Below are 112452 nucleotides of genomic sequence, written 5' to 3'. Positions count from 1 at the left end.
CCATGATTCGGGGTACAGTTCAGCTATGTGTAGATAGGTATCTTTTTTAGTGCAAGAAATGAATTTTATTTTGAAACAGAAGGTGGAGACAATGCTAAATCAGATAAAAAAATAAAGTCTGCATGCTCACGAATTTTAGGAATAGAAGTTTCGATAATACGTGATGTAATTTCACCTGGAGCCCCAACGTGTCCGATAGCTACCATAATGGGTTTGTCTTGGATTTTTTTTATGAGTAATTGTGCTTGTTTTGAAATGTGACTTACCGTATATACATCATCAAAAAATAATTGGTTTTCAATAATAGGAACGCCTAATTCTTTACCGATTTTTGGGACAACACTATTAGGGTTTGTTTTACTATCTAAATAAAATAAACCGTGCTTTTTACAGGCAGAAAGTATAAGACGTACAATTCTTTCATCAGCGGTTACTTTTGATCCCATATGATTGTTCATTCCTATTGCATGAGGTATTTCTTGAATTGCTTGTTCGAGTCGGTTGTTTATTTCTTCATCGCTTAAATCTGTTGTAATCGCTTTTGGTCCAAGCCACTCTTTTTTTCCTCTAATTGGTTCCATTGGCATATGTATAATAACTTCATGCCCTTTTTTATGGGCAGCTATTGCATCTTGTTTAGTAGAAGGAAGAAATGGCATAACAGCAACAGTGAGTGGAATAGGAAGTGATAACATCTTATCTGTGCCTTTCATATTATTGCCGAAATCATCGATGACAATAGCAACTTTATTCGTATGAGCGTTTGCTTGAATAGGAAAGAGGAAGAATGGTATGAACAGGGTGAAGATAAGAACTGTAATAGTATATTTGCGCATATAAATATTTCCTTTCTATTTTATCCCGCTATTTGCGGACAGTAAGACTCCCACCTCAAAATTTGGCTGGAGTAAAGAAGTTAGGTGGAAAATCCACTGCCCGTAAACGCCCGATTGGTGAAGGCTAATAATTAGTGGGGATGGACAAAACCCCCACTGATTAAAGTTCACTTTATCAATCATCATTATGTTTTGCGTTTTTACATAAATTAAACAAAAAATGTCGAAGAAAAGTACATTGAAAATAGAGAATCCACTGTTTACGGAGTATTTACAAAAAAGAAGATGAAAAAAATGTCTATTATTGCGAATGTATTTACAAAGATAGAATAATTTGTAATAATTCTCAAAGTGAGGGTAAAGATTTGTAAATTACAGGAGAAAAATGTTAAATTTTCTGATTCTTCAATTTTAAATAGAATTAAGTGTTTAAAGGGCTAAAGTAGAAGAGGCGTTGAGAGTATGGAAGAAAAATAAGGGGGATATGGATGTTTACTGTAAAAAGGAAGTACACATTAGAAAAGCTTTCGCATGATATTCATATGAAACGTGAAGAAATGATTCATTTAGGATTAACAAGTGGGTTAAATAGTATGGAGACAATTCAAGTTAGTCAAGAATTGGACAAGCTTATCGTACAGTATCAGCGTTACAAAGAAAAACAAACACCGAAATGGTTTTCAATTATAAAGGTTCCTATTTTTCAAATTGGGTATGAAGGGAAATCAAACAATTTTTGGAGAATGTTTGTAGCTGGTTTTATGAAATAAGTATAATTACCCTTTTAGGATAAGGATAATTATACTATGTGTAATGGAATCTCTATATGAACTGTCGTTCCTTTGTTTTCTTTACTATCAATAAATATATGCCCATTGTACATCTCTACAATTCGTTTACATATAACAAGCCCAAGACCTGTTCCAGTATCTTTATTAGTAAAGAACGGATGAAAGAGGTGTTTTTGAATATGTTTAGGAATCCCTTTTCCAGTATCAATAATTTGCAAGTGTGCGTGTTTTTCGTTGTTTGTTACTACAATGGTTAATGTATCACCAGAAGCCATAGCTTCAATTGCATTTTTTGTAATGTTTAAAACCACTTGTTTCATATGGTCTTTTGAGCAACGTATATGAACAGGGTGGTCTGGCAAATGTAAATGAAATACTATGTTATGTAGATTCGCTTCAGATTGGATAATTAATGCTACCTCATTAAGAATCGTTCTTACATCATATGTTTGTTCAATGATGGCAGTTGGTTTTCCAAGAATAAGAAATTCGCTTACAATTTCATTAATTCGCTCTATTTCTTGTTCGATTACGGAAAAGTAGAACTGATCCTGTTCATCTTTATATTTCTCTTTTAACAGAGCAACGAGTCCTTTAATTCCAGTAAGAGGGTTACGGATTTCATGAGCTGTACTAGCTGCAAAAGTTCCAACCAATTCAATTTTTTGTAGTTCATTTTGTTGTCTTTCTAGTTTTGTTTGACGTTTTAATAACATATATTGAGCAAGTAAAAATAAAATAGACACTAAAAATAAAGTAGCTATACACTCTATTGAAACTAACTGGTATAAAGTTTGTTGATGAATAGGTAACGGAGAAACAGAGACTTTCCAATTTAATCTTTGGAGTGGGGTAGTAAGCATGTTAGAATGCCCATCGCTTGTTTCGTTATTATCATCGGTTAGAAAAACTACATCATGTTTATCAGTCACTTCGAAATGATATTGTGGTTTAATAGCATTTAAAGAGGCTGAAATGTAGTCAAAGCGTAAACTTGCTAATAATAAGCCTGAGAGTTCCTTTTGTCTATTAAATATTGGAGACGCAATCATAATAGCTTGATGTCCAAGAACGCGATCTGTAATAACTGATGATACAGTTGTTTTCTTAGATTGCAATGCATCTTGGATGTATTGGCGGTCAGAAACGTCAATAGGCGGCGAATCGCCTTGGGATGCGAGTGTAATCATCCCATCTGTCGTAGCGTAATATAGACCGGAAAAACGTTCATCATTTCCATCGGTATCATGTACAATCTGTTTAATCCCATTGATGTTTCCAGTTTCGGTCCCTACGACTTTTGCGAGCATTTCTAAGGCAGATATAGCTTCACCAAGGTGATGGTCTAAATAGTCTCTATATAAAAAGAGAACAGTGTGAGCAGATAGTTTGTTTGCCTGTTTCATTTGATAAGTGTGATATGAAAAAAATGTGGCACCAATCCCTATCGTTGGCAGTATAACAAGCAGTATGTAAAAAACTATGCTTTGTAATTTGACTTTCAAATTTGGTACTCCTTCTTTTTTTATTATCATTATATATAAACTATGTTAAAATTGTCATGTTTTTATTCAAGAATCATTTGCATTACATTAGGGAAAGGAAAAGGAATGAGTGAATATTCATTCGGAAGTTGTAATGAGGTGCTACGTTGCTTTTCTTTTTGTTGCGGAGAATTTAAGTGAAGGGTTGAAATGGTATGACATCAAATAATGAGCGAGAAGACATTTCTCAATCTTTAAAAGTATTTATTGCATTATCCCGTGTACATCGTTCTGTTATGGATACTACAAATAAATCCATACAAAGTAACGGATTAAATCCAACTGAGTTTGCTGTATTAGAATTACTATATCATAAAGGAGGCCAACCACTTCAGCAAATCGGTGAGCGTATTTTAATAGCTAGTGGCAGCATTACATACGTTGTAGATAAGCTAGAGAAAAAAGGGCTTGTAAAACGAATTCCATGTCCAAATGATAGGCGTGTTATTTATGCACAATTAACGGAGTCTGGAGAGAGCTTTATTGCTTCTATTTTTCCAGGTCATGAGCAAGTTATATATCAGTCTTTTGAAATGTTAACGAAGGATGAGAAGGATGAATTACTCGAGCTATTGAAAAAAATTGGAAAGTATGAAAAATGATGATATGTTCCAAAGGAGCTTTGGATAAAGAAATCCAAGGCTTTTTTGTGTGCATGTATTTATGACATCATCTACCGCATTTTGCTGAAGAATAAGAGGAGATTTGTAAGTAAGAATTGAATTATAATAATGATGCATATAATGGAGAGGGGGCTCGTTCATGTCATTTAAAGACTATGAATATAAACGGCCAAATATTGAAGAATTAAAAGGGAAATTTACTGTTGCTTTAGAGAAGTTTGATAACGCAAAAACTGTAGAAGAACAAAAACAAGTTATCAATTCAATTAACGAAATTCGTAATGACTTTGGTACAATGGGGAACCTTTGTTACATTCGTCATTCTGTTGATACGACAGATGCCTTTTATAAGGATGAGCAGGATTTCTTTGATGAATTCTCTCCAGTTGTACAAGGGTATGGTACAAAGTATTATAATGCGTTAATTCATTCTCCATTCCGCGAAGAATTAGAAGCGTATTATGGAAAGCAATTATTTGCTCTAGCTGAATGTGATTTAAAAACATATTCAGATGAAGTAGTGAAAGATTTACAATTAGAGAATAAATTGTCTTCACAATATACACAGTTATTAGCATCTGCAAAGATTGACTTTGCAGGAGAAGAAAGAACGTTATCGCAACTTATTCCGTTTATGCAAGGAAAAGAAAGAAGTGAACGTAAAGCAGCAAGTGAAGCATACTACGGATTTTTAGCTGAGAACGAGGAAGAGTTAGATCGTATTTATGATGAGCTTGTTAAAGTGAGAACGAAAATCGCAAAAACACTTGGTTTTAAAAACTTTGTTGAATTAGGATATGCAAGAATGTATCGTACAGATTATAATGCTGAAATGGTAGCGAACTATCGTCAGCAAGTATTAGATTATATCGTTCCAGTTGCAACCGAGTTAAGAAATAGACAAAAAGCACGCATTGGTGTAGAAAAGCTCGCTTATTATGATGAAAACTTTGAGTTTGCTACAGGTAATCCAACTCCAAAAGGCGATGCCGATTGGATTATTAATCACGGGAAAACGATGTATAAAGAATTATCAGCTGAAACAGATGAGTTTTTTAATTTCATGCTCGATAATGATTTATTAGATTTAGTTGCGAAAAAAGGAAAAGCTGGTGGTGGATATTGTACATATATCGAGAATTATAAAGCGCCATTCATCTTCTCAAACTTTAATGGAACGTCTGGGGACATTGATGTATTAACACATGAAGCTGGTCATGCTTTCCAAGTATATGAAAGTCGTAAGTATGAAATTCCAGAATATAATTGGCCAACATATGAAGCATGTGAAATCCATTCAATGAGTATGGAATTCTTTACATGGCCATGGATGAAGTTATTCTTTGAAGAAGATGCGGATAAATATTATTTCTCACACTTAAGTTCAGCACTTCTATTTTTACCGTACGGTGTATCTGTAGATGAATATCAACATTATGTATATGAAAATCCAGAAGCATCGCCAGCAGAACGTAAGTCAGCATGGCGTAACATAGAGAAGAAGTATTTACCACATCGTGATTATGAAGATAATGATTATTTAGAGCGTGGTGGTTTCTGGCAACGTCAAGGTCATATTTATAGCTCACCTTTCTATTATATTGACTACACGTTAGCTCAAATTTGTGCACTGCAATTTTGGAAACGTGCAAGAGATAATAGACAAGAGGCTTGGGAAGATTATGTGAATCTTTGTCAACAAGGTGGAAGTAAATCATTCTTAGAATTAGTAGAAGTTGCAAATTTAACATCACCATTCGCTGAAGGGTGTGTAAAAAGTGTAATTACAGAAATTGAAGCGTGGTTACGTGCTGTTGACGACACAAAATTGTAAAAAACATGCACTTTTTTCCTATGTTTAACATCGACATAATAGAAAAATGATGAGATAATAAAAGAAAATTCAGAATTATTTTAGGGGTGTTTCTAATGGGGAGCGCCCCTTTTCACCAACAAAAGGGGGGAAAGCACTATGCTTCAATCTAATATGGATGTTAGTTTAGAAACTTTAGTCCACTCATTACAGTCTACACGAAGCACGCTGTTATCAGAAATTGAAATGTTAAATGATACGGAGGTGAATGTAAAGCCACGCCGTGATAAATGGAGTATTATTCAAATTTTGCATCATTTGCATTTAGTTGAACAGTCTGTCACATCTGCCCTTGTATATGCTTTGCAAAAAAAAGAAAGAAAACTTGCTCCATTTAAAGACCTCCAACTTACGCTTGATCGCACACATAAAAGGGAAGCTCCTCAACAAATGAAACCAACAGAAACATTAATGAAAAAACTGCAAGGAATTCAATTACTAGAACATTCACGACAAGAATTATTACATGCCCTTCATAGTGTAATAGATGAAAAAGAATTATTTGAAAATGGATTAAAACATCCTATTTTTAATGATTTGAATTTATATCAATGGGTTCAATTTCTAGATTTACACGAACAAAGACATCTTACACAGCTAAAAGAAGCGAAACATGCAATTTTACAGCGTTAAAATGAAAGAAGTGGGGAACCGCTTCTTTTCTTTTTTACTCATGCATAGTTTTCTTTCTCATTTTGGAATACTACATGGAGAAAAGAAAAGAAGGAGTTGAAAAGCATGTCAAAGAAAAAGAGAGAAGAAGAGCGCGCCTGGAAAGCTCGGAAAGAAAATCAAAAGCCGCATGGGAAAGTGAAAGCTTTTGCAGAATTAGTTGAAGGAACAGAAAAAACGTGATGAAGTTCATCACGTTTTTTGTATGAGTGGGAAAGTTAATAAGAAAGTTGTACCTGTACCTTTTTCGCTCATAATATCAATCTTTCCATCCATTGCTTGAATGACGCTGAAGACGACCATCATTCCGAGTCCGGTACCTTTTTCTTTCGTTGAGTAGAAAGGTGATCCAAGGCGTTTTATTTGTTCTTGATCCATACCAACTCCTGTATCTTTTATATATAATTGTATATGTTTATGGTCTGGAACTAATGTAAGAATAAGGTCGCCACCTGTAGGCATAGCCTCAATACAATTTTTAAAAATATTTAATAAACATTGGTTCAGTTTTTGCTTTTCGCCAGCGATAAAGAAAGATGTACTTTGTTTTATATAATTTATACGAACATTTGCTAAATTGGCGAGAGGTGTGATCAAAGACAACGCATGAAGTAATTCTTCCTCTACTTGTAATTTTTGTTCTTTTTCAATACTCGGTTTTGCAAAAGTTAAGTAGTCTGTAAGAACGTGATTTGCTTGTTCGATACCATTAATGGCTATGTCGATATATAATTTTCGTTCTTTCTCAGAACATGCATCTGACTGTAAAAGTTGTAAAAAACCTTTCGTTGCAGTTAAAGGATTACGAATTTCATGAGAGATAGAAGCTGCCATTTCGCCGATTAAATGAAATTTCTCAGCGTTCATAAGTTCATTTTGGAGACGAACTTGCATTTGTAATATGTGTAGTAAATATAAAATAAGGATCGTACCAATCATCGTACATAGTTCGTACACAATGATATGTGGTATATAATCTGCCTCATTTGTAACACTTGCAAGGAAAAATGGTATCCAACCAAATCCATAAGTAAGACTGTAAAAAATAGCAAGTGTTATTTTTATATGATTAGAACTTCGATTAAAAAATTTGTATGTTAATAGTAGAACAATAAATAGGAGAATAGAAGCGATAAAGGATGGAAACGCACCTATTCCTCCCAATAAAAAGCGATAAATGTTTAATACAGCTAAAATAGAACCACCAGCAATAGGCCCTCCCGTTAACGTGCCGACAATTAATACGATATGTCGCATGTCGAACTGAAAACCATTATTTGTTTTTGCTGCGAAAGTGATACATAGTATGGTAGCGAGGCAACATAATACAATAAATATGGCTGAATTTAATTTAGGAGATCGTTTCCCTTTCTGATTCCAAAATAAATGATATACGAGCATTGTAACGAGAATAGATAATATATTTAAAAAGAGGTAAATAATAAAGAGTTCCAGTGGGATGCCTCCTCTCTTTTAACATTAAATTAATCATACTATAAAATGAAATAAATGAAATAAATGAAATAAATGAAATGCGAAATAGCGGAAAAAATCAGAAATTTTTTCTGGTAGTATACAATATGTTACAATAATCTTTGTCAATGAAAGAAGAAATTCCGTGCACTGCATGGGAGAGGTTCGCGAACTCCCTCTATAAAAAACTATGGAAACAACAATATCATTAGGTATTGTTTTGTTTTTTTATTGTGACAGTTCAAGAACGTTCTTTCTTCTTATTCGTAGTAGAGAAGGAGAATGAGTGAAATGAAAAAAGAAAAAGCAGTTGTTGTTTTTAGTGGTGGACAAGATAGTACAACATGTTTATTTTGGGCGATACAGCAGTTTGAAGAAGTGGAAGCTGTAACATTTAACTACAATCAACGTCATAAATTAGAAATTGATTGTGCAGCGGAAATTGCGAAAGAGCTAGGAATTAAACATACGATACTAGATATGAGCCTATTAAATCAACTTGCTCCAAATGCGTTAACGAGAACGGATATGGAGATTACACATGAAGAAGGTGAATTGCCATCAACATTTGTAGATGGACGAAATTTACTATTTTTATCATTTGCGGCTGTATTAGCAAAACAAGTTGGAGCACGTCATATTGTAACGGGTGTATGTGAAACTGATTTCAGTGGTTATCCAGATTGTCGTGACGTGTTTGTGAAATCATTAAACGTTACATTAAATTTATCTATGGATTATCCGTTTGTTATTCATACACCACTTATGTGGATTGATAAAGCAGAGACATGGAAATTATCTGATGAACTTGGAGCATTTGAGTTTGTTAGAGAAAAAACATTAACATGTTATAACGGAATCATTGGTGATGGTTGCGGTGAATGTCCAGCATGTCAACTTCGTAAAGCGGGATTAGATACGTATCTACAAGAACGCGAAGGAGCGAGCAACTAATGGATAACTTTTTTGGATTTCGCATCGTAGAAAATTTGCAAAAAATGGACAAGGATATTCAGCGTGAACAACTCAAATATCATAATAAAAGAGTAATGGTCAGCAAGGAATTTACATTTGACGCAGCGCACCATTTACACTGCTATGAAGGGAAATGTAAAAATTTACATGGACACACATATAAAGTCGTATTTGGAATTAGCGGATATGTAAATGAAATAGGCCTTGCAATTGACTTTGGAGATATAAAAGAGATTTGGAAAAATGAAATAGAAATTTATTTAGATCATCGTTATTTAAACGAAACATTGCCAGAAATGAATACGACTGCTGAAAATATGGTCGTTTGGATTTATGAAAAGATGGCAGAAGCATTAACGAAAGATAATCGTGCGAACGAATATAAGGGAGCTCGTGTTGAATTTGTTCGTCTTTTTGAGACGCCGACTAGTTATGCGGAAGTAAGACGGGAGTGGATGCTCGATGAGTAAAATCCCCGTCTTAGAAATATTTGGTCCAACCATTCAAGGAGAAGGGATGGTTGTAGGACAAAAGACAATGTTTATCCGTACAGCGGGCTGTGATTATAGCTGTGCTTGGTGTGATTCTGCTTTTACATGGGATGGATCGGCCAAAGATCAAATTAAACAAATGACACCGGAAGACATTTGGAATGAGCTTGTAGAAATTGGTGGAGAAAATTTTTCTCATGTTACGATTTCGGGTGGAAATCCTGTTTTGCTGAAAAATATGCAATTTCTTCTTTCTATATTAAAGGAGAATGGAATGCGAACAGCGGTAGAAACGCAAGGGAGTAAATGGCAAGATTGGTTGCTTCAAATTGATGAGGTAACGATTTCTCCAAAACCACCAAGTTCAACTATGAAAACAGATTTTCAGATGTTAGATTCTGTTATTCATAAACTAGCAGGGAAAGATTTTAGTTTAAAAGTAGTAGTATTCGATGATCAAGATTTTGAATATGCAGTTAAGATGCACGAGCGTTATCCGAATGTACCATTTTTCTTACAAGTAGGGAATGATGATACGAAAACAGTGGATGATGCGGTGCTTATAAAAAAACTATTAGAAAAATATGAGTGGCTTATTGAAAAAGCTGTGAATTGTAAAGAAATGAATGATGCGAAAGTACTGCCTCAGCTTCATGCGTTAGTATGGGGAAATAAACGAGGGGTATAATGAGAAGGGATGTTTAAAATGGCAGGAAGATTAGATGAAGATTTAAAAGATGTAACATTATTAGGAAATCAAAATACAAAATATGTATTTGAATATAGCCCGGAAATTTTAGAGGTATTTGATAATAACCATCCAAACCGTGATTACTTTGTAAAATTCAATTGTCCTGAATTTACAAGTTTATGTCCGAAAACAGGACAACCAGATTTTGCAACAATTTATATTAGCTACATTCCAGAACAAAGAATGGTAGAGAGTAAATCTTTAAAGCTATATTTATTTAGCTTCCGAAATCATGGTGACTTCCACGAAGATTGCATGAACGTTATTATGAATGATTTAATTAAATTAATGGATCCACGCTATATTGAGGTATGGGGGAAATTTACACCACGTGGTGGTATTTCAATCGATCCTTACTGTAACTACGGCCGCCCAGGAACTAAGTATGAGAAAATGGCAGACTACCGCATGATGAATCACGATTTATATCCAGAAAAGATCGATAATCGTTAATATAGAAAGAAAGGATCTGTATGATATACAGATCCTTTCTTTCTATTATATTATGCATGTTGATTAATGACAGTATAGTTTTTATGGCTTACAACTGTAAGAGGTTCCATATCTAGTTCTCTAAAATTCTCCATAATTGTTATATCAACAATAACGGAGTTTTGATTTACCTTTTGAACACGGCCTTGCATTCCACCTTTAAATTCAATGATATCTCCAGTTTCTGCGATCTGCATAAGCAACTCTCCTTGTTCCAGTTTTCCCAAAAAAAGAATAATTTGGGCTTTTTTATTTCTTCTTATTTTGAACTATATTTACTACTTTGTAAATGTTTCCAAAGTAAAAATTCGAAAAATATTCACTTTTTGTAAGGAAATATGTAAAAAATATTGTTTAGGAGAGGAATGATGAAAATGCATACATCTTTATACGGGAGTATAATAAAAGATACAATGACCTACTAAAGTGGGAGAAATTAGGGGCTGGAAAATGATGTTTGAAATTGTGGGGAGCTTTATAGCGATTTTATTATTTTTATTTTCATATATACAGTTGAAGAAAGTGCGTCATCATGAAACAACTACATATTTTGATGGACTGGATGGTGTGCACACTTCGATAACACATGATAGTGGTGGGGATATATAACTTTCTTTTTATGCATGGTATGATGGCAATAAAAAAAGTACGTAATATAGTTCGTAAGTGATGAATGGGGAGTGGAAAGAATGCGAATTTCTTTTATTCGTCATGGTCGTTTGGACAGTACTATAGAGCCAATGACAATTATTTCATTTCGTGAATGGATGAAGCAATATGATTTAGGGACTACAGTAAAAGAAACTCCTATACCAATTGAAACAATTGAGGCGATTGAATCAGCGAAACTGGTTGTAACGAGTGATCAAAGGCGCGCTGTACAGTCAGCGGCTGAGTTATTGGATTCCCTATCTTTTGTGCAAAATCCTCTTTTTAGGGAAGCTGAAGTTCCAACGAGTTTTTATGCTCCAAAATGGTTGAAATGTAAACCGAATGTATGGATGTTTATTGGACGTACACGATGGATAGTTGGTTATAGCAAAGAGGTTGAGTCTTATAAGGAAGTACGAGAAAGAGCAAGGCAAGCCGCTAATATGTTGCACCGCTATGCGCTCGTACATGGACATATTGCCCTTGTAGGTCATAGTTATTTTAATGCGATGATTGGGACTGAACTGAGGGCAATGGGGTGGTCTGGTTCGCCTATTTTCCATAGGAAGCCATGGGGATGTACAACGTATACATTTCATGAGGCGATGGATGGAAATGTATTAAATACAAAATTAATTTAAAAGAGGCTGTCCCTTTGGCAGCCTCTTTCTCTGCATAACAAGTAAAAAAGAATTGTCCTTTTAAGATATAGAAACCAATGACCGTAATGGTTTTATTAGATGGGCATACGGTTCACCGACGAGCATAACGGTTTTATCTTCTTTGAAACCAAGTTTTTCATATAGTGAAAAAGCGCGTTTGTTTTCTAAATTAACAAGTAAGGCGATTTTTTCATGCCCTTTTTCAGTTGCATGAAGTTCAGCTGCATCGATTAATTTAGAGCCAATACCACGTCCACTGTACATACTTGAAACTGACAACGTGTCAATATAATACTCATCAAGTTCAGCTTCTTTTTCTAACGTAATGGATTCGTCTTCATGTAGTTCTCTTAAGTAGTGTAGGATTGGTGCATCAAGTTGTTCAGCGTCACTACCGTGATAAACGACAATAACCCCAACTACCTTTCCACCTTGTTCAGCCACTAAACAGTTTTCATAGCTCAATCGATTATTTTCTTTTACGAACCATGTTTCAAGTCCTAGTATTACTTTTGCTTCAACTGTGCTACCTGTGATTTTTTCAGCAATTTCGTGCAGAGCGTTATACAATAAAGGTGCTACTTCTACCGCATCTGTCTTTTTTGCTTTCCGAATCATAGTATCCCTCCTAGTTCTAAATGTATATTGTAGCATAAAATAAAATATCAAACAGTGATTTGGAACTTTGTTATATAGGGCATCAAAAAGTTTGATATAGAGAAGTAGCTATGTTAGTATATGATATTTAGTGCGAATATAATAAAGTGATATAGATATAAAAATAATGAAAGTGAATTACATAATAGTAACGGGATAATTTTACCGTTGTGGACCTATAGAAGATGCGATAGAATAAAATATTGCAGAGAGGTGAAATACATGGATAAACAATTAGCAAATACAATTTTGGATCAGCTGAAAAATGATGAAATAAAGGAGTATGTTGCGAAGAAAGATGTATTTTATACGTTCAGAGAAGTTGTTGTGAATCGAGAAGATTTTAAACATATTATCGGGAACGCACAGCGCGGTGGACAGGTAATTTATACATATTCAGAAACACCACGTTCATAAATAGAAGATAAAGGAGAGGAGAATTATGGGGGATTTTAAACAAGGCATATTGCCACATTGGGATTATATGTGGAAAGATAGAGCTGGGAATAGGTTTATGGGAATGGTTATGTATCCAGAGAAACGAAAATGTTCAGCAAAAATGCTTCAGAAAATAAAAAGGGCGTATGAACAAGCAGTAGAAATTAAAGTAACGGTACAAGTTCAACATACATATCAGTACGTAGAAGGAATGATCGTATACTTTGATGAAGAAGCTCCTATATGTACAATGCTCGATAAAGATGAGAATCCACATCATATATTTGTAAGAGATATTTTGCGTATTGAGCACCCTGAATAATTTTTTTCATAAATAAATTGAAGTTCCATAATAATAATCTTTTTCTATAATAGTTATCTTTTAGTATGTAACGAGGAACGAAAGAATATGTATAATATTTAATAAAGTAAAATTGATAAATGTAATCGTTTGTTAGAACAGATTATCGTTTAATATCTGTTCTTTTTTGCGTGATGCTGGAGAAATATATTACTCCAGCATTTACTGTTTTATGACAAAAAATATTGGTAACTTTTTTTAAAATAAGGTTAAATTCGTTGACAACTTTTTTGAAAAGCACTTTATTGACATGAGTTTTAGAATGTTGTTTCATAGTCTTTGTATTGAAAAAAATCGACGGTCATGTCGAAAAGTAAAATTTAAAAAAAGAAAGAATTTATACATATATCTTGTGTCTTATTTTGAAACGTAATACAATATATAGAGAAATCAAGAAACGACATACAGAGAATATATATTGGAGAGGGAGGGTCGGAAATGTTAGTTGCATATGATTCTATGACAGGAAACGTGAAGCGTTTCATTCACAAATTAAATATGCCGGCCGTTCAAATTGATGAAGCTCTAGTATTAGATGAAGACTTTATTCTTATTACGTATACAACAGGTTTTGGAAATGTACCGGAACGTGTTTTAGACTTTTTAGAACGCAATAATGAAAAATTAAAAGGCGTATCTGCAAGTGGCAATCGTAATTGGGGAGACATGTTTGGTGCAAGTGCTGACAAAATCTCTACTAAATATGAAGTGCCTATTGTATCAAAATTTGAGTTATCTGGAACAAATAATGATGTAGAATATTTTAAAGAAAGGGTGCGGGAGATTGCGACACATTGAACTGAATAATGAAATCACGCAAATGCAGGACGGTTTTTATCAGCTTCATAAAGATAAAGAGGCATTAGAAGTCTTTATGGAAGAAGCTAGAGAGAATACCGTTCATTTTAATAGCGTGGCAGAGCGAATGGAGTATATGAAAGAACATGATTACTATTACAACGTTCTGGACGAGTATAGCTTGGAGGAAGTAGAAGGAGTTTATAACATCGCTTATGGTGAAAACTTCGAGTTCCAATCTTATATGGCAGCATCTAAGTTCTATAAAGATTATGCGTTAAAAACGAATGATCAAAAACAATACTTAGAAAGCTATGAAGATCGTGTAGCAATTGTGTCATTATACTTAGGACGCGGTGATGTTGCGAAGGCAAAACACTTCGCAAGCATGATTGTAAAACAAAACTACCAACCAGCGACACCAACCTTTTTAAATGCGGGACGAAGCAGAAGAGGAGAAATGGTGTCTTGTTTCTTGTTAGAGATGGATGATAGCTTAAATTCAATCGGCTTTAACATTAATACTGCAATGCAATTATCGAAAATCGGTGGTGGAGTAGCTTTAAACTTATCTAAGCTACGTGCACGTGGTGAGCAAATTAAAGGTATTGATAACGCCGCAAGTGGTGTAGTACCTGTTATGAAATTACTTGAAGATTCGTTTTCGTATGCGAATCAGTTGGGTTAACTTTATGGCTCAACTATAAAACCAGGTCAATTGCTGGAACGCCTGAGTATATCAAGGTAGGATACTACGAAGAAATTACGTAGCGAACCCTGAAAATCCAAGATTGCAGGAAATCAGCAGCCGAGCTCCTAAATTTATTAGATAAGGAGAAGGTTCAACGACCAAGTGGCTATGTAGGTGACTAAGTAGCTCGAACCTGGCTTCTCAAAACAACCAAATTCAAAGGGTGTATACATTTATTATAGTTTATGCCATATTCATGTGCATCAAACATATGATAAATGGTTAAATGAAGAATTTGACGAGAAGAAGATATGGTCTGAACTCTATAGCGATATAGAGAGGATAGCAGAAATGACTATCCCCCATACGTTTTGACGATATGGAGTAACAATATGCAACGAAAAGGTGCAGGTGCAGTATACTTAAACATTTTCCATTGGGATATTATTGAATTCCTTGATACCAAAAAAATAAATGCCGATGAGAAGAGCCGTATTCAGTCTCTATCAATCGGAATTATCGTTCCAAGTAAGTTCTTTGAGCTTGCTGAGAAAAACGAACCTTTCCATGTTTTCGCGCCTTATACAGTATTTAAAGAGTACGGAAAACATTTAGATGATATAGATATCGACGAAATGTACGATGAATTAATGAGCAATCCGAAAGTGAAGAAGAAGCCACTAGATATTAGTGCGCGTGATATGCTTATTAAAATTGCTATGATTCAGCTTGAGTCTGGTTACCCATACTTAATGTTTAAATCAAATGCAAATAACCAGCATCCACTGAAGGATATTGGAACTGTGAAGATGTCGAACTTATGTACAGAAATCTTCCAGCTACAAGAAACTTCTGAAATAAATGATTACGGTACAGAAGACATTATCCGCCGTGATATTAACTGTAACTTAGGATCGTTAAATATCGTAAACGTAATGGAAAATAAAGAAATTCGTGAAGCAGTTCATGCGGGAATGGAAGCTTTAACAGCTGTTTCTGATATGACGATCATTCCGAATGCCCCAACTGTGAAAAAAGCAAATGATGAGCTTCATTCAGTTGGACTTGGAGCAATGAACTTACATGGATATTTAGCAAAAAATAAAATCGCTTATGAAAGTGCTGAAGCGAAAGAATTCGCTCGTACATTCTTTATGATGTTAAATTACTACTCGATTGAGAAAAGTATGGAGATCGCTAAAGAAAAAGGCGAAACATTTAAAGACTTCGATAAGTCTGATTATGCAAACGGCACATACTTTGAAAAGTATGAAACGACAGATTACAGCCCAGTAACTGAAAAAATTCAGCAATTATTTGAAGGAATTCATATTCCAACAAAAGAAGATTGGACAAGTTTAAAAGAGCAAGTACAGAAGAATGGTTTATACAACTCATATCGTCTTGCAATCGCTCCGACACAATCGATCAGTTACGTTCAAAATGCAACTTCAAGCGTAATGCCAATCGTAAGTCAAATTGAATCAAGAACGTATGCGAATGCGACAACATATTATCCAATGCCGTATTTATCAAAAGATACGTTCTGGTACTATAAATCTTCTTATGATATGAATCAGTTTAAATTAATTGATTTAATCGCAGAAGTTCAAGAACATATTGACCAAGGAATTAGTACAATTCTTTATGTTAATAGTGATATTTCAACACGTGAGTTAGCACGTTACTACATTTATGCACATAAAAAAGGCTTGAAGAGTCTTTATTATACGAGAACACGTAAATTAAGCGTGGAAGAGTGCGTGGCTTGTACCGTTTAATATAAAAAGTGAGACATTATGAGCAGGGTTTTTCTGAACCCTGCTCATGCTTAGTTATCAATTTTTTATGTTTATTTAGAGAAGGGGCGATTTAATGCGTGCGGTAAACTGGAACAAAAAAGAAGATGATTTTAGTTTAATGTTTTGGAAGCAAAACATCGCTCAGTTTTGGACAGAAGAAGAAATCGCAGTGTCTTCTGACAAAAATACTTGGGCACAATTATCAAAAGAAGAGCAAATTGCTTATAAGCGTGTATTAGGTGGTTTAACACTTTTAGATACGAAACAAGGTGGCGAAGGGATGCCACTTGTACTTGTTCATCTTGAAAATTTACAAGCGAAAAGTGTATTAGCTTTCATGGGCGCTATGGAAGAAGTACATGCGAAGAGTTACAGCCATATTTTCACAACGTTAGCTACTGAAGAAGAAATTGATGATATTTTTGAATGGGTAGATAACCATCCATTACTTGAGAAAAAAGCTGGTATTGTTACTAGTTACTATCGTCGCTTATTAAAGCCTGAAGTAACGAAAAAAGAGTTATACATGGCAATGGTAGCAAGTGTGTTCTTAGAAAGTTACTTATTCTATAGTGGATTCTTCTATCCACTTTACTTAGCGGGTCAAGGTAAATTGACGGCAAGTGGTGAGATTATTAACTTAATAATTCGTGACGAGTCAATTCACGGCGTATTCGTTGGTATTTTAGCACAACAAATCTTCACAGAACTTTCTGCAGAAGAGCAACAAGAAGTACAAACGGAAACGCAAGAGTTATTAATGGAACTGTATGAAATTGAATTGGCATATACAGAAGAAATTTACACTTCTATCGGTCTTGTAGAGGATGTAAATCGTTTCGTTCGTTACAATGCGAATAAAGGACTTATGAACTTAGGACTTGAGCCGAAGTTTGAGGAAGAAGAAATTAACCCAATCGTTTTAAATGGTTTACGTACAGATACGAAAAACCATGACTTCTTCTCTGTAAAAGGAAATGGTTACGTAAAAGCAACGAATGTTGAAAAGTTAGCAGACGATGACTTCGTATTCAATTTTTAATATAGTGTTATAGAAAAAGCTGTCTTTATAGAAAAGACAGCTTTTTTGCTATGAATAGTTTACATAATGTTATTATTTCATGGGAATATTTTAATCTTGTAAAAGCCCAATTTTTGAGGAAGTGGGAATGAAAAAACAAGGATTAAAGTTTTATTTTTCATATTTAGTCGTATGAGAGATTGAATAACTTATGTCAAAATGAATAAAAAATGAGAAGAAATGAGGACCAGCTCCACCTATACGTTCTTTTTAGTATTGAATTTTCAAATGCTAGAAATTTTGGCTTAAAAATTGCATGAATATTTAAAAAGTAACAAAAAGGGAGGTAATATGCGGTGTGATATATAGTTATTTGAAAACGCTTCCTTTTAACTGTCGATTTTTAAATGGAAATTAGATAGAGAAAGTAGGAGGAATGATAGGTGGGAAAAGTAGTTGGTTTAAAACGTTCATTAGGGCTTTGGTCAATTGTTATGCTAGGGGTCGGGTATATGACACCGATGGTTGGGTTTGATACATTTGGAATCGTTTCTGAAAAAACGGGTGGTCATGTTCCAGGAGCTTATCTTATTGCATTAGCAGGGATGTTGTTTACCGCTGCAAGCTACGGCAAAATGGTAAAGGTTTTTCCTACGGCAGGATCTGCTTATACGTATACACAGAAGACAATTAGTGCAAGGCTTGGGTTTCTTGTTGGATGGTCCGCATTATTGGATTATTTGTTTCTACCAATGGTGAACGCACTATTAACGAGAATTTATATGTCAGCATTTTTCCCAAGTGTTCCTAATTGGGTATGGGTCATTGGCTTTGTTCTCCTGATTACATTAATAAACATGATTAGCGTAAATGCTACTGCTAATTTCAATACTTTCTTAGTAATATTTCAGGTGTTAGTAATGGCCGTGTTTGTTTTTCTAGTTATAAAAGGTTTATTATCGGGAGAGGGAACAGGAGAAATCTTTTCCATTCAGCCGTTTTTTCAATCAGATATACAAATATCACCGTTAGTTGCAGGTGCGACAATTCTTTGTTTCTCGTTTTTAGGTTTTGATGCAGTAACTACATTTTCAGAAGAGACACCAAACGCGAAGAAAACAATTCCTCGAGCTATTTTTCTTACTGCTTTAATCGGCGGAGTTTTATTCATTACTACTACGTATTTTACACAATCTATGTTTCCAGATACATCTGTATTTAAAAATCAAGAATCAGCATCTCCAGAAATTGCACTATATGTTGGCGGGAAATTATTTCAAGCTTTCTTTTTAGTAGGAACCCTTATGGGGACACTTGCGTCCGGTTTAGCTTCTCATACAAGTGTATCTCGATTATTATACGTAATGGGGCGAGATAATGTAATTCCGAAGAAAATATTCGGATACATTCATCCTCGCTGGAGAACCCCAGTATATAATATTATTTTTGTAGGAATTATTTCGCTCTTCGCTATATTCATTGATTTAGAAACAGCAGCATCTCTTATTAACTTTGGAGCGCTTATTGCATTTACATTTGTTAATTTGTCTGTAATTTCTTACTATATAATCAAGCAAAAAAGATATAAGACGATAAAAGATTTCTTAAATTACTTAGTTATGCCTATTTTGGGTGCTGCTACTGTAGCCGTACTATGGTTTAATCTCAATATCCATTCACTTATTTTGGGACTTTGCTGGGCTGCTATTGGAATTGGGTACCTTCTATATGTTACAAATATGTTCCGTTCAGCTCCTCCGCAAATGCATTTTGAAGAAGCACAGGAAATATAAAGTGAAACTATAATCAGTGGGGGGGTGTTCATCCCCCTCCGATTATTAGCCCTCACCAATCGGGCGTTTACGGGCAGCGGGGCTCCCACCTAACTTCTTTGCTCCAGCCGAATTTTGAGGTGGGAGTTTTACTGCCCACAAATAGCGGGATAAAAAAGAAAAAGACATCGGGAATGGATCCGATGTTTTTTTCTTTGAAGATTGGGCAACCATGCAGTATTGCATAATTCATTCAACGGTTCATAAGGAAGAGAGGCAAGTCTAGGGAGTATGGCTGATAAATGATGATCAATATAGTATTTTCATTTGGCACAATTATTGCTTTGTACAATTAGTAAAAATATAAAAGCGGGGTGTTTTCAGTCACAAAGGTTAGAAGAACAATATTAATAGAATGAAAGAAAGGGATGATTGATTATGTATTATGATATTATTACGAGTCCGTGTTATGGAATAATTGAAAAAGTGTCTATTAATAAGGATTCTCGAATTTATGAATGGGAGCCATTATTCTCTATTAAAGATATGAATGGTAAACTGGAAGTAATTAAGATGGGATGTAGTGGAGAAGTTCAATCTTTAGAAGTAGAGGCGGGAGATAAAGTAATTCCAGGTATGGTATTAGCATATATTCAAGAAGATCTTTTCGTTAGTGGTAGTGATTAATGATAGAACAATGAGGAAGATGGAGGCATTCATCTTCCTTTTTTTATTAAGTAAAGAAAAAAACGTTTATTTTCAGATTAATTAAAAAAATCTGTATTTAATGATACAATACAAATTATATAGTTCAAAGGAGGAATAGCAGCATGTTTTCCATCGCTCATACAAAAATTAGACCCATAGTTTCTCTACCTATCGATCAATCTGAAAAGGAATGGAATATAGATGTTAAAAATATAAAAGAATCGTTTCTATTTTTAAAAAGAGGAGAGAAATTATTTGCATACGTTCATGTGAAGGATCTGCTATCAAATAGTAAGGAATTAACTTCTAAGCTATTACTTTCAAATGCTGTTTCACTAGATACAATATGTCATCTTAGTAAAGATATTTCTTTAACAGCTCTTTTTCAAATTATTGGAGCGCCGATTGCCATAGTAAAAAATGAAGTGGATGAGCTAACAGGATATATAAGAAGAGAGGATGTTTTTGCAGAACTATTTAAACAAGAAAATCAGAGTGTTGATATATTGAAAATTATTTTAACGTCTATTCCAATGGGGATTTTTATAGTAGATCGAGAAAAGAAAATTGTAAATTGTAATGAATCTGGTTTGAAGATGATTAAATCGACTCCTGAAAAAGTTATGAATGTACCAGCAGAACTGATTTTTAATGGAGAACACATTAATAACGTATTTACAAAGGGAAAAACGATCTTGAATCAATTACAAATCACAAATGAGATGGGTGTATTAGTTGACTATAGTCCAATTCCAAACTTTGATCAAAGTATTGAAGGAATGGTTATTATTGTGCAAGATTTGCCGATGGTCGAGGACATGGCGATGGAAATTGAATATATAAAGGATTTAAATGAAGATTTACATGCAATCTTGTCTAGTATTTATGATGAAATATTAGTTGTTAATCATAAAGGGGAATTAATTCGTTATAGTGAAACTGTTATCAATGATTTTTGGGGGAGTAGTTTGAAAGACCTTTTAGGAAAAAATCTTTTAGAATTAGAAAATAAAGGATTATTCAGTCCGTCTGTTACGCGATTAGTGTTGGAAAAACAAAAAAAGGTATCAGTTGTACAAGAAACAAAAAGCGGAAGAAAAATATTAGCAGTTGGAAACCCTGTATTTAATGAAAACGGAGAGCTTCATCGTATTATTATTGCCTCAAGGGATATTACCGAAGCAACGAGATTGAAGACGGAATTACATGAAATAAAGAAGATATCAGAGCAATATAAGAAGGAGTTAGATGACTTTAAAAATAAAGATCGTTTTCTTAAGAAGCTTATTTACTGTAGTCCGAAAATGGAGCAAATTATTAACCAAGCTAAAAAAATAGCAGATTTTTCTTCCAATGTTCTTATTTCTGGAGAATCTGGCGTCGGAAAAGAAGTAATTGCTCAGGCAATTCATCAACTTGGAAACCGATCTTCAAAGCCATTTTTAAAATTAAATTGTGGTGCAATTCCAGAAACTTTGTTAGAAAGTGAACTATTTGGTTATACGAAAGGCGCTTTTACAGGAGCCGATAAAAATGGAAAAGAAGGATATTTTAAGCGGGCGGATCAAGGTATTTTATTTTTAGATGAAATTGGAGAAATGCCTTTACATTTGCAAGTGAAATTGCTTAGAGTCCTACAGGAACAAGAAGTAATTCCTATTGGAAGTACAATCCCTACGAAAATAAATGTACAAATTATTGCTGCTACAAATAAGAGTCTTGAAAAGATGGTGGAATCTGGAACATTCCGTGAAGATTTGTTTTATCGGCTAAATGTAATTCCGTTGCGAGTGCCTCCTCTACGAGAGCGAATGGAAGATGTTCCAGTACTTGCCTTTCATTTCTTGCAACAGTTAAATGAAAAATATAATAAAAATTATCATTTAACTCCAGATGCGCTTAGCTTACTAGAGTTTTACTCATGGCCAGGAAATGTACGTGAATTACAAAATATGATTGAACGTTTAGTAGTATCAGCAGATGATCCAGTAATTGAAGCGGAGTTTGTTAGTAAGTTTTTAACAACTGGTTATGACTTTAAAAAATCAAAACCAGCTATTACAAGAGTATTACCATTACAAGAAGCGCTACATTCTGTAGAAGAACAATTGATTTTACTTGCAATGAAGCAGTACAAAACAACGACTAAGGCTGCAAAAGCTCTGGGAATCAGCCAATCTTCAGTGAGTCGTAAATATCAAAAAATTGTTAGTGAAAAAGGGATAGCGGCTGATATCATCTCTTATTCCTAAAAAAGGAGAAGGTCACATAGACTTCTCCTTTTTGTGTGCGCTCAGCATGTGCATATTCTCTAGGAGTCAAGTCCCGAGTGGTGAAGGCGGTAGCGGAAATGATTAACATTCCGTTTTATGCAAAATGGAATAGTGTATGCGAGAGTGCATAAATTGTTTATTGTTTTTAAGAAAATAGTCAGTTTATGTATGATTCCTTTGGATTTTAAATATTGGCATGAAAATTGCTTATAAATATATAAACGATCGATGAAGGGGGATTCAATATAGTGCTAGATTTAAAAATGTATGTAAACGGTGAATGGAGAGAGTCTAGTAATCAAGAGAAAAGAACGATTATTAACCCTGCGAATGGCAAGGGTATAGCATATGCACCTGAGGGAACGATTGAGGATGCAAAATACGCGATAGAAGTGGCGAGAATGGCTTTCGATAGCGGAATTTGGTCAGCGACATCCACTGCTGAAAGGGCATCATATTTATTTAAAATAGCAGATGAAATTGATAAAAATATGGAAGAATTAGTGTACCTTGAAACAATGGATAATGGAAAAACATACCGTGAGGCAGAAGGAGATATTGGAGATGCAGCGGCTTGTTTTCGCTATTATGCCGGATTGATTACAAAGCCAGATGGTCAAACATATCATGTAGCCGATCCGATGCAAGCGATGGTTGTAAGAGAGCCAGTTGGTGTTTGTGGATTAATTGTTCCATGGAATTATCCGCTATTGATGAGTGTATGGAAAATTGCACCTGCTTTAGCAGCTGGAAATACCATTGTGTTTAAACCTTCTGAAGTGACACCAATCACTGCAACAAAGCTATTCGAAATCCTTGAAAAAGTAGGGCTACCAAAAGGTGTTGCCAATATGGTAATGGGGGCCGGTCCAATAGTAGGAAATGAAATTGCAGCGAGTAATAAAGTGGACATGATTTCCTTTACAGGTGGAACAAAAACAGGTAAGCACATTATGAGAACAGCGGCAGATAATATGAAAAAGATTTCGTTAGAACTTGGAGGGAAATCTCCAAATATTATTTTTGCAGATGCAGATTTTGAGACCGCTATTGATTATGCTCTATTCGGTATTTATGCAGGTAGCGGACAAGTATGTTCAGCAGGATCAAGAATCCTTGTAGAAGAAAAGATTTATGATAAATTTGTTAATAGTTTTGTAGAGCGAGCACAGCAAATTAACGTTGGACCTGGTGATAATCCAGAATCAGAAATGGGGCCACTTGTAAGTCAAGAACATATGGAAAAAGTATTACGCTATATTGAAATTGGGAAAGACGAAGGTGCAAACGTTGCTTGCGGAGGTAGACGAATAATGGAGGATGGAAAAGGTGATGGTTTCTTTATTGAACCAACAGTCTTTGTCAATGTAAAACCTGATATGCGCATTGTCCAGGAAGAAATCTTCGGTCCTGTTGTAGTAATTCAAAAGTTTAAAGACGAACAGGAAGCAATTGAGTTGGCAAACGGTACAGACTATGGTTTGGCTGGAGGAGTATTTACAGTCGATGGTGCAAAAGCAATGCGTGTGATTCGCAAACTTCGCGCAGGAATTACGTGGATTAATAGCTATCATCCAACATACAATGAGGCGCCTTGGGGCGGATATAAGCAAAGTGGTATAGGTCGTAGTCTAGGAACGTTTGGTTTAGAAGAATTTCAAGAAATTAAGCAGATTAATATAAATCTAGAAGTAGAACCTATTGGTTGGTTTGCAAATAAAAAAAATGTAGAGGTGAATTAGATGGAAACGAACGTGAAAAATAAATTGAATGAGAAAGAATCAAATGTAAATGAGTATATTACGAAAGTACTACAGTTAATTGAAAAAGAAAAGGTTACTGAAGAAGAGGCAAACTGGATTCAAAAAGAAACAGTAGATGGATTTAGAGAGCATGTAAACCCTGGTTTTCTTGCTTATAGAAAAACAGTAACAAAAGATGGACAATTTGCAGCAGTAGAATGGTCAGATGAAGGATCTTGCTTCATGGATATTAATGGTAAAAAGTATATTGACTGTTTAGGTGGATTTGGAATTTATAATGTTGGTCACCGTAATCCGAAAGTGGTAAAAGCTGTAACGGATCAATTAAAGCGTCAAGCATTGCACAGTCAGGATTTACTAGATCCACTTCGAGCAATGCTTGCAAAGATTTTAGCGGATATTACACCTGGTGATTTGAAATACGCCTTCTTTACAAACAGTGGTACAGAAAGTGTGGAGGCAGCACTAAAACTAGCAAAAATGTATAGTGAACGAACAACGTTCATTGCTACAACGCGTGCTTTCCATGGTAAGAGCCTTGGTGCTTTATCTGGGACGGCAAAAGGAATGTTCCGTAAGCCATTTTTACCATTAATTCCGGGTTTCCGTCATGTTCCGTTTGGCGATATTGATATGATGAGAAAAACATTTGAGACATGTGCATTAGTGGGAGAAGATGTTGCAGCAGTTATTTTAGAACCAATTCAAGGAGAGGGCGGTATTATTTTACCTCCAGAAAATTATTTGAAACAAGTACGAGAGCTTTGTGATGAGTTTGGATCACTCCTTATCTTTGATGAAGTACAAACTGGAATGGGACGTACAGGAAAAATGTTTGCTGCAGAATTATATGATGTCGTGCCGGATATTATTTGTCTTGCGAAGGCGTTTGGTGGAGGTGTAATGCCAGCGGGAGCTATTGTTGCGAAAGAAACAGTATTCAAAAGTTGGTTTGAAAATCCATTTATGCACACAACAACATTTGGAGGAAATCCACTTGCATGTGCTGCTGCAATTGCAACAATCCATGTTTTATTGGAAGAGAAATTACCGGAACGAGCTATGGAAGTTGGGGAGTATTTCTTAAAAGGATTGAAACAAGCAGCAGAAGGACACGAAGATAAAATCTTTGAAATTCGTGGTCAAGGTTTAATGATTGGGATTGAATTCCATAAAGACGAGATTGGTTATGAAGTGTCAAAGGCGATGTTTGATCAAGGCATTCTTGTTGCGGGAACATTAATTAATTCAAAAACTATTCGTATTGAACCATCCCTTACAATTAGTTATGAAGAAGTAGATACAGTTATTAATACGTTTAAATCTGTGCTAACTCAAGTAAAAGTAAAATAAATTTTGTATAAGGTTATATGTGAATTCAAACGATTGAAACTATAATTAGAATAGATTTACCTGTATGTTATTACAGGAAGGCAGTGTAACGAAAAGTTACACTGCCTTTTTATTACATTTTTTATTGTAAGTATTTACATATAATTCGTCTTAGTGTACTATTTAACTAACACACTAAGACAGGAGGGGAGAAATGAAAATCGAGTTTTCTCCAAATACACCAATTTACATTCAGGTAATGGAATACATAAAGAAAGAAATTGTAACGGGTCATTTATTGCCTGGCGATAAAATTCCCTCCGTACGTGAATTAGCGAGTGAATTACAAGTAAATCCAAATACGATTCAACGTACATTTCAAGAGTTAGAGCGGGATGGAGTTGTTGTAACACGTAGAGGAATGGGGCGATATGTAACGAATGAAGGGGAGAAAATTATGGAGCTGCGAAAAGATATGGCGAAAGAATTACTTCATTCTTTTATAGATGGAATGGACAATTTAGGTTTTTCAGAAGAAGAAATTCTTACAATCCTTCGTTCTTCATTACATGAGAAAAGGGAGGAGAGCGAATGACAGAGTTATTAAAAATAGAAAATCTATGGAAGCGGTACGGATTAAAAGTAGTGATCCGTGAGTTAAACATAGAGATTACAGAAGGAAAAATCGTTGGGCTTGTTGGAGATAACGGAAGCGGGAAAACGACGTTATTAAAAATGATTGCAGGATTGCAGCACCCTTCTGAAGGCAGTATAGTAATTAACGGTAAAAAAGTAGGGTTAGAGACGAAAGAAATCGTTTCATTTATGTCTGATAAGCCAGTCTTTGATGATTGGATGACGGTAAAAGATTCTTTATTTTTCTATCGAGATTTTTATAAAGACTTCGACATTCAAAAAGCGGTAGATACGATTGCGGAATTTAAAATACCGTTAGAAGAAAGAATTACAGCTTTATCAAAAGGTATGGTTGAAAAGTTACAAATTATTTTAACATTTTCGAGGAAAGCGAAGTTATACGTACTAGATGAACCACTGGGCGGAATTGATCTTGTTTCTAGAGAACATGTATTGAACCTCATTCTACAATTTTATAGAGAAGATTGTACGATACTAATCTCGACTCACTTAATAAATGAAGTTGAAAATATTTTTGATGAAGTAATCTTTTTAAAAGATGGGGAAATTGTATTGTATGAAAATGTAGAAGAGTTACGTTTTCAGAGAGGGAAAGCTGTCACAGATGTGTTTAAGGAGGTGTTTAGTAGGTGAAGTCGAGCTTAATATATATGTACAATGTGAATAAAAAGCAAATTATTATTTCATTATTATCATTTATATTCGTTGTAGCTGTCGCTTTCGTAAGCTTGGGAAATTATATTAAGCAAGAATCAGGAGAGGTAAGGCAAATAATTATAGTTTCCTTAGTCATCTTAGTATATATAATTTTTATAGCATTGATATTTATTCAGGCGATATCTGCATTTGGAAAAATGACTGAAAGTACATTATTTCGGTTAACACCGACATCAGGTAAAAAGATTGTTTTAGCAATAGTGTTATATACTGTCATTTATCTCCTTATTTTTGAAGTTATAGGTTCTATTTTTTTATATAGTATTTCTATGAAAATAATAAAGGGTACAGAGCTCTATGAAGTGTTATTTACCCAAAGTGTATTCAATCCATTAAAGCACCTCTTTAGTACTATGTTATATGTATTTAAATTATCTAGCATATTGCTTGTATTACTTTTTGCAGTAGCTAGCGTTAAAGTTTTTTCTTTGAAAAAGAAGAAGCTAGAATATACGATTATATTTTTGTTGTTTTTATTAGTAACAAAAGTGATGAGCGTTATATATGAAATGTTGGGTGGGCTTGCTCCTATAGTGCCCTTAATAAGAAATTTAATTTATATAGATGAATCGTCAGATGGAGATGTAATGTTATTCCCGGAAAAGCTTATGAATTTATATAGCCTTAGTTTTTCTATAGGAATATTTATCCTACTTGTTTATATAACAGGTCGCATCATCGACAAAAAACTAGAAGTTTAAAGGAGGAATCATCATTGGGAAATGTAGTAGTGAAATTAGAAAATGTCCGAAAAAAAATCGGTAGAACAGAAATTATTCGGGGCTTATCATTTGAGGTTCGTGAAGGAGAGGTATACGGATTCCTTGGACCGAACGGTAGCGGTAAGACGACGACAATTCGTATGATGACAGGTCTTATTTCTATGACAGAAGGCGATATTACAATTTGTGGTCATAGTATTCGCACAGAGCGTGAAAAGGCGCTAGAGCAAATTGGAGCGATTGTAGAAAATCCCGAGCTATATGATTATATGACTGGAATGCAAAATTTAAAGCATTTTGCGAACATGGCGATTACCCCAATTAGTAAAGAGCGCATCGCTGAAATTGTAAAGCTTGTTGAATTAGAGCATGCGATTCATAAAAAGGTGAAAACATACTCACTTGGTATGAAACAGCGTTTAGGAATTGCGCAGGCGTTACTTCATCAGCCGAAAATCTTAATTTTAGATGAACCGACAAATGGATTAGATCCAGCTGGTATTCGCCAAATTCGTGATTATTTACAACGATTAGCGAAAGAAGAAAATATTGCAGTCATTGTATCAAGTCATTTATTAAGTGAAATTGAATTAATGTGTGATCGCGTAGTTATTATAAAGCAAGGTGAGTTTGTACAAGAGTATAACTTACATGAACAAGCGAAGCATGATGAAACAGTTGTAGTTGCATTTGAAGTAGATCAAGTTCAAAAAGCGAACGAAATTATTAAAGGTAAAGTACAAGGAAATGTAGCTGTGGCATCTGTAATGAAAGAAGAGATTCCGCAAATTGTAAAACAGTTAGTGAATGCTGATGTACTCGTATACGGTGTTACTGTTCAAAATAAAACGTTAGAGGATGAGTTCTTAGCGATTACAGGGGGAGTGAAAGCGTAATGTTTAAATTAATTCAAAATGAATTTTTAAAGTTACATGCGAAAAAAGGTATGTACATTTTAATAGGTGTAATTGCAGCATTGGAGATTTTGGGAGTTTTAGCGATGCTGAAATGGGGAGGAGGAAATGAGTTTAAAGGATCATATTTAGATTTTGTAAGTTCAGAGATTGGTTTAATTACCTTATTTGCAACAATTTTTGGAATTACGATTGCGTCTCGTACAATTACTGATGAGTTCCAAAAAGGTACAATTAAGCAGCTATTAATCCGTCCGAGAAAACGAATTACAGTTTTGTTCTCTAAATATATTACAGTGTTACTTACTATATTATTTATCATATTTGCTAGCACGTTAATCGCAATGATTATTGGCGGGATTGTAATGGATGGTAGTAAAACAGGAGTAACGTTAGGAATCGTAATGAAGTCCATTTTATATCAAGTACTTTCACCGTTCTTCTTTGCAACTCTTTCATTTTGCTTAGCTAATGTATTTAGAAATTCTGTATTACCATTAATTATTACGATGTTCCTATTTTTCTTACAAGGACCAATTAATATGGTACTAATGATGTTTGCAAAAGGTGTAGCGAAATTTGTGGTGTTTTTCCATTTAAATTTAAGTGTTTACGACAGTAATAAATTAGTAAGTGGCGGAGTAGAACCACCATTTACAGAATTTACGTTTACAACTTCATTATTACTTGTGGTTGCATATTTTGCTGTATTACTTGTAGTATCAAGTGTATTATTCCAAAAACGTGACGTATTATAGTAGAAAAAATCCCCGTGTTAACGGGGATTTTTATTAACCAGCTTTTTTGATTTATGTAGCTTTTAAGTGTGGCAGATACATATTTACTTAGGAACATAATTGTAACTAAGTTGAAGAACATTGATATGGTATATCAAATAGGATTGTTATTATGTAATTTAATACGTATATTATTCGGAATAAAGTGAGAAAAATAGGAAGATTTTCAACTATATTCATATTATAATTTAGTTATCCGGCCATTTGTGGAGAAGGGCTACCCATAAAATACTGAATAAAGTTTCACTTTATATCATCTCTGGAGGTGTTCCATATGCAACATGCATTTTCACGTATAAGGCTACGTAGTTTTTTTGGATGGATGATTATAGGGATGTTCCTGACTATGATTCCATTAAATTTATCAGGTGCTTCTGACAATACGATAGAGTTACTGTCACAAATATCAATATTTTTCGCATTTCCACTATTGTGGCTATATTTAAAAACAAGTAAAAATAATGTTGTTTTTAAAAGTTTTTTTGATAAGCCCAGACGTTTACATTGGGGGCTAATTGTATTAGCAACGATAATGGGAATGATTTTTGCAGTCGGTATATCCCAAATTCAATTTTATATTTTAGCACATACTGTACCTAATTTCTTAGTTACCATGTTAGAAGATGGAAATGTAATTAATACGAGTAACATATACATGACGATATTTACTTTCATTTCAGCATGTGTATTAGCCCCAATAATGGAAGAGGTTATTTTTAGAGGGTTTTTCTTACAGCGAATGGCTTACAAATGGGGGATTAAACGAGCGGTTATTATATCCTCTCTTATTTTTGGACTAGGACATTTTGATGTTATCGGTGCTTTCATGTTCGGTGTTATTATGTGCCTTCTATACATAAAGACAAAAAATATATGGACGAATATTGCTGTGCATGCTCTAAATAATTTGATTGCAACGAGTATGCAATTTGTAGGTGGAGAGGGAAGTGACGCAATCTCGATTACGGAATTACAAGCACAAAGTAATTTATGGATCGGCATTGGGCTTACGGTCGTCGGGTTACTTTGGTTAATCCCTTACATTTGGAAACAATGGCGTACAGTAAAAGAAGTTGGTGTGCCACCGATTCGTTTCATAAATGAAGAAAAAGTAGTGAATACATCAGAAGAAAATGAAATATATAGCCAAGTGATAGTAACAGATAGATTGATGGCTGTAGAACTACCTGATGAAGCTGTAAATAAGCTTCGGTTAGAAGAAAATGATTATGTAACAGTTTCTGTAGAAGAAGATAAAGTTGTTATAAAGAAAGCGCATAATAGATAATTAAAAAGTAGCTCCTAAAGAGCTACTTTTTAATTTGTAATAATCTCTACACGAAAATTATTACCGTTCTTTACATATTTAATATCTGTAACGATCCGAACGGTTTTTAGAAGTTCAACTTTTTCACCAATTCGAGGGATGGTCGGAACATTGTCCCAAATACCAAGCAAGTCATCTAATTGTGCCGTTTTTTCATAAAACCAGATTTTCAATGTAAAGCCCCTTTCTCGAACCCTGTGTATTTTAATACATGATATATCATTTTTATTCTTAATGTAAGGGGTTTTTACTCTTTTTGTGAATAAAGATGAATTAATCTTCTGGGAATATATGTTCAATGTCCGGAGTAAGAGCTACTTCTGATAATACGATATGAGAAACTGTCGTTGCATATGAAGAAACATCATTGATAAATTCTTCAAGTTCAACGAGTGAAGGAACAGAGATTTTTACAATGTAGCATAAGCTTCCTGTTACTCGGTAACAAAAACTTGCAGATGGATAAGACTGAATAAACTGTTGCATACGTGTTGTATCACCATTTTTTAAAGTGATTTCTAAAATACAATCTAAAACAAGTCCTGCTTTTTTATAATTGATATCGATTGTGTATTTTTGAATAATCCCTTCACTTTCAAGTTTACGTACACGTTCTGTAGTAGACGGAGCCGATAAGTTTACTCGTTTTGCTAATTCACGCATCGAAAGGCGGCTATCATTATATAATTCATTTAAAATTTTTCGATCAACACGGTCTAATTGCATTTGTAAATATACCTCCAGTAAAATGATAATTTTTGTAAAGAAAAATTTAAAATTAAGATTCATATGAAATGTAAAGTGAACTTTATTTATTTTACAATAAAAAAGAAGGAAATAGGAGGGGAAATGATGGAGAGAATTACATTATCAAATGTAGGAGATACAAAGTTTCAAAAATTATTAGGTCATAATCCAGATATATTAAATTCGTGGAGTACGTTAGAGAATACACTGTATAGTACAGGGGCCCTTTCCGTAGAGTTAAAGGAGCAAGTAAGAAGAACATTAGCGTTTGGGAATGAATGTCCGTACTGTATGGCAAAGGGAAAGCCGGATGATATACAAAAAATAGAAGAAATTAGCGTAGCCGTTACTTTTGCACATGCATTTGTTCATGACCAAAAGGCGATAGATGATAATATGTTTCATATATTAAAACAATATTGGACTGAAAAAGAAATTGTAGAGCTTTGTGCCTATATTTGTTTTATTACTGCTTCGCAGCAACTTGGTTTTCTGTTTCAATTACAGCCCAATTAATTAGGAGGATATTATGCTTAATCAAGCAGCACTTATAATCATTGATGTACAGGAAGCATTCAACTTACCATACTGGGGCGTGAGGAATAACCTTTTGGCGGAAGAAAATATGAAAAGTTTGTTAGAAGAATGGAGAAAAAGAAAACTACCAGTTTTTCATATTCAACATGTAAATAAAGAAAATGTTCAATCGATGTTTTATCAACATGCGGAAACGGTAAACTTTAAAGAAGAAGTGCAACCAATGCCAGATGAAATAATTATCCAGAAATCCGTTAATAGCGCGTTCATTGGGACAAATTTGGAAGAACAATTAAGAGAACAAAATTGTAATACGGTAGTGATTGTAGGATTAACAACAAATCATTGTGTGGAGACTACAACACGGATGGCAGGTAATTTAGGGCTTACAACGTATTTAGTGAGCGATGCGACGGCTACATTCAATCGTAAAGGTCTGGACGGGACAGAGTATAGTGCAGAGGACATTCACAATATGACACTTGTAAACTTACATGATGAATTTGCCAAAATCGTTACGACTGAAGGTGTTTTAAAATTATTTTAAGAAAATAATTGTGGAATTATGTAGAAAAAAATAAGAATATTTCGTATAATCTAAGTATAATCATTTTGAAAATAGGGGTGGCATCATATGGAGCAAATTCCAGTAAAGAAAATAGAAGAAGTACTCGTTTTAGCAGGAGATGATAAACAAAAGCAAAAGGAATTTTATGAATTGCTCTTAACAACGGAGTTTTATGTTGCTGGTTTACTTGAAGCAGAAGACGGGGCAACGGAAGGAACACTTCGTTTGCGTCATTTCCAAGGAGAGGGTAGATGGATCGTTCCGTTCTTTACACAATTGAAATTTGTAAAAGATGTGTTGCCAGAAGGTACACCCCTTATTACGATACGTGGAAAAGAATTATTGGGTAGCATCGAGAAAGATGCGACAGCTGTATTAAATGTTGGAACAGATATGAGTAAAACATTTATTCCAGAAGAAATTGCAGAGATAGCATCAGGACGAATCTTTAATTATTATAAGTAAAAGGAAAAGCTTAGCAGCTTTTCCTTTTTAATTTGAACATGGAGTGGCTATACCAGAAGAAATAGAAACAGTTTTGTTAGTTGTATTTATTGTTGCTGTAGCTCCGAGGGGAATACCGATATTTGGACTTATATGTCCAATCGGTAAACCGAATAACACAGGTATATTATATGGCGTGAAATATTCATATAATATTGTTTGCAATGATTGAGATGGCTTAGAAGGGTTGCAGTCGTGACAACTTGTAAAAATAACGCCGCTGCATTCATTAAACTGTCCAGATAAAAGTAGTTGATTTAACATCCGGTCAATGCGGTACGGTTCTTCACCAATATCTTCAAGCAATAAAAGTTTATTTGACGTATTTATCTCATAGGGCGAGCCAATTATACTTGTTAACACAGTTAAATTCCCTCCAACTAATGTGCCTGTAACTGTACATGGAGAGGTAGGTACGATACATTCTGATGCATATAAGATAGATGAATACGGATGGAATAGTTGATTGAAAGAAGATAAGGAGAGAGAATCTATACCTTTTCCTAATTCTTCAATCATTGGACCATGAAAAGTAACCAGCTCCGCATAACGTGAAAAGGCAGTATGTAAAGCCGTAATATCGCTATATCCCCAAAAAATCTTTGGATTCCGTTGAATGATTTCATATTGAATGTAAGGGAGGAGACGAGCGCTGCCGTAACCACCTCGTGCACAAAAGACTGCTTTGACCTCAGTATTTGTAAATGCTTCATGTATATCATCAAGACGAACTTGATCACTTCCAGCTAAATATCCATATTTTTCATAAACACTCTTTCCAATTATTACGGATAATCCCATCTCTTGTAATACTTTCACACCTTTTAATATATTCTCAAGTGTTGGTGGGCCAGACGGTGCAATAACCATTACTGTATCACCTTTTTGCAAAGCATTTGGATAAATCATTGTTCTCAGCCTCCTTCTCTTTCAATATATTCGCTTGAGCGAAAGTTCAATCCTTGTAAAAGAAGGGGAAAGCATGTCATATAAAGAAGGTATAGGGAAAGTAGGAGGGAAAATGATGTTTACAAGTCGAGTAATAGATATATTACAAATTAAGTATCCGATCATTCAAGCAGGTATGGCAGGAGCGATTACAACGTCAGAACTTGTTGCAGCTGTGAGTAATAGCGGAGGATTAGGTACGCTTGGAGCAGGGTATATGAGCCAAGAACAAATCCGTGAAGCGATTTATAAAATAAGGGAACTAACAAATAAGCCTTTCGGTGTTAATTTACTTTTAACGAAAGAGATACAGATAGAAGAAGAGAAGATAAACGAGGCGAAAGTATTACTTAGTGGAGTGAATAGAGAATTAGGTATAGAGGAAGAAAAGACTTTAAAACTTCCAAAAAGCTATAAAGAACAATTACAAGTATTATTAGAGGAAAAGGTACCAGTCGTTAGTTTTGCATTTCAAACGTTAGAAAAAGAAGAAATAGATGATTTGAAAAAGGAAGGGATAAAAGTTATCGGAACAGCTACCCATGTAGCGGAAGCGAAAGCACTTGCTAAGTTAGGGGTAGATATTATTGTCGGGCAAGGTAGCGAGGCAGGAGGGCATAGAGGAACGTTTATTGGGAAAGAACAAGATGCGATGATTGGTACATTTGCATTAATCCCGCAATTAGTAGCGGAAGTACCTCATATCCCGATTGTTGCAGCAGGTGGTGTAATGAATGGGCAAGGGCTTGTTGCGGCATTTGCGTTAGGGGCAGAGGCTGTTCAAATGGGATCAGCCTTTTTAACGAGTGAAGAAAGTATTACGCATGACGTGTATAAAGAGGCGATTTTACATAGTACAGATACGAGTACAACGGTAACCCGTGCGTTTTCCGGGAAATATGCACGGGGTATTCGTAATGAATTTATAGAGAAACATGAAGGAAGAGAAGAGAATTTACCGATGTATCCAGTGCAAAACGTATTAACTTCAAAAATACGTCAAGAAGCAGCGAAGCAAAATAAGGAAGAGTATATGTCGCTTTGGGCGGGACAAGCATCATCATTAGCACGAACGGAATCAGCTCAGCACGTAGTGAAACGTGTCATGAAAGAAGCAGAGAACGTAATTGAACAATTACAAGATGTATATAAAAAAAGACCACTTGAATAATTCAAGCGGTCTTTTCGTTAGTTTGCTTTATAAAATTGTTGGATAGCTTCGTCGATGTAAACCCAGCCTTTCCAACCTAAGTGCATATGATCTTTTAAGAAGTACTTATCATATTCATGATTTGAGAAATCAGCAATTGGATAGCCAGCTTGCTTAATTTGCTCATGAACTTTATTGTAGTATAATTCGCGTTTTTCTTTCGGGAAGCCAGCGTAATCATACCAAGGACCTTTTACAGGAACAGAAATGAAGAGCGGTTTTGCGCCAGATTGTTTTAATAAATCAAGTACAATTTGTAAATCTTCATATTCTGGTGATTGGTCATAAGCATCATTTTTTAAGTAACCTTCACGTTGTTTTAATTTCTTCTTAATTTTGCTATTGAAGTAATCATCTTCGATGCCATATTCGTTAGAGCTTGATTCTACTGCACCTGTTTGATCAGCATGCTTACGAGCTTCTTCCCAGTTCATTTGTTTCAATGATGGATCAAGCTGTTCTTTATGCGGCTTAATATTAAACATAACTGTAAATAAATCTTTACGATCTAGAATGTTACGATAAATATAAGCGAAAGGTTTAGCAGCAAGTGCTTTTACTTTATACTTTGTATCATCGTAGGCGATACCTTCAAGCGAAATTTTTAATAAAGTTTCTTTTTTTACAATCTCAAAGTTTAATAAGCGTTTTGCAATTTGTTTTTTCATTTCAGGTTTTAAATCATCGTTGAAAATGAAGTGGTAACCTTGTTGTTTTGAAAAGTTAGGTGCAAAGTGTGTCTCATCAATACCTTGTGGTACAAACCATTGCGGAGAAAGAACGAATATCATTTTCTTATCTTTCAATTGATCCATTGTAGATGTGAAGTTTAATACATGTACAAGGTCTTGTGTTCCACCGCGCCCAAGTAGGAATGGTGTGAATCCTTCAGGCTTTACTTTGAAATAATTCGATGGATGGAAAGCATCCATACGTGCGAATTCCGATGAACCGTACATCGGAAGATATTTCGGGTCTGCTAACATCTTTTGCTGTAAAATCATACTTTGAATCTTTTCTTCTTTTAAAGAAGTCGCAGCTTGTTCTACTTTCTCATCACTTAAAAGTGGGAGTAGGAAGCGCGTAGGAATAAGTAAGAATACAGCAAAAAGGGCCAATGCTAAAAGCATCGGACCAAATTTCACTTTGTTCATCGGATTTCTTCTAACTTTTTAATAACCATATTTGGTGTAGCCCACTCATCGCGGTCAAAATCAGAAATAGAAACTTCAATCTCTAAACGCTCTTGGAATTCTACTAATAAAGATACTACAGCGAAAGAATCAAGAATACCTTCTTCAAATAATTGAACATCTAAGTTTTCTTTCACAATATCGTTTTCACATACTTCTTCTAAAATATCTAATACTTGCTCTTTGAATTCTGCCATTTTTAAAATCTCCTTTATATCCGAAATATATTATATGTGCAACTTCTTAATAGTATAAGAAGGGTGCATTAAAAGTATCTGTTAAGGTGTCCAGAGAAGATCAGGAAACCGAAACATACAACGTGGAACGTAATTACAATCGCAAGGACGTGTGTAAATTTATTGTTTGGCCAAAACTTATGCTTCTTGTTTTTTCGTTCGAAAATATCGAATAAGATAAACAAGGCAGCGTGATAAAGACCATAAATAATGTATTGATACACATGCTCACCAGTAATATGCCATATTCCCATGATGAAAAAGTTTAAAAATGCACCGATATACGAAATTGTGTAACGGTTTTTAATTAACTTTTTCTTCGTTGCGAAAAAGACGAAACGCATGTAAATAAAGTCACGGAACCAGAATGATAAACTCATATGCCAGCGGTTCCAGAAGTCTTTAATGTTACGACTAATGAATGGTTTATTAAAGTTTTCTGGAGTTTTAATTCCCATCATATAACTTACACCAATTACAAATGAGCTATAACCAGCAAAGTCAAAGAATAAATATAAGCTATAGCTATACATGTAAATCATATTTGATAGGATTGTATCTTGCTGAGCGAATGCCGGATCCATAAAATATTGCTTTATTAAGTAAGCAATAATAAATTTATACAAGAAACCTTGGAAAATACGGTTTAGCCCTGTATATAGTAAATTTTGATATTCTTCTACACTAGGTGGCTTTTGAATATCTTTTTGGAATCTGCGGTAACGATCGATAGGTCCCGTTGAGATAGCTGGGAAGAATAAAACGAATTCCCAGAAATTAAAGAAGGAAAGTTCTTTAATTAAGTTATCACGAACTTCAAATACCATTTGTACTGCTCTAAATGTTACATAGGACATTCCTAAAAATACAACAAACTTTAGCTCAGGTACAAACGGTGCAATTTTTGCTAAAACAAGCGGTAAAATCGACAAAATAACAGCCATATAAAACCTAAATGTACTATTATTTTGTTTTCTTAACATTAAATAGCCTTTAATAAGGGCATATTGCCAAATAATAAATGCGGCTAACATGATTGCTTGCTTCGGTTTATCAGAGAAGATAATAACGAGCATTACTAATGTTAAAACGGCATTATATTTACGCAACATTTTACCTTTTAATCCAGCTATGATAGTAGGTATTAATAAAATGCCTACTATAGCGAAAAAATAAAATGATCCATATGCGGTCATGCTGTAACCTCACTCAATAATTTTTTGCGATCTACCTTTCCATTTGGTGTCATTGGAATAGAAGAGTGATACATGAATTTACGTGGAATCATGTAATTTGGTAATCGCTCATTGAGTTCTTTTTTGATTGCAGATGTTAATTTGAATTCTTTTTCAAACGAATGCTCTCCAGGAACAACAACCGCTAATAAGTAATCATATTTTTCACCTTTTTTAATTGGAACAACAACTGCACCTTCTACGTAAGAACACGCGCGAAGATGATGTTCGATTTCTTCTAATTCCATTCGATAACCATGAAGCTTAATTTGGAAATCAAGACGACCATTATAGAATAGAAGACCATTTTCTACATAGCCAGCATCACCTGTTTTATAGGCACGCTCACCATCAATCATGGTAAATACTTTTTCTGTTAATTCAGGGCTTCCTAAATAGCCAACGCTTACGCTTGGACCGACAATTACGATTTCACCTTTTTCACCGTCAGGTGCAATTGTACCATCTTCTTTCATAATAAGAAGGCGACAGTCTGATTTACAGTAGCCAACTGGAAGTGATTTGTATTGATCAAGTACTTCTTCTGTAACGTGAATGCCTGTTACAGCAACAGTAGCTTCTGTTGGACCGTACGTATTCATAATTGCTGCTTTCGGGAAACGCTCAATTAATTTTCTAGCTACTTCATTTGGTAACACTTCACCGCAGAATAAGAATGTTTTCATGTTTGGTAGCATACTTTCAGAGAAAGAGGCTTCCATTAAACACATTTCTGCGAAAGATGGTGTCGAAGTCCATACTTGTATATCCGATTGCTCTAAAGAAGCAAACAAGTCTTTTGGACGTGCAATCATGTCTTTATCGATTGCCCATAGTGTGCCACCCGTTACTAATGATGGGTAAATATCCATTACAGATAAATCGAATGAGAAAGGTGCTTGGTTTAAGAATACTTGCCCTGTTTGTAAGTTGAAATCTTCTACAGCCCATTTTGTAAAGCTAACAAGACAGTTATAAGTAATCTGAACCCCTTTCGGATTACCTGTACTTCCTGATGTGTAAATAATGTAGAAGTTCTCATCACCTTTTACCGCATGTTCAGGATTTGGAATGTTCCCTTTATGAGTAAAGAAAATATCTTTTAAGTTGTCTTCACTTACGATACGAACTGGTAAATCAGTTACAGTTACTTCAGTTCCTGATAAAAGTAATTTCGCACCAGAATTTTCAGCGATACGTTGTACGCGATCAGCTGGGATAGATAAATCTACAGGAATGTAAGCATGTCCAGCTTTTACACAACCTAAAAAGTTAATAATCATTTCAGGTTGCATATGGCCATAAACCATAATTGGTGAACGATCATCTGGATACTCAGAAGAAATCCAATGTGCTAACGCATCAGAATCTTCCTTTAATTGTTTGTACGTAATTTTCGCATCTCGCCAAACAAAAGCGGTTTGATCAGGCGTTTCTACAGCCCACTTTTCAATTTGTTCTAATAACTTCATAACGTTCCCACCCTAGAATTCATTGTAAATAAATGTACTTGTGTTTGTATCATGGAATCCATACAACCAAAGTAATGCAAATAAAATTGCAAGGTAATAAACCGTCTTTGCAACCCATTGTGTGAGTGGTTGAGACCATATCTCTTTTAATCTTTCCATGTCTTTCCCTCGCTTAATGAAATAATAGCTCTTTGTAGGTATCATGTCCTACATTATTGTGAAAAAAACAAAATCCCACATTTTAGGTAAAAATAAGTCAAAAGGCTCTTTTCTGATATTAGCACTAAATACTAAAAAAGAAAATCCCTAACTTAGCAATTATATTACATTCAGCATGAATTTGTAATGGGTTTGACATGTAAATAGGAAGTGGATTGTGTGAATGTATAAAAGTGGATTGTGAGAAGGCGGGAAAATATAATATTTGTTTTGTTATTCCTGAATTGGAGTGGGTTAATAATCACTGGGTACTTAGTACATTTTCAAGGTATAGAGCCTTTTAAAAGGAGGTAATTATTATGAAAAGAGAGTGGAGGAGTTTTATTTCAGAGGAAAATATCATTAAATGGAGACGGCATTTCCATAAGTATCCGGAATTATCGTTTCATGAAAAAGAAACTTCGCAATTTATATATGAAACATTATGCTCATTTTCTTCTTTTGAAGTAACGAGACCAACGCAGTACAGTGTGCTAGCAATTAAAAGAGGAAGGCAACAAGGAAAAGTAGTTGCGATTCGAGCTGATATAGATGCTTTACCAATCCAAGAGGGGACAAGGAAACCTTATACGTCTGTGCATAAAGGAATAATGCATGCATGCGGGCATGATGCTCACGCAGCTATTTTATTAAGTACAGCAGAGACGATAGCAAATATGAAGGAAGATTTTGCAGGCGAAATCCGTCTGTTCTTTCAGCACGCAGAGGAAGTGTATCCCGGTGGTGGACAAGAAATGGTGGAGGCCGGTGTTATGGACGGCGTCGATTATGTAGTAGGTTTGCACGTTATGTCTGGATTAGAAAGTGGAAAGATAGGAATTGTATATGGCCCTATGATGGCAGCACCAGACGTATTTACAATTGAAATTTTAGGAAAGGGTGGTCACGCGGCACGACCAGAAGAAACGATAGATCCTATTGCTATCGGAGCACAAATTATTACAAATTTACAACATATCGTATCAAGAAATACAAGTGCTTTTATGCATAGAGTAGTGTCAGTTACACAATTTCATGGGGGGATGGCCGATAATATCATTCCTAGTGCAGCAGCTTTAATGGGAACTGTTCGATCTTTTAATCAAACATTAAGAGAGGAAGCAAAAGAGAAAATTGAGCAAATTGTAAAAGGAATTACAGAAGCACATGGGGGAGATTATACATATACGTATCGTTACGGATATGATCCAGTTGTTAATAATGAGTACATTACGAAAATAGTAGAAAAAAGTGCGATAAAATTGTTCGGAAATCAGCGTATTGTGCATCTTGAACCTTCTATGGGAGGAGAAGATTTTTCAGCGTATTTAAGAAAAGCACCTGGTTGTTTCATTAAATTAGGAACAGGGAATAAAAATATTGATACTTGTTATCCACATCATCATCCGAAATTTGATGTGGATGAATCGGCTTTAATTAATGGAGTGGAACTATTTTTAGAGACAACTATAAGACTACTAGAAACTGATAAAGCATAAAAAAAGGCAACTGCACTCTATTGCAGTTGCTTTTATTTCTTCCGTCAGAGAGGGCTGAGAAAGAACTATGCTCATTTATAGTATATGAATAGCTAACGGACAAGCTTGTACATTTTAACTATTTTTTAAAAAATAGTTATTGACTTTGATAATCAATTTCAATTAATCTAATGGTATAATTGAAAATGATAATTATTATCAATGAAACAGATGAGGAACCTTAATGAGAAAAACATTTCACCTTTTACGAAGGGGATTAAAAAATAAAGATGTTGATAAGCATATTGAATGGCAACGAAATGTAATTCGTTCTGAATATGTAGATGAGAAGAGTACACTTCAAACAGAAAAAGAGATACAAGGTAAAAGGAGAGGTTCAGTTGAGTAAGTTAGTAATGATTTTTGCAAGTATGAGTGGAAATACAGAGGAAATGGCTGACCATATTGCGGGTGCGATTCGTGAAACAGAAAATGAGATTGAAGTAATTGATATTATGGATACACCAGAAGCTTCTATATTAGAGCAATATGACGGGATTATTTTAGGTGCTTATACTTGGGGAGATGGTGATCTTCCTGATGATTTTTTAGATTTTTATGATGCAATGGATTCTATTAACTTAACTGGTAAAAAAGCAGCGGCATTCGGTTCTTGTGATTCGGCTTATCCGAAATACGGGGTAGCGGTTGATATTTTAATAGAAAAGCTGCAGGAGCGCGGGGCAGCAGTTGTGTTAGAAGGATTGAAAGTAGAATTAACGCCAGAAGATGAAGATGTAGAAAAATGTTTACAGTTTGGAGCTGAATTCGTAAAACACCTTTCTTAATGGCAGAAGGGAGATGAAGAGCAATTGCATGAGAAAATCTCAATCAAAACGATGACAGATTACCATTTGTATGATTTTATGCGTTGTCCGCATAAATTTTATTTCCGTCATATAAAAAGAAGAGAACCTTCTTCATTTGAATGGCAACAAATAGCGCAAATGATTGTGAATCAAATTATTAATGAATATTACACGCTACCTGCGGGCCAACAAACGAAAATTGTACTTTTAATATTAATAGAAAAGTATTGGAAAAAAGTAAGGATTAATATGTTTGCTTCAAAGGCGGAGTACTATATTGTTTTAGCGAAGCTAACTGATCACTTATTACAGTTTGTTGAAAGGGATGATAGTCAGGCACCGCCGTTATTTTTATATGAGAAGTTTCAAACATATATGGAAGAGTTAGGTGTCCACATGTCATTGACATTTGAAGTTGGTGAGTGGAGTGCTGAATCGTTTGTAATTAAAAAGTATGTTGTTGATGCGGATGAGGAAATGCTTGCTCTTTGTCAGAAGCTAATGACAGTATTCAGTTATAAAGCTTTCGGTATTCTTCCAGGGAAAATTGAAGTTATTAATTTAATAGAAGGAACTAAGTATGAGTACATTCCAAAGCAGGAAGATATTATAACTGGAATGGATGATTTATTTAGAATGAAAGAAATGTTGCAGCAACCTGAGCACTATACAGAGCGTCATTTTCGTTCTGAGTGTATGAGTTGTGCGTTTCGTAGTGAATGCCAAAGGGAAGAAGTAAAGAGAGAAGCGAAGCAGAAGAAAAATATAGTACATTAAAGGATGCAAATTTGCATCCTTTTTTGTTATTGACATGAAAAGCTTTTCATCATTTACGGTATATTTGTAGCAGATTAATAAAGGGAGGAATAATCAATGAAAGATGAAACGGCAGTATTTCAATGGTTAAAAGAACAGAATGCTCCTTTTGGAATTCAACTGCAAATTTTACAGGCATTTCAATTGTATAAAGTTATTGTTGAAATGGATAAAAAGTTAATGATGTATGAGGAGAGAGAGTATAGGGAGAGAATTTAATCTCGTCCCTGTAGTATTGCTTTAAGCTGTTCTTCATTCTTCTTTAATGTTATTTCGTTGTTTGTTTCAATGTTATAAATAAGGTTATGTAGTAAAGGGCTGTATTGATAAAAGGTAGTGATGCGGTGAATGAGTAATGGATCGCGGTGAGAAATAAGTGCACTGTATTGTTCATATACAGATGTAGTAAACTCATGACCGAAATCATAATATAGCCCAGCAAAATCAAAAGCGGGATCGCCAATTTGAGCATCTCCAAAATCGATAACACCTGAAATGGTTTTGTTCTGCGTATTAAATAAAATGTGATGATGTGTAAAGTCAGCATGAATGATTGTATTTTGAAAGGTAGATTTAGCTATATTGGTAAAGAAATTTTCGAATAAACGATTTAAGGCTGATTTCTGTAATGAAGTAAGATTGTTAGTAAGATATTGATTTAATTTTGTTTGTAGCTCTTTCCAGTAGATAAGTGTTTTTTCGATAGGGAATCCTAGCGTTTCAACACGTTTTAAAGGAATACTATGTAAAGTCGCAAGGAAAGTGGCTAATTGTGTAATAATTACTTCAAGTTCTTTTTTCTCTAGCTTTGCAACTATTTCGGTTGTTAACGGTTCACCAAGAATGAGAGGATAATAGCTGCAAAATGGAACGGTATTACAATTATTCTTATACAATAAATGATACTTAGGAATCTCGATTTCTTGTAATAAATGAGAAAGAATTGTGCACAGTTCTTTTTCTAACGGAATTCGGTTTGCATATTCAAGTTTTCGTGGGAAACGAAATAGTAGTTCGTCATTTATAATAACCGTTATATTATCCCACCCTTCTTCATTTTGTATATATGAATGTATAGAAAGATCTGGTAGAGCTTCTTTTATATATTGTTTGTAAGAGTCCATAATTGTTCCTCGTTTCTAAGTTAAAGGTAGGTTATTCTACTTTATAATATCAGAATTTTCTTTCTATATGTTAAAATATCACTATCATTAATGGAGGAGGGTGGGGTGCATTACGAAGAAAAGAATATTAATCATTTCTCTATGTATCGCTTTTGGATTGTTTTGGCCATATAAAGAGGAGGTTTTTGCCACCTTTAAACCGATAGATCGCTACGAGTTAAATAAGGAATTAAAGAACAAAAGTATAGAAACTTTAACTGATAAAGAAATGAAAATGATAGGAGAACACTTTGTGACAGCGCAACTATCAGTGTTTGAGTTTAATAATAAAGAAGATGTGAAACGAAAAGGTGAAGAAATATTTGTAAATAGAGGGTATGAACAGTTAATAGAAAATTATTACCCAAACCGTTTTCGGGATTTAGAGTATAAATTTACAAACGAAGAGATACGTGAAGAGACAGATGAGAGTTTTCGCTATCATGCTGTAGCGTACGTTACTGGTATTGAAAATGGCAAGAGAAGTGAAATTAAATTATGACATGAAAATTGTAAAGGTTAATAATTTATTCATGGTGTTAGAACAAAAACAATATGTACAATAAAAAACCCTCTAGAAGCAGAGGGACTTTAAAGATTTTCATTTTGTTGACCAAGTTCTTTTTGAGCAATGTATAAATTTCCTTGCTCAACTTGTTTCAGTGTATGAACAGAATCTCCTGCATATCCTTTTTCTGTTTTAACAGTTCTTTTTGAACGATTTGAATCTTGTTTCTTCATATAATAGACCACCCTTCCTTAAAAATAGACGAAAATGATGAGCGCGAGTAATACAGCTGCGAAAATGGTAATGCCCATTAAAAAAGAAGTGTTTTTATATTTAGGTGGCTTATGTACATCTTGCCGATATCCAGGTGAAATTTCAGGGGCGAATTCTTCATCGAATGATTGTTTCTTTTGTTTTTCGTCCATATGTATCCACCTTTCTTTTTCATTATGTTACACGTTACAAGAAAAAATATGCATGAAGAAAACAGCCGCTATATCATTAGCGGCTGCTTTGCGTTGTATATTTTCTTTGTACTTGAAAGAGACGGATAAGCAGGAAGATTGCTCCAAATGCTAGACCGATAATAAGACCAATCCAATACCCTTTCGCTGCCCAGTCAGTATAAGTTGCTAATATGTAGCCAAGAGGTAGACCTATTACCCAATAAGCGATTAATGTCATAATTAAGGCAACATTTACGTCTTTATAACCACGAAGAGCTCCTTGTACTGGAGTTGCAATCGCATCTGAAATTTGAAATAAAATCGCGAATACAAGAAATTCTTTTGCTAAATGATGGACATTTGCATTTGTCGTATAAATAGAAGCAATTTCATCATCAAAGAAATAGAGAAGGATTGAATATAAAAGAGCGAAAGCAAGGGCTAATCCGATTCCGATAAATCCATATTGTTTCGCATTATTGTATCGTTTTGCTCCAACTTCAAATCCAACGGCTATCGTCATTGCCATTGCTAAACTTAAAGGAGTCATATATAACAAGGAAGCAAAGTTCATAGCTGCTTGATGTGCTGCTATTGTTGTCGTACTAAAATTACTCATCATAAGTGTTACCGCAGCGAAAATACTCGTCTCAAAAAAGATAGCAAATCCGATAGGGACGCCAAGTTTCAGGAATTCCTTCCAGATTGTAAAGGAAGGGCGGTATAACTGTTTAAAGATATTGAAAGAAGCGAAAGGCTCTTTCGTACGAATAATAATAACCGTAATAATTAAAATACACCAATAGGTTGCTGCAGAAGCGATTGCCGCACCGACACCACCGAGTTTTGGAAAGCCAAAGTGACCAAAAATTAATAAGTAATTTAATACTACATTAATTGGTAATGATAGTAATGTAATAATCATCGTTGTTCGAGTTTTTCCTAATGCATCAATAAATCCACGTAAAACGGTGTAAGTAAATAAAGGGATAATTCCAATCGCGATAATAATTAAAAATTGTGCTGCAATACGTTCCACGGGTTCTTCTAATTGCATGCCATTTAAAATAGGTGAAACAGCGAAGAATCCGATAAAGATAACAACGAAACTAGCACAAATTGCTAAATATACTGCTTGTATGACAATGTGGGGAACGTCCTCCTTTTTCTTTGATCCAACGAGCTGTGCAACAATAGGAGTAGTAGCCATTAAAATTCCTGTTAAGCCGGTACTAACGGGAAGCCATATACTTGTTCCGATAGCAACACCCGCTAAATCAATAGGACTCGCATGTCCTGACATTGTCGTATCAAAAAAGCTCATCGCAAATAATGACATTTGCGTTACAAAAATCGGGAAAAAGAGTAATAAAAATTGCTTTAACTTTTGTGAGAATGAATTAGTTTCTTTCATAAAATCCCCTTTCAACGTAAAAAACAAACTCTTATTATCATACAATTTAATCAAAAAATAGAAAAGAAATAAGCGTATACAACAAATGAAATCAATAAAAAAAGGATGCACTTTGAAAAGGGATAAGGTATTATGATAAGGTGTGAAAAAATTACATATGCGTTATTAAGGAGGCACTAATTGTGGCTGATTGGTTAATTGGATTAATCATGGGTGCTGTTGAAGGTTTAACAGAGTTTCTACCAGTATCATCAACAGGACATATGATTTTAACAGGACACTTAATTGGATTTGAAGACGATAGAGCGAAAGTTTTCGAAGTTGTTATTCAGTTGGGATCGATTTTAGCAGTTGTTGTTATATTTTGGAAGCGTTTATGGTCATTGGTTGGAATAGGGAAAGTAACAGATGGGCCATCGTTAAATTTATTACATATTATTATCGGGATGATCCCTGCCGGAATTCTTGGTGTATTATTCCATAGTACAATTAAAGAAGTTTTATTCGGTCCAGGACCGGTTGTTATTAGCTTAGTAGTTGGTGGTATTTTAATGATTGTTGCTGAGAAGTTTTCAAAACCAAGTACAGCAAGAACGTTAGATGAAATTACATATAAGCAAGCATTTACAATTGGAATGTTCCAATGTTTAGCACTTTGGCCAGGATTTTCTCGTTCTGGATCAACAATAAGTGGTGGTTTATTAGCTCGCGTTTCGCATACAGCGGCAGCTGAATATACGTTTATTTTAGCGGTACCAATGATGGTAGCTGCAAGTGGCTTAGATTTAATTAAAAGCTGGGATATATTAAGCTCGGCTGATATAACGTTATTTGCAACTGGATTTATTACAGCATTCGTTGTTGCGTTGCTTGCAATCGTTTCATTCTTAAAATTATTAGCTCGTGTAAAACTAACACCGTTCGCTTACTATCGTTTCATTTTAGCTGCGGTATTCTATTTCTTCATTATGTAATAAAAAAACCTGCCGAAATCGGCAGGTTTTTTTATTTTACTACTTTCTCAATCATGCTTTCCATTACATGTTCCCAAAGAGAAGTATCATCAGCTAATGTAGCACGGAAATTAGCATACATTTCTTTTTGTTTCTCTTCGAATGTTGGATCCTCTTTTTCAGGTAATGTAGCGCGCATTGAAGTTACTAATTCTTGTACTTTTGGAGCGCGTGGTCCAAAGACGGCTTGTTCATTTCCGTCTTTATCAATGAAAATAAAGATTGGAATCGCACGTGCTGTTCCGTTTGTTAAGTATTGATCCATTAACTCTAAGTTTTCATCGCGAATTAATAAACGCATATCAATATTTGCAACTTCAGAAATTCGTTTCATAACAGGTACACATAAAAGAGCGTCGCCGCACCAGTCAGCTGTTAATACGATAACGCGCCAGCCATCATTTTGACGTTCTTCTAAAACTGGAAGTAATTCATTTGGAATTAAAAAGTTATTGTAAATGTGTAGTAGCTCGTATTGGTTTACTTTCATTTCATTCACATATGTATCAAAGGACATGCCTTTATCAGCCCATTGTAGTAAGTTCATAAGTAACACCTCTTTAGTATGATTTATTTTTATTGTACCAATTTTTATATAGAAAAGCTTGTATTCTTACTCTTTCTTATCACTAAATAATTTATTTAGTGTGTAAAGGAATAGTGCGACACATAATTCAGCTATGTTGGGCATTTGTACACTCTCTATCCAGTCATCGGCGGTATGTATGACAAACCAATCTAACGTAATTTCAATTATAGAGAGCAGAGCAATTGAGAGCCAATTGGGCATACTTGTCATCATTGGATGTAGGAGCACTTTAAAGAAAATGAATATAAAATATGTAATACCGTCTAATAAAAGAATGAGTAAAAAAAAGAGTAGTAGAGCTGTTCTTGATGAATATTCTATACCTGTAATATGAAAGATTCCTACATATACAAAAAATATAAATGCAAAGAATATAATGAGAATAAGAATAACAACACTAATAATAATAGTCTTATCTTTTAGACTGAGATTAGAAAGTTTGTCTTCTTCACTCATTGCCCCAACTCCTTTTTCTGGAAAATCAATTTCATTGTACCATGAAATATCTATTGAAAAACTACGAATTATAGGGAAATAAGGTGACAAAAAGTAAGATTTCGTGTAAAATTATTAATAAGGTTTTTATTTAACTAAATTAAATAAAAGGGGCTGTCAAAGTTGTCTCAAAATCGAGAACAATTAATGGAAGAACTATCGACAAATGTTTTTGCAATGTTTCGCACGTTGCGTAATGATATTGGAAAAATATTTGGTGGTTACATACCGTGGAATGAGTTCATTGTCCTTAGAATATTGAACCGTACGAATAAAGAAATGGTCTCACGTGTAGCTAATGAGTTAAATGTGTCGAATAGTCATATTACAGCTGTTACAGAAAAATTAATTAATAAAGGCTTTGTAACTCGTTCACGTTCTACATCAGATCGCCGAGTTGTATATTTAGAGATTACAGAACAAGGGAAAGAGTTAGTTGCGAAAATGGAAGGTGAGAAAAAGAAATATTTACAAGAAAGATTTTCCGCACTTTCAGAAGATGAAATGGATATAATGATATCTATTTCTAAAAAACTTATTTAAATAATTACAAATAAGAAAACGCTTACCTAATTAAAAAGAAGACCTTCCTCATATATGGAAGGTCTTCTTCTGTGTGTAATAGATGATAAAAAATAAAATGTGTATGAAAAAAGATAGAGCGCCATACTACTAATAAAGGAAGGAGGGAGAAATATGACGAATCGTAATGGTAGTCAAGGAAGTGGAAATCAAGGTTCACCAAAATCAGGGCAATTCCAGCAGGAGTTTAGTACTGAATTTGAAACGGGAAATGATAATAAAGGAAAAGAATATCGTTCGAAAAAAGGAAGTAAATCAAAAAAGGAGTGAACGATTTCACTCCTTTTTTGATTTAAGATGCTGCAGATTGATCCGTATTATATTTTTCTTCTGATTTTGCAACAATCATTGCACAAATTGCATCACCGGAAATATTGACAGCAGTTCTAGACATATCTAGAATGCGGTCAATACCGATAATTAAAGCAATGCCTTCTACTGGTAGATTTACTTGATTTAAAACCATCGTAAGCATTACTAGTCCAACACCTGGTACACCTGCAGTACCGATACTAGCTAGTACAGCAGTTAATACGACCATAGCTAATTGTGGTAATGTAAGTTCAACGCCGTATACTTGAGCGATAAATACAGTTGCTACCCCTTGCATAATAGCAGTACCATCCATATTAATCGTTGCACCTAGTGGTTGTACAAAAGAGCTTATCGCTTTTGGAACTCCAAGTTTTTCTTGGGCGGTTTTCATGGCAAATGGAAGGGACGCATTAGAGCTAGATGTACTAAACCCAATTGCCATTACCGGACCGAAATGTTTAAAGGAACGAATAATACTTTCTTTGGCTAGTACCTTTAATAAGCCGACGTATACGAAGACACCGTGAATAATGAGTACCAACATAACGACAATCATATACTTGAACATCGCAGCGACGCCTGCAAGACCCATTTTACCAACGGACGAAGCGAGCAACCCGAATGTTCCGATTGGAGCTAATTTCATGACGAGATTAACAAGATACATTATTAATTCGTTGCCCTGTTCAAGTAATGAATGGACACCTTGAACTCGTTTTCCTAAAACAGCTAAACCGAGTCCGATCAATGCGGCAAAGGCAATAATTTGTAGCATGTTCCCATCAGCCATCGCTTTTGCTGGATTATCTGGCACAATATTCAGCAATGTATCAACGAAAGATGTTTCAGTTTTTGCACCTTCATACGTAAGCCCGTCTGTTTTAAAGTTACCGCCAGCTCCTGGTTTTATGATAAGTGCAAATGTAACTGCAATAGAGATAGCGACAGCTGTTGTTACGAGAAAGAATGAAATTGATTTTAAACCAATTCTTCCAAGTTGTTTCGGATCTCCAAGACCAGCAGCCCCAAGTACGATAGAAATGAACACAACAGGAACAACTAGCATTTTAATAAGTCGAATAAACAGTTGACCAAGTGGATTGAACGCATATTGATTCAATGGCTCAAAAATAGATGGAGCAGCTAAATTTAAAGTGAGTCCGACAACTAGACCGAGAAATAATGCAATTAAGATTGCCTTTGTTTTTGTAAAAATGCTTTCTAAATTAATTATACCGAAAAAATACCTATTTTGACAATATCTTCTGAATATTTAGTATAAAACTGTCTGTTTCAATGTATATAGTCCAGTTTTGCTGAAATATGTGGAAAGAATACATTTATGTATTTGGAAAAAAATAGACCATCACATGATGGCCTAGGGAAGGGGACAATTTATATCAATTTAATTAGGGATGGAAGCTATTCAAAGACACTGGGGAATGTCTTATAAATTAGGGAGGAACAGCTTCGATACATATACTATAAAAGATAGATGTGAACATAGAGTGAAAGAGAGAGGGAGTTTTAAGTAAGAAGAAAGAGAGAATAAAAAAATAAGACCATCACATATAGGATGGTCAAAGGAAGGGGACAATTTATGTCAATTTAATTAGGGATGGAAAGCTGTTCAAGACACTGGGGAATGTCTTATAAATTAGGGAGGAACAGCTCCGATATGTATACTATAAAAGGTAGATGTGATCCTCGTGTGAACATGGAGTGAAAGAGAGAGGGAGTTTCAAATAAAAGATAGAAAGAATAAAAAAATAAGACCATCACATATAGGATGGTCAAGGGAAGGGGACAATTTATGTCAATTTAATTAGGGATGGAAGCTATTCAAAGACACTGGGGAATGTCTTATAAATTAGGGAGGAACAGCTTCGATACATATACTATAAAAGGTGGATGTGATCCTCGTGTGAACATGGAGTGAAAGAGAGAGGGAGTTTCAAATAAAAGATAGAAAGAATAAAAAAATAAGACCATCACATATAGTATGGTCAAGGAAGGGGACAATTTATGTCAATTTAATTAGGGATGGAAAGCTGTTCAAGACACTGGGGAATGTCTTATAAATTAGGGAGGAACAGCTCCGATACATATACTATAAAAGGTAGATGTGACCCTCGTGTGAACTTGGAGTGAAAGATATGGGAATTTGAAAAGGGATAAAATAGTTATTGTAAGAGTTATAAGTGGAGATATAATAGAAAATATTCTTTTGTAAAACGATAGGAGTCTGAATATAAATAAAAGTTGAAATCTATGAAAAAAAGGATTATGCTCAACTATATTATGAGAATATAAGGTTTATCCCGCTACTTGTAGGCTCTTAAAAAGTCTTTATTTATGAGGGGATAAAAGCTTCACTTGATAAAGGGAGTTAGTGATATGGAAGTAGCAAAAAAACAAGGGTTGTATAATCGTTTTATACGATTGAATCCACCACAAATTTTAGCATTAGGCTTTTTTTGTTTAATTGTGGTCGGAGGGTTGTTATTAAAGTTACCGTTTGCAACGAAAGTACATATTAGTTGGGTAGATGCTTTCTTTACAGCTACGTCGGCAGCGACTGTAACCGGTTTAGGTGTTGTAGATACTGCGAGTACGTTTACGATGTTTGGTGAAATTGTTATTATGTTTTTAATTCAAACGGGTGGTCTCGGTCTTATGACGATAGCCATTTTAATTGTTTGGGTATTAGGGAAAAAAATTGGTTTACGCCACCGATTATTAATTGGAGAAGCATTTAATCAAACAAATATTGGTGGTCTTGTGAAATTAGTAAAACGTGTTTTTATTTTTTCTATTTGTATTGAGCTAATTGGAGTTATCTTTTTATCGATTCGCTTTATTCCAGAGTTTGGTTTTGGAAAAGGTTTATACTATAGTATTTTTCACGTTATTGCGTCATATAATAATGCCGGCTTTGCGCTTTGGCCAGATAATTTAACAAGATATGTAGGAGATCCTATTATTAATATTGGGATTTGTTCTTTAATTGTAATAGGAGGGTTAGGGTTTACGGTATTAATTGATATATGGTATAGCCGTAGTTTCCGAAAATTATCACTGCACTCCAAAATCATGATTGTTGGAACGATAGCACTTAATGTTATTGCGATGATTGTGATTTTTGTATTGGAATATAATAATGTGAAGACTTTGGGGCACTTATCTTTAAATGAAAAATTATGGGCTTCGTTCTTCCAAGGAATTACACCTCGTACAGCTGGTTTTAACACGGTAGATTATGGGGGGATGGAAGAGTCATCGATACTATTTACAATGGTATTAATGTTTATTGGTGCGGGAAGTGTATCGACAGGCGGTGGAATTAAGTTAACGACATTCGTTATTTTAATTACATCAGTTCTTTCTTTCTTTAGAAAGAAAGAGGATTTTGTTTTATTTCAGCGTACGATTAAAATGTCGACAGTAACGAGAGCGTTAGCAATTGTCGTTGCTAGTCAAATACTTATTTTTACAGCGGTATTTGTATTAATGCTTACAGAAGACTTCAGTTTTATTCAGTTATTATTTGAGACAATTTCAGCGTTTGGTACAGTAGGGTTAACAATGGGGATTACTGCGAAGCTATCGGCGTTTGGAAAATGTATTATTATGTTTGTTATGTTTTGTGGATTAATCGGACCGTTAACACTTGTGTTCTCTTTGGCACGACCAGCAAAACAAAAAATTAAATATCCATCAGAAGATGTATTTACAGGATAAGGTATCCCGCATAAAGCGAGATACCTTTTTCTTTTTAAAAAAGAGAGAACAATAAACCAATAAGCGCCACTCGGAATAAAATCGCAATGAGTGCAGCGATACCACCCACAATGGCAGCGGTACCGCCAGTTACAGTAGCCCCGCGATTATAAGCGTAAATACCAAGTAGAACAGACACAAGACCAAATAGTGTTGGGAATGTGAATAATGATAATATTGCTAAGGCAAGAGCAATGAAACCAGCAGTCGATCCAGCTGCAGACGATCTTACATCATCGTTATCTTTATCATCATAATCGATACGCTGTGGTGCAACTTCAGCTGCGTATTCTTCTTTATAATCACTATCTATTCGATCTCTTTTTTTATATTCATCAAATTTCTCAGTCAAAGTAAGGACTCCTTTCATAACAAGGTTCAATAGTAGTATGTTTCTCTTTACTGTTTTTATCCCGCTATTTGCGAGCAGTGAGACTCCCACCTCAAAATTTGGCTGGAGCCCTGCGGCTCGTAAACGCCCGATTGGTGTGGGCTAATAATCAGTGGGGGATGAACAAAACCTCCACTGATTAAAGTTTCACTTTATCCGAACTTGTACAGGGAGTAATATCCAATTGGAAAGTGGAAAATGTTTTTTCAAAATAGGAAAACTTAGTATGACTTCCTCTATTTTGGAAAGTATAAAAAAGAATAATGAGGAAAGGGTGTAGTACATAATGGAACATCCAATTGAAAATTTAATGAAAACAGCAATGACAAATTTAAAAGAGATGGTAGATGTAAATACGATTGTTGGAAGTCCGGTTTCAACAGCTGACGGAAATGTAGTATTAACAGTATCTCAAGTGGCTTTTGGTTTTGGAGCTGGTGGAAGTGACTTTAAAGGTGATTTTATTTCCGAAAAACATAACGGCGGACAAGGGCAGCATAAAGAGAACAAGCAAAGTCATCCATTCGGAGGCGGAAGCGGGGCTGGGGTTTCTATTAGCCCAGTTGCTTTTTTAGTAGTTGGTTCTAACGGTGTGCAAGTGTTGCATCTCAATAGTAGTACACATTTAATTGAAAAAGCGTTAAATACTGTGCCAAGCACTGTGGATAAATTTGTGAATGGTCGCCAAAAGTGAACTTGCATTTTTTAGGAATTATGATATATTAGAAAAAGTGCGCTTTATGACGATCGGAATAATTGAACTGTAAATATATATGATGTGTGGAATAAGGGAGAGGAATTTATGATTAATATCAAAAACTTAGTAGTTGGCTTATGTATGTTAGTAAGCGGTTTTGTTGTATATGTAATAAAAGAAAAAGCTCCATTCTAAAACAGACAAACCGTTAATGTCTGTTTTTAATTTGTAAAAAATGTTGACAAGTTATTGTATTGGTGTTAAAATTTTAATTCGTGTCTCGGTTAAAGCTAGTGTAAAGTAAATAAATCTTATGAATATAATACGAAAAGTTTGCGAAAGATCGGGTAGTCTTACCAACAACTTTTGTGAACAAACCCTATAAATTGTATATGTAAGCTTTATATGTATACTAGTGAATCAAGGAGCGGTCAGTGGAACCGTAATGATGAGAGAGAGGTAGGGCTTTCATCCAGTATATGTTACTTTCCCGTTAGGTGAATATAAAAAAGAGGGCTCCTTTTGAAAAGGAGCCCTCTTTCTATAAATAAATTGAAACTATAATCAGTGGGACCATTCCATTCCCTTTACATGTTAGCTCACAAATAATGTGATAAAAATGATTAAGTGCGGTTTTCAACTTGCTGACAAATTTCATCTGTTGTTAAACCATGTGCTTTAATTACAGATCCTTTTATCGATGTATCTGCAATGCCCATCATATTAGAATCTTGCCCGGTTACAACGCAACAATCACACCCATGTGCATCATTTTCAGAGTTAAGTGAAACGACTTCATGTCCTTGTTGCTGAAGAGCTTGTTGAACATCTGTTAAAGAGTTCTCAACACCAATTCTAGCCATAATTTTCACCTCCTACCATCTAGTTGCTAGTATGCTCAAGTCCATAGCATATATTTATGAAAAGATGGTAGGAAGAGAATATTTGTTTAGTCGTTATATACACCAGTAAGCATTTGACTAACGAATTGATCATTTAATGTATCTTGTGCTGAACTGTTATTAGACTGAATATCGATTGAAGCTGTGTAGTTGTTATGTTTCCTACTATTTGGTTCTACTTCAACGTAATTATCGAATTTACAAAATCCTTTCGTATCCATTAGATCAAATAGTTGTAGCATTTCTACTACCTCTTGTCTCGTTCCTTTAATTTGTACACACGCCATTGTTATTTCCTCCTTCAATTTGACAAATTGTTTTTTAAAAATAGGATTATGATTACTAAATGAAAAATATGAATGTTATTTTTAGACAGCGTTATTTTTGTTATTTTCCCCCTTTTTCACCAAAAGTCGTTGTATATTCCCGGATTTATAAAATCGGACGTCCGTTTATTGAATACAATAGATTCGTATCAATTGGCGAAAACCCTTCTTTTAAACAAATATTTTTTTTAGTAGAATTTGACGAAAAAATTTTTTTGACTTTTTGTAAACGTTAACAATGTTATTAAATCAATATGAACAAAGATGTACGTACGATTAAAAATTAAAAATTTTCTAAAAATTCACTTGATTTATTTGAAAAGGAGAGTAGACTAGGAAACAATAAAAAACTCATAGAACATAGGGGGCGCTTTCAAGTGAACGAGCAGTGGATTTTCTTAAATGGAGAATTTGTTCCAAAAGACGAAGCAAAGGTTTCAGTATATGATCATGGCTATTTATATGGCGATGGAGTGTTCGAAGGAATTAGGGTATATAGCGGTAATGTTTTCCGTTTGAGAGAGCATCTTGTCCGGTTATATGAATCAGCGAAATCCATCATGTTAGAAATTCCATATACGTTAGAAGAAGCAACGAAAATCGTTGTTGAAACGATTCGACAAAACAAACTATCTAATGGATATATCCGCCTCGTTGTATCAAGAGGACCTGGGAACTTGGGATTAGATCCCGATTCTTGTACGAAACCAAATGTAGTAGTAATTGCAGAGCAATTATCTTTATTTCCACAAGAATATTATGAAAAAGGGATTCCGATTATAACAGTTGCAACGCGTCGCAATCGCCCGGATGTTTTATCGCCTCAAGTAAAATCTTTAAATTACTTAAATAATATTTTAGTTCGCATTGAGGCGAAATTAGCTGGAGTACAAGAAGCACTTATGTTAAATGACCAAGGATATGTAGCTGAAGGCTCTGGAGATAATGTATTTATTGTGAAGGGAAATAAATTAATTACACCACCAAGTTCTGCTGGAGCGTTAGAAGGTATTACACGAAACGCGATTTTAGAAATCGGCGAAAAACTTGGATATGACGTAAGAGAAGAATTATTTACAAGGCATGATGTATATGTAGCTGATGAAGTGTTTTTAACAGGAACAGCTGCTGAAGTAATTGCTGTTACGACAGTAGATGGAAGAACGATTGGTTTAGGTAGAACAGGGCCACATACGAATCGTTTATTAGAAGAATTCCGTAAATTAGTTGTAGAAGATGGAGAGAAAATTTACGAAGAAAATAAAGTTGGATAATAGCTCTTATGACATGATAAAGCGTTGATAGGGAGGAGTAGTTGACTGTGAAGCCTCACAGAGAGTCGGTGGTTGCTGGAAACCGATGGTTCACGTCGACGAACATCACCCTTGAGTGCTAAGCTGAAACGTTTGTTTAGGCTTAGACGGTAGCTCCGTTATTAGCTAGACTCATATCCCGAGTCACTGAGGCAAGAGTAATCTTGCGAAGAAGGGTGGTACCGCGAAATCTTTCGTCCCTTCAGCACATAGCTGGAGTGTGGACGTAGGATTTTTTTATTTTATAAATGTTTAAAAAAGGGGGCTTATAAGAAAAATGTCTTCAAAAACGGAAGAGAAACTGGCAACTGGTGCACAGCTATTGTTAGAAGCGCTAGAAAAGGAAGGAGTAGAGGTGATTTTTGGTTATCCAGGTGGTGCGGTTTTACCTCTATATGATGCGCTTTATGATTGTGAAATTCCGCATATTTTAACGAGGCATGAGCAAGGTGCAATTCATGCTGCTGAAGGATATGCAAGAATTACAGGAAATCCAGGAGTGGTAATTGCAACAAGTGGACCGGGTGCTACAAATGTTATTACTGGTCTAGCTGACGCGATGATTGATTCATTGCCACTTGTTGTATTTACAGGGCAAGTAGCAACAACGTTAATCGGGAGTGATGCTTTCCAAGAAGCTGATATTATGGGGCTTACGATGCCGGTGACAAAACATAATTATCAAGTACGAAAAGCATCGGATTTACCCCGAATTATTAAAGAAGCATTTCATATCGCTAGAACAGGAAGACCAGGCCCAGTCGTAATTGACCTTCCGAAAGATATGGTAGTAGAGAAAGGTGAGCGATGTAGTGATGTTCAAATGGATTTACCAGGATACCAGCCTAATTACGAACCGAATCTACTACAAATAAACAAATTATTACAAGCGATTGCGACTTCAAAAAAACCGTTAATTTTAGCTGGAGCAGGTGTATTGCATGCGAAGGCATCGAAAGAATTAACAAGCTTTGCTCGTAAATATGAAATTCCTGTTGTTCATACTTTACTTGGTCTTGGTGGTTTTCCGCCAGATGATAAATTATTTCTTGGGATGGGAGGAATGCACGGTTCTTACACGGCTAATATGGCGTTATATGAATGTGATCTACTTATAAATATAGGAGCAAGATTTGACGATCGTCTTACTGGAAATTTAGCTTATTTTGCTAAAGAAGCGATTGTCGCACATATAGATATTGATCCAGCAGAAATCGGAAAAAATGTGCCGACTGAAATTCCAATTGTTGCGAGTGCGAAGCAAGCATTAGAAGCTCTACTCAACTTTAAGGAAGGGGAAGTAAATCACAATGATTGGCTCTCATTATTGAATAGTAGAAAAGAAAAATACCCTCTTTCTTACAAAGAGCATTCGGAATGTATTAAGCCTCAATATGCAATTGATATGCTATACGAAATTACGAAAGGGGAAGCGATTGTAACGACAGATGTTGGGCAACATCAAATGTGGGCAGCTCAATATTATCCGCTGAAAAATCCAGATAAATGGGTAACTTCTGGAGGCTTAGGAACAATGGGCTTCGGATTTCCAGCAGCAATAGGTGCACAAATCGCAAAGCCTGAAGAACTAGTTATTGCAATTGTTGGTGATGCGGGATTTCAAATGACCCTGCAAGAACTAAGTGTATTAAAAGAGCATTCTTTACCAGTTAAAGTGTTTATTTTAAATAATGAAGCTTTAGGAATGGTAAGACAATGGCAAGAGGAATTTTATAATGGGCGATATTCGCACTCCTTACTTTCATGCCAACCAGATTTTGTTGCGCTTGCCAATGCTTATGGCATAAAAGGTGTTCGTATTGAAGACCCACTTCTTGCAAAGCAACAATTACAGTATGCAATTGAGTTAAGAGAGCCTGTTGTAATTGATTGCCGCGTACTTCAATCCGAAAAGGTAATGCCGATGGTTGCCCCAGGAAAAGGCGTTCATCAAATGGAGGGAGTGGAGAAAAGGTGAAGAGAATTGTAACAGCGACAGTTCGAAATCAAAGCGGTGTGTTAAATCGAATTACAGGTGTTATGACACGTAGACATTTTAATATTGAAAGTATTTCAGTAGGTCATACGGAATCATCGGATATTTCGAGAATGACGATTGTTGTACACGTTGAAAATGAACAGCAAGTTGAGCAGTTAATTAAACAACTTCATAAGCAAATTGATGTACTGAAAGTATCAGATATTACAGAAGAAGCGATGATCGCTAGAGAACTTGCACTTATTAAAGTAGCAACGTCTGTAGCAAGAGCAGAATTATATAGTTTAATTGAACCGTTCCGAGCCGCTGTAATAGACGTTGGGAAGGATTCCATAGTGGTGCAAGTAACAGGTACCCAGGAGAAAGTAGAAGCGTTAATTGAATTACTTCGTCCATATGGTTTGAAAGAAATTGCTAGAACAGGTGTAACAGCATTTACACGTAGTATGAAAAAACAAGATAAACAAGTTATGTTAATTCAATAATTATTTAAAAAATAGGGGGAAATGAAAATGGCGAAAGTTTATTATGAAAAAGACGTAACGGTAAATGTATTAAAGGAAAAGAAAGTAGCAATCATCGGATATGGATCGCAAGGCCATGCGCATGCGCAAAACTTACGTGATAACGGATTTGATGTGGTAGTAGGACTGAGGAAAGGGAAGTCATGGGATAAGGCGAAAGAAGACGGTTTTTCTGTATATACAGTAGCGGAAGCAGCAGAAAAAGCAGATGTAGTAATGATTCTACTACCTGATGAATTACAGCCGGAAGTATATGAAGCTGAAATTGCACCAAACTTACAAGGCGGCAATTCTCTCGTTTTCGCGCATGGATTTAATGTTCACTTTGATCAAGTAAAACCGCCAGCTAATGTAGATGTATTTCTAGTAGCACCGAAAGGTCCAGGGCATCTAGTACGTCGTACGTTTGCGGAAGGGGGAGCTGTTCCTGCATTATTTGCAGTATATCAAGATGCAACAGGAGTTGCGACTGAAAAGGCACTTTCATATGCAGATGGAATTGGGGCGACGAGAGCAGGTGTATTAGAAACAACGTTTAAAGAAGAAACAGAAACAGATTTATTTGGAGAGCAAGCTGTACTTTGCGGCGGAGTAACTGCACTAGTAAAAGCTGGGTTTGAAACGTTAGTTGAAGCTGGTTATCAACCTGAACTTGCATATTTTGAATGTTTACATGAACTGAAACTAATTGTTGACCTTATGTATGAAGGTGGACTTGAAAATATGAGATATTCAGTTTCAGATACAGCGCAGTGGGGGGACTTCGTATCAGGGCCACGCGTTGTTACTGAAGATACGAAGAAAGCGATGGGTGCAGTACTAGCAGAAATTCAAGATGGTACATTTGCAAGAGGCTGGATTGCAGAGCATAAAGCAGGAAGACCAAATTTCCAGGCGACAAATGAAAAAGAAAATGAACATGAAATCGAAGTAGTTGGACGTAAATTACGTGAAATGATGCCTTTCGTACAGCCCCGAGTAAAGGTAGGGATTAAATAATATGAAGCAAATTTTGTTCATGGATACGACGCTTCGTGATGGCGAACAATCACCAGGAGTTAATTTAAATGAACAAGAGAAATTACAGATTGCGAGGCAACTAGAGAGACTTGGTATTAATGTAATGGAAGCTGGATTCGCAGCAGCTTCTGAAGGTGATTTTCAATCGGTAAAACGTATCGCAAATACCATTCAAAATGCTACGGTTATGAGTTTAGCTAGAGCGAGAGAAAGTGATATTCGAAGAGCCTATGAAGCTGTGAAAGGCGCTGTCTCTCCTCGTTTACACGTATTTTTAGCTACGAGTGACATTCATATGAAATATAAGCTTTGTATGTCAAAAGAAGATGTATTAGATAGCATACATCGCTCGGTTACGCTTGGGAAATCACTATTTCCAACAGTTCAATTTTCAGCAGAAGATGCAACAAGAACATCGAGAGCATTTTTAGCTGAAGCAGTAGAAGTCGCGATTCGCGCAGGAGCGAATGTAATCAATATTCCTGATACAGTTGGATATACGAATCCAAAAGAATATTATTCTCTTTTTAAATACTTACAAGAATCCGTTCCGTCGTATGAAAAAGCAATTTTCTCTTGTCATTGTCACGATGATCTTGGGATGGCAGTAGCGAATTCGTTAGCTGCGGTTGAAGGCGGAGCGTTACAAGTAGAAGGAACGATTAATGGAATTGGAGAAAGAGCGGGGAATGCGGCGCTAGAAGAAGTAGCGGTTGCTCTCCATATTAGAAAAGATTTCTATGAAGCAGAATCCTCTATGACATTAAAAGAAATTAAAGCGACGAGTACGTTAGTAAGTCGGTTAACGGGTATGGTTGTACCGAAAAATAAGGCGATTGTTGGAGCAAATGCTTTTGCTCACGAATCAGGTATTCATCAAGACGGTGTATTAAAAGAAGTAACGACGTATGAAATTATTGAACCATCACTGATTGGAGAGTCACAAAATCTATTTGTATTAGGAAAGCATTCCGGGCGCCATGCGTTTACTGAAAAAATGAAAGAACTTGGTTATGAGTTTACAAAAGAAGAACGAGATGTGGTGTTTGAAGCATTTAAAAACTTGGCTGACCGTAAAAAAGAAATTACAGAAGAAGATTTACGTGCGCTTATGCTTGGTGAAGCAGCATTTGCGGCCCAGCAATATAGCATTACTCAATTGCAAGTACATTTCGTATCAAATAGTACACAGTGTGCAACGGTTGTACTAAAAGATGAGGAAGGAAATATGTACGAAGATGCAGCAACTGGTTCTGGAAGTATTGAAGCGATCTATAATGCAATTCAAAGAATTTTAGGATTAGAATGTGACTTAGCGGATTATCGCATACAATCTATAACGCAAGGTCAAGATGCACTTGCACATGTTCATGTTGAATTAAAAGAAGGAACTCATCAAGTATCAGGTTTTGGTGTTGCGCAAGACGTATTAGAAGCATCGGCGAGAGCGTATGTTCATGCGGCCGGAAAATTAAAATCTTTTATTACTCTTGTGAAGTAACTGTTTGATAAGTGAGGGGATCGTCCCTTACTTATCAAAGTATATTTCTGAAAATTCAGACAAAAAGGAGTGTTTTAATTGGAAAAACGTATCGTTTGTTTAGCGGGTGATGGTGTTGGTCCGGAAATTATGGAAAGCGCGAAGGAAGTATTGCATATGGTAGAGAGGCTATATGGACATCACTTTCATTTACAAGATGAGTACTTTGGCGGAGCGGCTATCGATTTAAATGGGCAACCATTACCACAGCGAACACTTGCCGCTTGTTTAGCGAGTGATGCGGTTTTACTTGGAGCGGTTGGTGGACCGCGGTGGGATGATGCGAAAGAAAGGCCAGAGAAAGGATTATTAGCTTTAAGAAAAGGACTTGGTGTATTTGCGAACGTTCGTCCTGTAACAGTAGAAAGCGCAACTGCACATTTATCGCCATTAAAAAACGCAGATGAAATTGACTTCGTTGTCGTTCGTGAACTAACAGGCGGTATTTATTTCTCTTATCCGAAAGAAAGAACGGAAGAATCGGCAACTGATACACTTACGTACCATCGTCATGAAATTGAACGTATCGTGTCGTATGCTTTTCAATTAGCGAGTAAGAGAGAGAGAAAAGTAACCTCTATTGATAAAGCGAATGTTTTAGAATCTAGTAAATTGTGGAGAGCTGTTACGGAAGAAGTAGCTCTTCGTTATCCTAATGTTGAATTAGAGCACATTTTAGTAGATGCAGCTGCTATGGAGTTAATTCGAAACCCAAGGAGATTTGACGTTATCGTAACAGAAAATTTATTTGGTGATATTTTGAGCGACGAGGCTTCTGTATTAGCAGGGTCATTAGGAATGCTTCCATCAGCGAGCCATGCGGAAAACGGGCCGTCTTTATATGAGCCTATTCACGGATCAGCGCCAGATATTGCAGGTAAAAATAAAGCGAATCCAATTGCGATGATGCGTTCAGTAGCGATGATGCTTGGGCAATCATTTGGATTAACGAGAGAAGGGTATGCGATTGAAGAGGCAATTTCTGCAGTTCTTCAATCTGGGAAATGTACAGCTGATATTGGGGGGAATGAGACGACAACTTCATTTACGAGGGCAGTTATTCAAGAAATGGAAGAGCAGGCACTAGTAGGGAGAGGAAGATAATGGGGAAAAGGTTACTAGATAAGCTTTGGGAAAGGCATGTAGTTGTAACGAATGAAAATGGATTGGATTTATTATATATCGATCTTCATCTCGTTCATGAAGTAACGTCACCGCAAGCCTTTGAAGGCTTGCGGCTTGCAAATCGAACTGTTCGGAGACCGGAATTAACGTTTGCAACGATGGATCATAATATTCCAACGAAAGATGTTTGGAATATTACCGATCGCATTGCGAAGCAGCAATTGGATACACTTCGTGACAATTGTAAACAATTTAAGGTTCGATTAGCCGATATTGGTGATGAAGAGCAAGGAATCGTTCACGTTATAGGACCAGAACTTGGGCTCACACAACCGGGGAAAACGATTGTATGCGGTGATAGCCATACAGCAACCCACGGTGCTTTCGGTACTTTAGCGTTTGGTATTGGTACGAGTGAAGTAGAACATGTATTAGCAACTCAAACGTTGTGGCAACGAAAACCGAAAGCGATGGGGATTGAATTAAAAGGAAAGTTACCGAAAGGCGTTTATGCAAAGGATATTATTTTGCATCTTCTCTCAAAGTACGGTGTAGCGGTTGGAACGGGGCATGTAATGGAATTCTACGGAGAGACGATTCGTGATATGGGTATGGAAGAGAGAATGACACTTTGCAATATGGCAATTGAAGGGGGAGCGAAAGCTGGCATCATTGCACCAGATGAGAAAACATTTTCTTATGTAAAAGGGCGTGAATATGCACCGAAAGACTATGAAACGTTTACGGGAAAATGGTCGGAGCTTTATACAGATTCAGATGCAATTTATGATTTACATATTTCGGTAGATGTTACGGATTTAGCACCGTATGTCACTTGGGGAACAAATCCTAGTATGGGTGTTCCTATTGATGAAAAATTACCAGAGAAGCATAACGAAAATGATGAAAGAGCATTTTCATATATGGGATTGAGCCCTGGGCAAAGTACGTTTGAAATTCCTGTTAAGCATGTCTTCATTGGTTCTTGTACAAATTCACGTTTATCTGACTTAGAAATTGCTGCATCTGTTGTAAAAGGGAAAAAGGTAAAAGAAGGTGTGCGAGCACTCGTTGTACCAGGATCAAAAAGTGTGAGAGAGCGGGCGATGCAAAAAGGCTTACATCGCATATTTGAAGAAGCGGGATTTGAATGGAGAGAGCCTGGATGTTCAATGTGTCTTGGGATGAATCCAGATCAAGTACCTGAAGGAGAACATTGTGCTTCTACTTCAAATCGTAATTTTGAAGGAAGGCAAGGGAAAGGAGCACGAACACATTTAGTAAGTCCAGCTATGGCTGCAGCAGCTGCGTTATATGGTCATTTTGTTGATATTAGAAAGGAGAGTTACGATGGAACCATTTCATATTCATAAAGGTACTGCCGCAGTACTTATGAATGATAACATTGATACAGATCAAATTATTCCGAAGCAATATTTGAAGAGAATTGAAAGGACGGGATTTGGAAAATATTTATTTGATGAGTGGCGTTACGATAATGAGCGCCATGAAAATCCTAATTTCCCCCTTAATGCACAAGAACGAAAAGGAGCAAGTATATTAATTACAGGTGATAATTTTGGATGTGGTTCTTCAAGAGAACATGCTCCTTGGGCGCTTGCGGATTATGGTTTCCGCGTTATTATCGCCGGAGGATTTGCAGATATTTTTTATATGAATTGTATGAAGAATGGTATGTTACCGATTGTAATGGATAAAGAGATGCGTGAACAACTTGCCAAAACGAATGCGAGAGATCAAATGGAAGTTGATTTAGAGAATGAAGTAATTATTACGAATACGCACAGGTTTCATTTTACAATCGAGAAAATGTGGAAAGAAAAATTATTAAATGGTCTAGATGAAATCAGCATTACAATGCAATATGAACAAGAAATTGAAGAGTATGAAAGAAAAGTAGCTTCACATTAACTGAAAGTAGAATATTCGAAATGTATTTACATTCAGAATTAACTGTTATATAATATGTAAAAAATCAGAGGAGAAAGGGAGTAAGTATTATGAATATCGTACAATCTATTAAAATGCTTACAAAACTACATCATCATACATGAAACCCTTGAACCTAACGTGAAAACGTGTAGGCACAAGGGTTATTCCCGTTGTACCTACACTCTACTAAAGAGCCTTGTAGGTATTTTGTCTACAAGGCTCTTTTTATTTTCGGTTTGGGTGGATGTAATGGGCATAAATTAAAGAGGGAAGGGTGTGTGAATTCAGATGACAAAGTGGAAACGGGCAAATCCGAATGGAACGAGAGATTACTTATTCGAAGAATGTACGTTAATTGAAGAAGTGGAACAAAAATTAAGACGGACCTTTTTAGAGAGAGGTTATGAAGAAATAAGGACACCTACAATTGAATTTTATGATGTTTTTGCATTTCAAAACAGGCCGATAGATGAAGAAAAGATGTATAAATTTTTCGATGAAAAAGGACGGATTATCGTTTTACGCCCAGATATGACAATTCCTTTAGCAAGAGTAATTGGAACACAGAGAGGGGATATTCCTCTTAAAGTAACTTATAGCGGGAATGTATTTCGGGCGAATGAGTCCCTTACTGGGAAATATAATGAAATAGTGCAAAGTGGTATTGAAATTATCGGGATTGAAAATGTAAGGGCTGAAATTGAATGTGTGATAAGCGTAATTCAAGCACTTCAAAAATTAAAGGTGCAATCTTTCACAATTGAGATTGGGCAAGTGCAGTTATATAAATGTATCGTAAAAAAGCTCCCCATTAATGATGAAGAAGAGAAGTTACTTAGAACGTATATTGAAAGTAAAAATTATGCCGCACTCTCACACTTTATAGAAGAAAAGAAATTAAATCGGTGTGATGAAACAGTAAGGTTACTTGAGAAACTACCAAGGTTATTCGGGAGTTTAGATGTTGTTGAGGAAGCAGAAAAACTCGCCTCAAGTAATGAAATGAAAATGGCCATTGCGAGAGTGAAAGAAATATATGAAACAATTGAACAGTTAGGATATGGCTCTTACATATCAATTGATTTAGGTATGGTTCAACATTTGGATTATTATACGGGTGTTATTTTCAAAGGGTATATATATGAAATTGGAGAAGAGATTGTTAGTGGCGGAAGATATGATGAGTTAATTGGAAATTTTGGAGAGATGATGCCAGCGGTTGGGCTCGCGGTGCAAGTAAATCAAATAGTTAAGGCACTTCAAGAGCAGCAAGAACCATATAAACGAAAGAGAATAGATATTATGATTCATTATGAGTTAAATAGATTAGCAGAAGCGGAAAGGTTACGAAATTTACTTCAAAAGGACGGGAAGAATGCCCAGTTATCTTTATTCTCTAATTTAAACGATACTTTTCAATTTGCAAACAAGAATAAAATAATGACAGTCGTTGAGGCGAAGAGTGAGTCACTAGTGGAATATGTATGGAGAGAGAAATGGATCATCCAGAAAGAAGGGGAGGCTTCATGCGTAACATTCAAATTGCGTTAACGAAAGGAAGATTAGAAAAGCATGTTATTCCACTGTTTGAAAAAATTGGAATTGATTGTTCAGAGCTCAAAGATAAAGGAAGAAAACTTGTGTTTAAAAGTAAAAACACAAACATTTCATTTATTTTAGTGAAAGCGGTAGATGTTGCTACTTATGTAGAACATGGCGTAGCTGATATTGGAGTCGTTGGAAAAGATATATTAATGGAATTTGAGAAAGATATATATGAGATGGTCGATTTAGGAGTGGGCGTGTGTAAATTTTGTGTCGCTTCTATTCCTACGTATAATCCGAAGAGTTATCGGAAAAAACGAATTGCTACGAAATATCCGCACATTACTTCTACATATTTTCATGATAAAGGGGAGGATGTAGAAATTATTAAAATAGAAGGATCTGTAGAGATTGCTCCACTTCTAGGTTTGGCAGATGCAATTGTTGATATTGTTGAAACAGGAAAAACATTACAAGAAAACGGGTTAATTGTATTTGAGGAAATGTGCTCTATATCAGCTCGAATGATTGTGAATAAGGCTGCATTGAAAACTAAAAAAGACGAAATATTCTGTATTATAAATATGATGGAACAAGAAATTTTGTCAGGGAAATAGGGGGATTTTAAATGGAGATAGTTTTTGAAGATTTCCAAGAGGCTTTATCGAAAATAAAATCGCTACGAGAAAGCGCTAATATAATAGAAGAAACTGTTCAAAGAAGTGTAAGTGAAATTGTTCAAAACGTAAGGGAGAGTAAAGATGAGGCTTTATCGTTCTATACAAAAAAGTTTGATGGTGTAGAGACAAAAGATTTTCGTGTAAGTGAGGAAGAAATAAAACAAGCAAGTAAGTTTGTAGAACAAGCTTTTTTAGAAGCGTTAAAAGAGGCGAAGAAAAATATTATCTCGTATCACGAAAAGCAAAAAAGACAATCTATGTTTGATTGCGTGAGTGAAGGGGTAATTAGAGGGCAGCTTATTCGTCCGTTAGAAAATGTAGGTGTATATGTGCCGGGCGGGACTGCTTCGTATCCTTCATCAGTATTAATGAATGTATTGCCAGCAAAACTCGCAGGAGTGAAAAAAATTGTAATGGTAACACCGCCGAAGCAAGGAGGAATTGATCCGCATATTTTAGCTGCTGCAAGTCTTGCAGGTGTAGATGAAATATATATGGCCGGTGGTGCTCAAGTAATTGCTGCTCTAGCATATGGAACGGAATCGATTCCTAAAGTAGATAAAATAGTTGGACCAGGGAATTTATATGTCGCGCTAGCGAAGCGAGAAGTATATGGGATAGTCAATATCGATATGATTGCTGGACCATCAGAAATTGTAGTTATCGCAGATGAAACAGGAAATGCCGAATATATTGCTGCTGATTTATTATCACAGGCAGAACATGACGAGAGGGCAACAGCTATTTGTATTACAACAAATATAAAGCTTGCTAAAGAAGTAGAAAGAGAAATAGAAAGGCAGCTAGAGACGTTGCCTAGAAGTGAAATCGCTCGTGAATCCATAAAAAGAAATGGAGCAATTTTTATTGTCCCTTCTTTAGAAGAGGCGTTTCATTTATCAAATGAAATCGCTCCAGAACATTTAGAGTTACACATAAAAGAGCCAATGAATGCTCTAGCTTATGTAAAGCATGCTGGATCAATTTTTCTTGGCCCATATGCACCTGAACCGCTCGGAGATTATTTGGCGGGGCCGAATCACGTATTACCGACAAGTGGAACGGCAAGATTTTTTTCTCCGTTATCCGTCGATGATTTCGTAAAAAAATCAAGCTTCGTTTCGTATACGGAAGAAGCGTTAAGAAGTGTACAGCATCATATTGTAGAACTTGCAAATAAAGAAGGTTTACATGCACATGCAAGAGCAATCCAAATTAGGTTTAAGGAGGAAGAATAATGCGCGAGTCTAGTCAAGTACGTGAGACGACGGAAACAAAAATTAAATTAAGTTTGCAACTTGATGAAAGTACGAATGTTTCTGTGCAAACGGGAGTTGGATTTTTTGATCATATGCTAACTTTATTTGCTAGACACGGAAGATTTGGTTTGCAAATTGAAGCTGAAGGTGATGTATTCGTTGATGCTCATCATACGGTTGAAGATGTTGGAATTGTACTCGGAACTTGCTTGAAAGAATCATTGCAAAATAAAGAGGGGATTAACCGTTACGGCTCAGCGTATGTACCGATGGATGAATCTTTAGGATTTGTCGCGATTGATATAAGCGGGCGCTCATATATTGTATTTCAAGGTGAATTAACAAATCCGAAGCTAGGGGATTTTGACACAGAATTAACGGAAGAATTTTTTAGAGCAGTTGCTCATGCTGCAAATATTACGTTACATGCTCGCATTTTATACGGAAGCAATACACATCACAAAATTGAAGCTTTATTTAAAGCGTTCGGTCGAGCGCTTAGAGAGGCAGTCGATAAAAATGCCAATATTAATGGTGTAAATTCAACGAAAGGGATGTTGTAATTGATTGCAATTATAGATTATGGAATGGGAAATATTCGTAGTGTGGAACAAGCATTAAAATATATTGGAACAGAGTACATCATAACGGATGATAAAAAAGAAATATTGAGAAGTGATGGAGTTATTTTACCAGGAGTAGGCACATTTCCGAAAGCGATGGGCGTTTTAGAAGAAAAAGATTTAGTATGTGTGCTAAAAGAAGTTGGGAGCTTAGGAAAACCGCTTCTGGGTATTTGCTTAGGAATGCAGCTTTTATTTGAGAAAAGTGAGGAACTACAAAATTGTAACGGATTAAATTTATTGCCAGGTGTTATTCGAAAGTTAAAAGTTCCTTATAAAATTCCACATATGGGGTGGAATGAATTAAAAAAAGAAGGAGAAATATCGCTTTGGAATGGAGTAGAGGACGGTTCTTTCGTATATTATGTCCACTCTTATTATGCAGATTGTCCGAATGAAATTGTGTATGGGGCAAGTGAATATGGTGTGAAAGTACCTGGTTTTGTAGCAAAAGGAAATATATTTGGCGCACAGTTTCATCCTGAAAAAAGTGGGGAAATTGGGATGCGAATGTTAAAAAATTTCAAAGGGGTGGTAGAAGCATGGAAATCTTCCCAGCTATCGATGTAAAAGAAGGACGATGCGTCAGGCTTTATCAAGGAGAGTTTAGTAAAGAAACGGTGATGAATGAAGATCCAGTCGCACAAGCAATCATATTTGAAAAACTTGGAGCGAAAATACTACACGTTGTTGATTTAGATGGAGCAATTGTTGGGGAGTCAGTAAATTTACCTGTCATTGAAAAAATATGCAAGGCGGTACGTATTCCGGTGCAAATTGGAGGAGGAGTTCGGTCACTCGCGGCAGTGGAGAAGTTGTTGTCAGTAGGTGTAGAAAAAGTGATATTAGGAACGGCTGCCCTTTACGATAAATCATTTTTAGAAGAAGCGGTTCGTCTATATAAGGAGCAAATCATAGTTGGAATTGATGCGAAAAATGGTTTCGTAGCAACGAGGGGCTGGTTAGATGTGTCTGAAATTTCGTACATCGATTTAGCGAAGCAAATGGAAAGTGTAGGTGTTCAAACGATTGTGTTTACGGACATTTCAAAAGATGGGACACTTGCAGGACCAAATTTTGAGCAATTAGAGTTACTGCAAAAAAGCGTGGGTATTCGTGTGATTGCATCTGGAGGTGTCGCATCTATTCAACAGGTGAAAAGATTAAATGATATGAACATATATGGCGTCATTATTGGGAAGGCACTTTACGAGAAAACGATTGATTTAGAAAAAGTGTTACAGGTAACAAAACTATGTTAGCAAAACGAATTATTCCATGTCTAGATGTGAAAGAAGGGCGGGTAGTAAAGGGTGTGAATTTTATAGGGTTACAAGACGTCGGTGATCCTGTTGAAATAGCCGCATTATATAATGATGCGGGAGCAGATGAAATCGTATTTTTAGACATTACTGCGACGCATGAAGGGCGAAAAACGATTATAGATGTTGTAGAAAAAACTGCTTCAAAAGTATTCATACCTCTCACAGTTGGCGGGGGGATTTCAAGTGTTAAAGATATGTACAATTTACTAAGAGCTGGAGCAGATAAAGTTTCAATAAACTCAGCGGCAGTGAGAAATCCGAAGTTAATCCAGGAAGGTGCGGAACATTTTGGCTCACAATGTATTGTCGTAGCAATTGATGCTAGAAAAGTAGAGGAAGATAAATGGAATGTATACGTGAACGGCGGAAGAGTCGATACAGGGATGGATGCAATCGAATGGGCAAAGCGCGTTGTCCAGCTAGGGGCAGGAGAAATTTTACTGACGAGTATGGATGCAGATGGAACGAAAAACGGATATGATCTTCGTTTAACAGGAGCAATTTCAAACAGCGTTTCTGTTCCAGTAATCGCATCAGGTGGATGTGGTCATGTGGATCACATTATAGAAGTATTTCAAAAGACAACAGTTGATGCAGCATTAGCGGCATCAATCTTTCATTATGGTGAAGCGACTGTACAAGATGTAAAGAGAAAATTAAGAGAAGCAAATGTTGAGGTGCGGTTATGAAACCTAATTTTGCAAAAGGATTGATACCAGCTGTTGTTATCGAGGAAGATACGAAAGAAGTTTTAATGTTAGCTTATATGAATGAAGAAGCGTATGACAAGACGATGGAAACGAAAAGAACATGGTTTTATTCCCGTTCGAGACAATCGTTATGGAATAAAGGAGGTACATCGGGAAATGTCCAATATGTGCAATCACTTTATTTAGACTGTGATCAAGATGCAATCGTTGTTGTTGTAAAGCAAGTAGGGCCTGCTTGCCATACGGGAGAAAAAACGTGTTTTCACTACAAAATTATATAGGGGGATACATATGGAAGATATCCTTAAGTTATTATTTGAAACAATTGAAGAACGAAAGAAAAATCCACTCTCTGAATCATATACGAATTATTTATTTTCAAAAGGTGAAGATAAAATTTTAAAGAAAATTGGTGAGGAGTGCACCGAAGTAATTATTGCGTCTAAAAATAATGATAAAGAAGAAATAGTAAAAGAAATGGTTGATGTGTTCTATCACTGTTTTGTTCTATTAGCCGAAAAAAATATTCCATTAGAAGATGTCATGCAAGAAGTGAAAGAAAGAAATGGAAAGCTTTCGCGAGTAGGGGACAGAAGAGAAATAGATACATTATAAGGGGGAATATGGATGAAAGTGGACTATCACATTCATTTAGAAGAAGGGCCATATTCAATAGGGTGGCTAGCTAAAATAAATGATGCGCTACAATATTTTGAACCGCTTAAAGAAGAAAAACATTCTATGGAATGGCTTATGAAAACACAAGAACGCCTGCAAAGACGTGTGAAAGAAGGTCCATTTACAGCGAAATGGATTGATTTATATTTAGAAGAAGCTGTGCGAAAAGGTATAAAAGAAGTTGGCATTGTCGATCATTTATATCGTTTTCATGAAGCGAAAGGATATTATGAAAAGTATGTAGATATTAGTGATTCTAAGCTTGGTCGCCTGCAAAAAGAATGGTTAGATCAAGTAAGAGTAACGTCTATTTATGATTTTACAAAGGCGATTGAAGAGGCAAAAGAGCGATGGAGTAAACGAGGGATAACGCTCAAACTTGGAATTGAAGCGGATTATTTTATCGGGGGTGAACAAGAGTTAAAAGGTTTACTAGCATTAGGAGACTTTGATTATGTAATCGGTTCGGTCCATTTTATAGATGGATGGGGATTTGATAATCCAGATACGAAAGAGTATTTTGGTACGCATGAGTTACATACTTTATATCACACGTTTTTCGCTACAGTTGAAAGTGCTGTTCGTTCCGATCTTTTTGATATTATAGCTCACCTCGATAACATAAAAGTATTTAATTACCGGTTAGATGAGAATGAACAGCTTTCTTATTATAAGGAAATTGCTCGTGCGTTAGTGGAAACAAATACAGCAACAGAAATAAATGCGGGATTGTACTATCGATATCCTGTGCGCGAAATGTGCCCAAGTCCGCTTTATTTACAAGTATTAGCTAAGCATGGAATTCCGATTACTCTATCCTCAGATGCCCATTATCCGAATGATTTAGGAAAGTATGTGGAAGAGAATATAAAGACATTACGCAATCATGATATTTCTCACATAGCTACATTTACGAAACGAGTAAGAACGATGAGATTGCTTGAAGAAGAAGTAATAATTTCAAAATGAAACACGATTTTTTGATGAAAATCACTCTTTTTGTTCAAAATAAGAAAGAATGAAAAGGAGGATAAAAAATGGCGAAACAACAAAATAAACAAAACATACAAGCGGTAGATCAAGCCTATACTTCTGAAACAAATAATACTGCTAACTCAGTTATTGAGGAACAAATTAGCGATACAGTTGCAGAAGGAACAATCGATGCGAAGCTTGGGAAAGAATCGCAAGAAAAAGCGTAAAAAGAGGGGAGAGTTGCATCTCCTCTTTTTTTATGGAAAAGTGTCGATTTTCAAAACTATAATCAAATTCCTTGGTTTTTATATGTAGATTTCTTACAATGAAATATAAGAGATATCATATTTTGTATAGAAGAGGTGTTAGTAGTGGCGAAAATATTAGTAGCAGGGAAAATTCCAGAAATCGGATTAGAATTATTGAAAAATCATGATGTAGAAATGTACAATAAAGAAGAATTAATTAGTGTAGAAGAGTTAGCAGAACGTGTAAAAGATAAAGATGCACTTTTAAGCTTACTTTCTACGAAGGTATCGAAAGAGGTTATTGACGCAGCACCAAACTTGAAAATTATCGCAAATTATGGTGCTGGTTACGATAATATTGATTACACATATGCTGGAGAAAAGGGTATTGCTGTTACAAATACGCCGAAAGTATCTACAGAGGCAACAGCAGAATTAACGTTTGCACTGCTTTTAGCAGCGGCACGTAGAATTCCTGAAGGGGATACCTTATGTCGTACAACTGGATTTAACGGCTGGGCACCATTATTCTTCTTGGGCCGCGAAGTACACGGTAAGACAATTGGAATCATTGGCCTCGGAGAAATTGGGAAGGCAGTTGCAAAGCGTGCGAGAGCATTTGGAATGAATGTTTTATATACAGGACCAAATCGAAAGCCTGAAGCTGAAAGTGAACTGGAAGCGACATACGTAACGTTGGAAGAATTATTACAAACAGCGGACTTTATTACAATTAACTGTGCTTATAATCCGAAATTACATCATATGATTGATGAAGAACAGTTTAAAATGATGAAGAAAACAGCATATATTATAAATGCTTCACGTGGACCAATTATGAATGAATCAGCACTTGCTCATGCACTAAAAACGAATGAAATTGAAGGTGCAGCTCTTGACGTATTTGAATTTGAACCGAAAATTACAGAAGAGCTAAAAGGATTAAAGAATGTAGTACTTGCTCCTCACGTAGGAAATGCAACATTCGAAACACGTGATGCAATGGCTGAAATGGCAGTAAGAAATATTTTAGCTGTATTAAATGGTGAAGAACCTGTAACACCTGTAAATCAAAAAGTATTAGTTACAAAATAAAAAACCTTCCGAAATACGGAAGGTTTTTTATTTTTCTTTATTCGCTTTTTTAGAAGGTCTTTGTCTAATAAATTGAGATAACATATACAAAATGTATAGTGGAATGGCAATGAATAAGAAAACAGAAATGTTGCCAAAACTTGTTTGGTACATTGTGATAATAATTCCAACTAAAAATAGTGTAATAATTATGCTATATCGTGGAATTGGTACATCTTTTAAACTTGGGATACGAACACGGCTCACCATTAAAAATGCGAACGTTACGAATACGGTAATGAGAACAATTTTTGGAATGGTATGTGAAAATAATGTTAAGAAAGCAACAAGCCCTCCTGCTGCAGTAATCGGAACTCCAGTGAAATATTTCATAGAAGTAGATGATGGCGTTACATTAAATCGTGCTAAGCGATATGCTCCGAACAGTGGGAATAATCCCGCTATGTATAGTCCAATGATGCCATAGTTGGAGAAAGATGTGTAATACATTAAAACAGCAGGTGCTGCGCCAAATGTTACAACATCCGCGAGTGAATCAAGCTCTTTGCCCATTTGTGAATCAACGCGTAATAAACGAGCGACACGACCATCAAGACTATCTAACATCATCCCGATCAGTACTAAAATAGCAGCTGATTTATAATATCCTAAAGATGCATAGCCGATTGACAAAAATCCGCTATATAAATTCCCGAGCGTAAATAAGTTTGGAATAGCTGCTCTATACAAAATCTGATCCCTTGCTTTCTGTTATAAATTCTTAATTAGTGTATGAAAGTTTACTTATTTTATCATACCATAAATTTCTTTCTCATACGAAAAAAATTCCCAATTTGTGAAAGATTGTATAGAAGAGAAATTTAAAAAATAAGTAAAAAAAGGAAGCAACTTTTGTAAAGTTGCTTCCTACACTATTCAAATTTCGTTGTCATCGTTCCGGTTTTATATCGATTGTTAGGATCAAATCGTAATAAATCTCCATAAATGAGTTTGTCGGATAATTTTAATTCTGTTTTTGCTTTTTCAATATAAGGCTGACATAGTGTTAAATCAGCTTCTTCACCTGTGCTTCTTTTATAGCACATATTTTTTGTATAAACATAATCTTCCGAAACAAAACTGCCGTCCCGCATTACCATAAGAGGGTCTTTTTCTTTCGTAAATAAGTCTGTTCCAAATTCTACGGATTGATTTGTTTTAATACCAAGTAAATGAAGTAACGTTGGTTTAATATCAATTTGACCAGATACTTTAGAGATGACTTTTCCTTCTTGGCCAGGCACATGAATAATGAGAGGGACGCGTTGTAATTGCATAGAATCAAACGGTGTAATAGCGTCTTTCCCAAGGAACTGAGCCATAGCTGCATTATGGTTTTCAGAAATGCCGTAATGATCACCATAAATGACAATAACGGAATTATCATATAGTCCTTCGTCTTTCAATTGTTTAATAAATAATTTAAGAGCTTCATCCGTGTAACGAACGGTTGGGAAGTAGCGATTTAAAACACCACTTTCGGAATTAAATTCATCAACATATTGATCTTCTGGATTTAGAAGAAATGGAAAATGGTTTGTTAACGTAATAAATTTTGTATAGAACGGTTGTGGTAAAGATTTTAACTTTGGAATAGATTGCTCAAAGAACTCTTTATCTTTTAATCCCCAACCGACAGACATTTGTTCCGTTCCTACGTAATCATTTAAATTAAAGTAACGATCATATCCAAGCGCAGGATACATTACGTCACGATTCCAAAACGTTTTATCGTTTGAATGGAAGACAGCAGAAGAATATCCGTATTTCTTTAATTGTTCTGGTGTGGCAGTGTATTCATTTGTTGCATGAGTAAAGAATACAGAACCACGGTCTAACGGATAAAGGGAATTTTCAACGATAAATTCAGCATCAGAAGTTTTACCTTGTCCCGTTTGATGATAGAAGTTATCGAAATAAAAACTATCTTTAATAAACTCATTTAAAAATGGAGTAATCTCTTTTCCATTTATTTTTTTATTAATAATAAAACTTTGTGTAGATTCCATTGAAATTAAAATTACATTTTTACCCTTTGCAGCTCCAAATAAGTTTTTATCAACTTGTTTATCTTTTGAGTCTGTATAGTTTTTAATTTCAGAGAACCCGTCTCCACTTGCAAATACACGCTCAGCTGAAGACTTAGATTGAAGTGTAATATCAAATAGATGATATGTGTATAACCCTAAATTTTTCACGACAGTTTGACGATCAAACGAGCGTGAGAACATTTGTGGTTTATATATAACTGAAACAACAATTTGTAGTGCTAATAATACTGTTACACCGCTAAAGAAAGTTCGCTTCTCAGAGCGAGAAAGGGGTGTTTTATCACCAAATGATGGGAATTTACGCGAAATAAACATTAAAATAATTGCGTCTGCAAATAAAAGTAATGTTTTATACGTAAAGAGTTCTTTTATACTCGTCCCTAAGTCAGCCATATTATTTGTTTGGAATAAAACAGGGAAAGTAACAAAATCGTTATAGAACCCGTAAAACATTGCATTTCCAAATAAAATAAATGACAGTATAAAACTAATTACAATAATAATTCGGTTTCGGTACTTAGATGCAAGTAAAGCGAAACCAAAAAATAAAAGTAACGAAGCTAGTGGGTTAATAAAAAGCATAAACTCTTCAAAGAAGTTATCAATTCTAATATCAAATGCTAGCTTGTACACAATATATGTTTTTATCCATAATAAAACGACTGCAACTAGTGCAAATCGCAGTTTTGGAAACAGATTTTGTAGCATAATATACTCCTCTCCTAAAAGCATGACGGTTCTTGTGAGCCGGTTTGATTAGCGCCTCATTTTATATATACGAACAGTCCTTTGTTATTATGTTTATTATACTATGAGTATCATTATACGAAAATAAAAGAGAGTTGTGGGCTTTTTTATAATAATTGAGTAGAAAAAGGGCAGTGGGAGACAATAAAACGGAGTTTCTATGTATGATAATTATCGTGCGCAAAAAGAATCGAGTAATAAAACGGAGGTTATAATGCGAAAATTATTATATTTTATAGTATGCAGTAGTGTTATACTTTTTGCTTCACCGAGTGTGTCGGTAGCACAATATGATGCACCCCTTATGGAAGATGCCCTTTATTCTGTTTTATTTCCAAAAATAAATAAGGCAATTGAAAAACAATATGGGAGCTTGAAGCCTTATCAATGTCCTAAAATTATTAGTTTAAAAAAAGTGTATAGTGGTACATATTTATTTCAAACGAGTATTGAAGTAACGAAGTATGAACAGGTTGGTGGGAAAATTGTTCCACCATTTGAGAAGGTAACGATTACATTTAATAACGAAGAGGGCGAATGGGAAGTGACAAAGGTTTCAGTAAAGCGCTTACCAAATGATACAAAATTAAACTGTAAAAAAACAATATAAAAAATTGTTTGACAAATAAAATGGTCCTTTGGTATTGTTAATAGCAACAATTAGATGTTTGAAAATTAAATAGACTTACCTCATCTACTCTCAAAGGTAGAGGCCGCGATAGGAAAGAGTAAGCTATGGGAGATTTAATGGAATCTGTGATCATAGGTTGAAAGGGACTATTGCCGAAATATAAGAATAACCATCTTATTCATATATTGGGACTGCATTGAATAAATGTAGTACTGTCATAAGATTTATTTTATGAAGAGCTATTTGGAGATGTTGATGCGGTTTCTTATTTTGAGGAGATAACAACTCGTTTATTTTTTCAATATATATTTTTCCTAATAAGAAACGCGTGTGAACATTGTTCCGCGCGTTTTTTGTCTATCTAAAAGCGTGCTGCAATGAATAGAAGATTGGGGTTATGAGTTTTAGAGGAAATAAGGGAGGAATTCAAATGTATTTACACGGCACAAGCCGAATCAATGGGCAAGGACACTTAGAAATTGGTGGGTGCGATACGACGCAGCTAGCAAAACAATACGGAACACCACTTTATGTATACGATGAAGAGTCTATTCGAGGAAAGTGCCGCGCGTTTCATCGTGCTTTTAAAGAAAGTGGTTTCTCTTATCAAGTAGCATATGCAAGCAAGGCGTTCTTGTGCATGGAGATGTGCCGAGTAGCTCGTGAAGAGAATATGTCTTTAGATGTTGTTTCTGGAGGAGAATTATATACTGCGCTCCAAGCTGGTTTTCCGGCATCGCGTATTCATTTTCACGGAAATAATAAAACAGAAGAAGAAATGATTATGGCTCTTCAGGCGAATATCGGTTGTTTTGTAGTAGATAATTTCTTAGAATTAGAAATCTTACATGATTTAGCAATGCAACATGGGAAATTTGTGAACATATTAATCCGTGTAACGCCTGGAGTAGAGGCACATACACACGAATATATAACAACAGGTCAAGAGGATTCGAAATTTGGATTTGGTGTTTCAAATGGTCAAGCGATGCAAGCAATTGAGCTTGCCTTGCAAAAATCAAATTATAATGTGCTAGGAATTCACTCGCACATCGGATCACAAATATTTGAAACGGCTGGATTTGTTCGAGCAATTGAAGTACTCCGCCAATTTTTAGAAGAAGTGAGAGAGCGAACACATTATGTGATGAAAGTATTAAATGTGGGCGGAGGTTTCGGTATACGTTATACGGATTCAGATACACCGTTAACACTTGAAACGTATGTGCACGCTGTAACAAGTACGATAAGAGAACAATTTACATTATGTGAATATCCGCTTCCAGAAATATGGATTGAACCAGGTCGTAGTATCGTAGGTGATGCTGGAACAACACTTTATACAGTCGGAGCGGTGAAAGAGATTCCTGGCATTCGGAAATATGTTTCAGTCGATGGTGGAATGACAGATAATTTAAGACCAGCTCTATACGGGGCCCGTTATGAGGCGATGTTGGCGAATCGAGGGAATGATGAGAATGAGGAACTCGTTTCGATTGCTGGGAAATGCTGTGAAAGTGGAGATATGCTGATTTGGGATATTAACTTACCGCAAGTTGCTTCTTCTGATTTACTAGCAATTTCTTGTACGGGGGCATATGGGTACTCGATGGCGAATAATTATAATCGTATTCGTAGACCAGCTGTCGTCTTTGCAAAAGGCGGGACGTCACAAATTGTCGTAGAACGTGAAACATATGAAAATATCATTGGGAACGATCGCATACGTATTAAAGAGCTGGTGTGAATGAGAAAGAAGGAGTTGTCTAGTAAAGGCAACTCCTTTTAAAAAAAGAAAAATAATTAAATATATCGGAAAACTAGGATTGAAAAAAATCAGAATTGTGATAAAATACAAATACAAAGCTTATCAAGAGAAGCTGAGGGAACTGGCCCTACGAAGCTCGGCAACCTGCTTATAGAAAGCAAGGTGCTAAATCCAGCAAAATGGAATCCATTTTGAAAGATAAGGTAAAATATATTACCGAACAGTCTTTTCGAAATGGGAAAGATTTTTTTTATGAATAAAAAGGGGGGCTGTTTGCGTGAGCGTACGGGAGCATTTTGATGAAGTATCTGAGAAAATTCAAGCGATGCTTGCTGATATGAAATATGGTTCCATTACAATTGTTGTGCAAGATGGAAAAGTGATTCAATTAGAAAAAAGTGAAAAGGTTCGTTTAAAGTAAAAAGCGCTGACTAGAAAAACTAGAGGCGGTTTTAATCTATTTTTAATAGGTTAAAGCCGTCTTTTTGCTTTTACAGGGGGAAAAAACATGTTGACGTACGAAACGTGGAAAGAAAATAGTGTTTCATTTTCTGAAGAAGATGAAACGAAAGGCGCGCTATCAGTATTAAGTTGGGCTTATAACGAATATAAAGATGAAATTGTATATGCATGTAGCTTTGGGGTGGAGGGAATGGTTTTATTGCATCTTATAAACCAAGTAAATCCATCTGCTAAAGTTGTATTTTTGGATACAAATGTTCATTTTCAAGAAACGTACGAATTAATTAAGAAGGTACGCGAGAGATTTCCTTCATTAAATATTATAGAAAAACAGCCAGAACTTACACTCGATGAACAAGCGAAGCTTCATGGAGAGAAGTTATGGGAAAGTAATCCGAATCTTTGCTGTAGTATTAGAAAAATTTTACCGTTAGAAAAATCATTAGCAGCGGAAAAAGCGTGGATATCAGGCTTAAGAAGGGAACAATCAGAAACGCGTAAGCATACACAGTTTATAAATCAAGATCGTCGTTTTCAATCTATTAAAGTTTGTCCACTCATTCATTGGACTTGGAAAGAAGTTTGGCGATATGTATATAAACATAGTTTGCCGTATAACCCATTGCATGATGTTGGCTATCCGAGTATTGGGTGTGAGAAATGTACATTACCTGTAGGTGATGGTGGCAACTCAAGAGATGGAAGATGGGCTGGGAAAATGAAGACGGAATGTGGCCTTCACTTTCAATGAGATAGATTTTGAAATAAAGCTAAGAAGGGATATAAGAAGATGAGTACAACAAATGAATTAGTAAACCGCATTGATGAAACATATGAAATATCGAACATTGTAAAGGAAATCGAGATAGACAAAATTGCACTTAGTGATTTAGAACTTTTGGCGACAGGAGGATATAGCCCTCTTACAGGATTTTTAGGGAAGAGAGATTATGATTCAGTAGTAGAAACGCTTCGTTTAGCAAATGGTAGCGTATGGAGTATACCGATTACACTACCGGTAACAGAGGAAGTAGCAGAGGGACTGAAAGCTGGAGAGGAAGTAAAACTTGTTAACGATGGAAATGTATATGGTGTTATTCAAATAGAAGATATTTTTGTACCTGATAAAGAAAAAGAAGCGTTACTTGTATATAAAACGACGGATGAAGCTCATCCAGGAGTAAAGAAATTATATGAACGACCAAACGTTTACGTTGGAGGAGCTATTATTCTTACAAAACGTTTTGGGAATAATCCATTTCCTTCTTATCATTTAGATCCAATTGAAACGAGAGAAGAATTTAAAAAACGCGGTTGGAAAACAGTAGTTGGATTTCAAACGAGAAACCCAGTACATCGTGCCCATGAGTATATTCAAAAATCTGCCCTTGAAATTGTAGATGGTCTCTTTTTAAATCCGCTCGTTGGGGAAACGAAGTCAGATGATATTCCTGCTGATGTAAGGATGGAAAGCTATGAAGTATTACTTCAAAACTATTATCCGAAAGATCGTGTCTTTTTAGGTGTATTTCCTGCAGCAATGCGTTATGCAGGACCAAGGGAAGCGATATTTCATTCACTAGTAAGAAAGAACTTTGGTTGTACCCACTTTATTGTAGGGCGTGATCATGCTGGGGTAGGGGACTATTACGGAACATATGAAGCGCAGGAAATCTTTACGAATTTTACAGTAGAAGAGTTAGGGATTACGCCGTTATTTTTTGAACATAGTTTTTACTGCACGAAATGTGAAGCAATGGCTTCAACGAAAACATGTCCGCATGGAAAAGAAGACCGTGTCATTTTATCGGGTACGAAAGTACGAGAAATGTTAAGGAATGGTGAGATTCCGCCAAGTACATTTAGTCGTAAAGAAGTAGTGGAAGTGCTAATTAAAGGTTTGAAAAAAGAAGTAGTAACAGAATAGGGAGAGAATGAGATGGATACGAATATTACTTGGCATACAGCTTCTGTTTCAAAAAATGAGAGAAGAGTGAAGAATGGGCATCACAGTTTTGTAGTTTGGTTTACTGGTTTATCAGCTTCGGGTAAATCTACAGTAGCGAATGCGGTTGCTCGCAAACTGTTTGAAAAGAATATCGGAAATTATGTGCTAGATGGGGATAATATTCGCCAAGGTTTAAATAAAGATTTAGGTTTTTCTGAAAGTGATCGCATGGAAAATATAAGACGTATTGGTGAAGTGGCAAAGTTATTTGTAGATCAAGGAACTGTTGTCCTTACAGCGTTTATTTCACCATTTCGAGTAGACCGAAAACAAGTTAGGGAACTATTAGCTGCAGATGAGTTTATAGAAGTGTTTGTAAAATGTCCAATTGAAGAGTGTGAGAAACGTGATCCGAAAGGACTTTATAAAAAGGCGAGAAAAGGTGATATTAAAGAGTTTACAGGTATCGATTCACCGTATGAGGAACCAAAACAAGCAGAATTAATTGTAGAAACGCACAAGTATTCTATTGAAGAATGTGCAGAGCAAATTGTGAAGTACTTGCAAGAGCGTAGTTTCATATAGGGGGATAAAAGATGAGTTATGAAAAAGTGTGGGCTAATAATGAAAAATTAAATCAAACAGAGAAAAAGAAATTAGAGAAAGACGGATTAGAAATCTTTAATGATATTCCTTACTATGCGGAGAATGGATTTGAATCTATTCCGAAAGAAGAGTGGGACGCTTTTAAATGGGCGGGATTGTATTTGCAAAGGCCGAAAGAAGCGGGCTATTTTATGATGCGTGTCAACATTCCTTCTGGAATTATTACAAATGCGCAGGCAGAGGTGTTGGCTTCCATTGCTGAAGATTATGGGCGTGATGTGTTAGATATTACGACAAGACAGGCGATTCAGTTTCATTGGTTAGAAATTGGGCAAATCCCGGATATTTTTAAGAGGTTAGCTAGAGTTGGTTTATCTTCAGCAGGGGCATGCGGTGATATTACGCGTAATATTACAGGTAATCCACTTGCTGGAATTGATGCGAATGAACTATTTGATACAACATCGATTGTTAAAGAAATATACGATTACTTCCAACATAATGAAGAGTTTTCTAATCTACCACGTAAATTCAAAATGTCTATTAGTTCTAACATTTATAATTCAGCAAATGCAGAGATTAACTGTGTGGCGTTTACACCTGCTACGAAAGAAATAAATGGTGAGGAAAAGGTTGGGTTTCATATAAAAATAGGCGGAGGATTATCAGCTCGTCCATACTTAGCGGAAGAATTAGATGTATTCGTTTTACCAGAAGAAGTGAAGGCAGTGTCGATTGCAATTGCTACTATATTCCGTGATTTTGGATATCGTGAAAAACGCCACTTAGCACGTTTGAAATTTCTTGTCGCTGACTGGGGCGCTGAGAAATTTAAAGAGAAACTAGTAGAATACACAGGCCCATTGCAAAGTAAAGGGGAAAGTGCTCTCAAAGGCTGGAATGCAGGATACTTTTATGGCGTTCAAGATCAAAAACAAGCAGGATTAAAGTATGTCGGCTTTAATGTACCAGTAGGACGTTTACACGCAGAGGAAATGTTTGAGATTGCAAGAATTGCAAAGAAATATGGAAACGGGCAAATTCGAACTTGTAACTCTCAAAACTTCATTATTCCGAATGTTCCGCCAGAAAATGTTGCAGGATTATTAAGTGAACCGTTGTTTGAAGCAATTTCAGCAAATCCGAAATCGTTTATCGGTCATGCGGTTTCATGTACTGGCATTGAGTATTGCAATCTTGCGTTAGTAGAAACGAAAGAAAGATTACGCAAAATCGCAGAGTACTTAGATACACAAATTGCACTCGATGTTCCAGTTCGAATTCATATGGTAGGATGCCCGAACTCATGTGGTCAACGTCAAATTGCTGATATTGGTTTGCAAGGGATAAAACTGAAAACGAAGGAAAAGGGAATCGTTGAGGCGTTTGAAATATATGTGGGCGGAACACTATTAGACGGAGGAGCATATAACGAAAAGTTAAAAGGGAAAATAGATGGAGAAGATTTGCCGGATGTTCTCGTGTCCTTTTTAAGTTATTTCCAAAAGAATAAATTACTAGCCGAAACGTTTTATGATTTCGTAGGACGTGTTGGAGTGGAAGAATTACAAATTGTACTAAATCGTGTATTAGAAGAAGTAATAGCATCTTAGGAGGGGCAATATGGACTTATATCGATTTGAAGCTGTATTAGTAAATAGTATTGTTCCAATTGTTGTCGTTGCTCAGAGTGAAGAACAGGCATTTAAGCTTGCGGAAATTGAGCTTGAAAAACATTTTTTACCGTTACCAGAAGTGAAAGAGATTTCTTTGTTTGAAAAAAAGAAGATTCGAAAAGGGGCGGCATTTGTTATTCATGAGTAGAGAACATGTAATACGAAATAATAGTAACTTCCATTCGTGATTAAGAGTGGAAGTTTCATTTTATAGTAGAAATGAGGAGAGATTATGGGGAAGGTTTATATCGTCGGGGCGGGTCCTGGTGATCCGGATTTAATTACTGTTAAAGGGTTGAGATGCATCGAGAAGGCTGATGTTATATTGTACGACCGTCTCGTAAATAAAGAATTGCTTTCTCATGCAAAGCCTGAAGCGGATTTAATTTATTGCGGGAAACTCCCAAATTATCACACGATGAAGCAAGAGACAATTAACACATTTCTTATTAAATATGCGAAAAAAGGAAAAGTTGTAACGAGACTTAAGGGCGGAGATCCATTTGTATTTGGAAGAGGTGGAGAAGAAGCTGAAGCGTTAGCGAAGCAAAGTATCCCATTTGAAATTATTCCTGGTATTTCAGCTGGTATAGCTGCTCCTGCTTATGCTGGAATTCCAGTAACGCATCGCGATGCAAGTGCAAGTTTTGCTGTTGTGACAGGGCACCGGAAAGAAGGGGCTGAAGAGGAAGTGAAGTGGGAAAGTTTAGCGAAAGGTGTAGATACATTAGCGGTCTATATGGGGGTTAGTAATTTACCTTACATATGTGAACAACTAATAAAACATGGAAAAGATCAAAGTACACCTGCCGCTATCATTGAGTGGGGAACGACATCTATGCAACGTACTGTTACAGCGACGTTAGGAACAATTGTAGATGTTGCCAAAAAAGAACGAATTCAAAATCCAAGTATGATTGTTATTGGAGAAGTTGTCCGTTTTAGAGAAAAGATACATTGGTTTGAGAAACAAACGGAAAATGCATATCAAGTAAGCGGAGTATTGTAAAATGAAGGCTGTTATATATATATGTCATGGAAGCCGTTTGAAAGCAGCAAAAGAAGAAGCGGTTGCATTTATTACGTCATGTATGAACCGTGTAGAGGCAAATATTCAAGAAATTTGTTTTTTAGAGCTAGCGAATCCTTCTATTGAAGAAGGATTTCGTACATGTGTGAAGCGTGGTGCTACAGAGATTGTCGCTATTCCAGTTTTTTTATTAGCGGCAGGACATGTAAAGAAAGATATTCCGTTTGAATTACGAAAGTTAAACGAGGAATATCCGGATATCAAAATAGTGTATGGTAATCCATTTGGTGTATCAGAAGTGCTTGTAAAAGCGGTATATAACGGAAGTGGTATTAAAGACTATAAAGAAGAAGTAACACTTTTGCTCGTTGCAAGAGGGAGTAGTGATCCGGAAACTTTACAAGACATAAAGTGGATTTCTTCTTTATTTCAAAAAGAAGAGAACATTAAAGAGGTGGAAGTTTGTTATTTAGCAGCCGCGGAGCCGAAGTTTGATGAGAGGTTGAAAGAAATTGTAGAACAAAAAGAACGGAACATTGTTGTGTTACCTTACTTATTATTTACAGGCTTACTCATGAAACATGTTGAGAAAGAAGTGCGTCAATATGAGTCGGAAGAGATAAAAATAAGTCCCTATTTAGGAAAGAATGTAGCGTTTCGAGAGATGTTAATTCAGAAAACAGAGGAAATATTGAAGGGAGATCAATATGTATCCACTTACAGTGCGAGTTGATAAGAAACGTGTTGTTGTCATTGGTGGAGGGAAAGTAGCGGGGTTTAAAATTATTCCTTTACTAAAACAAGGTGCGGATATTGTTGTAGTAAGTACAGAATTAGATGCAAATTTAGTGAAACTTGTAGAAGAAAAGCAAATTCGTTGGTATCAAAGAGAGTATGAGAAAAGTGATATTAAAGATGCTTTTTTAGTAGTTGCAGCGACTAGTAATTCGGTACTAAATGAACAAATTGCTGAAGATGCCGCAGTGAATCAATTGGTAAATGTTATTACGAATCCGGAAAGTGGAAATGTTCATTTTCCGGCGGCAATTCATCGTGGATTGCTTAATGTAGCTGTTTCTACTGGAGGGGCAAGTCCGAAACTTGCAAAAAAAATTCGTGATGATATCGCAAATAAATATGATGAGAAGTATGAATCGTATCTTGATTTTTTATATGAAGTTAGACTAAAAGTGAAAGAATTACAAGTAGAGAAAAGGCAAAAAAATATATTGTTACAAGAAGTATTAAAGTCGATATATGTTCAAAGTGAACAAAAAAGAGAGCTTTTTTTACAAGAATTAGAGAGGGGAATTTATATAGGATAGTGAGCGAATTGTGCTTTACAAATATAAAAATATAATTTATAATCACAAGTAACTTCAAAAGATGAAATCGATGAGCAAGAAGAGTACGTATATTTGATGCGTTCAGAGAGCTGGGGTAAGGTGTGAGCCCGGTACGATAAAATATACAGAATGGGCTTGCGAGAGGTATGCTGAACATTGCAGTAGGCAACCCGGGTTCCGCCGTTAAAAGGATAGGGTATCGGAATTTTCCTGTACCTGAACAAGTGGGATTTATTGATCCAATTGAGGTGGTACCACGGTATTCTATTACATATATCGTCCTCTACATGCATATTTGCGTGTAGGGGACTTTTTTATTTTCTAAAGGAGGTGTGCGAGTATGAAATGAAAGTGTATAATTGATAAAAGTTATAATATTCAGAAAAGGAGAATTTATGATGAAAGAAACACAGCAATGGACGTCGAAAATTGGCTTTGTACTCGCAGCAGCCGGAGCCGCAGTAGGTCTTGGTGCAATATGGAAGTTTCCATATGTTGCAGGTAATGGTGGGGGAGGCGCATTCTTCCTTGTATTCTTACTATTAACTTTATTTATTGGTATGCCTCTTCTTTTAGCTGAATTTGTTATTGGCCGTAGTACTCAAAAAGAGGCCGTTACAGCTTATAAAGTATTAGTACCGAATAGCAAGTTATACCCTTGGATTGGTCGTATGGGGGTTGTTACTTGTTTTAGCGTACTATCTTTTTATAGTGTTGTAGGTGGATGGATTTTACTTTATTTATACTATAGTGTCACAGGTAGTTTCTGGAACGGAGTAGTCGATTATGGACAATTGTTTGCTGAAACAATTTCAAATCCAGTAAGTGCGATTGGGGCGCAATTCATCTTTATGCTTTGTACCATTTTTGTTGTTAGTAAAGGTGTGGAAAAAGGCATAGAAAAAGCAAGTAAGTACATGATGCCGTTATTATTCGTTTTATTTATTGCTATCATTATTCGTGCGTTAACACTTGATGGTGCTATGGCTGGGGTAGAGTTCTTCTTAAAACCAGATTTTTCAAAGCTTACAGCAGATACGATTTTATATGCGATGGGGCAATCTTTCTTCTCACTAACGGTAGGTGCCTCGGTAATGGTAACGTATAGTTCGTATTTAAAGAAAGAAGAGCATTTAGCTAAATCAGCAACATCTATTGTAAGTTTAACTGTATTTATTACAGTACTTGCAGGGTTAGCGATTTTTCCAGCGATTTTCGCATTAGGAGTTAAACCGACAGAAGGACCAGGGCTACTGTTTATCGTTCTTCCTGCTGTCTTTGCAAAAATTCCATTTGGACAATTTTTCTTCATTATGTTTTTAGTGTTATTCTTCTTTGCGACTTTAACATCTGCGATTTCAATGCTTGAAATTGTAGTAGCATCTGTTGCGAAAGATAATGAGAAGAAGCGTCCATCAGCTTCGTTATTAATTGGTATTCTTATTTTTGCAGTTGGAATCCCATCAGCGTTATCGTTTGGAATTATGAGTGATGTGAAAATATTTGGTAAGACATTCTTTGATTTCGTCGATTTTTCGGTAAGTAATGTATTACTGCCACTCGGAGTACTAGCCATTTCGTTATTTGTACCAAATAAAATGAGTAAAGAGCTATTAATGAAAGAATTAGAAGTTACGGAAACGAAAGGGAAAACATTGTTTAATATTTGGTTCTTCTTGCTTCGTTATGTTATTCCGGTAACTGTAATTATCGTATTTTTAAATGCGATAGGTGTATTTAAAATGTTTGCATAATAAAAAGACGGAGATGTGGATTCTCCGTCTTTTTATTGTGTTGTAGGTGTATTTAATAAGCGATTATATGCTTTATAAGCTGTGACAACTGCGATAAATGATCCAATTAAAAATAACGCTGAGCCGCCGAATGTAAATAACCGGCCGATGTATGTTTCTCTAGCTTCTTCTATTTCTTCTTGTAATTGTGTATTCATATTTATCACCCCGCAAAATATAGGCATTTAGTTGTAGTTTATGTAAAACGCCTAAAAAGTGTGAAGTAGTAAAAAAACTCGGTATGCACCGAGTTTTTTATAATCCGATATAAGGAGATGGATCAACTGCGTTTGTCTTACCGACATTCCATTCCCCAAGGTGAAGTTCGAAGTGTAAATGTTGTCCGTATGATTGGCCAGTGTTCCCCATAAATCCAAGTTGAGTGCCTTGTTTTACAGTTTGTCCATTAGATACAGAACGGCTACTCATATGTGCATATACAGTTGTATATGTTTTTCCGTTTATACGGTGAGATAAGTATACAACATTTCCGTAACTAGATGATAATTCTGAACGGATAACGACGCCATCTGCAGCAGCTACGATTGGCACTGTTCCTGAAGCTGCGATATCGATTCCTTTATGGTTATCTAAAGAACGTGTACCAAATCCTGAAGTTTTCGATCCAGCGGCAGGTTTAATAAATCCACCTTTGTTCGTATCTTGCGGTGTTGGTGCGGATTGTGTGCTTTCTTTAGCAGAAGCGGCTACCTGTTTTTTTGCTTCCTCAGCCTTACGTGCCTCTTCAGCTTTACGCGCTTCTTCTGCACGTTTTTCTTCTTCAATTGCTTTTTGAACAGCTTGACGCTGGTTTTCTAAAATGCCTTTTGATTCTTCTAACCCTTCAATCTCTGAATCTACTTTTGCTACTTTCGTATGTAGATCGTTAATAAAAGTTTGTTGCTGTTGTTGGTTACTTTGTAATTCTTGCTGTTTTTGTTCTAATTTTTGCTCAGATGCTTTCAGTTGTTGCTCTTTTTTCTCAACAGCCTCTTTTTCTGTCGTCACAGCATTTTGATCGCTTGTTTGTTTTTTTACAATATCTGTATCGTTATTTAAAATTAAACTTACAGAATACATATTATCAACAAGATCGGCAATATTTGCAGAACTTGTTATTACTTCTGTAATGATACTCGTACGAGGCTTTTCTTGCATAGATTGTAGTCGTTGTTTAATAACTTCCTGCCGTGTATCTATGTTCGTTTGTAATTGCTCTATATGTTTCTTTTTTTCAGTAATAACTTGCTGTGTGTTGCTAATTTCTTTTTTTGTATCGTTTAATTCAGCTTCGTTTTTATTAATAGAAGTAGTTAATTCGTCGATTTTCTTTTGTAATTCCTGGATTTCTTTTTCTATTTGTTCTTTCTCAGCTGATTTATTTTGTAAGTCATTTTGTTTGCCTTCTAATTCGGATTGAATATTAGATAATTTATTCTCATTCGTTTCAGCGTATACGGGTGAAAGTAACGGGGAAACGAAAATCGTTCCAGCTGCTAAAACACTAAATGCTGCAAATTTCTTTTTCATGGTTGTCTTGCTCCTTTCCCTATGAATGTTATATATCATAAGAAGAAGAGTGTCTATCGTTGTAATCATAATGTAAAGAAAATTTTATAATTTTGCTAAGTTTTGTCGGAATTTAGTATCTTTTCGTAGTGTTTGTCATAAATTTAAAATTCTTGAATGTATAGAAAAAGATATCAATTTCTATATTTTTTTTAAAAAACATGGGAAATGATGGAGTTTTCCATAATGAAACAGTATTTTAAAAACCTATCAATCACTAGTAAGGAATCGATTTCATGTGAGGTTTTCTGACATGGAGTTTGTTTTTGTCAAGAAAATTATTTGCATTCGTGCAAACTTATTTTGTTGTCAGATTTTAAATTTTGATTTATGATTTTCAACAGGGACAAAATGTAGTGAATTGTCGAATAATATGTAATACTCTTAATTTCAAGTTTTATAGAGATAGAATGAGAGATAGAGTGACACATCGAAGAGGGGGTTACCACAAGTATGAAAAGAATAGGACTTGCATGGCAAATTTTAATAGGACTTGCGCTTGGTATTACAGTTGGGGCGATTTTCTTTGGCAATCAGGAAGTGGTGAAGTACTTACAACCAATTGGTGATATTTTCATCCGATTAATTAAGATGATTGTTGTACCGATTGTTGTAGCGAGTATTGTTGTTGGGGTTGCTGGTGTTGGTGATATTAAAAAGTTAGGTCGACTAGGCGGAAAAACAATTATTTACTTTGAAATTATTACAACACTTGCAATTGTTGTTGGTTTATTAATAGCAAACATTTTCCAACCTGGAAAAGGCGTTGATATGGATAAGTTAACAAAAACAGATATTTCTAAATATACACATACGACAGAGCAAGTACAAAGTCATTCGTTCGCGGATACGTTTGTAAATATTGTTCCGACGAACATTATGAAATCATTAGCTGAAGGTGATATGCTTGCTATTATCTTCTTCTCAGTATTATTTGGTTTAGGTGTAGCAGCAATTGGTGAGCGTGGTAAACCAGTTCTACAATTTTTCCAAGGTGTAGCAGATGCAATGTTTTATGTAACGAACCAAGTTATGAAGTTTGCACCATTCGGTGTATTCGCATTAATTGGTGTTACAGTTTCTACATTCGGATTAGCTTCATTAATTCCATTAGGGAAATTACTCATTGTAGTATACGGAGCAATGATCTTCTTCGTTGTAGTTGTATTAGGACTTACAGCGAAAATATTTGGAATAAACATTTTCCAATTCTTTAAGATTTTAAAAGACGAGCTGATCTTAGCGTATTCTACAGCAAGTTCAGAAACGGTTTTACCGAAAATTATGGAGAAAATGGAGAAATTCGGTTGTCCGAAAGCAATTACATCTTTCGTTATTCCAACAGGTTATTCATTTAACTTAGATGGATCAACTTTATATCAAGCAATTGCGGCAATTTTCTTAGCGCAAATGTACGGTATTGAATTATCCATTACACAACAAATTACGTTATTACTTGTATTAATGGTTACATCAAAAGGTATCGCGGGTGTACCGGGCGTATCATTCGTTGTATTATTAGCAACACTTGGTACAGTAGGTATTCCAGCTGAAGGTTTAGCGTTTATTGCAGGTATTGACCGTATTCTTGATATGGCTCGTACAGCAGTTAACGTTGTAGGTAACTCTTTAGCGGCTGTAGTTATGTCTAAGTGGGAAGGTCAATATGACGCTGAAAAAGGACAAGCCTATTTAAAAGAGATATCTGAAAAGGGTCAAGCAGCTTAATTATAATATGAACAAGCTCTCACATAATATGTGGGGGCTTTTCTATATATAGAAGAGGAGCGGACGTAATGAAACGTAAATATGGTGACGGTTCTTCGTGGAAGCGACTAATAGAGAAGGATTATAGGGTTAAGCAAGTAGAGGATGGAATGTTAGGAATACTGGACATAAAAAAAGTGAGAGAACCTAGTCATAAAGAATACAATGGTAAAAATCTTTGCATTGCAGGTGATGGGTATACATGGATGCAATATTTTATAAACGGAAAAAACTTTGCGATTACAGCTATGTTAGACAATCAAAAACAATTAGTGCAATATTATATCGATGTGACGAAAGAATATAAAATAGACGAGCGTGGTTTACCTTATTTGGATGATTTATATTTAGATGTGGTATTGTTACCGAACGGTGAGATCTATGTACTGGATGAAGACGAGTTAGAGGATGCTTATAAAACTGGTGATGTTACAAAAGAAGAATATGAGTTAGCATGGAATACAACAAAATGGATTATCGCGACGATAAAAAATAGAAAATTTTATTGGATCTCAATATTGGATAAAGAAATTGAAAAGTTAAAATGATTGGTTTATTCATATTTTTGTATAATTACCAAAAAAATCTATACAAAAAATAATTGACTTTTGTTTTGTAAGCGAGTAAAGTTAGGGAAGAAATTATTATTAAAAAATAAATATGAAACCTTCTTATAAAGAGAGGCGGAGGGACTGGCCCTACGATGCCTCGGCAGCGGACTCGATTTCAGAGTGCTGTGCCAAATCCAGCAAGCATGTGCTTGAAAGATGAGAAGAGTGTTTCTTATAGATGTATAAGACCTCTTCTCATTGGAAGAGGTCTTTTGTTGTTCATTAGAAAAGGTTGAAAACTAGGGAGAGATGATACTTTGAAAGAAACGAGAGGAAATGGTTTAGCGTTATTACCACTTGGAATATTTTTGGCGCTATTTATTGGTTCTGGAATTATTACAGGTGATTTCTATAAATTGCCGATACTTGTAGCAATTTCAATTGCTGTAGGAATTGCTTTAGTGATGAATCGTAAGGAAAGCTTTAATGTGAAAGTAGAACGATTTGCTAAAGGTGCAGGAAACCCTGATATTATGATTATGGTATTAATTTTTGTACTTGCAGGGGCGTTTTCTGAAACAGCAAAAGGAATGGGCGGAGTTGATTCCACTGTTAACTTAGCGTTATCTATTTTACCCCAAGGATTTATCGTTGCTGGAATTTTTGTTATAGGGGCATTTATTTCATTAGCGATGGGAACTTCAATGGGAACAATTGCTGCATTAGCACCGATTGCTGTAGGTATTAGTGGGCAAACAGATATCTCAATTGCACTTACGATGGCTACTGTTGTGGGCGGAGCGATGTTTGGCGATAATTTATCATTTATTTCTGATACGACAATTGCTGCTGTTCGTTCGCAAGGAACAGAAATGAAAGATAAGTTTAAAACGAATTTTTTAATTGTATTGCCAGCTGCAGTCATTACAATTGTAATATTAGTAATGATTACTTTAGGTAATGATACAGAAATTAAAGCTCATACATTTGATTGGGTGAAGATTTTACCATATGCAGGTGTACTTGTTACAGCGCTACTTGGCTGGAATGTACTTATTGTATTAACCGGTGGAACGGTACTATCTGGTGTTATCGGTCTTATAGATGGAAGTTATACGTTAGAGAGTTTCTTTAAAAGTGTAACGACTGGAATGGGCGGTATGATGGAGTTAGTGTTACTTGCCATTTTAATCGGTGGTATGGTTGAACTTATCCAGTATAATGGTGGCATTCAATATTTAATGAATCTTTTAACACGTAATATTCGTTCGAAAAAAGGAGCAGAGTTCGGTATTGCTGGCTTAGTGAGTATGACGAATGTGTGTACAGCAAACAATACAATCTCTATCATTTTTACAGGTCCGCTTGCGAAAAATATTGCGGATCAGTATGAAATTGATCCCCGTAAATCAGCGAGTGTACTGGATCTTTTCTCTTGCTGTGTACAGGGGTTAATCCCATATGGTGCTCAAATGTTAACAGCGGCAGGATTTGCTGCGTTATCTCCGGTCGAATTGTTACCATATGCATTTTATCCAATTTTAGTTGGAGTATGTGGAATCATTTCTATATTAATTGGTTTCCCGAGATTTTCTAAAGTGGCGGAAAAAAAAGAGTATCATAAAACTGCATAACATAAAGAGACATTTATTATTAGCAGTTGAAAACGCTCGGAGAACATTCTCTGAGCGTTTTTTATTATTTATAAATCCTTTTTCAAATAGTATTGTTTATAATCTCTTCCTACGTTATCGAGGATACCATACTCTTTATAACCATATTTTTTATAGAAATCTAATGCTTGAAAGCTTAAAGTGTCAACTTTTATAAAATCACAATTTCTTTCTAAAGCGATTTTTTCTACTTCTAATAACAGTTTAGTTCCATACCCTAATGCACGTATATCTTCATCGATGATAAAAGAGTGAATCTCTAACCAATTCCAACAGACTTCACCTAATATTCCCCCGCATATTTTACCATTTTCATCTTTAAGAAATAAATGAATCTCTAAGTATCTGTCTCTTAAATCAGATGGAAAGTGCTTTAAATTATATTCATAAAGCTGATTGTTTATATAGTTTTTAGCGGCGGTATTGATTTCTTTCGTAATGTGTAAATTCATGATATATCCCCTTTAATTTAAATGTAGCCTTCTGATTTATTTTAACATAATTTTCTTAATAATATATTTAATGTAATTTAATAAACGTTTGTATGTATTGCTAATTTTTTGGACGCGCAAGTTGAGATTTTCATCCGTTATTGAATAAGAATTTTTCTGTATCTATACGCATCGCATACATGTTCGTTTTGCAAAAGGCTGAATTCAACTCGGTCTTAAGTCTGAGTCGAAAACAGTTCTTAAGCTCGTTATGAAAAAATGAAAAAATAGTTAAGATAAGAGTATCAAATCGAAGGGAGGCAAGCACAAGATGAAACAATTTCTAGCGTTTATCGCAGCCGGTATTTTGGCTTTAATTGCTCTTGGTAGTCTTGCTGGTATTGTAGGATTCGCCATTGGAGCAGGAGTTGTGTACTGGAGCTATAAATCATTTGTGCGAGCTAAATCATTTTTTGGAAAGTTAGCTTGGGGTATTGTTGGTTTAATCGGTTTGTCCATTGCACTTTCTCATTCCCCAGCATTAATCGGTATCGCAGCATTAGTAGTTTTATACTACGGATACCGTGAGTGGAAAAAAGGAAAAAATGTAGTTGTTGATTCTGCTCCAGAAAGTGCTAAACCATATAGCAACTTTGAAGATGAGTGGAACAAGTTAATGAAAAACTAATATAAAATAAATCAAATTATAAAGTAGAAGAGAGGAAGATTATAATGAAACAATCTTTATTCGGACGTGTACGCGATGCAATTTTAGCTGATTTTCATAATGTGTTAGATGAGAAAGAAAGAAAAAATCCAATTGCTATGTTAAACCAATATTTACGAGATAGTGAGCGTGAAATAACAAAAATTGAGAAGTTAATTCAGCGTCATAAAACATTAAAATCTAACTTTGCTCGTGAGCTTGAGCAAGCACGTTATTTCGTTAATAAAAGATCAAAGCAAGCTATCATCGCACAAGAAGCAGGCGAATTGCAATTGCATGAACGTGCATTAGAAGAAGTAGCGTATTATGAAGGGCAAGTAACTCGCTTAGAAGAAATGTATGCTGGTGTTGTAGAGCAAATTGATGAGTTAGAGCGTCGTCTTTCAGAAATGAAAAATAAATTAAAAGAAATGAACGCAAAGCGTATGGAATTAATGGCACGTGAAAATATGGCGCATGCAAACCGCCGTATGAATACTGCTATGCATAAAATGGATGAAAATAATCCGTTCTTACGATTCGAAGAAATTGAAGATCACATTCGTGACATAGAGCTTCGTATAAATGAAGAGCATGAGCGTGATACATTTGATATGAAAATTGCAAAACTAGAGAGTGAAATGAAAGAGAAAAATGAAGTATCGTTAACGAAAGAAGTAACAAAATAATTGTAGTATATAATAAAACAGGCTTATGATATAGTGATAGGAGAAAAGGTGTTGGAAAGCAATGCCTTTTCTTCTATGTATATGTGACAAGGAGGGGGGAGCTGAAATGAAGAAGCAATTTTCAAAAACACAATTTATGGGGATGCTCCTCATCATATTTGGATTCGGTCTTTTTCTTGATATGATACTTGGACATTTTGAACCAGGTGGTCTAATATTTGCATTTATTATGATTATGTTTGGAAGACATTATCGAAAGAAGAACCGTTATGTAAGAGGGAATGTATTTTTATTTGTCGGTGGTATTGTCTTCTTATTCTTCTTATTTTCATCAGCGGCATTCGTACTTGTTGTGTTTGCTTGTTTAGCTTTAATTGGTTATCAACTTATTCAACAAGGACATCGGCAAAAAGCAATGAAAGTTGAAATTAAAGAAAAGGGATATATAAATGAAGAAAAACAAATATATCGTACAGAACCGTATATAAAAAATATGTTTGTAGGTAATGTACGAATGATGGATCATATTTATGAAATAGAGGATATTAACGTCCAATATGGTGCTTGTGACGTCGAGATTGATTTAACAACTGCTATGATTCCAGAGGGAGAAACAGTTATTGTGATTCGGGGCGTCATTGGTAATATTCGCTTATATGTACCATATGATATTGAATTGTCTTTAAATCATTCTGTTATTGTTGGGCGAGTGCTCCTGCCAGGACACGAAGAAACTGGATTTAACCGTAATGTTACGTTTAGAACAGAACAGTATAAAGAAGCCCCTCGTCGTATTAAAATTATTTCTTCGCTTGTCGTAGGCGATACGGAAGTGAGGAAAGTATAATGAAAAAACAAAGGAATATTTCGTGGATGTATATTCGTTATTCTATGTTGTCCTCTGTGAGTATCGCACTTATTTGTACAATTGTATATGTATGGAAAAGCGAGCAACAAGTTTATGATTTACTCTGGAAAGAATCCATTGCTTCTGTTCCAATTGGCTTGTTTATTATGAGTACGAGTCTTCTTATCGGAGGAATTGTAGGATATGCAATCGGTTATTATATAGAACAGCGTATACAAGGATTAAATACTTTTCTATTTGAAGTAGAGCGAGGGAATTTTCCGAGTGATGTTTCATTTACTGCGGACGATGAATTTCATGAAGTGGAACGAAAAGTAATTGGTCTTGCTCGTCGCTTAGAGGAGCAAGCTGGGCTATTTCAAAAAGTAACGAATGAACGAGCCCATTGGAATGAAGAGATGAGACAAGAAGCGATTTCTCAAGAAAGGCATCGATTAGCGAGAGAGCTACATGATTCTGTAAGTCAGCAGCTTTTTGCAATGTCGATGATGATGTCAGCCATTAATGAGCAAGCAGCTGAAATTCCAGATACGACGAAAAAACAGTTGCAGCTTGTTGAGAATATGGTTGTAAATGCACAATCAGAAATGAGAGCATTGCTCCTTCATTTACGCCCAGTGCAGTTAGAAGGTAAGAAACTAACAGAGGGTATAGAAGAATTATTAACAGAACTGTCTAGAAAGCAACATATGAAAATTGAATGGTTAATTGAACCGATTCAATTAAAAAAAGGTGTAGAGGATCATTTATTCCGTATTGTACAAGAGGCGCTGTCTAATACTTTACGGCATGCGAAGGCAAAGAAAACCGAAGTACGCCTTCGGAAAATTGATCAATATGCGATTTTGAAAATTATTGATGACGGTGTTGGGTTTAAAGTTGGTGTTAATAAGGCTGGTTCATATGGTTTAAGGTCAATGCAAGAGCGAGTTCATGAAATTGGTGGTACATTAAAAGTTCTTAGTTTTCCGAATAAAGGTACGCAAATAGAAGTGAAAGTACCTATTATGATTGAGAGAGGGGGAGAATCATGATAAAAGTATTACTAGTTGATGATCATGAAATGGTTCGAATGGGTGTATCAGCATATTTATCAACGCAGCCAGATATTGAAGTAGTTGGAGAAGCTGAAAATGGAAGAAAAGGTTCAGAGTTAGCTTTGCAATTAAGACCGGATATTATTTTAATGGACCTTGTTATGGATGAGATGGATGGGGTTGAAGCGACACGTGCTATTATTCAAGAATGGCCAGAAGCGAAAATTGTAGTTGTCACGAGCTTTTTAGATGATGAAAAGTTATATCCTGTTATTGAGGCGGGGGCGACAAGTTATTTATTAAAAACATCAAGAGCGAGTGATATTGCAGATGCTGTAAGAGCTACTTATGATGGGGAAACGGTATTAGAGCCGAAAGTTACTGGCAAAATGATGTCTCGTATGCGTCAGAAGAAAGAACAACCTTTGCATGAGGAGTTAACAGAAAGAGAGTCTGAAATTTTGTTATTAATTGCAGAGGGGAAAAGTAATCAAGAGATTGCAGATGAGTTGTTTATTGCCCTTAAAACAGTAAAGACACATGTGAGTAATATATTAAATAAGCTAAATGTAAGTGACCGGACACAGGCGGTTATTTATGCGTTTAGACACCAATTGACGAAATAAGAAGGAAGCTTTGACTATATATGGTCAAAGCTTTTTATTGACGGTTATTAATGTAAGCGTTATCATTAAGGTGTTAACAGTACATACAAAGGGGAGAGAGTGTATGTTAGTTCAAACGATATTTGGAATGGATGAAACGAAAAAATTAGGCAACTATGTGAATGCGTTGCAAGCACTTTGTGAACAATATGATATTGAAACAGATCGTATTGCAATTATTGAGGCAACAGAAGAATATTATTTATTTCTAGTGAAGCAAGAAGATTGCTATGATGTTGTAAAAGTAGAAACAGTGGATACGAATATTGATTACTATACGAAAGCTTATAAAGTAAGTAGCTTTAATCATACTTCTTATCAAATGTAAAAAACTCCCGAAATGGGAGTTTTTTTATGATACTTTCGATTCAGGTGAATGATCCGTTAATGGTACTGCTTTGGCGCCACTTAATTTTGCGATAGCAAAACCGATAATAGCCCCAACTAATGCTGGTACTAACCAGCCGATTCCTTCATTATATAATGGAATAAACTCGAAATAAGATGTGATAGATGAAACAGGAATATTCCCTTGTTTTAATCCATCAAATACGCTCACAACTGCAGAACCAATTAACGCACCTACATAAACAGAACGATATCCACCGAAATATTTATGAAGTAATGATAGTAATACGAGTACAATCGCAATTGGATATACAACAAGTAAAATAGGAACAGAGATTGCGATAATTTTTGTTAAACCTAAGTTGGCAACTAATAATCCTAATGTGCAAATGACACTTGCTAACGTTGTGTATGAAAATTTCGTTAATAATGTTGAGAAGTATTGACTGCATGCAGATACAAGTCCAATACATGTTGTTAAGCAAGCGAGTGTAACGATAAGAGATAATAGAATTAGACCATATGGACCGAGTAATTGTTGTACGATAACGGTAAGTAGCTGTCCGCCGTTTGTTGCGTATCCGAGAGAGACACTAGTTGTACCGAGCCAGCCAAGTGCACCATATACAAGTACGAGACCAGTAGCGGCAATAAGTCCTGCTTTTGCTGTTGCGATGGCAATTGATTTGCGGTCATTCACACCTTTTGAGCGAATTGCATTTACAACGATAATTCCAAATGCAAGCGCTGAAATGGTATCCATCGTTAAGTATCCTTCCATAAAACCTTTGAAAACTGGAGAAGTTTGATACTCTTGCATTGCTGGTCCTGATTGCCCAAGTGGTGAAAATACACTCTTAAAGAATAATAAGAAAATAGAGAGTAATAAAATAGGTGTTAATACGCTTCCGATACGATCGACGAGTTTAGAAGGATTTAAACTAAGCCAAAATACGATAGCAAAGAAGATGACTGTGTATAAAAATAGCGTTAGGCTGCTAGAGCGAATAGTTTCTGGTAAGAAAGAACTAATTCCCATTTCATAAGCGACATTAGCAACACGTGGGATGCCCATAGATGGACCGATTGCAATGTATACAACTACCGTAAAGAATATTCCGAATAATGGGTGAACATGACTTGCAAGTTGTTGCATTCCATTTCCTGATAGAGAAATAGCGATAACAGTAAGTAGTGGTAAGCCGACTCCTGTTAGTAAAAAACCAATCATTGCTGGCCAAAAGTTTTCACCAGCATTTTGTCCAAGCATTGGAGGGAAAATTAAATTTCCTGCTCCAAAAAATAAAGAAAATAGCATAAGACCTGTGAAAAAAACATGTTTTTTTGATACAGTATTCATTGTTTTTTTTCTCCTTTTTTGTAAATTCATTGTAAGAACACAAAAAACTCGTCCCTTAAGAAAGGGACGAGTTATATTTACCCGCGATACCACCCTAATTTATACATGTAGAAATATATCTATATGTATACGGCTTTACAACGTACAACATGATACGTGTTCCTTGTAACGGGGGACGACCGGTAAGAACTTACTTTAGCATTCGGTTCTACTTCTCGGAGATGATTTTCGGTTACGAACTGAGCGTTGGCTTTCAGCAAAATACCAACTCTCTGGGGAACAGCTCTATAACATACTCGTTCTCGTCAATGAATTTTTATTCAAGTATTCTGACAGTATTTTTACATGTTTTTTTTAGAAAGTCAACATATTTTTTGGGAAATACACTTTCCTGTAGAAATATAGCTGAGAATATAAGGGTTAATACTATTTGTAAAAATGCTGTAAAACATTATAGAGAATTGTAAAGTTTATGGAGAAAATCGATATTTATAGGAGTAAGGAAGGAATTGTTTGAATTTGCAGAGAATAATACAACAATCCACTTGCTGGAAAGAACAAACCAAAAGAGGTGACTGAAATGCTTGCGATGGGAGTATTATTTGGCATTATTGCTATAATTGGTTTTATGTGGTTATATTATTCGCGTTCGTTTAAACAAGCAGAAGTTTTACTCTTTCAAAAAGGTAGTTTGTTGACAAATCAGTCTAGATATTTAGTATGTCCGAAGTGTGGAAGTGCACAGGCCAGGAGTGGAGGATATCAAGAGTGTTGCAAAATTAGATTATGAAAGAAGGAAGCCTCACATTATTTTGTGAGGCTTCCTTCCTTACAATTTTTTCGCGCTCCAAATTGTCCAACGATCTCTTTCGATGATAGGAGAGCCGTTTTGTAATGCCGTTTGGATATGATGTAGAAGCTGAGAAAGTTCATTATCTGTTAGTTCATATAGAATGGATCGGCCTGTTCGAGGAGATAAATCTTGTAGCAAAGCCTCTACAGAATCATGTACTTTTCGTACTTCCCATTGTGTTTGAATGGGGAGCGCTTGAAGAGGATATGTTTGTAATAATTGCTGTATAGTAGTGGTTTTTGGTCTTCTTTGTGCTTCTGTTTCAATGAGTTTTGGAAAGACCGAGAAAAAATATCCACGAAGGTGTTCAGGACTTCCTGGGATTATACAATCTTCAATGGTCCGGTCTTGTAAAATAAGTAGACCGTCTTTTTTTAATATACGAGAAGCCTCTCGTATAAATGTGGGAATATCATGCAAATGATGAATGACTGCACGAGAAATGACAAGGTCGAATGTTTCATTAGGGAATGAGATATTATGTGCATCACCGTGAATGAATGAAATGTTTGGGAAGGCATTACAATTTTCTTTTGCCGCTTGTAATATTTCTTTTGAAAAATCAAGCCCAACAACACTTTTGGCTCCCATAAGAGCAAGTTCTTTCGTATAAATGCCTCCACCACAACCTATATCAATTATTTGTTTGTTTTGTACATCTACAATATTGTTTATTGTTTCCTGCCATGAAATATGTGCGTTACGATTTGCATACGTATACTTATTATTTGCATCATGAAAATTAATGGACATTGTAAAATCCTCCCTTCAGTTTATAGTATAGCTCATTCTATATAATGTAACGTTTTTGTTTTATGCATGAGGATTATAAGAATTTCTTATTGGAAAAGGAGAATCGATTTGAAAGGGAAATATTTAATGTTTTTATGTGTTATTTTACTCGCGTCGTGTGGTCAATCCGAGCAAAAGAAAGAACCGAAACAAGTAGAGGAGACAGTGAATGAAATGAGAGAACCATTACAAGTAACTGTTATGCAAAAAGGTAAAGAAGAAAAAAATTTAAAGAAAATGGATGCGGAGTTGGTGGTGGATATTATAAACAAAGCGGAAAAACAAGAAGTAACGGGTAGTTTTGGTGAACCGGAATATGAAATACAAATTAGTAGTGATGGAAAAAAAGAAACATATTATGCATGGTTAAGAGGAGAAGATCGCCGAGGATGGATTCAATATAAGAAAGATATGTATATGCTTAACGAAAAAGATACGGAAAAGCTTTTGATTATCTTTCCAAAGATTCCAGAACAAAAAGAAGATGAGATACAGGTAGGTACTTTAACGGAAGTAACAAAAAAAGACATGCAGATTACTGCGTTTCATATTAAAGCAGGTGATCAAAAAATGAATTATACAGTACGTTATACGATTTCACAATCACTATATAATAAGTTAGCAAAGGAACAAGAATATTATTTGCAATTAATTTTCCCGGAAAAGGTCCAAAAATTAATTGGCGCAAAAGAGAGTGAAATAATTTCAGCTGAAAAAGTAAAGGAAGGGTATAAACAGTATGAGTTGAATGTTACTGTTCCGATAAAAGATGCTTCAGAATCACAATTAAAATCACTAGAAACCTATTATGATAATCACGATTTACAAATATTAAATAGTAAGAAAGAAAAAGTAGGAGCATTTCAAAACATTATTCAAATTGTTAAAGAGTATGGTGAAAAAATGAATTTACAAAGATAAAGTGAAATTTTAATCAGTGGGGGCATCCCCCGCTGATTATTAGCACGACTCCTACCTAAATTCTTTGCTCCAGCCGAATTTTGAGGTGGGATTCTTACTGCCCGTAAATAGCGGGCAGTAAGAATCATAAAGTCTATATGGCCTTTCCTAGGAAATGATAATAGAGGGGAAAGATCCCCTCTATTATTTTGCTTTTGCAGATGGCTCATTCATTGATTTTCGTGTAATTAGAAAGGAAATCATAAGAGCAGAAAGAATAATAAGGGCTATAAATAAGTGATTTGGCAACCAATCTAATAATAATACGTAGCTGACGGTATAAAAAATAAGAGTTGAAGCTAAAAACGATAGAGCGCCTATCATAAGAGATTGTAATTTCATTTGTATTTACCTCCTTTTATTTTTATTTTTGGCTAAAAATGGATGAAATAAACATTATTTCTAACAATAGAAAAAAATATGTCATAATAGAGAAAAAGAATAAGTTTTGATGAGTGTATATGGCTCAATAAAGCGAGATAAAGGAGAGGAATATGAAAAATAATAAAAAAGGATTATGGGGAGTTATCGTTGCAATAGGGTTATTTTTACTATCTAAGTTAAAATGGGTATTTGCAATTTTTAAGTTAGCAAAATTTTCAACAGTATTTAGTATGTTTTTATCGCTTGGTGCATACGCAGTCATATATGGTTGGAAGTTTGGGGTAGCACTCGTATATTTATTGTTTGTACATGAGATGGGGCATTTATGGGCAGCGAGAAAGAAAGGGATACCAACATCGCCAGCAATCTTCATACCATTTATGGGAGCTCTTATTGGGATGAAAGAGATGCCGAAAAATGCAAAAGATGAAGCTTACATTGCATATATGGGACCTCTTTTCGGATTGTTGTCATTTTTACCTGCGATTCCACTTTATATAATAACGAAAGAGCCATTTTGGGCATTAATTATTTTACTTGGAAGTATGATTAACTTCTTTAACTTGATTCCGGTTTCTCCATTAGATGGTGGACGAATTATCTCAGTTGTAAGTACAAAGATTTGGGGAGCGGGCCTTATTGTATTGCTCGGTTATTCCATTTACTTTAAAAGTATTTTGGGAGGATTTATTTTTATTATTGGCTGTATGGAATTATATAGAGTAATAAAGAGAGATGAGCCAATTAAGGAATTAGGATATAGAATTGATGGAATGAAAGAATATGTTGCAAGGCTTGAAGAGGAGTTAAAAGAAACAGGTGCGGTGCATCGAAATATATATATGATGCAACATGAAATAAATATATTAAGGCAAAAAGAAAGAGAGAAAGCATTAAAAGTAGGAGAACTTCAAAAGATTGAAGTGTTAGAGCATCTTTTACCAAAGTTTGAGCCGCTTGATTACGTTCCATATGAAGATGAAAAAGAAACCCATACAATTCATATAAGAGAAGCATTTGAAATGTCAGAAAGAAAATTACAGGAATGGGAGACAGAAAAGAGACAACAGGAAAACTATTATAAAGTTGATATGAAAACAAAATGGACAGTCTTTGCTTGTTATATCGGATTAATGGCTATACTCGGTTATACAGCTTATGAAGGTTATGTTGTTTTACAAGAGCATTTACCAAGGAGAAGTTTGTAGAAAAATAGTGTCGAAATGAAAAGGAGGATTTAAACAGGAATTACATTTCTACGAGAGAATGTTACAAGTGTAACAGTACATTGTAATATTCATAGTAGAAAAGGGGTTCTGTATATGAAGAAATTGTTAAGTGTATTGGTAACTATTACTGTGATGGCAATAGCGAGCTATAGTCTTATGAAAGTACTATTATATTATGCGAATAAGTCTGCTGGAGTAAATACAGTAGCACAAATAGAAGAGGTGCAAGAGAAGAAGAAGACACTCGATTTTGTTCGTACGACACATGAAAGTTATAATAATTTCTTGAATTATGGCAAGGCAGAGAAATATACAGATGGGGATTGGAAACATTTTAAACAATGGTTTCAAGAGCAAGAAGCTTCTTTAAAAAATATACATAAAGAAATAAAAAATGAAAAAATAAAACGCGATGTGAATAGAAGTTATGAAATTGTAAAAAAAGGTGTGGAGCTTCAGAATATGGAGTATGTAATCTATGCTCATCGCGTATATCATGACTTGGATATACTTATAAATAAATATAAAGGTGAGACGAATGTATGGGGGTATACCGAGTTTGGAGATGGGCAGAATATACAAGTAATTGAACAAGCAATACAAACGAAGTAGTAGGCTAGCTAGAATTCTAGTTAGCTTTTTTTTGAGCACTATTAATGATGGCTAATTAAAATTTACTTAATATGTGCATTGTTCATATATTTTTCACAAAAACACCATGTTAATAGTGATTAAAATCACAATATGAATTATACAATTCAGTTAAACTAAAAACAGTTAAGGAAATAGAGGAGTGGGATACAATGTTAAGTGCAAAAACAATTGAAATCGTAAAGTCAACAGTACCGTTATTACAAGAAAAAGGCGTTGAGATTACAACGAGATTTTATCAAATTTTATTTTCGGAACATCCGGAGTTATTGAATATTTTCAACCATACGAACCAGAAAAAAGGAAGACAACAACAAGCATTAGCAAATGCTGTTTATGCAGCTGCAATGTACATTGATAATTTAGAAGCTATTATTCCAGTTGTAAAACAAATTGGTCATAAGCATAGAAGTTTAGGTATTAAAGCAGAGCATTATCCAATAGTAGGTACATGCTTACTACGAGCGATTAAAGAGGTCGCAGGCGCACCTGATGAAGTTTTAAATGCATGGGGAGAAGCGTATGGCGTCATTGCTGATGCATTCATTAGCATTGAAGCGGGTATGTATGAAGAAGCTGCACATAAAGAAGGTGGATGGAAAGATTTCCGCAACTTTGTGATTGTTAAAAAAGTGAAGGAAAGCGACGTTGTTACATCATTTTATTTAAAACCTGAAGATGGCGGGAAAGTTTCTTCATTCATCCCAGGACAATATGTAACGATTCAAATAAATATTAAAGGTGAGACATATACACATAATCGTCAATATAGCTTGTCTGATGCTCCAGGAAAAGAATATTATCGTATTAGTGTAAAGAAAGAAAAAGGTGTAGATACACCAGATGGTAAAGTATCTAATTACTTACATGATCATGTAGGGGAAGGGGATGTCTTACCAGTAAGTGCACCAGCGGGAGATTTCGTATTAAATATGGAGTCAACATTACCTGTTGTACTAATTAGTGGTGGAGTAGGTATTACACCGATGATGAGTATGTTAAATACGTTAATTGAACAAGAATCAAAGCGTAATGTATGCTTTGTTCATGCGGCGATAAATAGTAATACACATGCGATGAAAGAGCATGTTGAGACAGTAGAAAAAGAGTATGAACAAGTTAAAGCATATACTTGCTATTCTTCACCGACAGAGCAAGATGTGGAAATGAAGAATTTTGATCAAGAAGGATTCATTGAACGTGAATGGTTACAAACTATTATTCCAACAACTGAAGCAGAATTTTATTTTTGCGGTCCAGTACCATTTATGAAGCATATAAATGCTGCATTAATTGATTTGGGTGTTAAACAAGAGAACATTCATTATGAATTTTTCGGTCCCGCAGCAAGCTTACAATAGATTAATGTTGCCAAGCAAAAAACGAGGTATTATTTTACCTCGTTTTTTGCTTGTTCTCTTAATAAGCGATTAACTGTTTCGCGGCGTACACCTATGAGCTGACCAATTTCAGTTTGTGTTAATATTTCATAAATAGGGATGTCACCTAAATATAAGGTGAACCACTCTTGTAAACGATGAAGGCGCTCTTTAGGAGAGACAGTTGTCAATTGATCAATACGCTGTTGCATCATTCTTAACTTCGATTGTAATTGTATAGCGATATTTTCATATGATGCAGGATTTGCCTGAAGTTTGTCGTACCATTCATTGCTAATTATAGGCTCGACTTCTGTTTTCATTAAAGCGATAGCTGTACCGTGATATTCCTTCGGTGAAATTAAAGAATGGTGAGGTATCGTTTCACCAGGAACGATAATATTAAATAAAAATGGTGTTCCGTCTTCTTCTAACCGAATCACTTTTAATAAACCTGTTTTTATAAAATATAATGGACCGTCCTCACCTTGACGGAATAATACATCTCCCTTATGTAGAATCAATGTTAGCCCCCCATTAAAACATTTCTATTTCTTATATTTTAGCGTATATGTATAAAGACAATATGCTTTTTAAACAGCAATTTCATTGACGAAATGTATGCTATTACAGTAGTATACTATTTAGTGTGTAATAGTACTAGCAATGAATACGCTGTAGGGGGTTTAGTATATTGTTAGATGCGATGAAGATGACGGATATGAGAATTCCGGCGAATGCTATCATTCATGTGGAAGAGATGAAAGGTGGAGTCGTTTTATCCGTTGAAATAGACGGCCAAATTATTTATACGATGGCTTATGATGAAGAAACAGATAGTTATGCTGAATTATATGATCGAAACGATAAGAGGGCGTGCCAGGTACATGAAGACTTTATGGGATGGTCACTTCTTCACTAAAAAGATGTCAATATGACATCTTTTTTTATTGAATCGATAGATTATACAAAGAAATGAAATATAAGGATAAAATTTGTAATAAATGATTTTGCATTGTTAGCGCTTTGTAACTGTAAGATAACTGTTTTTTCGCTATCATAAAGATAACAGTCATAGCTATAGGAGTGATCAACTTGAAGAAATTACATATTTCAAATTTTATGTTATTAAGTGTTTGTTTAGTTTTATTTGTTCTCCTAGGAGCCTTTTTATATTCATGTGTATAAGAAAAAACGCATTCTAGAAAGAACGCGTTATAAAAATGAAGTAATGATTAATCTAGTTCCAAGAATAATTAATGTGATACGTAATAAATTAATTACTGCATTACCGCTTAATTTTGTGTTAATATAAGCCCCGATTTTTCCGCCAATCCATGCACCAGGAATAAGAATTAATGCATAAGCCCAGCTGACATTTCCTAGAGAGATGTGAGTTAAAGAACTTACAATTGCTGAGAGAAATACGATAAACATTGAAGTTGCTACAGCAATGTGTGCTGGGAACGCAAAAAGGAGCATCATCGCTGGCACAAGTAAGGCACCACCACCGATTCCAAATAATCCGGATATAAATCCAACTATAAAGGCAATAAAGATAGCGAGAAATGGTGGAAATTGATAGTCTACAGTATTTCCTTCGTTATCTGTAAAAGATCGCTTAATTACAGTCATATTTGATAGGGAAAGAGGTTTCAATTTGTCTCGTAGTATAAGAAGAATGGAGACGAATATAAGAAAAATCCCAAAGTATAAAGAAAATGTATCTTGGTTTAAAAATTTGTTTGCCCATGATCCGATAATACCACCAGGGCCACTCCCGATAAATAAAATAAGTCCACTTTTATAATCTACCCGTTTATGTTTCATATAAGTAAGGGTAGAAGCCAGCCCTGTAAAAACGACTGTTACCATAGAAGTTCCTACTGCGAGTTGTGGTGATAAACTGTGTAATCCAATTAATAACGGAACGATAATAATTCCGCCTCCAAGTCCGACTAGGCTCCCAACTGTCCCGGCGATTAATCCGATGAAAAGTAACATGATGTATTCCAAAATTGCCAACTCCTCTATATAACTTATCCATCAATCATTATACACGCTTTTTAATAAGAAATAGGCTTGTTCACAAAAAAGTCGTCTTCCTAGAAAAATAAGGAAGACGACTTTTGATTAAAAGATTAAGTGTAATAAGTAGTAAAATAATGCAGCTAAAGAAGCTGAAATAGGAAGTGTAATAACCCATGTAATTAACATGCGTTTTGCAGTTCCCCATTTTACACCTTTCACGCGATGTGAAGCACCAACTCCTAAAATAGAAGAAGAGATAACGTGCGTCGTACTAACCGGTAAGTGAATAAATGTTGCGCCGAAAATAACAAGTGATGATGATAAATCGGCAGCTACACCATTTACAGGACGAATTTTCATAATTTGTCCACCGACAGTTTTAATAATTTTCCAACCACCGACAGAAGTACCAAGACCCATTGCGATTGCACAAGATAATTGTACCCAGAAAGGGATATCGCCAGAAGTATGATAGTTATTGGCCATAAGAGCCATCGTAATGATTCCCATTGCTTTTTGTGCATCATTCGTACCGTGCGTATAAGCTTGTAATGCAGCGGTGAAAATCTGGAATATACGGAAGTTCTTGTTCGTTTTCGTTAAGTTAAAGTTTTTAAATACCACTTTAAAAATACTATATACGATGTAACCAATAACAAAAGCGATGATCGGTGAAATGATTAAAGCTTCAAGAATTTTTATAAACCCTTTATAGTTTAATGCGCTAATACCAGCAGCAGCAATTGCTGCACCAGCGATTGCGCCAATGATTGCATGCGAAGAACTACTTGGAATGCCATAGTACCAAGTGATCAAATTCCAGACTATTGCCGCAAGCAAAGCAGCTAAAATTACAAGAGAACCATTTTGCAAAGCAAACGGGTCAACAATATCTTTTGTAATCGTTTTTGCTACACCTGTAAATGTCATCGCACCTAAAAAGTTCATAATAGCTGCCATAACAATTGCATGTCTAGGCTTTAGAGCTTTCGTTGAAACAGCCGTTGCAATAGCGTTTGCTGTATCGTGAAATCCATTGATAAAGTCAAAAGCTAAAGCGCAAATGACTACTAAAACGGTCAGTATCAAGAGTGTATCCATGATCAAACTCCTTACGCGTTCTTCATAATGATTGTTTCTAATACGTTTGCAACGCTTTGACAGCTATCAGCTACTTCTTCAAGCTCTTCGTAAATCTCTTTAAATTGAATAATCTTAATCGGATCTTTCTCACGAGAGAATAAGTGCTTAATCGCATGACGGCGAATATCATCACATTGTGACTCGTAATCCTTAATCTTGATCGCATTTGTACGAATATCGACTAATTTCTTTTTAGAAAGTAGTTCAACAGAATTTGCAATCTCAATCGCACATTGATTAATTGCTTCAACGAATTTAATCATGTATTCATCAGCTTCTGTAATAGAATACATTTCGAATAGACCAGCACTGTGATCTAATCCGTCTAATACATCATCCATACTCATTGCAAGTTGTAGGATGTCTTCACGTTCAATAGGAGTAATAAACGCTTTGTTTAGCTCCATAATGATTTCGTGAATGAATGAGTCACCTTTTGACTCATACTCTTTCATGCGCATAGAAAACTCTTTTAAATCGCTAGCATTTTTAATTTTATACTCCACGAAAAACTGCGCGCCTTCTTTTAAATTTTCGGAAACGTTCATAAGCATTTCAGAAAATTTATCTTTTTTTGATTTAAAGACCATTATTGTTACCCCCACAAAAGTAATATATGTAAAATATATTGGCTAATCAATTCTAACAAAAAACTGTCGTTTTTTAAAACATTTTATCGAAAAGTTTACAAAAACTTAACAAAACTCTCATTGTTGTATTAATAATATTAATACTCAACAATGAATATCTTACTTGTAGAATGTCCTTTTCTTGCAAAAAGTATGAATGTGAAAGAAAAGCTTTACACTATAGGAACGACTACGTTATTATAATAAATTTAAAAGGAGGTATATTCTTCCTTTTAAAAAAAAGAGTGTAAACAAATGAAGGAAGTGAACCAATGAAATTGAAGAACACTCACTTTAAAAAAACGCTTGAGTGGTTCAATAAGAGGAAGAAACTACGCAATTCATTAATTGTATTGGGAAGTTTACTTGCTACTCTATTTATTGTTGTAAATATAATAATTTCCATTCAAGATATATCTGAATTAAAACAAGCTGTTCCACAACCGACTTTAATTTATGATGCAAATAATGAAGTTGCGACTAAATTAGCTTCTTCTAAAACAGAAGGGGTCAAAAGGAAAGATATTCCTGATATTATGGTTCAAGCAATTGTTGCAGTAGAAGATAAGGAATTTTTTAGTCATCATGGTATTTACTATAGTGGAATTATAAGTGCTGTATTTAAGAACATTACAGCCGGTGAAGTTGTGGCAGGTGGTAGTACAATTACACAACAACTTGCGAAAAATGTATTTTTAACGCAAGACCGTACATTCTCGCGTAAAATAAAGGAATATTTTCTAACGAAAAAAATAGAACGTACTTATACGAAAGATGAAATTGTTGAAATGTATATGAATCAAATTTATTTTGGTGAAGGTGCTTGGGGGATAAAAAGAGCAGCTAAATCTTATTTTGATAAAGAAGTAAAAGACTTAACGATTTCAGAAGCTGCAACGATTGCAGGATTAATTAAAGCGCCATCTGCGTATTCGCCGTATAAAAACTTTAATAAATCAATTGAAAGACGTAATGTCGTATTAGGTTTAATGAAGGAGCAAGGATATATTTCTGAAGAACAATATAATCAGGAGAAAGAATCAGGTCTTGTATTACGACGTGGTGTTGACGATAAATATAAGGGAAAATATTCTCAATACGTAGATTATATTGTTAGAGAAGCGATGGACAAGTATGAATTAACACAAAATGAAATTTTAGCAGGTGGCTATCGTATTTATACGGAACTTGACTCGAAAAAACAACAAGCGGTTGAAGATGTTGTGAATAATGATAGTTATTTTAAAGATAGTGGCTCAGATCAGCTTATGCAAACTGGAGTGGTCCTTATGAATCCAAAAACTGGCGGTGTTCCGGCTTTAGTTGGAGGCAGAGGTCCTTATCAATTTTTACAGTTTAATCATGCAACACAATTAAAAAGACAGCCAGGTTCAACGTTAAAGCCTCTTGCAGTGTATGTACCAGCGTTAGAACAAGGATATGAAGTATACGATGTCTTAAAAGATGAACCGTTTAATATTAAAGAATATGTACCACAAAATAGTGATCATACGTTCCATGGTAATGTGACGATGTATGAAGCGGTGGCAAAGTCATATAATGTTTCAGCAGTTTGGCTATTAGAGAAAATTGGATTAGATAAAGGATTGAAATCTTTAGAGCGGTTTGGTATTCCATTAGAGCCTGAAGACCATACGTATCCGATTGCTTTAGGAGGTATGCATGTAGGGACTTCACCATTTGTAATGGCTCAAGCGTATAGCGCACTTGCAAATGATGGTGTCCAAGTAGAAGCTCATGCCATTAGAGAAATCCAAAATGCGGAAGGGAAAACAATTGGAAAATGGTATAAGAAAGAAACTCGTGTGACGAACGAGAAAGTTGCCCAAAAGATGACATACTTATTAAAAGGTGTTATTGAAAGGGGAACAGGTGAAAAAGCGAAAGTTAATAATATCGATACCGCAGGCAAGACAGGGACTACCCAGCTTGTAAATGGACCAAGCACTGGTGCGAAGGATTCGTGGTTTGTTGGATACACACCGGATTTAGTAGGTGCGATTTGGGTAGGGTATGATAAAACGGATAGTGAGCATTATGTGCCAGGAGGCAGCCAAATTACAACGACAATGTTCCGGGATATTATGAAGAAAGCGAATGGAAATCCAACTCAAAAGGCATTTCAGTTATCACTAATACCTGAGGCGGATTATACAAAACAATTAAAAACGATTGAGGAAGAAAAACGAAGGAAAGAAGAAGAGAAAAAACGAAAAGAAGAGGAACAACAAAGAAAAGAACAGCAAAGTGAATGGATAGATAAAGTGAAAGAGTGGATTCCATTTTGGTAAAAAAAGAGGCGAATAACGAGTTCGCCTCTTTTTTATGAGAAATGAGCGGTTTTATCTCGGTTCAAAATGTGGCAACAGAAAAGAAGTTAGGTGAGAATCGAGCTGCCTATAAAAATTTGATGGGTTTAACTTAATAATCCGTGGGGATGGGAAAAGCGCCACGGATTAAAGCTTCAGTTTATTTATTTAGCGTAACATTGGTCCTACCGAAGGATTGAGAATCATACGTGACGGTTATTATTCCTTTACTAATGGGTTCATATGGCAATTCCTCTTCAAAATTTCCAGTATTTTCATTATGGATAGAGAGTGTTATTTCATCAACGTCTTTATTTTTATATTGATCTTTAATCGTTTCAGCGATTTGAAGTAGGTTTTCATAACTAGAAGCTTTTGTAATAAGCATTCCTTTTATAACTTTTTTTTCATTTTGTGTGGAAGAGGAATACGGGATGTTGTTTTGTTTTGTATACAGAAGTTCGTATGGAATTGTTTTTCTT

126 protein-coding genes, 3 pseudogenes, 4 riboswitches and 3 other annotated features (1 of these 136 only partly in view) are annotated in these 112452 nt (G+C 35.4%); of the genes and pseudogenes, 93 read left to right on the top strand and 36 right to left on the bottom strand.

The window, feature by feature from the left end:
- Positions 1 to 65 precede the first annotated feature (65 nt).
- Positions 66 to 836, bottom strand: coding sequence for a divergent polysaccharide deacetylase family protein (locus tag B5P40_RS06610; protein WP_002011545.1), 771 nt, complete (start codon positions 834 to 836; stop codon positions 66 to 68).
- Positions 837 to 1324: 488 nt separating this feature from the next.
- Here B5P40_RS06610 and B5P40_RS06605 point away from each other — a divergent pair, with 488 nt between their 5' ends.
- The gene (locus B5P40_RS06605; RefSeq protein ID WP_002011543.1) at positions 1325 to 1606 is read left to right on the top strand and encodes an aspartyl-phosphate phosphatase Spo0E family protein; all 282 of its coding nucleotides are present in this window, start codon (positions 1325 to 1327) and stop codon (positions 1604 to 1606) included.
- A 29-nt stretch (positions 1607 to 1635) separates the two neighbouring features.
- Here B5P40_RS06605 and B5P40_RS06600 read toward each other — a convergent pair whose 3' ends face one another.
- Positions 1636 to 3132 (bottom strand): DUF3149 domain-containing protein, encoded by a 1497-nt coding sequence (locus B5P40_RS06600; RefSeq protein ID WP_113708984.1) that lies wholly within the window; start codon positions 3130 to 3132, stop codon positions 1636 to 1638.
- Positions 3133 to 3326: 194 nt separating this feature from the next.
- Here B5P40_RS06600 and B5P40_RS06595 point away from each other — a divergent pair, with 194 nt between their 5' ends.
- From B5P40_RS06595 to B5P40_RS33080, 4 genes are all read left to right on the top strand, one after another.
- Positions 3327 to 3773 (top strand): MarR family winged helix-turn-helix transcriptional regulator, encoded by a 447-nt coding sequence (locus B5P40_RS06595; protein ID WP_002011538.1) that lies wholly within the window; start codon positions 3327 to 3329, stop codon positions 3771 to 3773.
- A 160-nt stretch (positions 3774 to 3933) separates the two neighbouring features.
- On the top strand, positions 3934 to 5628 hold the full coding sequence (locus tag B5P40_RS06590; protein WP_002011536.1) for a M3 family oligoendopeptidase: 1695 nt from the start codon (positions 3934 to 3936) through the stop codon (positions 5626 to 5628).
- A 138-nt stretch (positions 5629 to 5766) separates the two neighbouring features.
- Positions 5767 to 6300 carry a DinB family protein gene (locus B5P40_RS06585; RefSeq protein WP_002030551.1) on the top strand — a complete coding sequence of 178 codons (534 nt, stop codon included), beginning with the start codon at positions 5767 to 5769 and terminating at the stop codon, positions 6298 to 6300.
- 105 nt (positions 6301 to 6405) lie between these two features.
- Positions 6406 to 6522: a DUF6254 family protein gene (locus tag B5P40_RS33080; protein ID WP_000038354.1), complete on the top strand. Its 117-nt coding sequence runs from the start codon at positions 6406 to 6408 to the stop codon at positions 6520 to 6522.
- Positions 6523 to 6531: 9 nt separating this feature from the next.
- On the opposite strand, the gene B5P40_RS06580 is transcribed toward B5P40_RS33080, so the two are convergent.
- The gene (locus tag B5P40_RS06580; protein WP_002140936.1) at positions 6532 to 7740 is read right to left on the bottom strand and encodes an ATP-binding protein; all 1209 of its coding nucleotides are present in this window, start codon (positions 7738 to 7740) and stop codon (positions 6532 to 6534) included.
- Between the two features lie 226 nt (positions 7741 to 7966).
- Positions 7967 to 8010: riboswitch (PreQ1 riboswitch) on the top strand.
- Between the two features lie 93 nt (positions 8011 to 8103).
- Between B5P40_RS06580 and queC the strand changes: the two genes are divergently transcribed.
- Genes queC through queF form a run of 4 tightly spaced genes read left to right on the top strand, consistent with a single transcriptional unit; the run spans position 8104 to position 10482 of the window.
- Complete coding sequence (gene queC / locus B5P40_RS06575; RefSeq protein WP_002086813.1) at positions 8104 to 8766, top strand: 7-cyano-7-deazaguanine synthase QueC; 663 nt, start codon at positions 8104 to 8106, stop codon at positions 8764 to 8766.
- The gene (gene queD / locus B5P40_RS06570; protein ID WP_002011526.1) at positions 8766 to 9257 is read left to right on the top strand and encodes a 6-carboxytetrahydropterin synthase QueD; all 492 of its coding nucleotides are present in this window, start codon (positions 8766 to 8768) and stop codon (positions 9255 to 9257) included. The genes queC and queD overlap by 1 nt, the downstream gene beginning before the upstream one ends.
- The gene (queE, locus tag B5P40_RS06565; protein ID WP_002086811.1) at positions 9250 to 9966 is read left to right on the top strand and encodes a 7-carboxy-7-deazaguanine synthase QueE; all 717 of its coding nucleotides are present in this window, start codon (positions 9250 to 9252) and stop codon (positions 9964 to 9966) included. The genes queD and queE overlap by 8 nt, the downstream gene beginning before the upstream one ends.
- Positions 9967 to 9984: 18 nt before the next feature.
- Complete coding sequence (gene queF / locus B5P40_RS06560; protein WP_002140938.1) at positions 9985 to 10482, top strand: preQ(1) synthase; 498 nt, start codon at positions 9985 to 9987, stop codon at positions 10480 to 10482.
- A gap of 50 nt (positions 10483 to 10532) precedes the next feature.
- Here queF and B5P40_RS06555 read toward each other — a convergent pair whose 3' ends face one another.
- Complete coding sequence (locus tag B5P40_RS06555; RefSeq protein WP_002064385.1) at positions 10533 to 10718, bottom strand: YkvS family protein; 186 nt, start codon at positions 10716 to 10718, stop codon at positions 10533 to 10535.
- 253 nt (positions 10719 to 10971) lie between these two features.
- Here B5P40_RS06555 and B5P40_RS32675 point away from each other — a divergent pair, with 253 nt between their 5' ends.
- Both B5P40_RS32675 and B5P40_RS06550 read left to right on the top strand, forming a co-directional pair.
- A complete protein-coding gene (locus B5P40_RS32675) occupies positions 10972 to 11130 on the top strand; it encodes a hypothetical protein (RefSeq protein WP_002086806.1) in 159 nt (52 codons plus the stop codon).
- A gap of 80 nt (positions 11131 to 11210) precedes the next feature.
- A complete protein-coding gene (locus tag B5P40_RS06550) occupies positions 11211 to 11813 on the top strand; it encodes a histidine phosphatase family protein (protein WP_002188882.1) in 603 nt (200 codons plus the stop codon).
- 60 nt (positions 11814 to 11873) lie between these two features.
- Here the strand turns inward: B5P40_RS06550 and B5P40_RS06545 are convergent, their stop codons facing one another.
- Positions 11874 to 12452, bottom strand: a complete 579-nt coding sequence (locus tag B5P40_RS06545; protein ID WP_002030560.1) for a GNAT family N-acetyltransferase — start codon at positions 12450 to 12452, stop codon at positions 11874 to 11876.
- A 261-nt stretch (positions 12453 to 12713) separates the two neighbouring features.
- Between B5P40_RS06545 and B5P40_RS06540 the strand changes: the two genes are divergently transcribed.
- The 17 genes and pseudogenes from B5P40_RS06540 (at position 12714) to B5P40_RS06450 (ending at position 30545) form a co-directional block, all read left to right on the top strand.
- The gene (locus B5P40_RS06540; RefSeq protein WP_002030563.1) at positions 12714 to 12908 is read left to right on the top strand and encodes a hypothetical protein; all 195 of its coding nucleotides are present in this window, start codon (positions 12714 to 12716) and stop codon (positions 12906 to 12908) included.
- 25 nt (positions 12909 to 12933) lie between these two features.
- Positions 12934 to 13251, top strand: a complete 318-nt coding sequence (locus tag B5P40_RS06535) for a hypothetical protein (protein WP_002030565.1) — start codon at positions 12934 to 12936, stop codon at positions 13249 to 13251.
- A 477-nt stretch (positions 13252 to 13728) separates the two neighbouring features.
- Positions 13729 to 14088, top strand: a complete 360-nt coding sequence (gene nrdI, locus B5P40_RS06525) for a class Ib ribonucleoside-diphosphate reductase assembly flavoprotein NrdI (RefSeq protein WP_000959445.1) — start codon at positions 13729 to 13731, stop codon at positions 14086 to 14088.
- Positions 14075 to 14773, top strand: a pseudogene (locus tag B5P40_RS06520) (ribonucleotide reductase N-terminal alpha domain-containing protein); the annotation flags it as partial. The gene nrdI and the pseudogene B5P40_RS06520, both read left to right, overlap by 14 nt.
- Before the next feature lie 401 nt (positions 14774 to 15174).
- Positions 15175 to 16560: pseudogene (locus B5P40_RS06515) on the top strand (ribonucleoside-diphosphate reductase subunit alpha); the annotation flags it as partial.
- A gap of 94 nt (positions 16561 to 16654) precedes the next feature.
- Entirely contained in the window at positions 16655 to 17623 is a 969-nt protein-coding gene (gene nrdF / locus B5P40_RS06510; RefSeq protein ID WP_002011508.1) for a class 1b ribonucleoside-diphosphate reductase subunit beta, read from the top strand.
- Positions 17624 to 18045: 422 nt separating this feature from the next.
- Positions 18046 to 19395 carry an APC family permease gene (locus B5P40_RS06505; RefSeq protein WP_078175598.1) on the top strand — a complete coding sequence of 450 codons (1350 nt, stop codon included), beginning with the start codon at positions 18046 to 18048 and terminating at the stop codon, positions 19393 to 19395.
- A gap of 417 nt (positions 19396 to 19812) precedes the next feature.
- Positions 19813 to 20061: a biotin/lipoyl attachment domain-containing protein gene (locus B5P40_RS06495; protein WP_002149602.1), complete on the top strand. Its 249-nt coding sequence runs from the start codon at positions 19813 to 19815 to the stop codon at positions 20059 to 20061.
- A gap of 143 nt (positions 20062 to 20204) precedes the next feature.
- Entirely contained in the window at positions 20205 to 22334 is a 2130-nt protein-coding gene (locus B5P40_RS06490; protein WP_113708982.1) for a sigma 54-interacting transcriptional regulator, read from the top strand.
- Positions 22335 to 22603: 269 nt separating this feature from the next.
- A complete protein-coding gene (locus B5P40_RS06485) occupies positions 22604 to 24097 on the top strand; it encodes an aldehyde dehydrogenase family protein (RefSeq protein ID WP_002188889.1) in 1494 nt (497 codons plus the stop codon).
- Positions 24098 to 25471 carry a putrescine aminotransferase gene (locus tag B5P40_RS06480; RefSeq protein ID WP_002188891.1) on the top strand — a complete coding sequence of 458 codons (1374 nt, stop codon included), beginning with the start codon at positions 24098 to 24100 and terminating at the stop codon, positions 25469 to 25471.
- Positions 25472 to 25664: 193 nt separating this feature from the next.
- On the top strand, positions 25665 to 26045 hold the full coding sequence (locus B5P40_RS06475; RefSeq protein WP_002030586.1) for a GntR family transcriptional regulator: 381 nt from the start codon (positions 25665 to 25667) through the stop codon (positions 26043 to 26045).
- The gene (locus tag B5P40_RS06470; protein WP_002188893.1) at positions 26042 to 26740 is read left to right on the top strand and encodes an ABC transporter ATP-binding protein; all 699 of its coding nucleotides are present in this window, start codon (positions 26042 to 26044) and stop codon (positions 26738 to 26740) included. The genes B5P40_RS06475 and B5P40_RS06470 overlap by 4 nt, the downstream gene beginning before the upstream one ends.
- Positions 26737 to 27525, top strand: a complete 789-nt coding sequence (locus B5P40_RS06465) for a hypothetical protein (protein WP_002188894.1) — start codon at positions 26737 to 26739, stop codon at positions 27523 to 27525. The genes B5P40_RS06470 and B5P40_RS06465 overlap by 4 nt, the downstream gene beginning before the upstream one ends.
- A 14-nt stretch (positions 27526 to 27539) precedes the next feature.
- Positions 27540 to 28442: an ABC transporter ATP-binding protein gene (locus B5P40_RS06460; RefSeq protein WP_002030591.1), complete on the top strand. Its 903-nt coding sequence runs from the start codon at positions 27540 to 27542 to the stop codon at positions 28440 to 28442.
- Positions 28442 to 29218 carry an ABC transporter permease gene (locus tag B5P40_RS06455; RefSeq protein ID WP_002186344.1) on the top strand — a complete coding sequence of 259 codons (777 nt, stop codon included), beginning with the start codon at positions 28442 to 28444 and terminating at the stop codon, positions 29216 to 29218. Before B5P40_RS06460 ends, B5P40_RS06455 begins: the two co-directional genes overlap by 1 nt.
- A gap of 313 nt (positions 29219 to 29531) precedes the next feature.
- Positions 29532 to 30545: a CPBP family intramembrane glutamic endopeptidase gene (locus B5P40_RS06450; RefSeq protein WP_002188895.1), complete on the top strand. Its 1014-nt coding sequence runs from the start codon at positions 29532 to 29534 to the stop codon at positions 30543 to 30545.
- A 29-nt stretch (positions 30546 to 30574) separates the two neighbouring features.
- On the opposite strand, the gene B5P40_RS06445 is transcribed toward B5P40_RS06450, so the two are convergent.
- Positions 30575 to 30757 carry a DUF3913 family protein gene (locus B5P40_RS06445; protein ID WP_000707108.1) on the bottom strand — a complete coding sequence of 61 codons (183 nt, stop codon included), beginning with the start codon at positions 30755 to 30757 and terminating at the stop codon, positions 30575 to 30577.
- 100 nt (positions 30758 to 30857) lie between these two features.
- Positions 30858 to 31310: an Lrp/AsnC family transcriptional regulator gene (locus B5P40_RS06440; RefSeq protein WP_002011610.1), complete on the bottom strand. Its 453-nt coding sequence runs from the start codon at positions 31308 to 31310 to the stop codon at positions 30858 to 30860.
- A 123-nt stretch (positions 31311 to 31433) separates the two neighbouring features.
- Between B5P40_RS06440 and B5P40_RS06435 the strand changes: the two genes are divergently transcribed.
- From B5P40_RS06435 to B5P40_RS06425, 3 genes are all read left to right on the top strand, one after another.
- Positions 31434 to 31847, top strand: a complete 414-nt coding sequence (locus B5P40_RS06435; RefSeq protein WP_170935223.1) for a carboxymuconolactone decarboxylase family protein — start codon at positions 31434 to 31436, stop codon at positions 31845 to 31847.
- 13 nt (positions 31848 to 31860) lie between these two features.
- On the top strand, positions 31861 to 32415 hold the full coding sequence (locus B5P40_RS06430) for a cysteine hydrolase family protein (RefSeq protein WP_002126225.1): 555 nt from the start codon (positions 31861 to 31863) through the stop codon (positions 32413 to 32415).
- Positions 32416 to 32502: 87 nt separating this feature from the next.
- Positions 32503 to 32901 carry an SseB family protein gene (locus B5P40_RS06425; RefSeq protein WP_113708981.1) on the top strand — a complete coding sequence of 133 codons (399 nt, stop codon included), beginning with the start codon at positions 32503 to 32505 and terminating at the stop codon, positions 32899 to 32901.
- A 27-nt stretch (positions 32902 to 32928) separates the two neighbouring features.
- Here B5P40_RS06425 and B5P40_RS06420 read toward each other — a convergent pair whose 3' ends face one another.
- Entirely contained in the window at positions 32929 to 33849 is a 921-nt protein-coding gene (locus B5P40_RS06420) for a S66 peptidase family protein (protein ID WP_002193257.1), read from the bottom strand.
- A gap of 73 nt (positions 33850 to 33922) precedes the next feature.
- On the opposite strand from B5P40_RS06420, the gene B5P40_RS06415 reads away from it, so the two are divergent.
- Positions 33923 to 35059: an NAD(P)H-dependent flavin oxidoreductase gene (locus B5P40_RS06415; RefSeq protein ID WP_002193256.1), complete on the top strand. Its 1137-nt coding sequence runs from the start codon at positions 33923 to 33925 to the stop codon at positions 35057 to 35059.
- Positions 35060 to 35076: 17 nt separating this feature from the next.
- Here the strand turns inward: B5P40_RS06415 and dltD are convergent, their stop codons facing one another.
- The 5 genes from dltD to B5P40_RS06390 form a co-directional block, all read right to left on the bottom strand.
- Entirely contained in the window at positions 35077 to 36252 is a 1176-nt protein-coding gene (gene dltD, locus B5P40_RS06410) for a D-alanyl-lipoteichoic acid biosynthesis protein DltD (RefSeq protein WP_002126231.1), read from the bottom strand.
- Positions 36249 to 36488 carry a D-alanine--poly(phosphoribitol) ligase subunit DltC gene (dltC, locus tag B5P40_RS06405; protein ID WP_002011622.1) on the bottom strand — a complete coding sequence of 80 codons (240 nt, stop codon included), beginning with the start codon at positions 36486 to 36488 and terminating at the stop codon, positions 36249 to 36251. Before dltC ends, dltD begins: the two co-directional genes overlap by 4 nt.
- A 68-nt stretch (positions 36489 to 36556) precedes the next feature.
- Positions 36557 to 37723 (bottom strand): D-alanyl-lipoteichoic acid biosynthesis protein DltB, encoded by a 1167-nt coding sequence (gene dltB, locus B5P40_RS06400; RefSeq protein WP_002193254.1) that lies wholly within the window; start codon positions 37721 to 37723, stop codon positions 36557 to 36559.
- Positions 37720 to 39234 carry a D-alanine--poly(phosphoribitol) ligase subunit DltA gene (gene dltA, locus B5P40_RS06395; protein WP_002140951.1) on the bottom strand — a complete coding sequence of 505 codons (1515 nt, stop codon included), beginning with the start codon at positions 39232 to 39234 and terminating at the stop codon, positions 37720 to 37722. Before dltA ends, dltB begins: the two co-directional genes overlap by 4 nt.
- A 12-nt stretch (positions 39235 to 39246) precedes the next feature.
- Positions 39247 to 39393, bottom strand: coding sequence for a teichoic acid D-Ala incorporation-associated protein DltX (locus B5P40_RS06390; protein ID WP_002011626.1), 147 nt, complete (start codon positions 39391 to 39393; stop codon positions 39247 to 39249).
- A gap of 359 nt (positions 39394 to 39752) precedes the next feature.
- On the opposite strand from B5P40_RS06390, the gene B5P40_RS06385 reads away from it, so the two are divergent.
- The 5 genes from B5P40_RS06385 to B5P40_RS32665 all read left to right on the top strand — a co-directional run bounded on the left by B5P40_RS06385 (position 39753) and on the right by B5P40_RS32665 (position 42814).
- On the top strand, positions 39753 to 40931 hold the full coding sequence (locus B5P40_RS06385) for an amidohydrolase (RefSeq protein ID WP_002193251.1): 1179 nt from the start codon (positions 39753 to 39755) through the stop codon (positions 40929 to 40931).
- Positions 40932 to 41154: 223 nt separating this feature from the next.
- Entirely contained in the window at positions 41155 to 41319 is a 165-nt protein-coding gene (locus B5P40_RS32670) for a hypothetical protein (RefSeq protein ID WP_002011628.1), read from the top strand.
- A complete protein-coding gene (locus B5P40_RS06380; protein WP_002086759.1) occupies positions 41312 to 41758 on the top strand; it encodes a flavodoxin in 447 nt (148 codons plus the stop codon). Before B5P40_RS32670 ends, B5P40_RS06380 begins: the two co-directional genes overlap by 8 nt.
- A 24-nt stretch (positions 41759 to 41782) precedes the next feature.
- The gene (locus tag B5P40_RS06375; protein WP_002193249.1) at positions 41783 to 42556 is read left to right on the top strand and encodes a hypothetical protein; all 774 of its coding nucleotides are present in this window, start codon (positions 41783 to 41785) and stop codon (positions 42554 to 42556) included.
- Between the two features lie 96 nt (positions 42557 to 42652).
- Complete coding sequence (locus tag B5P40_RS32665; protein WP_002126244.1) at positions 42653 to 42814, top strand: hypothetical protein; 162 nt, start codon at positions 42653 to 42655, stop codon at positions 42812 to 42814.
- On the opposite strand, the gene B5P40_RS06370 is transcribed toward B5P40_RS32665, so the two are convergent.
- Positions 42811 to 43719 (bottom strand): aminoglycoside phosphotransferase family protein, encoded by a 909-nt coding sequence (locus B5P40_RS06370; protein WP_002193247.1) that lies wholly within the window; start codon positions 43717 to 43719, stop codon positions 42811 to 42813. The two genes, B5P40_RS32665 and B5P40_RS06370, sit on opposite strands and share 4 nt — an antisense overlap.
- A gap of 100 nt (positions 43720 to 43819) precedes the next feature.
- Here B5P40_RS06370 and B5P40_RS06365 point away from each other — a divergent pair.
- Positions 43820 to 44324, top strand: a pseudogene (locus B5P40_RS06365) (biotin transporter BioY).
- 25 nt (positions 44325 to 44349) lie between these two features.
- Here the strand turns inward: B5P40_RS06365 and B5P40_RS32660 are convergent.
- From B5P40_RS32660 to B5P40_RS06355, 3 genes are all read right to left on the bottom strand, one after another.
- Positions 44350 to 44499, bottom strand: a complete 150-nt coding sequence (locus B5P40_RS32660) for a hypothetical protein (protein WP_000743737.1) — start codon at positions 44497 to 44499, stop codon at positions 44350 to 44352.
- 18 nt (positions 44500 to 44517) lie between these two features.
- Complete coding sequence (locus B5P40_RS06360) at positions 44518 to 44691, bottom strand: hypothetical protein (RefSeq protein ID WP_002193244.1); 174 nt, start codon at positions 44689 to 44691, stop codon at positions 44518 to 44520.
- 76 nt (positions 44692 to 44767) lie between these two features.
- Positions 44768 to 46126, bottom strand: coding sequence for an MATE family efflux transporter (locus B5P40_RS06355; protein ID WP_113708980.1), 1359 nt, complete (start codon positions 46124 to 46126; stop codon positions 44768 to 44770).
- Between the two features lie 182 nt (positions 46127 to 46308).
- Between B5P40_RS06355 and uppP the strand changes: the two genes are divergently transcribed.
- Complete coding sequence (gene uppP / locus B5P40_RS06350) at positions 46309 to 47100, top strand: bacitracin resistance undecaprenyl-diphosphatase (protein ID WP_002011643.1); 792 nt, start codon at positions 46309 to 46311, stop codon at positions 47098 to 47100.
- A gap of 31 nt (positions 47101 to 47131) precedes the next feature.
- Here the strand turns inward: uppP and B5P40_RS06345 are convergent, their stop codons facing one another.
- Positions 47132 to 47719: a thioredoxin family protein gene (locus B5P40_RS06345; RefSeq protein WP_078175613.1), complete on the bottom strand. Its 588-nt coding sequence runs from the start codon at positions 47717 to 47719 to the stop codon at positions 47132 to 47134.
- Positions 47720 to 47752: 33 nt separating this feature from the next.
- Positions 47753 to 48184, bottom strand: coding sequence for a regulatory YrvL family protein (locus B5P40_RS06340; protein ID WP_002193242.1), 432 nt, complete (start codon positions 48182 to 48184; stop codon positions 47753 to 47755).
- 162 nt (positions 48185 to 48346) lie between these two features.
- On the opposite strand from B5P40_RS06340, the gene B5P40_RS06335 reads away from it, so the two are divergent.
- On the top strand, positions 48347 to 48766 hold the full coding sequence (locus tag B5P40_RS06335) for a MarR family winged helix-turn-helix transcriptional regulator (RefSeq protein WP_002064429.1): 420 nt from the start codon (positions 48347 to 48349) through the stop codon (positions 48764 to 48766).
- A gap of 153 nt (positions 48767 to 48919) precedes the next feature.
- Positions 48920 to 49075 carry a hypothetical protein gene (locus B5P40_RS06330; protein WP_002011733.1) on the top strand — a complete coding sequence of 52 codons (156 nt, stop codon included), beginning with the start codon at positions 48920 to 48922 and terminating at the stop codon, positions 49073 to 49075.
- 22 nt (positions 49076 to 49097) lie between these two features.
- On the opposite strand, the gene B5P40_RS06325 is transcribed toward B5P40_RS06330, so the two are convergent.
- Positions 49098 to 50336 carry a dicarboxylate/amino acid:cation symporter gene (locus B5P40_RS06325; RefSeq protein WP_033733090.1) on the bottom strand — a complete coding sequence of 413 codons (1239 nt, stop codon included), beginning with the start codon at positions 50334 to 50336 and terminating at the stop codon, positions 49098 to 49100.
- A gap of 1181 nt (positions 50337 to 51517) precedes the next feature.
- Here B5P40_RS06325 and B5P40_RS06320 point away from each other — a divergent pair.
- The gene (locus B5P40_RS06320; protein WP_002140965.1) at positions 51518 to 52861 is read left to right on the top strand and encodes a TrkH family potassium uptake protein; all 1344 of its coding nucleotides are present in this window, start codon (positions 51518 to 51520) and stop codon (positions 52859 to 52861) included.
- A gap of 34 nt (positions 52862 to 52895) precedes the next feature.
- Here B5P40_RS06320 and B5P40_RS06315 read toward each other — a convergent pair whose 3' ends face one another.
- Positions 52896 to 53270, bottom strand: coding sequence for a hypothetical protein (locus B5P40_RS06315; protein WP_002011728.1), 375 nt, complete (start codon positions 53268 to 53270; stop codon positions 52896 to 52898).
- 307 nt (positions 53271 to 53577) lie between these two features.
- Here B5P40_RS06315 and ytfJ point away from each other — a divergent pair, with 307 nt between their 5' ends.
- Entirely contained in the window at positions 53578 to 53985 is a 408-nt protein-coding gene (ytfJ, locus tag B5P40_RS06310) for a GerW family sporulation protein (protein WP_002030645.1), read from the top strand.
- A gap of 108 nt (positions 53986 to 54093) precedes the next feature.
- Positions 54094 to 54183, top strand: a complete 90-nt coding sequence (locus B5P40_RS06305; protein WP_000608225.1) for a hypothetical protein — start codon at positions 54094 to 54096, stop codon at positions 54181 to 54183.
- Between the two features lie 428 nt (positions 54184 to 54611).
- Here the strand turns inward: B5P40_RS06305 and B5P40_RS06300 are convergent, their stop codons facing one another.
- Complete coding sequence (locus tag B5P40_RS06300) at positions 54612 to 54851, bottom strand: YkuS family protein (protein ID WP_002011725.1); 240 nt, start codon at positions 54849 to 54851, stop codon at positions 54612 to 54614.
- An 86-nt stretch (positions 54852 to 54937) separates the two neighbouring features.
- Positions 54938 to 55177 (bottom strand): DUF3911 family protein, encoded by a 240-nt coding sequence (locus B5P40_RS06295; RefSeq protein ID WP_002011724.1) that lies wholly within the window; start codon positions 55175 to 55177, stop codon positions 54938 to 54940.
- Between the two features lie 59 nt (positions 55178 to 55236).
- On the opposite strand from B5P40_RS06295, the gene B5P40_RS34005 reads away from it, so the two are divergent.
- The 21 genes from B5P40_RS34005 to B5P40_RS06190 all read left to right on the top strand — a co-directional run bounded on the left by B5P40_RS34005 (position 55237) and on the right by B5P40_RS06190 (position 73828).
- Positions 55237 to 55452 (top strand): hypothetical protein, encoded by a 216-nt coding sequence (locus B5P40_RS34005; protein WP_078177944.1) that lies wholly within the window; start codon positions 55237 to 55239, stop codon positions 55450 to 55452.
- Between the two features lie 141 nt (positions 55453 to 55593).
- On the top strand, positions 55594 to 56490 hold the full coding sequence (ilvE, locus tag B5P40_RS06285) for a branched-chain-amino-acid transaminase (RefSeq protein ID WP_002011723.1): 897 nt from the start codon (positions 55594 to 55596) through the stop codon (positions 56488 to 56490).
- 15 nt (positions 56491 to 56505) lie between these two features.
- Positions 56506 to 56734, top strand: a binding site (T-box leader).
- Positions 56735 to 56806: 72 nt separating this feature from the next.
- A complete protein-coding gene (gene ilvB, locus B5P40_RS06280) occupies positions 56807 to 58507 on the top strand; it encodes an acetolactate synthase large subunit (protein ID WP_002168823.1) in 1701 nt (566 codons plus the stop codon).
- A complete protein-coding gene (gene ilvN, locus B5P40_RS06275) occupies positions 58504 to 59013 on the top strand; it encodes an acetolactate synthase small subunit (protein WP_000822948.1) in 510 nt (169 codons plus the stop codon). The genes ilvB and ilvN overlap by 4 nt, the downstream gene beginning before the upstream one ends.
- A gap of 27 nt (positions 59014 to 59040) precedes the next feature.
- Positions 59041 to 60051 carry a ketol-acid reductoisomerase gene (gene ilvC, locus B5P40_RS06270; RefSeq protein WP_002126277.1) on the top strand — a complete coding sequence of 337 codons (1011 nt, stop codon included), beginning with the start codon at positions 59041 to 59043 and terminating at the stop codon, positions 60049 to 60051.
- Between the two features lies 1 nt (position 60052).
- Positions 60053 to 61573 carry a 2-isopropylmalate synthase gene (gene leuA, locus B5P40_RS06265; protein WP_113708979.1) on the top strand — a complete coding sequence of 507 codons (1521 nt, stop codon included), beginning with the start codon at positions 60053 to 60055 and terminating at the stop codon, positions 61571 to 61573.
- 78 nt (positions 61574 to 61651) lie between these two features.
- On the top strand, positions 61652 to 62716 hold the full coding sequence (gene leuB, locus B5P40_RS06260) for a 3-isopropylmalate dehydrogenase (protein ID WP_113708978.1): 1065 nt from the start codon (positions 61652 to 61654) through the stop codon (positions 62714 to 62716).
- Positions 62716 to 64110 carry a 3-isopropylmalate dehydratase large subunit gene (leuC, locus tag B5P40_RS06255; RefSeq protein ID WP_113708977.1) on the top strand — a complete coding sequence of 465 codons (1395 nt, stop codon included), beginning with the start codon at positions 62716 to 62718 and terminating at the stop codon, positions 64108 to 64110. Before leuB ends, leuC begins: the two co-directional genes overlap by 1 nt.
- Complete coding sequence (gene leuD / locus B5P40_RS06250) at positions 64088 to 64669, top strand: 3-isopropylmalate dehydratase small subunit (RefSeq protein ID WP_002126281.1); 582 nt, start codon at positions 64088 to 64090, stop codon at positions 64667 to 64669. Before leuC ends, leuD begins: the two co-directional genes overlap by 23 nt.
- 309 nt (positions 64670 to 64978) lie before the next feature.
- Complete coding sequence (locus tag B5P40_RS06245; RefSeq protein WP_002140970.1) at positions 64979 to 66241, top strand: ATP phosphoribosyltransferase regulatory subunit; 1263 nt, start codon at positions 64979 to 64981, stop codon at positions 66239 to 66241.
- Positions 66217 to 66852 carry an ATP phosphoribosyltransferase gene (hisG, locus tag B5P40_RS06240; RefSeq protein ID WP_033708301.1) on the top strand — a complete coding sequence of 212 codons (636 nt, stop codon included), beginning with the start codon at positions 66217 to 66219 and terminating at the stop codon, positions 66850 to 66852. The genes B5P40_RS06245 and hisG overlap by 25 nt, the downstream gene beginning before the upstream one ends.
- Positions 66853 to 66863: 11 nt before the next feature.
- Entirely contained in the window at positions 66864 to 68153 is a 1290-nt protein-coding gene (hisD, locus tag B5P40_RS06235; protein ID WP_002126285.1) for a histidinol dehydrogenase, read from the top strand.
- Positions 68153 to 68737 (top strand): imidazoleglycerol-phosphate dehydratase HisB, encoded by a 585-nt coding sequence (gene hisB / locus B5P40_RS06230; RefSeq protein WP_002030662.1) that lies wholly within the window; start codon positions 68153 to 68155, stop codon positions 68735 to 68737. Before hisD ends, hisB begins: the two co-directional genes overlap by 1 nt.
- Entirely contained in the window at positions 68738 to 69367 is a 630-nt protein-coding gene (gene hisH / locus B5P40_RS06225; RefSeq protein WP_002168816.1) for an imidazole glycerol phosphate synthase subunit HisH, read from the top strand.
- On the top strand, positions 69340 to 70059 hold the full coding sequence (gene hisA / locus B5P40_RS06220) for a 1-(5-phosphoribosyl)-5-[(5-phosphoribosylamino)methylideneamino]imidazole-4-carboxamide isomerase (protein WP_113708976.1): 720 nt from the start codon (positions 69340 to 69342) through the stop codon (positions 70057 to 70059). Before hisH ends, hisA begins: the two co-directional genes overlap by 28 nt.
- Entirely contained in the window at positions 70053 to 70811 is a 759-nt protein-coding gene (hisF, locus tag B5P40_RS06215; RefSeq protein WP_113708975.1) for an imidazoleglycerol phosphate synthase cyclase subunit, read from the top strand. The genes hisA and hisF overlap by 7 nt, the downstream gene beginning before the upstream one ends.
- Positions 70808 to 71113 carry a phosphoribosyl-AMP cyclohydrolase gene (gene hisI, locus B5P40_RS06210; protein WP_113708974.1) on the top strand — a complete coding sequence of 102 codons (306 nt, stop codon included), beginning with the start codon at positions 70808 to 70810 and terminating at the stop codon, positions 71111 to 71113. Before hisF ends, hisI begins: the two co-directional genes overlap by 4 nt.
- Before the next feature lie 10 nt (positions 71114 to 71123).
- Positions 71124 to 71447 carry a phosphoribosyl-ATP diphosphatase gene (gene hisE / locus B5P40_RS06205; protein ID WP_002011702.1) on the top strand — a complete coding sequence of 108 codons (324 nt, stop codon included), beginning with the start codon at positions 71124 to 71126 and terminating at the stop codon, positions 71445 to 71447.
- A gap of 12 nt (positions 71448 to 71459) precedes the next feature.
- Positions 71460 to 72479: a histidinol phosphate phosphatase domain-containing protein gene (locus B5P40_RS06200; RefSeq protein WP_113708973.1), complete on the top strand. Its 1020-nt coding sequence runs from the start codon at positions 71460 to 71462 to the stop codon at positions 72477 to 72479.
- Between the two features lie 68 nt (positions 72480 to 72547).
- Positions 72548 to 72712 (top strand): YozQ family protein, encoded by a 165-nt coding sequence (locus B5P40_RS06195; RefSeq protein WP_080449916.1) that lies wholly within the window; start codon positions 72548 to 72550, stop codon positions 72710 to 72712.
- 135 nt (positions 72713 to 72847) lie between these two features.
- Complete coding sequence (locus B5P40_RS06190) at positions 72848 to 73828, top strand: 2-hydroxyacid dehydrogenase family protein (protein ID WP_002011699.1); 981 nt, start codon at positions 72848 to 72850, stop codon at positions 73826 to 73828.
- A gap of 27 nt (positions 73829 to 73855) precedes the next feature.
- Here B5P40_RS06190 and pssA read toward each other — a convergent pair whose 3' ends face one another.
- Positions 73856 to 74557, bottom strand: coding sequence for a CDP-diacylglycerol--serine O-phosphatidyltransferase (pssA, locus tag B5P40_RS06185; protein WP_002011698.1), 702 nt, complete (start codon positions 74555 to 74557; stop codon positions 73856 to 73858).
- A 182-nt stretch (positions 74558 to 74739) separates the two neighbouring features.
- Positions 74740 to 76626: an LTA synthase family protein gene (locus B5P40_RS06180; protein ID WP_113708972.1), complete on the bottom strand. Its 1887-nt coding sequence runs from the start codon at positions 76624 to 76626 to the stop codon at positions 74740 to 74742.
- Between the two features lie 253 nt (positions 76627 to 76879).
- On the opposite strand from B5P40_RS06180, the gene B5P40_RS06175 reads away from it, so the two are divergent.
- The 12 genes from B5P40_RS06175 (at position 76880) to B5P40_RS06120 (ending at position 87886) form a co-directional block, all read left to right on the top strand.
- On the top strand, positions 76880 to 77275 hold the full coding sequence (locus B5P40_RS06175) for a DUF3888 domain-containing protein (protein WP_181150756.1): 396 nt from the start codon (positions 76880 to 76882) through the stop codon (positions 77273 to 77275).
- An 89-nt stretch (positions 77276 to 77364) separates the two neighbouring features.
- A riboswitch (Lysine riboswitch) is annotated at positions 77365 to 77546 on the top strand.
- Positions 77547 to 77726: 180 nt separating this feature from the next.
- Positions 77727 to 79043, top strand: a complete 1317-nt coding sequence (gene lysA, locus B5P40_RS06170) for a diaminopimelate decarboxylase (protein WP_002126306.1) — start codon at positions 77727 to 77729, stop codon at positions 79041 to 79043.
- Positions 79044 to 79160: 117 nt separating this feature from the next.
- A riboswitch (SAM riboswitch) is annotated at positions 79161 to 79269 on the top strand.
- A gap of 72 nt (positions 79270 to 79341) precedes the next feature.
- Entirely contained in the window at positions 79342 to 79485 is a 144-nt protein-coding gene (locus tag B5P40_RS06165; RefSeq protein ID WP_000116159.1) for a YezD family protein, read from the top strand.
- Between the two features lie 87 nt (positions 79486 to 79572).
- Positions 79573 to 80277 (top strand): phosphoadenylyl-sulfate reductase, encoded by a 705-nt coding sequence (locus tag B5P40_RS06160; protein WP_002011694.1) that lies wholly within the window; start codon positions 79573 to 79575, stop codon positions 80275 to 80277.
- A gap of 39 nt (positions 80278 to 80316) precedes the next feature.
- Positions 80317 to 81453: a sulfate adenylyltransferase gene (gene sat / locus B5P40_RS06155; RefSeq protein ID WP_113708971.1), complete on the top strand. Its 1137-nt coding sequence runs from the start codon at positions 80317 to 80319 to the stop codon at positions 81451 to 81453.
- Positions 81454 to 81465: 12 nt separating this feature from the next.
- On the top strand, positions 81466 to 82059 hold the full coding sequence (gene cysC, locus B5P40_RS06150) for an adenylyl-sulfate kinase (RefSeq protein ID WP_002188928.1): 594 nt from the start codon (positions 81466 to 81468) through the stop codon (positions 82057 to 82059).
- Between the two features lie 11 nt (positions 82060 to 82070).
- Positions 82071 to 83693, top strand: coding sequence for a nitrite/sulfite reductase (locus tag B5P40_RS06145; protein ID WP_002193231.1), 1623 nt, complete (start codon positions 82071 to 82073; stop codon positions 83691 to 83693).
- Positions 83694 to 83703: 10 nt separating this feature from the next.
- Positions 83704 to 83904, top strand: a complete 201-nt coding sequence (locus tag B5P40_RS06140) for a DUF3906 family protein (RefSeq protein WP_000366913.1) — start codon at positions 83704 to 83706, stop codon at positions 83902 to 83904.
- An 84-nt stretch (positions 83905 to 83988) separates the two neighbouring features.
- On the top strand, positions 83989 to 84765 hold the full coding sequence (gene cobA / locus B5P40_RS06135; protein ID WP_002030683.1) for a uroporphyrinogen-III C-methyltransferase: 777 nt from the start codon (positions 83989 to 83991) through the stop codon (positions 84763 to 84765).
- Position 84766: 1 nt separating this feature from the next.
- Positions 84767 to 85519 (top strand): sirohydrochlorin chelatase, encoded by a 753-nt coding sequence (locus tag B5P40_RS06130; RefSeq protein WP_002030685.1) that lies wholly within the window; start codon positions 84767 to 84769, stop codon positions 85517 to 85519.
- On the top strand, positions 85494 to 86111 hold the full coding sequence (locus B5P40_RS06125) for an NAD(P)-binding protein (RefSeq protein WP_002140988.1): 618 nt from the start codon (positions 85494 to 85496) through the stop codon (positions 86109 to 86111). The genes B5P40_RS06130 and B5P40_RS06125 overlap by 26 nt, the downstream gene beginning before the upstream one ends.
- Positions 86112 to 86172: 61 nt before the next feature.
- Positions 86173 to 86419: a binding site (T-box leader), on the top strand.
- Positions 86420 to 86530: 111 nt separating this feature from the next.
- Positions 86531 to 87886, top strand: coding sequence for a sodium-dependent transporter (locus B5P40_RS06120; RefSeq protein ID WP_002193229.1), 1356 nt, complete (start codon positions 86531 to 86533; stop codon positions 87884 to 87886).
- Positions 87887 to 87918: 32 nt separating this feature from the next.
- Here B5P40_RS06120 and B5P40_RS32655 read toward each other — a convergent pair whose 3' ends face one another.
- On the bottom strand, positions 87919 to 88083 hold the full coding sequence (locus tag B5P40_RS32655) for a hypothetical protein (RefSeq protein WP_002011683.1): 165 nt from the start codon (positions 88081 to 88083) through the stop codon (positions 87919 to 87921).
- Between the two features lie 97 nt (positions 88084 to 88180).
- Positions 88181 to 89455 (bottom strand): murein hydrolase activator EnvC family protein, encoded by a 1275-nt coding sequence (locus B5P40_RS06115; protein ID WP_002011681.1) that lies wholly within the window; start codon positions 89453 to 89455, stop codon positions 88181 to 88183.
- A 492-nt stretch (positions 89456 to 89947) separates the two neighbouring features.
- On the opposite strand from B5P40_RS06115, the gene gltP reads away from it, so the two are divergent.
- The 3 genes from gltP to B5P40_RS06100 all read left to right on the top strand — a co-directional run bounded on the left by gltP (position 89948) and on the right by B5P40_RS06100 (position 93446).
- Positions 89948 to 91222, top strand: coding sequence for a glutamate/aspartate:proton symporter GltP (gene gltP, locus B5P40_RS06110; protein ID WP_002011680.1), 1275 nt, complete (start codon positions 89948 to 89950; stop codon positions 91220 to 91222).
- A gap of 68 nt (positions 91223 to 91290) precedes the next feature.
- Positions 91291 to 91809, top strand: coding sequence for a ribonuclease FAU-1 family protein (locus B5P40_RS06105; protein ID WP_113708970.1), 519 nt, complete (start codon positions 91291 to 91293; stop codon positions 91807 to 91809).
- Between the two features lie 120 nt (positions 91810 to 91929).
- A riboswitch (SAM riboswitch) is annotated at positions 91930 to 92035 on the top strand.
- Between the two features lie 94 nt (positions 92036 to 92129).
- Positions 92130 to 93446, top strand: a complete 1317-nt coding sequence (locus B5P40_RS06100) for a Na+/H+ antiporter NhaC family protein (protein WP_002193227.1) — start codon at positions 92130 to 92132, stop codon at positions 93444 to 93446.
- Positions 93447 to 93514: 68 nt separating this feature from the next.
- On the opposite strand, the gene B5P40_RS06095 is transcribed toward B5P40_RS06100, so the two are convergent.
- A complete protein-coding gene (locus tag B5P40_RS06095) occupies positions 93515 to 93937 on the bottom strand; it encodes a GNAT family N-acetyltransferase (RefSeq protein ID WP_113708969.1) in 423 nt (140 codons plus the stop codon).
- Between the two features lie 310 nt (positions 93938 to 94247).
- On the opposite strand from B5P40_RS06095, the gene B5P40_RS06090 reads away from it, so the two are divergent.
- The 6 genes from B5P40_RS06090 (at position 94248) to B5P40_RS06065 (ending at position 98209) form a co-directional block, all read left to right on the top strand.
- Positions 94248 to 94604 carry a lmo0954 family membrane protein gene (locus tag B5P40_RS06090; protein WP_002011676.1) on the top strand — a complete coding sequence of 119 codons (357 nt, stop codon included), beginning with the start codon at positions 94248 to 94250 and terminating at the stop codon, positions 94602 to 94604.
- Positions 94605 to 94648: 44 nt separating this feature from the next.
- Positions 94649 to 95311, top strand: a complete 663-nt coding sequence (locus B5P40_RS06085) for a PspA/IM30 family protein (RefSeq protein ID WP_002011675.1) — start codon at positions 94649 to 94651, stop codon at positions 95309 to 95311.
- A 106-nt stretch (positions 95312 to 95417) separates the two neighbouring features.
- Positions 95418 to 96158, top strand: coding sequence for a cell wall-active antibiotics response protein LiaF (gene liaF, locus B5P40_RS06080; RefSeq protein ID WP_002126337.1), 741 nt, complete (start codon positions 95418 to 95420; stop codon positions 96156 to 96158).
- Positions 96158 to 97213 carry a sensor histidine kinase gene (locus B5P40_RS06075; protein ID WP_002011673.1) on the top strand — a complete coding sequence of 352 codons (1056 nt, stop codon included), beginning with the start codon at positions 96158 to 96160 and terminating at the stop codon, positions 97211 to 97213. The genes liaF and B5P40_RS06075 overlap by 1 nt, the downstream gene beginning before the upstream one ends.
- Positions 97210 to 97842 (top strand): response regulator, encoded by a 633-nt coding sequence (locus B5P40_RS06070; RefSeq protein ID WP_000598709.1) that lies wholly within the window; start codon positions 97210 to 97212, stop codon positions 97840 to 97842. Before B5P40_RS06075 ends, B5P40_RS06070 begins: the two co-directional genes overlap by 4 nt.
- A gap of 10 nt (positions 97843 to 97852) precedes the next feature.
- Complete coding sequence (locus B5P40_RS06065; RefSeq protein ID WP_002193226.1) at positions 97853 to 98209, top strand: DUF3992 domain-containing protein; 357 nt, start codon at positions 97853 to 97855, stop codon at positions 98207 to 98209.
- Positions 98210 to 98233: 24 nt separating this feature from the next.
- Here the strand turns inward: B5P40_RS06065 and brnQ3 are convergent, their stop codons facing one another.
- Positions 98234 to 99589 (bottom strand): branched-chain amino acid transport system II carrier protein BrnQ3, encoded by a 1356-nt coding sequence (gene brnQ3, locus B5P40_RS06060; RefSeq protein ID WP_002193225.1) that lies wholly within the window; start codon positions 99587 to 99589, stop codon positions 98234 to 98236.
- A 59-nt stretch (positions 99590 to 99648) separates the two neighbouring features.
- Positions 99649 to 99907 (bottom strand) — a binding site (T-box leader).
- 262 nt (positions 99908 to 100169) lie between these two features.
- Between brnQ3 and B5P40_RS06055 the strand changes: the two genes are divergently transcribed.
- Complete coding sequence (locus B5P40_RS06055) at positions 100170 to 100379, top strand: hypothetical protein (RefSeq protein WP_000880630.1); 210 nt, start codon at positions 100170 to 100172, stop codon at positions 100377 to 100379.
- Between the two features lie 39 nt (positions 100380 to 100418).
- On the opposite strand, the gene B5P40_RS06050 is transcribed toward B5P40_RS06055, so the two are convergent.
- Positions 100419 to 101195 (bottom strand): class I SAM-dependent methyltransferase, encoded by a 777-nt coding sequence (locus tag B5P40_RS06050; protein ID WP_002193223.1) that lies wholly within the window; start codon positions 101193 to 101195, stop codon positions 100419 to 100421.
- A 108-nt stretch (positions 101196 to 101303) separates the two neighbouring features.
- Here B5P40_RS06050 and B5P40_RS06045 point away from each other — a divergent pair, with 108 nt between their 5' ends.
- The gene (locus B5P40_RS06045; RefSeq protein ID WP_113708968.1) at positions 101304 to 102155 is read left to right on the top strand and encodes a YhfM domain-containing protein; all 852 of its coding nucleotides are present in this window, start codon (positions 101304 to 101306) and stop codon (positions 102153 to 102155) included.
- A gap of 183 nt (positions 102156 to 102338) precedes the next feature.
- Here B5P40_RS06045 and B5P40_RS06040 read toward each other — a convergent pair whose 3' ends face one another.
- Positions 102339 to 102536, bottom strand: coding sequence for a hypothetical protein (locus B5P40_RS06040; RefSeq protein ID WP_000776287.1), 198 nt, complete (start codon positions 102534 to 102536; stop codon positions 102339 to 102341).
- Positions 102537 to 102688: 152 nt separating this feature from the next.
- On the opposite strand from B5P40_RS06040, the gene B5P40_RS06035 reads away from it, so the two are divergent.
- The 3 genes from B5P40_RS06035 to hmpA all read left to right on the top strand — a co-directional run bounded on the left by B5P40_RS06035 (position 102689) and on the right by hmpA (position 105819).
- Entirely contained in the window at positions 102689 to 103786 is a 1098-nt protein-coding gene (locus B5P40_RS06035) for a site-2 protease family protein (protein ID WP_002193221.1), read from the top strand.
- Between the two features lie 114 nt (positions 103787 to 103900).
- Positions 103901 to 104419, top strand: a complete 519-nt coding sequence (locus B5P40_RS06030) for a hypothetical protein (protein WP_002193220.1) — start codon at positions 103901 to 103903, stop codon at positions 104417 to 104419.
- Positions 104420 to 104610: 191 nt separating this feature from the next.
- Positions 104611 to 105819 (top strand): NO-inducible flavohemoprotein, encoded by a 1209-nt coding sequence (hmpA, locus tag B5P40_RS06025; protein ID WP_002193219.1) that lies wholly within the window; start codon positions 104611 to 104613, stop codon positions 105817 to 105819.
- 29 nt (positions 105820 to 105848) lie between these two features.
- Here hmpA and B5P40_RS06020 read toward each other — a convergent pair whose 3' ends face one another.
- Positions 105849 to 106361: a Crp/Fnr family transcriptional regulator gene (locus B5P40_RS06020; protein ID WP_002149445.1), complete on the bottom strand. Its 513-nt coding sequence runs from the start codon at positions 106359 to 106361 to the stop codon at positions 105849 to 105851.
- A 170-nt stretch (positions 106362 to 106531) separates the two neighbouring features.
- Here B5P40_RS06020 and B5P40_RS06015 point away from each other — a divergent pair, with 170 nt between their 5' ends.
- Positions 106532 to 106759: a hypothetical protein gene (locus B5P40_RS06015; protein WP_000883004.1), complete on the top strand. Its 228-nt coding sequence runs from the start codon at positions 106532 to 106534 to the stop codon at positions 106757 to 106759.
- 293 nt (positions 106760 to 107052) lie between these two features.
- Here the strand turns inward: B5P40_RS06015 and B5P40_RS06010 are convergent, their stop codons facing one another.
- The 3 genes from B5P40_RS06010 to B5P40_RS06000 form a co-directional block, all read right to left on the bottom strand.
- Positions 107053 to 107853: a sulfite exporter TauE/SafE family protein gene (locus tag B5P40_RS06010; protein WP_002086690.1), complete on the bottom strand. Its 801-nt coding sequence runs from the start codon at positions 107851 to 107853 to the stop codon at positions 107053 to 107055.
- A gap of 117 nt (positions 107854 to 107970) precedes the next feature.
- Complete coding sequence (locus B5P40_RS06005; protein WP_002030715.1) at positions 107971 to 108969, bottom strand: inorganic phosphate transporter; 999 nt, start codon at positions 108967 to 108969, stop codon at positions 107971 to 107973.
- An 11-nt stretch (positions 108970 to 108980) separates the two neighbouring features.
- Entirely contained in the window at positions 108981 to 109601 is a 621-nt protein-coding gene (locus B5P40_RS06000) for a DUF47 domain-containing protein (RefSeq protein WP_000231445.1), read from the bottom strand.
- A 311-nt stretch (positions 109602 to 109912) separates the two neighbouring features.
- Here B5P40_RS06000 and B5P40_RS05995 point away from each other — a divergent pair, with 311 nt between their 5' ends.
- Entirely contained in the window at positions 109913 to 111952 is a 2040-nt protein-coding gene (locus tag B5P40_RS05995) for a transglycosylase domain-containing protein (protein ID WP_113708967.1), read from the top strand.
- Positions 111953 to 112130: 178 nt separating this feature from the next.
- Here B5P40_RS05995 and B5P40_RS05990 read toward each other — a convergent pair whose 3' ends face one another.
- A protein-coding gene (locus B5P40_RS05990; protein ID WP_113708966.1) for a hypothetical protein crosses the window boundary here: on the bottom strand, positions 112131 to 112452 show its 3' portion. It continues 107 nt past the right edge of the window; the window shows 322 of its 429 coding nt (coding positions 108-429); the start codon falls outside the window, past its right edge; its stop codon occupies positions 112131 to 112133.

This window comes from Bacillus sp. SRB_8, assembly GCF_003264205.1.
Lineage (GTDB): Bacteria > Bacillota > Bacilli > Bacillales > Bacillaceae_G > Bacillus_A > Bacillus_A mycoides.
Note: the sequence above shows the minus strand (reverse complement) of the source record. Positions and strands in the feature narration are given on the sequence as shown.

What these genes read in the sequence shown, in the direction of transcription:
- B5P40_RS06470 (WP_002188893.1), top strand. Translation starts at nt 26,042, where the DNA reads ATGACAGAGTTATTAAAAATAGAAAATCTATGGAAGCGGTACGGATTA.
- B5P40_RS06115 (WP_002011681.1), bottom strand. Translation starts at nt 89,455, where the DNA reads ATGAAAAAGAAATTTGCAGCATTTAGTGTTTTAGCAGCTGGAACGATT.
- B5P40_RS06535 (WP_002030565.1), top strand. Translation starts at nt 12,934, where the DNA reads ATGGGGGATTTTAAACAAGGCATATTGCCACATTGGGATTATATGTGG.
- B5P40_RS06370 (WP_002193247.1), bottom strand. Translation starts at nt 43,719, where the DNA reads ATGGACTCTTACAAACAATATATAAAAGAAGCTCTACCAGATCTTTCT.
- B5P40_RS06180 (WP_113708972.1), bottom strand. Translation starts at nt 76,626, where the DNA reads ATGCTACAAAATCTGTTTCCAAAACTGCGATTTGCACTAGTTGCAGTC.
- cysC (WP_002188928.1), top strand. Translation starts at nt 81,466, where the DNA reads ATGGATACGAATATTACTTGGCATACAGCTTCTGTTTCAAAAAATGAG.
- hisI (WP_113708974.1), top strand. Translation starts at nt 70,808, where the DNA reads ATGAAACCTAATTTTGCAAAAGGATTGATACCAGCTGTTGTTATCGAG.
- queC (WP_002086813.1), top strand. Translation starts at nt 8,104, where the DNA reads ATGAAAAAAGAAAAAGCAGTTGTTGTTTTTAGTGGTGGACAAGATAGT.
- ytfJ (WP_002030645.1), top strand. Translation starts at nt 53,578, where the DNA reads ATGGAACATCCAATTGAAAATTTAATGAAAACAGCAATGACAAATTTA.
- B5P40_RS06295 (WP_002011724.1), bottom strand. Translation starts at nt 55,177, where the DNA reads ATGGCGTGTGTACAAATTAAAGGAACGAGACAAGAGGTAGTAGAAATG.
- B5P40_RS06300 (WP_002011725.1), bottom strand. Translation starts at nt 54,851, where the DNA reads ATGGCTAGAATTGGTGTTGAGAACTCTTTAACAGATGTTCAACAAGCT.
- B5P40_RS06595 (WP_002011538.1), top strand. Translation starts at nt 3,327, where the DNA reads ATGACATCAAATAATGAGCGAGAAGACATTTCTCAATCTTTAAAAGTA.
- B5P40_RS06070 (WP_000598709.1), top strand. Translation starts at nt 97,210, where the DNA reads ATGATAAAAGTATTACTAGTTGATGATCATGAAATGGTTCGAATGGGT.
- B5P40_RS06490 (WP_113708982.1), top strand. Translation starts at nt 20,205, where the DNA reads ATGTTTTCCATCGCTCATACAAAAATTAGACCCATAGTTTCTCTACCT.
- B5P40_RS33080 (WP_000038354.1), top strand. Translation starts at nt 6,406, where the DNA reads ATGTCAAAGAAAAAGAGAGAAGAAGAGCGCGCCTGGAAAGCTCGGAAA.
- B5P40_RS06105 (WP_113708970.1), top strand. Translation starts at nt 91,291, where the DNA reads ATGAAACGTAAATATGGTGACGGTTCTTCGTGGAAGCGACTAATAGAG.
- hisG (WP_033708301.1), top strand. Translation starts at nt 66,217, where the DNA reads ATGCGTAACATTCAAATTGCGTTAACGAAAGGAAGATTAGAAAAGCAT.
- B5P40_RS06440 (WP_002011610.1), bottom strand. Translation starts at nt 31,310, where the DNA reads ATGCAATTAGACCGTGTTGATCGAAAAATTTTAAATGAATTATATAAT.
- B5P40_RS32665 (WP_002126244.1), top strand. Translation starts at nt 42,653, where the DNA reads ATGAAAGATGAAACGGCAGTATTTCAATGGTTAAAAGAACAGAATGCT.
- B5P40_RS06555 (WP_002064385.1), bottom strand. Translation starts at nt 10,718, where the DNA reads ATGCAGATCGCAGAAACTGGAGATATCATTGAATTTAAAGGTGGAATG.
- B5P40_RS05995 (WP_113708967.1), top strand. Translation starts at nt 109,913, where the DNA reads ATGAAATTGAAGAACACTCACTTTAAAAAAACGCTTGAGTGGTTCAAT.
- B5P40_RS06095 (WP_113708969.1), bottom strand. Translation starts at nt 93,937, where the DNA reads ATGAATTTACACATTACGAAAGAAATCAATACCGCCGCTAAAAACTAT.
- B5P40_RS06305 (WP_000608225.1), top strand. Translation starts at nt 54,094, where the DNA reads ATGATTAATATCAAAAACTTAGTAGTTGGCTTATGTATGTTAGTAAGC.
- B5P40_RS06355 (WP_113708980.1), bottom strand. Translation starts at nt 46,126, where the DNA reads ATGAAAGAAACTAATTCATTCTCACAAAAGTTAAAGCAATTTTTATTA.
- dltD (WP_002126231.1), bottom strand. Translation starts at nt 36,252, where the DNA reads ATGAACAAAGTGAAATTTGGTCCGATGCTTTTAGCATTGGCCCTTTTT.
- B5P40_RS06055 (WP_000880630.1), top strand. Translation starts at nt 100,170, where the DNA reads ATGCTTGCGATGGGAGTATTATTTGGCATTATTGCTATAATTGGTTTT.
- hmpA (WP_002193219.1), top strand. Translation starts at nt 104,611, where the DNA reads ATGTTAAGTGCAAAAACAATTGAAATCGTAAAGTCAACAGTACCGTTA.
- B5P40_RS06035 (WP_002193221.1), top strand. Translation starts at nt 102,689, where the DNA reads ATGAAAAATAATAAAAAAGGATTATGGGGAGTTATCGTTGCAATAGGG.
- hisB (WP_002030662.1), top strand. Translation starts at nt 68,153, where the DNA reads ATGCGCGAGTCTAGTCAAGTACGTGAGACGACGGAAACAAAAATTAAA.
- liaF (WP_002126337.1), top strand. Translation starts at nt 95,418, where the DNA reads ATGAAGAAGCAATTTTCAAAAACACAATTTATGGGGATGCTCCTCATC.
- B5P40_RS06145 (WP_002193231.1), top strand. Translation starts at nt 82,071, where the DNA reads ATGAGTTATGAAAAAGTGTGGGCTAATAATGAAAAATTAAATCAAACA.
- B5P40_RS32660 (WP_000743737.1), bottom strand. Translation starts at nt 44,499, where the DNA reads ATGAAGAAACAAGATTCAAATCGTTCAAAAAGAACTGTTAAAACAGAA.
- B5P40_RS06195 (WP_080449916.1), top strand. Translation starts at nt 72,548, where the DNA reads ATGGCGAAACAACAAAATAAACAAAACATACAAGCGGTAGATCAAGCC.
- B5P40_RS06140 (WP_000366913.1), top strand. Translation starts at nt 83,704, where the DNA reads ATGGACTTATATCGATTTGAAGCTGTATTAGTAAATAGTATTGTTCCA.
- B5P40_RS06550 (WP_002188882.1), top strand. Translation starts at nt 11,211, where the DNA reads ATGCGAATTTCTTTTATTCGTCATGGTCGTTTGGACAGTACTATAGAG.
- B5P40_RS06340 (WP_002193242.1), bottom strand. Translation starts at nt 48,184, where the DNA reads ATGAGTGAAGAAGACAAACTTTCTAATCTCAGTCTAAAAGATAAGACT.
- hisF (WP_113708975.1), top strand. Translation starts at nt 70,053, where the DNA reads ATGTTAGCAAAACGAATTATTCCATGTCTAGATGTGAAAGAAGGGCGG.
- dltB (WP_002193254.1), bottom strand. Translation starts at nt 37,723, where the DNA reads ATGACCGCATATGGATCATTTTATTTTTTCGCTATAGTAGGCATTTTA.
- queF (WP_002140938.1), top strand. Translation starts at nt 9,985, where the DNA reads ATGGCAGGAAGATTAGATGAAGATTTAAAAGATGTAACATTATTAGGA.
- B5P40_RS06030 (WP_002193220.1), top strand. Translation starts at nt 103,901, where the DNA reads ATGAAGAAATTGTTAAGTGTATTGGTAACTATTACTGTGATGGCAATA.
- B5P40_RS06425 (WP_113708981.1), top strand. Translation starts at nt 32,503, where the DNA reads ATGGAGCAAATTCCAGTAAAGAAAATAGAAGAAGTACTCGTTTTAGCA.
- B5P40_RS06385 (WP_002193251.1), top strand. Translation starts at nt 39,753, where the DNA reads ATGAAAAGAGAGTGGAGGAGTTTTATTTCAGAGGAAAATATCATTAAA.
- B5P40_RS06585 (WP_002030551.1), top strand. Translation starts at nt 5,767, where the DNA reads ATGCTTCAATCTAATATGGATGTTAGTTTAGAAACTTTAGTCCACTCA.
- B5P40_RS06125 (WP_002140988.1), top strand. Translation starts at nt 85,494, where the DNA reads ATGTATCCACTTACAGTGCGAGTTGATAAGAAACGTGTTGTTGTCATT.
- hisA (WP_113708976.1), top strand. Translation starts at nt 69,340, where the DNA reads ATGGAAATCTTCCCAGCTATCGATGTAAAAGAAGGACGATGCGTCAGG.
- B5P40_RS34005 (WP_078177944.1), top strand. Translation starts at nt 55,237, where the DNA reads ATGAAAAATATGAATGTTATTTTTAGACAGCGTTATTTTTGTTATTTT.
- cobA (WP_002030683.1), top strand. Translation starts at nt 83,989, where the DNA reads ATGGGGAAGGTTTATATCGTCGGGGCGGGTCCTGGTGATCCGGATTTA.
- B5P40_RS06005 (WP_002030715.1), bottom strand. Translation starts at nt 108,969, where the DNA reads ATGGATACACTCTTGATACTGACCGTTTTAGTAGTCATTTGCGCTTTA.
- B5P40_RS06540 (WP_002030563.1), top strand. Translation starts at nt 12,714, where the DNA reads ATGGATAAACAATTAGCAAATACAATTTTGGATCAGCTGAAAAATGAT.
- B5P40_RS06610 (WP_002011545.1), bottom strand. Translation starts at nt 836, where the DNA reads ATGCGCAAATATACTATTACAGTTCTTATCTTCACCCTGTTCATACCA.
- B5P40_RS06000 (WP_000231445.1), bottom strand. Translation starts at nt 109,601, where the DNA reads ATGGTCTTTAAATCAAAAAAAGATAAATTTTCTGAAATGCTTATGAAC.
- hisD (WP_002126285.1), top strand. Translation starts at nt 66,864, where the DNA reads ATGGAGATAGTTTTTGAAGATTTCCAAGAGGCTTTATCGAAAATAAAA.
- B5P40_RS32670 (WP_002011628.1), top strand. Translation starts at nt 41,155, where the DNA reads ATGAGAAAAACATTTCACCTTTTACGAAGGGGATTAAAAAATAAAGAT.
- queD (WP_002011526.1), top strand. Translation starts at nt 8,766, where the DNA reads ATGGATAACTTTTTTGGATTTCGCATCGTAGAAAATTTGCAAAAAATG.
- B5P40_RS06590 (WP_002011536.1), top strand. Translation starts at nt 3,934, where the DNA reads ATGTCATTTAAAGACTATGAATATAAACGGCCAAATATTGAAGAATTA.
- B5P40_RS06420 (WP_002193257.1), bottom strand. Translation starts at nt 33,849, where the DNA reads ATGATTTATCCAAATGCTTTGCAAAAAGGTGATACAGTAATGGTTATT.
- B5P40_RS06605 (WP_002011543.1), top strand. Translation starts at nt 1,325, where the DNA reads ATGTTTACTGTAAAAAGGAAGTACACATTAGAAAAGCTTTCGCATGAT.
- lysA (WP_002126306.1), top strand. Translation starts at nt 77,727, where the DNA reads ATGTATTTACACGGCACAAGCCGAATCAATGGGCAAGGACACTTAGAA.
- ilvB (WP_002168823.1), top strand. Translation starts at nt 56,807, where the DNA reads ATGTCTTCAAAAACGGAAGAGAAACTGGCAACTGGTGCACAGCTATTG.
- leuA (WP_113708979.1), top strand. Translation starts at nt 60,053, where the DNA reads ATGAAGCAAATTTTGTTCATGGATACGACGCTTCGTGATGGCGAACAA.
- B5P40_RS06415 (WP_002193256.1), top strand. Translation starts at nt 33,923, where the DNA reads ATGTCATATAAAGAAGGTATAGGGAAAGTAGGAGGGAAAATGATGTTT.
- B5P40_RS06315 (WP_002011728.1), bottom strand. Translation starts at nt 53,270, where the DNA reads ATGAAAGGAGTCCTTACTTTGACTGAGAAATTTGATGAATATAAAAAA.
- ilvC (WP_002126277.1), top strand. Translation starts at nt 59,041, where the DNA reads ATGGCGAAAGTTTATTATGAAAAAGACGTAACGGTAAATGTATTAAAG.
- B5P40_RS06580 (WP_002140936.1), bottom strand. Translation starts at nt 7,740, where the DNA reads ATGCTCGTATATCATTTATTTTGGAATCAGAAAGGGAAACGATCTCCT.
- B5P40_RS06495 (WP_002149602.1), top strand. Translation starts at nt 19,813, where the DNA reads ATGTATTATGATATTATTACGAGTCCGTGTTATGGAATAATTGAAAAA.
- B5P40_RS32675 (WP_002086806.1), top strand. Translation starts at nt 10,972, where the DNA reads ATGATGTTTGAAATTGTGGGGAGCTTTATAGCGATTTTATTATTTTTA.
- B5P40_RS06085 (WP_002011675.1), top strand. Translation starts at nt 94,649, where the DNA reads ATGAAACAATCTTTATTCGGACGTGTACGCGATGCAATTTTAGCTGAT.
- hisE (WP_002011702.1), top strand. Translation starts at nt 71,124, where the DNA reads ATGGAAGATATCCTTAAGTTATTATTTGAAACAATTGAAGAACGAAAG.
- brnQ3 (WP_002193225.1), bottom strand. Translation starts at nt 99,589, where the DNA reads ATGAATACTGTATCAAAAAAACATGTTTTTTTCACAGGTCTTATGCTA.
- gltP (WP_002011680.1), top strand. Translation starts at nt 89,948, where the DNA reads ATGAAAAGAATAGGACTTGCATGGCAAATTTTAATAGGACTTGCGCTT.
- leuD (WP_002126281.1), top strand. Translation starts at nt 64,088, where the DNA reads ATGGAACCATTTCATATTCATAAAGGTACTGCCGCAGTACTTATGAAT.
- dltC (WP_002011622.1), bottom strand. Translation starts at nt 36,488, where the DNA reads ATGGCAGAATTCAAAGAGCAAGTATTAGATATTTTAGAAGAAGTATGT.
- B5P40_RS06330 (WP_002011733.1), top strand. Translation starts at nt 48,920, where the DNA reads ATGACGAATCGTAATGGTAGTCAAGGAAGTGGAAATCAAGGTTCACCA.
- nrdI (WP_000959445.1), top strand. Translation starts at nt 13,729, where the DNA reads ATGTTAGTTGCATATGATTCTATGACAGGAAACGTGAAGCGTTTCATT.
- B5P40_RS06390 (WP_002011626.1), bottom strand. Translation starts at nt 39,393, where the DNA reads ATGGAAAGATTAAAAGAGATATGGTCTCAACCACTCACACAATGGGTT.
- B5P40_RS06040 (WP_000776287.1), bottom strand. Translation starts at nt 102,536, where the DNA reads ATGAAATTACAATCTCTTATGATAGGCGCTCTATCGTTTTTAGCTTCA.
- B5P40_RS06175 (WP_181150756.1), top strand. Translation starts at nt 76,880, where the DNA reads ATGCGAAAATTATTATATTTTATAGTATGCAGTAGTGTTATACTTTTT.
- B5P40_RS06050 (WP_002193223.1), bottom strand. Translation starts at nt 101,195, where the DNA reads ATGTCCATTAATTTTCATGATGCAAATAATAAGTATACGTATGCAAAT.
- B5P40_RS06075 (WP_002011673.1), top strand. Translation starts at nt 96,158, where the DNA reads ATGAAAAAACAAAGGAATATTTCGTGGATGTATATTCGTTATTCTATG.
- B5P40_RS06160 (WP_002011694.1), top strand. Translation starts at nt 79,573, where the DNA reads ATGTTGACGTACGAAACGTGGAAAGAAAATAGTGTTTCATTTTCTGAA.
- B5P40_RS06435 (WP_170935223.1), top strand. Translation starts at nt 31,434, where the DNA reads ATGATGGAGAGAATTACATTATCAAATGTAGGAGATACAAAGTTTCAA.
- B5P40_RS06480 (WP_002188891.1), top strand. Translation starts at nt 24,098, where the DNA reads ATGGAAACGAACGTGAAAAATAAATTGAATGAGAAAGAATCAAATGTA.
- B5P40_RS06320 (WP_002140965.1), top strand. Translation starts at nt 51,518, where the DNA reads ATGGAAGTAGCAAAAAAACAAGGGTTGTATAATCGTTTTATACGATTG.
- nrdF (WP_002011508.1), top strand. Translation starts at nt 16,655, where the DNA reads ATGCGTGCGGTAAACTGGAACAAAAAAGAAGATGATTTTAGTTTAATG.
- B5P40_RS06430 (WP_002126225.1), top strand. Translation starts at nt 31,861, where the DNA reads ATGCTTAATCAAGCAGCACTTATAATCATTGATGTACAGGAAGCATTC.
- B5P40_RS06130 (WP_002030685.1), top strand. Translation starts at nt 84,767, where the DNA reads ATGAAGGCTGTTATATATATATGTCATGGAAGCCGTTTGAAAGCAGCA.
- B5P40_RS06475 (WP_002030586.1), top strand. Translation starts at nt 25,665, where the DNA reads ATGAAAATCGAGTTTTCTCCAAATACACCAATTTACATTCAGGTAATG.
- B5P40_RS06455 (WP_002186344.1), top strand. Translation starts at nt 28,442, where the DNA reads ATGTTTAAATTAATTCAAAATGAATTTTTAAAGTTACATGCGAAAAAA.
- B5P40_RS06360 (WP_002193244.1), bottom strand. Translation starts at nt 44,691, where the DNA reads ATGGACGAAAAACAAAAGAAACAATCATTCGATGAAGAATTCGCCCCT.
- B5P40_RS06120 (WP_002193229.1), top strand. Translation starts at nt 86,531, where the DNA reads ATGAAAGAAACACAGCAATGGACGTCGAAAATTGGCTTTGTACTCGCA.
- B5P40_RS06090 (WP_002011676.1), top strand. Translation starts at nt 94,248, where the DNA reads ATGAAACAATTTCTAGCGTTTATCGCAGCCGGTATTTTGGCTTTAATT.
- queE (WP_002086811.1), top strand. Translation starts at nt 9,250, where the DNA reads ATGAGTAAAATCCCCGTCTTAGAAATATTTGGTCCAACCATTCAAGGA.
- B5P40_RS06245 (WP_002140970.1), top strand. Translation starts at nt 64,979, where the DNA reads ATGACAAAGTGGAAACGGGCAAATCCGAATGGAACGAGAGATTACTTA.
- B5P40_RS32655 (WP_002011683.1), bottom strand. Translation starts at nt 88,083, where the DNA reads ATGAATACACAATTACAAGAAGAAATAGAAGAAGCTAGAGAAACATAC.
- dltA (WP_002140951.1), bottom strand. Translation starts at nt 39,234, where the DNA reads ATGAAGTTATTAGAACAAATTGAAAAGTGGGCTGTAGAAACGCCTGAT.
- leuC (WP_113708977.1), top strand. Translation starts at nt 62,716, where the DNA reads ATGGGGAAAAGGTTACTAGATAAGCTTTGGGAAAGGCATGTAGTTGTA.
- sat (WP_113708971.1), top strand. Translation starts at nt 80,317, where the DNA reads ATGAGTACAACAAATGAATTAGTAAACCGCATTGATGAAACATATGAA.
- B5P40_RS06450 (WP_002188895.1), top strand. Translation starts at nt 29,532, where the DNA reads ATGCAACATGCATTTTCACGTATAAGGCTACGTAGTTTTTTTGGATGG.
- B5P40_RS06545 (WP_002030560.1), bottom strand. Translation starts at nt 12,452, where the DNA reads ATGATTCGGAAAGCAAAAAAGACAGATGCGGTAGAAGTAGCACCTTTA.
- B5P40_RS06200 (WP_113708973.1), top strand. Translation starts at nt 71,460, where the DNA reads ATGAAAGTGGACTATCACATTCATTTAGAAGAAGGGCCATATTCAATA.